Raw genomic sequence first — 96579 nt, forward strand, 5'->3', positions numbered from 1 at the left:
TCACGTCAAAATCCTCTGTGGACGCATCGTGTTCCCCGATCAGGGAGATAATGAGCCTGTTGGGAAGACAGATGATCTGCTCACCCGGAGCGTCGATCCAGCCGGTATGGACACAGTCACGGCCGGGACAGCTGCTCTCGGCCACCCGGATACGGCCCTGCTCCGCCTCCAGCGTCACAGGCCAGGGGGCATCGATGGCCAGGGGAGAGAGGGCCTGGGCTTCCTCCATGGAATACTCCCCCACCACAGCCCCGTCCAGCGTGATCCGCAGCATCACAGCGCTCCCGGCGGAGGGACGGAGGGTCCAGAGGGGGGGGGGGGCGGCCGCCGCCACCAGAAGGACGATCACGCCGTCCCACAGGGTGGGACGGGTGCGGTCAGCGGCGGACGATCTCACAGGTATAGCCATTGATATCCCCCTTGAAGGTAACGGCGTCCTCCAGCCCTTCGGTGACCAGTACGGTCCCGTCATCCAGGCAGAGGATGCACTCGAAAGTATCCCGGCTGCGCCAGAAGTCCAGCGCCTGTTCCGGCCCCATCACATAGAGGGCGGTGGAGAGGGCGTCGGCCTCGGCCCCCTGGTCCGAGACTACCGTGACCGACAGCAGGCCGCTCCGGGCAGGCATGCCGGTCTCCGGGTCCAGAATGTGGTGATATACCACACCGTCCGCCTCAAAAAAGCGCTCGTACCCGCCGGAGGTGGAGAGGACCTGGTCGGAAAGCGCCAGGACCAGCAGCTGTCCATCCTCGTCCTGAGGGTCCCGCAGGGCGATGCGCCAGGGCCCGCCGTCTGGCCGCGTCCCCAGGGCGGCAATGGTGCTGGAGCCCAGATTGAGCAGCGCGGAGGAAACGTCATAGCCGGAGAGCAGGGCCATGAGCCGGTCGGCGGCATAGCCCTTGGCGATGCCCCCCAGGTCCAGCTCTGCGCCGGGGGCGTCCAGCCGGGCAGTGTTCCGCGTTGTATCCACATGGAGGGCGCCGCTGTCCACCAGGGGCAGGAGCGCGGAGAGCTCGTCTTGGGCAGGAACGCGGAGCTCCGCCTCCAAGGTGCCGAAGCCCCAGGCATCCATCACCGGGGCGATGGTCACGTCAAAGGCGCCGCCGGTGGCGGCAGACGCCTCCAGCGCCTGGGCCAGCAGCACGGCTGTCTCCTGTGAGACAGTGACCTCACCGCCATCCCCGGCGTGGGCGTTGATTCGGGCCACATCACTGTCCTCACCGGCGCGGGAAAGGAGCCGGTCCAGACGGTTGACCTCAGCCACGGCAGCCTGGGCGGCGGCCTCGGCTTTTGGGCCGGAGAGCTGCACGCGCATCAGCGTGTCCATGGCAAAAAATTCCTGAACAGCCTCGCCGCCGGCGGGAGAACAGCCGGACAGAGACAGAAGGAGAATGAGACAGAGCGCGGGGACGAAACGACGTGACATAATGGAAAACTCCTGACTGCCGCGCATGGCGCGGACGAAAGTAAGCAGACCGTCAGGCGCTGGGAGGGATGCGCAAGGCTTTCCCCGGCCGGTCTGCTGAGGGAATTGTACCGCAGGCACAAGTTTCACTAAGCTCCCCGCCGCCGGTGCGGCGGCTTGCCAAGTGAAACTATTGCACCACAGGCACAAGTTTCACTAAGCTCCCCGCCGCCGGTGCGGCGGCTTGCCAAGTGAAACTATTGCACCACAGGCACAAGTTTCACTAAGCTCCCCGCCGCCGGCGCGGCGGCTTGCCAAGTGAAACTATTGCACCACAGGCACAAGTTTCACTAAGCTCCCCGCCGCCGGCGCGGCGGCTCGCTAAGTGAAACTATTGTATCACAGAATAGAGCCGGGGGCAAAGTGTTCTCTTGGCAGGAAGGGGGTTTTTGGTGTTGCAAAATGACGTGCTATCTGTTAAAATATACAAATGCGAGATTAAAACGTATGTCACAGGAGATGAATACATGGATAAGAGAGAAAGGACGGAGCGGGCAAAGCAGGAGGACGCGGCTCTGACGCGGGCCCTGATCTGGATCGTGGGCTCGGTTGTTCTGGAGGCGCTCCTTCTGCTCCTGAATCGTTATTATAATAATTACCGGGTCAGTGAGATCGGGATCCGTCTGGCGTTGGACAGCATGTTCCGGGTGCTGGCCGTGGTCCTGCCGGTGTGCTTCTTGGCGGCGGCGGCCTGGTGGGCGGCGGCCTGGAAAAAGGGCCGCAAGAGCGGGCTGGCCCAGGCGGCAGCCACGATCCTGGCGATCCTCTCGGCGTGCGCGCTGATCGTCCGCTTTTTCACCGAGACCGGTGTCAAGGGGCTGTATGTAGGTGTGCCCTGTATGGCGGTGCTGGCACTGGTGTATTACCTCTACCAGCGGGAGTTTTTCGCAGTCACGCTGATGTGCGCGGCCGGGCTTTTGGGCCTGTGGCTGATGAACCGGCGGATCACCCACGGCGCAGTGGTCTACAGCTATCTGGTGGTGGAGTTCCTGTTCCTGGCGGCGATGGCGCTGGCGGCCCGTAAACTCCAGAACGGCAGCGGGGCCATGGATATCCGGGGCAGGCGGGTGCAGCTGCTGGGGAAGAACGTCAATTATACCATGCTCTATCTGACCTGCCTGGCAGTTGCGCTGGTACAGGTGATGGGGCTGGTGATGGGAGTCATGACCCTCCTGTACGCGGTGCTCATCGTGTGGCTGCTGGCTATGGCGGTGTACTACACCGTGCGGCTGATGTGATTTTGAAAAGGTCCCTGTTCTTCGGAACAGGGACCTTTTTTCGCAAATATATCTGAAAAAGCGGCGGGAGGATTTCTTCCTCCTGCCGCTTTTTGATCACAGGTTTTCAATAGGGGCGTAGTATTTCTCGCGGTATTTGCGGAATTCCGCGTCAAAAGCTTCGCTTTCACCATGGTGGATGGCGTGCATATAGGCATGAGTGTCCACACGGATCAGGTCGTCCTTGGGGGCGGTCTCGCGGACGATGTACAGGGCAATATTGGAGCAGTGGTCGGAGATGCGCTCCAGATTGATGAGCAGTTCCAGAAACTGAGTACCCAATTCAATCGTACACTCGCCGGTCTTCAGGCGTTCAATGTGACGGCTGCGCAGCTCATCCCGCATCAGATCGACCACTTCTTCAATGGGCTCCACACCCATGGCTTCTTCCCGGGAGAAGGATTCAAAGCACTTGACGGCCCGGTCCAGAGTTTCGTCCACCGCGCTGGTCATGGCTTTCAGCTCGATTTTGGCCTTGGGCGAAAAGGAGAGGCCGCGCTCGTGAAGAATACCGGCAGACTCGGAAAGATTCACCGAGTAGTCGCCGATCCGCTCGAAATCGGACAGGGTATGGAGCAGTTCCGACACTTTGGCGTTTTCCACGGAGGTAAGGGCACGGTTGTTGAGCTTGACCAGATAGTTGTCCAGAAGCCCTTCCAGCTTGTCCAGGGCATTTTCGGTCTCATTCAGGCGTTCCACTTTTTTCTCATCAAAGTGGTCCAGCAGTTCCACTGCCAGGCGGTAGTTCTCACGGGCAAACTGGCCCATCTGCACCACCGTGTCGTGGGCACGCTCCAGAGCCACAGAGGGGGAGGTGATGAAGCGTTCGTCCAGCAGCGCGAAGGTGTGCTCGTCGTCGCCGGGGACGGTACGCACGGCCAGCCGCACCAGCAGCTTGTGGAAGGGGAGAAGAACCAGGGTACAGGCCATGTTGAAGAAGGTGTGGATAGAGGCGATATCGCCGCGGTTCATCTGGCTGCTCCAGAAGGCGGGGACGTTCCCGGAGGCGCTGGCCGCGTAGTAGAAACCATAGGCCGCGGCCAGGAAGAGCAGTGTGCCGATAACGTTGAAGTACAGGTGCAGCATAGCAGTGCGCTTGGCGTTTTTGCTGGCGCCCACGGAGGAGATCACGGTGGTGATGCAGGTGCCGATGTTCTGGCCCATGATGATGGGAAGAGCCACATTAAAGGTGATGGCGCCGGTGGTGGTCATGGCCTGGAGCAGGCCCACAGAGGCGGTGGAGCTCTGCAGCAGGGCGGTGACCAGGGCACCCACCAGGATGCCCAGAACAGGATTGGAGAAGGCCACGAAGAGCTCCTGGAACTGGGGAAGCTCCTGCAGGGGGGCCACCGCGGCCTCCATGCTCTTCATACCGATAAAGAGAAGACCCAGGCCCAGACAGAACTGGCCGATCATTTTCTTCTTGCCGCCCTTGAGGAAGAGATAGAATACCACGCCCACCACAGCCATGATGGGGCCGAAGGACTGGGGCTTCATCAGCACCATGAAAATGTTGTCGGAAGAGATATCTCCCAGACGAAGGATCTGCGCGGTAACAGTGGTGCCGATGTTGGCTCCCATGATGATGCCGACAGTCTGCTCCAGCTTCATGATACCGGAGTTGACAAAACCGACGCACATGACGGTAGTGGCTGCCGAGGAGTGGATCAGACCCGTGACCAGAGCACCGACCAGGACGCTTTTGAAGATATTGCTGGTCAATTTTTCCATAATGTGCTCCAGACGGCCGCTGGAGAGCTTCTGCAATCCGTCTGTCATGGTTGACATGCCGAACAGAAATGTTGCAATGGCGCCCAGCAGAGAGATTACGTCTGTAATCTTCAAGTGACAACCTCCCTATGATTTATCATTCCATTTTTTTGTAAAGTTTTTTTTACACAGCACAACAAATTATAGCATCTTTTCCCGCCGCGTAAATGATGCTGAGGCGAAATATTGGAAAATATCTGTTTCCGATAAAATTGCAGGGGAAAATTTGTGGAATTTTGTATTATCCTGCGGTGGGGTACATAGGGACTTGCACCGAGGGAATAGGATATGAGAAAGATCGGCACGAACATGCGTGAAAGGGAGGAGATGCCATGCTGACGGCGTGGATATTGCTGACGATCAACAGTCTTTTTTTGACGCTGCGCCTCTCGGGCGGGGAAGGCGGCTCCTTCCCCCGCCCGCTGAAGGCGGAAGAGGAAAAAGATTGTCTGGAGCGGATGGCACAGGGAGATACACAGGCGCGGAACAAACTCATTGAGCACAACCTCCGTCTGGTGGCTCATATCGTGAAAAAATACTATACACCCAGCGGAGATCAGGACGATCTGATCTCCATCGGCACCATCGGGCTCATCAAGGGGATCTCCACATTCAAGCCGGACCGGAATGTGAGGCTGGCCACATATGCTTCCCGTTGTATTGAAAATGCTATCCTCTCTATGCGGCTCCGGAAGGACGAAAAAGAGGCCGGGATCATTCCCCGGCCTCTTCGGCGTATTGGCAGTGCACTGTACGCCTGACGGCTTACCGGCGTGTGCCTGATCGCCCGGGCGCGGCCAGTATCCTGGCGCTCAGCAGAGACACCAGCGGCACTGTCAGGATGATGCCCACGGAACCCGCGATGCCGCGGATCAGCTCAATGACGATGGCGTCGGTGTTGAGGATCTGAATGGCCGGGAAGCCATAGGCCTGGAAGAGGATCAGGATGTTCAGCGACGCGCCGGCAAAAGCCAGAATAAGCGTATTGGCCATGGTGCCCATGGCATCGCGGCCGATGTTCATCCCCGAGCGGAAGAGCTCCCGCCGGGACAGCGCCGGGTTCACCTCATGCAGCTCATTGCAGGCCGAGGCGATGGACATGGCCACATCCATCACCGCCCCCAGGGAGGCGATGAGAATACCGCTGACCAGAAGTCCGCTGATGTGGAGCTGGGAGTCGTAGGCCCGCAGCACCAGCTCCTCCGCCTCGGACATGTTGAAGCCGTTCATGGGGGAGAGTGTGCCGGCCGCCGCAGCGAAGAGCCCGGCTGCGGCCACGCCGCCCACGCATCCCAAGGTGGCGCACAGGGTCTTTTTGGAGAAGCCGGTCAAAAGCAGCAGGGAAGCCGCCGTGGTGAGAGCGACGATCCCGATGGTGGCCGGGATGGGAGGGACGCCGCGCAGGAGCAGCGGCACCAGCACGAACCACACGCAGGCCACAGTGTACCCAAGGCCCAGCACCGCCATGGCACCCTTTTTCCCGCCGATCAGCACCAGAAGGAGGATAAAGACAGCCAGCAGGCCGAAAAACACCAGGCCCCGGTCATAATTGGGCACAGAGACGATGTAGGGCGCTCCGCTGTCGTCCAGATCCAGCCGTACGATGATCCGGGTCCCCTCCCGGCAATCCACGTTGGAGTAGGCGTTGAGGTAGTTCACCGTCTCCATGACTGAGCCCTTAAATTCACCGGTGAGGATCTTGACTCGGATATATTGCTGGCCCAGCCGGCGGCCCTCGGTCCAGGCGTCAGGCTCGGCGTTATCCTCCATGACCTCAGTGACCTTTGCCGCGGCGAATTTGCGCTTTTGCGCGGCGGAGAGCTCCCGCTGCTCCTGTGTGCCGTTGAGCAGGAGAGCGGACAGGACCAGCAGCGCCAGAAGGGCTGCCGCCGCAGCGACCTCCCAGACGCGGCGGCCGGGGGCCCCTCCAGGCACCGGCGGCCTGTTTTGTTTTGACTGCTGCTTTGACTGCTTCATGGTGTTCCTCCTCGGGTAAGAATAGCCGGGGCCGCCCCAGGTTGGAGGCCCCCCCGGCACTGGGTCTTGCTAAGGTGCGGTTCAGCCGAGCTTGGCGTACTGCATCAGCAGCACGGCCACCTCGGCGCGGGAGGCATAGCCCTGAGGATTCAGGCTACCATTGCCATTGCCCTGCATGAGGCCGGCGCCCACCGCCCACTGGACGGCGGGAATGGCCCACTCGCTGACCTGGCCGGCATCTGTGTAGCTGAGGATGTTGGTGTCCTCGCCCACGGACACGTCCAGACCCTTATACTGGGCGTAGCGGTAGAGGATGGCGGCCATCTGCTCGCGGGTGACCGGGTCCTCCACGCCGAAGGTACCGTTGCCGTAGCCCTGGATGAGGGATTTGGAAGCGCCCCAGCTCACGCCGGTGCTGTACCAGGAGCCGGACACGGTATCCAGGAAGGAGACCTCAGAGCCGGTGTACTGCTCGCCGGAGAGGCGGTAGAGTACTGCGGCCATCATGGAACGGGTCATGGTGCCGTCAGGCTCAAAGGTGGTGGCGGAAGTGCCCTGGAAGAGCTTGGCGGTGTACACATAGCGCACGGCCTCCTCAAACCAGTCGTTCTCGGCCACGTCGTTAAAGGGCAGCTTGCCTGCCAGCGGCACGTCGGGATCCTTGATGGAAGAGCTGCCGCTGCCGGAGGAACCGCTGCCGGAACCGGCGGTGCAGACGATGTCGGCACGGTTGCGGATACGGATGCGGGGGAAGGGGCCCTCGGGGGCATTGAAGGTGTCATCATAGGAGGCAAGGCCGGTGACGGAGATATTGCAGCCGACCTTCAGATCCTGCACTTCGCTGCCGGTGGTGATGTAGCCGTCGATGAAGACCCGGGCCACGTTGCCGGCGGCGTCCTTTACCATAATGGTCTGGACCAGGCCGTTGGCCAGTTCATAGCTGACCACAGTGCCCTTGAGGGTGACCAGCTGGCCCAGGACGGACCTGTCGTTGATCTGAGCGGCGGTGACTTCCTTAGGCTCAACAGGATCGGTTTCGCCGATCTTATCGATAGAGGTGACCTGCAGCTCCATCTCGCCCTGATAGAAGTCGGTGGTGCCGGTGATGCGGACCTTGTCGCCGATCTTGTAGTCGCCGGACACGGGGAAGCAGCAGATGCCGCCGGTCTCATCCTGAATGTAGATACAGTCGAAGAAGGCGGTGTCCTTGTCATAGCCGGAGGCGTTGGAGGTGACCACGCCCTCAATGGTGTACTTGTAACCGGCCTCGGTCTGCTTCTGGACCTCGGCGATGTCGGTGGCGGTAATGGGATTGATGTACTGCACCAGGTTCTCACAGATCCGGTAGTTTGAGTAATTTTTCTCCGCGCCGTTGTCCACGGTAGCCTGGACCTCGAAGTTGGACATGAAGGCCGCGCCGGAGACGATGATCAGGCCCTTACCCTCCAGCTGCTCGGAGGCCATGACCATGAGCCGGTTGGTACTGTCGGTGTAGGCGTACTTGGGAATGGCGTCGCCGCCCAGTCCGTCCTTATCCACATCCACGGAATAGGTGCTTTCGTGGCCGTAGACCACAGGGATCACGGTGCCGGGCAGGGTGCTGGTGGGAGCGCCGTCAGCGTCCACAGCGTAGACGCTGGCGCCGCCGTAATGGCTGAAGCGCTCGGTGTAGAGCTTGTCAAAGGGGTGCTCGGCGTCGAAGATCACGCCGTCGGTCAGGAAGCTGTCTCCGTAGGCGCTGAAGTACAGGCGCCACTTATCCACGCCGTCGGCGGCGGAGCGCACATCGTCATAGGTGGCGTCGTCGCTGATGCGCAGGGAGGAGCCCAGGGCTTTCAGGACCGCGTTCTGAGTGGCGGCCATGTGCAGGATGTCCTTGTTGTCCTGGATAACGCTGTAGTTCTCGTAGTTATCCGACCAGCCGGCCAGGATCACCACTCTGCCGTTTGCGTTGAATGCAGTAATGGCCGCAAGCTCATCGGCGGAATAGGTCTTGGGATCGCTCTGGGCGGCGGCCAGGCGGCGGGAAGGCGCGGTGAGGATCAGCGCCTTGTACTTGGGATTGGAGCAGGCCGCGATGAGCTCATCGCTGGTCTTCAGCTCCACGGTGCGCACGGAGTAGCCCGCGGCCAGCTCGCCGAAGTTGCCCATGGAATCCTTGTAGTTGCCCGCCACATACTCGTTGTAGTGGGAGGCGTCGATACCGATGTAGACCAGGCTGTCGGCGTTGAGGACATCCAGCTCGATGTCCTTGGTGTAGGTGTACTCTACGCCGTTCTGCTCCACGACGGCGGTCACAGTGATGGTCATGACCTTGGCGACAGTGGGAGTGTACTTGAAGTCCACAGCCAGCGTGCTGGAGGCGGCGATCATCTCCTTGCCGGTGAGATCAGCGGTCCCCAGAACCTCATTGCCCGCGGTGTAAGTAATGGACTTGACCATGGCGCCGGTGGCCTCGCTGTTGAACAGCGTGGTAGTCAGGGTCAGTTCCTCATTGGTAACGGGGGTAGAGGTGCCGCACTCCACGGAGGAGATGCCCAGCTTCTGGACCTCGCCCACCCACACGGGAGCGGTCACGGCCAGGTCGCCGTCCTTCTCGGTGACGCGGATGTAGTAGTAACTGTAAGTGGGCTCCAGAGTGGCGCTCAGCTCGCCGGAAGCCAGCTCAGCGGCGTCGGACCAGGTGTAAGCCACCTTGCCGGAGTTGACGATGACCTCCACCTTGGCGATGGAATCGCTGCTGTCGGGGTCATTGACGGTGACTGCGAGCTCCAGCGCCTCCACATCCTTGGGAAGCTGGGAACCCAGCATCTGGCCGTTGACGGTGTAGGTGATGGCCAGGTTCTTGTCCTCGGTGGCGTATACCCGGTAGTTGCGGATGGCCTCATACAGGCCCTCCTCGGAGAAGTCGTCGGTGAGGATAACGTCACGGGCGTCGTTGGCGTTGCCCCACTTGCCCTTGTGGTTATCCTGGTTGTTGGTGGGGGCCAGGTGCCAGCCCTTATCCAGCGCCATGGTGTAATACTCATAGCTGGGATAGTAGCCGCCGGCGCCGATGGCGCCCTCGCCGTTGCCCACCTCCACCATGTACATACGGGAGTCAATGGTGGCGTCCCAGTAGGCAAAGTCGGAGAAGGTGCCAAAGGTGGAGCCGGGATGGTTGAACTGGCTGATGGAATCAGCGCCCTCAGACCGGCTCAGCAGGGCGTAATAGGCCTTCATGCCGGCGTCGCTGGTCTTGTTATTCAGGGTGGAGTTGTTGCGGGAGACGATACCGGGGGTGTTCCAGGTGTTGATGTGGCCGGGGCCGCCGGACCAGGTCATCTCAAAGCCGCCCAGGGCGACCACACCGGACTGGCTGGCGTTGAAGGCATCGATCTTGCCCTTGTACTCAGCCCACACGCCCTGGCTGTACGCGGTGGCCTTGCTCATGTCGTACAGCGCGTCCTCGGGGTTGGCATCGCCGGACTTGTCAAAGTAGTTGGAGTGGTCGGTAAAGGCCGCAAAATCCACATTGGCGCTCTCGGGCAGGTTCTTAATATACTCCAGAGCGGAGTCCAGGGTGCCGGAGCCGTCGGAGTACTGGGTGTGGCTGTGGAGCTGACCGAAATAGAGCTGGAACTGGGCCGTGCCCACGGTAAAATTCCAGGACTTGCTGGCGCTCTTGCCGTCGGCCCGGGTAACGGTGATGGTGACGGAAACGCGGCCGTCAGCCATGTCGGCAGCGGGGATATAGCTGACCACGCCGTTTTCACAGACAGTCTCAACAGTCTCGCCATTCACCGTCATGACAATGGTGGGAGCGTCGCCGGCGTTGGTGATGGCGGCGGAAATGACGGGCCGCTTGTTGTCGCCGGTCTCGCTGCCGGGGGCGGGGGCCACGTCAGAGATGACGGGCTCATCCTTGATGTTGATGACAACGGAGCCGGAGATGGCCACGTCCTTGTTGTCCTTGCCATCGACGGAAACGGTCAGGCTCTCGCCGGTGACCTTCCCGGCGGGGATGGTGACGGAGTAGACGCCGTCCGCCAGAGTGGCTTCAACGGCCTCCTCGCCCAGCTTGACCGTCAGTTCCTTCACGCCGAATACCGCGTCCACGGTGAAGGTGAGGGTGTAGTCGGAGCCCACAAAGGCATCGGCCGGGGTGCCGAAGTCCACGGCGGGCTGGTTCACCACGCCGCCGGTCAGGTTCTCGTTGGCGCAGGGCAGGAACTGGAAGGTGTAGATGTCATAATCCGTGACATTGTACATGCTGTAGGTCTTGTAGGAACCGGCATAGTACTCCATGTACTGGCTGTACTTGCCGTTATACTTGGCTGTGCGGCTCTCCATGGTATAGCCGCTGCCCTGGGCGGCCAGGGTCCAGTCAGCGTCCTCGCTGGCCTCCGGGGAGTAGAAGGCATTGTTGCCGGTGCCGTTGGAGCACAGGTAGCCATAGGTCTCATTTCTGAAGCGATAGTAGCTGTCGTTCTTCTCTACAGTAAAGACCAGACCGCCGTTGCCGGAGGTCACCTTGCCGTCAGCCAGTTCAGCGGCAGCGTTGGTGATGGAGGGGCTGGTCTCGTTGTCGTCCTGGAGCGCCAGCACGCCCTTGGAGGAGAGGTTGTAGATCATGACCTGAGCGCCTTCGGCGGGCAGGTCGCTCTCGGGAGGCTGGCTCCTGGTCAGCTTGTAGAGATTGAACAGGTAATAATCGGTGTCTTTTTCACTGAAAGTAGTGAAGCCGCTGTAGTATTCCAGAGCCTGGGGGTTGCCGTTATACGCAGCGTTGGCATTGACGATATGCACGCCGCCGGTCACGGGCTTGATGGTCCACAGGCTGTAATCGGAAGCCTCGTCCGTAAAGGTCAGGCTGTTGCCGGTGGCCCCGGAGGTCAGGTACTTGCCGTCGGCCACCAGGAGGAAGTTATCCCCATCGGCCTGGGCGGTGAACACGGCCATGCCCTCAACGACTTCCAGGAAGTTGTTCTCCGGCGTGGCGCTGACCCCCTCCAGCTTCTTACCGTCGCTGGTGGCGGTGCTGCTCACGACCAGGGAGCCCTTATCGTAAAAGACCACGAACTGGTCGCCGTCGGCAATGGCGTTATTCAGCTCAGCATACTGGGGCCGCTCCACCTTGTAGATGGAGATATCGGTCTGGCCGCTTTTGTAGCAGGAGAAGCGGGGAGCGCCGGAATTATACTTCATCTGGGTGGAAGCGCCGGCCTGGGCGGTCACGGCAGCGGTGGCACCGTCAAATACCACACTCCAGGAGGAGTTGGCGTTAATGGCGGACGTCGTCTTCAGATAGTTTCCGGAGTCAACAGAGCAGAGATAGTTTCCGCCCACCTCGAAGGCATAGGTCCCCGCTGTGGTGCCCTCAGCCAGAAACACGGTCTGAGCGCCATCGCCAAAATAGACGGCGTCATCAGTGAAGGTGGCTTCCACGTTGCCGAAGAAGTTGCCGGCGCTGGGCGCCATGACTATATCCTTGGTGGGACAGGCGATGATGTACTCGTCCCCGATGACCAGCCCGCTCACATCGGTGACCAGAACAGCCCTGGTACCCTCGGGCTCGCCGGGGTCGGGATCGGGACTGGGACTGGGGTCAGGACTGGGGCTGGGGTCGGGATCGGGAGTTTCGCCGGTGACCTTGTAGAAGGCCTGATCAAAAAGGCCGGACTCATCCTTAAAACCAGCGGCACTCCAGGTGCCCTTATCGGCGTACCACTCCAGATAGTTGCCGCGTACTGCATTCTGGATGTAATAGCAGCCCTCGGTAACGGACGCGGTCACCTTCCAGCCGGTATTGACATCGTCCAGCGGTGTGCTGGTGTAGCTCTCACCCATGGACAGCTTCTTACCGTCGGCGGTGGAGAAGGTATAATTGCCATCCCCATCGACGCCCACCGTCCACACATCGGCGGCGGTATAACCGGAAACGGTACCGTCGGAAACGGTCACATCGGTGCCGCTGTTATAGAAGCCGCTATAGGTGGCGGACAGGGCTTTCAGATTGGCGGGGTTGTAGATGACCACCTTGTCTCCGGCGGTCAGAGGACCGGCGGGCTCGGGCTCAGTGCTGGGGCTGACACTGGGGCTGGGACCGGGGTCCACCGTGCCGCTGTCTGAGAGTTTGTAGATACAGATATCCTGCTGACCAGAGGCATAGCAGGCAAAAAGAGGGGTTCCATTGTTGGGATTATACCGCATCCAGTTGCGGGTATTCGTGCCCTGAGCCTTGATTATTGCCGCGTTGTCAGTAATCTCAATGACCCAGGAAGAGTTATCACTTAAAGCACTTTCGGTCTTTAAATGGTTACTGCTCGAAGAAGCAGCATACAGATAACCACTGCCAGTACTGAAAGCAAATGTGCCATCTTTCGTGCCGGCTTCCAGCGTCAAGACTTGAACATCGTCCGTCAGAGTAATGCTGTCCTCACTTTTGGTGATTGCGACCGCTTCGCGGTTATTGGTCTTTTGATTGGTGCCAAGAGCATAGTCATAGTTCTTAGCTGCAATGACGACCTTGTCGCCTACGGCCAACGTTGTCACATCTGTGACAAGCGTCGCCGTCTCTCCTGTTGCCACCGCGGCCGGAATCATGGACAGTACCATGGCCAGCGTCAGCAGCAGGGAGAGCAGCTTTCTTGTGCGTGTTCGAGTTTTCATGTCATCCCTCCTGATCATGATGCACGCCGGAGGGGTCATGGGATATGACCGCTCCCCTGGCGTGAGAACAATTTTTATTCTACCACTATTTTGTACAAAATTCAACTTCTGCTTGGTCAAAGATACGTAAGATATTTATAAAAAACATGAAAATACATGACGAAAATGTTACCGGATATCCAACTGCCGACGCTGGATGTGATCTTTTGTACAGGTTAAAAAAAAGAGAAAATAATGCTATAGTGAACAACGTTCAGATGGAGGGTGTGGTATGAATACAGGCGTGACATCAAAAGAGGCCATCATGCAGGTGTGCAGGAGCATCGCGGCGGAAAAAGGACTGTCTGCGCTGAACATGCGCGCTGTAGCCAGGGAATGCCATATTGCCCTGGGAACACTGTACAATTACTATTCCGACAAGGATGAACTGCTGATTGCCACCGTCGAGAGTGTGTGGAAAGATATGTTCCATATGAATGAGAGGTGTGAGACAGCGCTTTCGTTCCCTGACTATGCTGCCTGGCTTTTTGAGAGCATACAGCGGGGAGCGGTGAAATACCCCCATTTTCTGACCGCCCATTCCATCAGTATTGCCAAATCGAAGAAGGGCAGGGCAAAAAGCACCATGGAACATGATCTCGGGCACATGAAAGCCGGGATGCTGGCGGCTTTGCTGGCGGATCCTGCGGTTGACCCGGGCATATTTTCCCCGTCCTTTACCCGGTCAGATCTCGTCGATTTTGTGCTTGACAATATTTTGATGCTGCTTGTGCAGGGAAAGGCGAACTGTACAGCACTTCTTGAACTGATCCGCAGAGTGGTTTACCGGTAACGAAAGCGTCCGCTGGACAGCGGGCTGTCTTTTGAAATAAAACGAACATAGTTTACACAGGGAGGAAACATTATGCAGGCAATTTTTGAAACGCTGTTTGACATTGTGTATCTTGTGACGGTCATCACTCTGGGTGTCAGGATGATCCGCGGCAGCCGGGGCAGAAGGCAATACCTGCTTTACGGCGTCATGGCAGTGACACTGGGCTGCGGCGATGCGTTCCACCTGATCCCCCGGGCCGTCGCCCTGTGCACCACGGGGCTGAAAGATTACACGGCAGCCCTGGGTATCGGCAAATTGGTCACCTCCATCACCATGACGGTGTTCTATGTACTGCTGTACTATGTCTGGCGCAGCCGCTACCAGGTCAGTGATCACAAGGGGACCACGGCCACAGTTTGGGTGCTGGCGCTCTCCCGCATGGCGCTGTGTCTGATGCCGCAGAACGCGTGGACAAGTGCGGACGCGCCGCTGACCTGGGGTGTTTACCGCAACATCCCGTTTGCCATCCTCGGCGCGCTGGTCGTCGTTCTGTTTTACCGCAGCGCAAAGGAAACGCAGGATAAGCCCTTCCGGTTCCTGTGGCTCACGGTGGTGCTGAGCTTTGCCTGCTATATCCCGGTGGTGCTGTTTGCGGATGCGGTCCCGGCGGTGGGAATGCTGATGATCCCCAAGACCTGCGCTTACGTCTGGACCGTTTTGATCGGCTTCAACGCCATGAAGAACGAATAAAAAACGGTGAAGAAGTATCGGAATATGTTCTTATCTGCGCCATTTCCGCCGTAGCCGGGGGTGTGTGACTGAGCGCGTGTCTGCGTGGGACAAGAAGCAGTATCCGTTATGCAGAGCCGCGGACCGCCATGAAAGATTCCCAAAAACACAAAAAAGCCCGCCGCAGCCCATATGGGCTGCGGCGGGCTTTTGACTGCGGGAGCCTGTTTTATAGACAGGAAAGGCCAAAAAACAATAGTTTGCCGGTCACGAGCGGAAAGGGCGTGCATCCTGCTGTCTGCTCCGTTCCAGAATGGAATTCGCTACTTCGTCGATCAGTTTCAGTTTCTGCCCGGTGGGGCATTGCAGCTTATCAACATACTGTGCCACGTACTGGGCGTGAAGTTTTGCGGCGCGCCGGTCCAGCTCGGCTTCTGCCTCCGGCGTTGCGGGATAATGTACGATCAGTTCGATAGCGGTCCCTCCTCTATCCGTGCTGCTTCAATCTATGCGGATGTGCTTGCAAATATTTTCCTGACCGCAGGCCGCACCCGGTCTTTTTCCGTTTTGCGGGTTTTATAATAATGTGTACGGAACAAAGCTGTAAGCCTTGGCTTTCAAGGCTTACAGCTTTGTTCGGACGCAGGTTTTTGGGCGAAACCGCCCGAAACCCCTGCGCGATCCAATGAAGCACCGCGGCGCTTCATCGGAAATACGCATTGTAACAATAGCACAATCCGATCAAAAGGGCCATTCTCAGCCCTTTTGATCGGATTGTGCGGCCGCTGCCGCACGAATAAACCGCAAAGCGGTTTATTCAGCAGGCATTATAATGGGGGTATCACCATGTTCAGCGGAGAGGTGTGGGTATGAAAGAAGAGGCAAAACGATTTGTCATATACTCCCGCAAATCCAGATTTACCGGAAAAGGAGAGAGCATCGAAAATCAGATCGAGCTGTGCCGTCAATATATTGCTTCCCATTATGGCGGAGAAAAAGCGGAGAAAGCCCTGGTATACGAGGACGAGGGCTTTTCGGGCGGGAACCTCGAACGGCCGCAGTTCCGGAAGATGATGAAGGATGCGCAGAAGACGCCGTTTGCCGCAATTGTGGTTTACCGCCTTGACCGTATCAGCCGCAACATCGGAGACTTTGCCAAACTGATCGAAGACCTTGGCAGCCGCAAGATCGACTTTATTTCCATCCGCGAACAGTTTGATACTTCTTCCCCCATGGGACGGGCCATGATGTACATCGCTTCCGTTTTTTCGCAGCTGGAGCGTGAGACCATCGCCGAGCGGATCCGGGACAATATGCGCGAGTTGTCTAAAACCGGCCGCTGGCTGGGCGGAACCACACCGACCGGCTATGAATCGGAGAGTGTATCCCATGTCACGGTGGATGGCAAGGTAAAAAAGGCCTGTAAGCTGAAAATGATCCCGGATGAGATCGAGCTGGTCAAAACCATCTTCAACAGATTCATTGAGACCGGGTCGCTGACAAAGGTTGACCAGTATCTTTTGGAAAAACGCTGCCTGACCAGACGGGGCAAGCGATTTACCCGGTTTGCGATCAGGGGCATTTTGTCCAACCCGGTTTATATGATCGCGGATGATGCGGCCTACCGCTATCTGTCCGGCAGCCGCGTGGAGCTGTTCTCTGACAAAAGCCGGTTTGACGGCGTGCATGGCATCATGGCTTATAACCGTACCCTGCAGCGCCCGGGCAAGGCACACCGGATCAGGCCCATGGAAGAGTGGATCGTGTCGGTGGGCGGGCACAAGGGCGTCATTCCCGGCGAGACATGGGTGAACGTTCAGAATATGCTGGAGCGGAATAAGTCCAGAAGTTACCGCAAGCCCCGGAGCAATGCGGCGCTTCTTTCGGGGCTCCTGTACTGCGGCCGCTGCGGCGGCTATATGCGTCCCAAACAGTCTGACCGCCTGACCGCGGCCGGAGAACCGGCCTATACCTATCTCTGCGCAACAAAGGAGCGCAGCCGCGGTCAGTGCTGTTGGATGAAAAATGCCTCTGGAAATATGCTGGATGGGAAGATCATGGAGGAGATCAGGCACGTTGGCAAAGACAGCGGCGATCATGCCGGGCAGATCGCACAGACAAAGAAGATCATCAGCGGCAGCCTGGAAGACTGTGATGCCCAGATCCATATGCTCAAGGAGCAGATGAAGGAAAATGAGAGCGCTATCAAACGGCTGGTGGATTCCCTGACCAGGGCCGCCGGGGGCACTGCCGAACCGTATATTATGGAACAGATCGACGAGATGCATAAAAAGAGTGAATCGCTTGGCAGGCGTCTGAACGAGCTGGAAGCCATTACAGCGCGGCGTGAGCTTGCCGCTGCCGAGTTTGATGCCATCTGCCGGATGCTTTCCACTTTTGGTGAGAGTATCGGCAGCTGCGGCGTGGAGCAGAAACGGGCGGCCATCCGCGCCTTTATAAAGAAGGTAGTCTGGGACGGTGAGAATGCCCATGTGTACATGGTTGGCTCGGAGGATGACCGCAGTTTTTCTGAACACCCATCCGAAAGCTCCGGCGTGGTTCCTGATGGGGGACGCGTTCCGCTAAGAGAGGATAGCAAATGAGATACTGATGTATTTTCGTTCTCAAAGAAAGCTGCAGGGGGAGGTATCGCTCTCCGATACGCTGGATACGGACGGGGACAGCAATTCGCTTTCACTCATGGATACCATCCGGGTGGATGACAACATGCTGGAGGAACTGGATACCCGGGATGCCTGCGCCAGGGTGCGGCGCTGTGTGGCAAGCTGCCTGGATGACAGAGAGCGGATGGTCATCACCCTGCGCTACGGGCTGAACGATGACCGCCCCATGACCCAGAGAGAGATCGCCGCCAGGTGCGGGATCTCGCGGAGCTATGTATCCCGCATTGAGAAAAAGGCGCTGGAGAAGCTGGAGACCGCCATGGAGACGGAAAAATGAAGAGCGCTGTCCGGATCATTCGGGACAGCGCTCTGCCAGGAATTACAGCCGCCGGGGCTGGCGGGGAGCGACGGCGTCAGTTTGGGCTTCCAGCCGGGAGAGTTTTTGCAGAAAGGCGGTGCCCAGCGCCACGGACAGGAGGAAAGAGAAGCCGTCCGCGATGGGCTGGGCCAACTGCACGCCCCACAGATCCAGAAACCTGGGAAGGATCCAGATAAGGGGGAGGAAAAAGAGCCCCTGCCGGGCCATAGCCAGAAAGGAGGCCTGGGTGGACTGCCCCGAGGTCTGGAGCGTCATATTGGTGAGGATCACCCAGGAGGTGAGGGGCAGGGTGAGGCACTGGAGCCGGAGAGCCCGGGCGCCAATGGCCACCACATCGGGGTCGTTTTTCTGGAAGAGCAGGATGATCTGGGGGGCGAAGACCAGCCCCAGCACCGACAGCAGGATCAGGAAGGAGAAGGAGACCCGGACGCAGAACCAGAAACCCCTGCGGACCCGGCCGTAGAGCCCGGCGCCGAAGTTGAAGCCGCACACCGGCTGGAACCCCTGGCCAAAGCCGATGAGGGCGGAGCCGGCAAAGGCGGTGACACGGCTGACCACTGTCATGGCGGTGATGGCGGCGTCACCATAGGGGTTGGCGGCGGTGTTGAGGCAGATGGCGGCGATGCTGGCCAGCCCCTGCCGGTAGAGGGAGGGCATGCCGTTGCGGAAGATGCTCCGGTACATGGAGAGGCTGGGGGAGAAATAGCGGATGTGGATGGGCAGGGAGCCGCCCCGGCCGCACTGGGCCACCAGAATGCAGAAGCTGACGAACTGGCTGATGATGGTGGCCAGGGCCGCTCCGCCCACACCCATGTCCAGCACAAAGATAAAGAGCGGGTCCAGGGCGATGTTGAGTACCGCGCCGGAGGCGATGCCCAGCATGCCGTAAAAGGCGTTGCCCTCAAAACGGAGCAGGTTGTTGAGTACCAGGGAGGCGGCCATGTAGGGCGCGCCGATGAGGATGAAGCGGGTGTAGTCCCGGGCATACGGCAAAATGGTCTCGGTGGCGCCCAGGGAGCGGACCAGGGCATCCAGATTGAGCAGGGCCGCGGCAGAGAGAACAGCCCCTGCGATGAGGGCGGTGAAAAAGCCGGTGGAGGCCACCCGCAGAGCGGTCTCCTCCTGACGCTGGCCCAGCAGGCGGGAGACCTGGTTGCCCGAGCCCTGACCGAAAGTGAAGCCGATGGCCTGGATGATGGCCATCAGGGCAAAGACAACACCTACCGCGCCCTGAGCGCTGGTGCCCAGATGGCCCACAAAAAAGGTGTCCGCCATGTTGTAGACGGCGGTGATGAGCATACTGATAATAGTAGGCACCGCCAGCGAACTGATAAGTCCGGGGAGTGGGGCGGTGGTGATCCACTCATATTTTTCGTCCGGTGTGGTGGGGCGTTTCAGGGAGACCGTCTCCTTTCCTTCGTGTGATGAGGAGCCAGAATGGACCGGGACACATGTCACGCCTGCGTTTCGCGGGAGCGGAACAGGGGGGACCAGGCGGCGTACAGACGGCGCATGGCGGGGGCCATGTCCTCCGGTTCCAGCCGGGCGTAGCCCAGCATCAGAGTGGGAACATGGTCGGGTTCCGGAGGCGTCAGACAGTAGTAGGACAGGGGGTAGACCCCCACGCCGGCCCGGGCCGCGGCCTGGACCAGCTCCTCCTCGGAGGGGCCGCCGGGGGCCCGGAAGAGCAGATGGAGGCCGGCCTCTGCTCCGGAGAAGCGGCCCAGCCGGGTGATCCCCGCCGCCTTGGCCGCCGCCAGCAGAGAGTCCCGCCGGAGCCGGTAGGTGTTGCGCATCCGGCGGATATGCCGCTCGAAGTGGCCCCGGGAGAGGAAGCGGGCCAGCGTGTACTGCTCAAAAGAGGGGACCGTGGAGGAGTAGAACAGAAACTCCTTCTGGTAGCGTTCCAGCAGGTGCGGAGGGAGGACCATATAGCCGATGCGCAGGGAGGGGGCCAGGCTCTTGGTAAACGTGTTCATATAGACCACCCGTTCCCGGGTGTCCAGGCTCTGGAGGGCGGGGATGGGCCGGCCGTCATAGCGGAACTCGCTGTCATAGTCGTCCTCAATGAGGTAGCGGTTCTCCGCTTCGCTGGCCCAGGCCAGCAGTGCCTGCCGCCGGGCCACCGGCATGACGGTGCCCAGGGGAAAGTGGTGGGAGGGGGTGATGTGGGCCACCCGGGCCCCCGACCAGTGGAGGGCGTCGGTGCGCATGCCCTGCCCGTCCAGGGGAATGGGACAGGCCAGGGTGCCGGCATGGGAGAGAATGCGGTAGAATTTCCGGTAGCCCGGGTCCTCCACCGCCCAGCCGCCGTCCTGCCCCAGAAGCTGGAGCAGGATACTGGTGAGATACTCCGATCCGGCCCCTACCACCACCTGCTCGGCGCTGGCCTGGATGCCCCGGAAGTCGTGGAGGTAGCGGACGATGGCCTCCCGCAGCTCGGGCACCCCCTGGGGAGGCGGGGAGGAGAGAAGGTCACTGTCCTGCTGGCTGAGGACCTCCCGCATCAGCTTGGCCCAGGTGGAGAAGGGAAAGTGGACGGTGTCCACGGCGTTGGTGGCAAAGTCATACTCCAGGGCGCCGGAGGAGGGCGCGGTGGGAACAGGGGGATGGTAAGGGGCGGAGAAGGGCTGCCGGGGACCGGCCAGCTCCGGCGTGCGGACGAAAAAGCCCCGCTTGGGCTCGGAGCGGAGATAGCCCTCGGCCAGCAGCTGGCCATAGGCCCCCTCCACTGTGACTACGCTGACCTCCAGATGGGCGGCCAGAGCCCGCTTGGAGGGCAGGCGGGACCCGGCGGGCAGAGCGCCTGATTCGATCTCCCGGCGGATATGGCGGTATATTTGTTCATAGAGCGGCATGGGAGAGGCGCTGTCCAGAACGGGGGTGAGCATGGCGGGACCTCCTTAATTGGCCTTGTGGGACAGAGAACAGCAAACAAAACAGGCCAGGTCACATTTTTCTTACATTATAAATAAGAAAAACAGGGGAATCAAGAGGCGTGCGGGCGCTTGCGTATATGGATGAGATATGATACGATAAAAACAACGAAAAAGATAGAAAACCTGCGCAGGGACGCCGCCCGCTCTCTCACGCCGGAGCAAGAGAAAAGCACGGCCGCTGCCCGAAGGCAGCGGCCGTGCTTTGTGCAAAGAAGTGCGGGTACGCGATGAGGCGTATTAGCCCTCGCTGGCGTACAGGGGCAGGGAGGCGTAGAACATGATGGCCTTCATCAGGTCGTCCACGGGCACCTTGTCCTGGGTGGAGTGGCACAGGGAGTCATCACCGGGGCCGTAGCCGATGGCGGGGATGCCCATGCGGCCGCACATATGGGTGGCGTTGGTGCAGAACTCCCAGGCTTCCACGGCGGGCTTCTCGCCGAAGAGCTCGGTGAAGGCGTTCACGCCGGCCTGGATGAGGGGATGATCCTCGGGCATGACCCAGGAGGGGAAGTAATCCACACAGGTGATGTCGTAGCCGGTGTAGGTCTGGACCTTCTCGGTGTCGATGGCGGCGGTGACGCCGTCGATGCCCTCGTAGAACTGAGAGACTTCCTTGAGCAGCTCGTCAATGGACTCGCCGCAGGAGATGCGGCGGTCGCAGGTGATGACGGCCTCGCCGGGGATGGTGTTGAGAGAGGGAGTCTTGCAGTCCACCTTGGTGACCTCGATGGAGCCGCGGCCCAGGAAGGGATCCTCCACGAAGTCGTTGAACTTGTCCACCTTGTCCATAATGGGCAGGGCCTTGATCAGGGCGTTGTCGCCGCGCCAGGCGGTGGAGGCGTGGGCGCACTTGCCGGGGACGGTGATCTTGATCAGGGCACGGCCCTTGTGGCCGCGGATGACACGGTTGTTGGAAGCCTCGGCCACCAGCACGAAGTCGGGCTTGATGTCGGGGTTCTCTTCCAGCATGGCCTTGACGCAGGAACCCTCAACGTCCTCCTCAGACAGGGAGCCGGACACCCACAGAGTGAAGTCCTTGTCCAGACCCAGGGCCTTCAGGGCCTTGCCGGCGAAGGTGATGCCGGTCAGGCAGCCCTTGTCGTCCACGGCGCCGCGGCCATGGAGGACCTTGCCCTCTTCCATACGGGCCTCCAGAGGATTGAAGCCCCAGTCGGCGGGATCGCCGGGCTCCACGGTGTCAATGTGGGAGTCGTACATCAGCACGGTCTTGCCGGAGCCGACGCGGCCAACCACGTTGCCCACCTTGTCCACGCGGACCTCGTCGTAGCCGAACTCCTTCATCTTGCCGGCGAGGAACTCAACAGCTTTACCTTCATTATAAGTAGTGGAGTCGATGGCGATGAAGTCCTTCAGGAACTGGACGACTTCCTCTTCCTGGGCGGCCACGTAGGCCTTGATCTGGTCGAGCGCTTCTTTTTTTGTAATCATGCGAATTCCTCCTTGATTTTTTTGAGAGATGCTGTTATGATTATACCATAAAGTATTCTAGAGATATAGAGACTTTTGCAAAAAATTTTTTAGGAGGTTTTTTACAATGAACACTGGTCTCAAGGGCAAGCATTTCCTCTGTGAGCAGGACTGGACCAACGAAGAGCTGGAGACTCTGATGGACGTGGCTTCCGTCCTGAAGATGGACAACCTGCTCGACACCCACAAGTACGATGAGCTGCTGAAGAACAAGTCCCTGTTCATGCTGTTCTTCGAGGAGTCCACCCGTACCCGCAACGCCTTCGAGTGCGGCATCACCCAGCTGGGCGGCCACGGCAACTACCTGACCCCCAAGGCCACCCAGATCGACCACGGCGAGACCCCCCAGGACACCATCGAGGTCCTCTCCCGCATGGGCCACGGCATCGGCGTGCGCAACACCCTGGTGGGCGGCAATGCTTACATGCAGAAGCTGGCCAAGTACTCCAAGATTCCCATCTACAACATGCAGTGCGACCTGTGGCACCCCACTCAGTCCATCGCTGACCTGTTCACCATCAAGGAGAAGTTCCACAATGAGCTGAAGGGCCGCAAGTTCGTCATCTCCTGGACCTCCGCCGGCAACTACATGCGTCCTCTGTCCATGGCTCAGTCCCTGATCACCCTGATGCCCCGCTTCGGCATGGACGTGACCCTGGCCGTGCCCAACAAGGACTTCGAGCTGATGCCCGAGGCCATGGAGACCGCCCGCAAGAACGCTGAGTTCTACGGCTCCAAGTTCGAGGTCTGCAACGACATGGACGCCGCCTGCGAGAACGCCGACGTCGTGTACGCCAAGGGCTGGGGCCCCATCATGGCCGTGGGCGACGACGAGAAGACCGGCGTCGAGATGATCAACGCCAACCCCGGCTGGTGCGTCGACTCCCGCCGCATGAGCCTGGCCAAGAACACCGCCATCTACATGCACTGCATGCCCGCCGACCGCGGCATCGAGGTCACCGACGAGGTCGCTGACTCCGCTCAGTCCGTCATCTATGATGAGGCCGAGAACCGCATGCACACCATCAAGGCCCTGATGGCCCTGACCATGGGCAACGTCAAGAGCCGCCGGTAAGCAGTTCTTTCACCTTTCGCCCGCCGGACCGCTCCGGCGGGCGGGAGGTTCCCCATAGAGGGAAAATCAAGACAGGCGCCTGTGCGCTGGAAACGAGAAAAGCGGCACATTGCGAGATATGTGCCGCTTTTTTCCACCGAAGTGTTGAAAACTGTCTGGTTTACAAACATGACGGGATTGGCGGACGGGAATGCCGGGAAGGGTGTATATCATGGAAGCAGCGACTATTATCCGCGGCGGAGCCGTGCTCCTGAAGGAAGGTCTGAAGGCCGGATGGGGCGTCAAGCTCCAGGATGGACTGATCGCCCAGGTGGGGCCTAACGAGAGCCTGATCCCGGGTGAGACCGATGCCGTGATTGAGGCGGCCGACCAGATCATCCTGCCCGGTTTTATCAACGGGCACAACCATATGTATAATGTGTTCTCCCGCGGTATCAGCACCGACGCGGTGGTCACCGAGTTCTCCAGCTTCCTGGACGATTTCTGGTGGCCCTACATCGAAAACCGCATCACCCCCGAGCTGGCCGAGGTCACCGCACGGTGGGCCAGCGTGGAGATGATCGACAGCGGCGTGACCACCTTCTTCGACATCCTGGAGGCCCCCAACGCCATCCCGGGCGCGCTGGAGGCGGAGGCCAAGGTCATCCGGGAGGCCGGCCTGCGGGGCGTGCTTACCTTTGAGGCCTGCCAGCGGATGAGCGAGGAGAACGCAGAACTGGGACTGAAAGAGAACGCGGACTTTATCCGTAATCACGCGGACGATCCGATGGTGAAGGGCGCCATGAGCATCCACACCCTCTTTACCTGTTCCAAGGAATATGTGCAGAAGGCCCGCGCCATGGCGAAAGAGCTGGGCGCCAAGTTCCATATGCATCTCTCTGAGAGCGTGTTCGAGCCCAACTGGACACAGGAACATTACGGCAAACAGCCCATCTGCATCTACGACGAGCTGGGCTGCCTGGACAGCGATGTGCTGGCTTCCCAGGTGGTGCAGGTGAATCAGGAGGAGATCGATCTCCTGGGCCGCAGCGGCGCCAGCGCCGTGACCATGCCCCTGTCCAACTGCGAGGTGGGCGGCGGTATCGCCCCCGTTACCGAGCTGCTGGAGGCGGGCGTCAAGGTAGGCATCGGCACCGACGGCTATATCAATAACTTCTTCGAGGTAATGCGCGGAGCATTTCTTATCCACAAGGCATATCGGCAGGACCCACAGGCTATGGGCGCCCGGCAGGTCTACCAGATGGCCACGGATATGGGAGCGGAAGCTCTCGGCATGGAAAACACGGGGCGTATTGCCCCGGGCATGCTGGCCGATGTGATCACGGTCCGTATGAACGATACGCCCACGCCCATCAACGAAAAGAACGTATACGACCAACTGATCCTGTACCGGAACCCCGCCGATGTGCAGAACGTCTTCGTCGGCGGCAAGCAGCTCAAGAAGGACGGCGTCATCCTGACGCTGGACGTTGAGAAGGCCCGCGCTGAGATGCGCCAGGCCTGTGCAGAGTTCTGGAAGTTCAAGTAAGAGTAATAAGCGCATACCGAACCGGCCGCCCCGCCGGCGCGGCATACGCTTATCCATAGGGACGGCGCCCCGCGGCATCGTCCAAGTTCCGGATGGGATTTCCATGCAAGGAAGGTGATTAAATGCCCCTGATTGGTGAGCTGAATAAAAATTATAAAGTGATCAACCGTTCGGTCCCCCGTATCGACGGCGTTGACAAGGTGACCGGCCGTGCGCATTACGCGGCCGACCTGAAATTCCCTGATATGGTGTACGGCGGCTGCCTGCGCAGCGGCCATTCCCACGCCAGGGTGAAGCGGATCGATACCAGCAAGGCCAAGGCCATCCCCGGTGTTCTGGCCGTGGTCACTGCAGATGACATGCCCAAGCCCATGAGCTGTGCGGGCAACGCCGCCTACATGTACCTGACCAACGAGGTCAAGTATGCCGGCGACGTGGTGGCCATCGTGTGTGCCGAGACGATGGCTCTGGTGGACGAGGCCCGCAAGGCCATCGAGGTGGAGTACGAGGATCTGCCCGGCGTCTACACCATTCGCGACGCCATGAAGCCCGGTGCCCCTGCCGTCCATGAGAGATATCCCGACAATGTGTTTACCGATTCCCTTTACCCCATCCGCAAGGGCGATGTGGAAAAGGGCTTTGCCGAGGCCGACCTCATTATCGAGCGGGAGTATGAGACCCAGTACATAGAGCACTCCTACATCGAGCCCGAGGCCGTGGTCTGCGTCCAGAACCCCGCCGACGGTGTGATGACCGTCCATTCCTCCAGCCAGAACCCCTTCTTCACCCGCCGCTATGTGGCCGACATCCTGGGCGTCGGCATGCACGACGTCCGCGTGTTCCAGGAGACCCTGGGCGGCAGCTTCGGCGGCAAGGAGGAGGGCGTGGGCATGCTGGCCGCCCGCTGCGCTTACCTGTGCAAGCTGGTGGGCCGCCCTGTGAAGATGCGCTTTACCCGTGAGGAGTCCTTCCTGGAGAGCGCCAAGCGCCATCCCTTCCTGCTCCACTACAAGGTGGGCGTGAAGAAGGACGGCCACATCGTGGCCTGGGAGGGCACCCAGATCGACAACTGCGGCGCCTACAACAACCAGACCCAGTTCATGAACTCCCGTGCCAGCATCCACAGCTGCGGCGCCTATACCATTCCCAATGTCAAGACCGATACCTTCGGCGTCTTTACCAACAACATCCACGGCGGCGCCATGCGCGGCTACAGCTCTCCCCAGCTCATCTGGGGCCAGGAGCAGCTCATCGAGGAGATCGCCGAGGAGCTGGGCATGGATCCCCTGGAGTTCCGCCGCATCAACTGCCTGAAGGATGGCACCACCAATGCCACCGGCACGGTGCTGGATCACGTGAACATGCAGGAAGTCATGGACTACACCGCCGAAAAGACCGACTACCAGCGCAAGCACGAGGAGTACAAGCACCAGACCGCCACCAAGAAGCGCAAGGGCATCGGCATCGCCATCGGCCACCGCGGCTGCGGCCTGGGCGCCGAGTCTCCCGATGCCTCCGGCGCCATGGCCATCGCCAATGAGGATGGAACGGTTCTCATCAATACCGGCCTTGCCGAGAACGGCCAGGGCCTGAAGACCGCGTTCTCCCAGATTGCCGCCGAGGCTATCGGCGTGCCCTACGAGTCCATCCGCTTCTACGGCACCGACACCCAGGCCATTGCCGACTCCGGCATGACCGTGGCTTCCCGCGGCACCGTGATGGGCTCCCAGTCCACCCGGAAGGTGGGCTACAAGCTCAACGAGATCATGCGGGCCAATGCCATCGCCCTGGGCTTCTTCAAGGACCAGGAGGGTGTTGACACTCCCGATGACATCGTGCTGGAGAACGGCTTCTTCCACAGCCTGAAGAATCCTGACATCAAGGTAGCCTTTAAGGACGTGTGCAACGCCTCCCTGTGGACCGGCCGGCAGATGGCCGCCTACGAGTGGTTCATGCCCCCTGCCTGCATCCAGGATCACCACACCGGACAGGGCGTGGCATTCCCCAACTACGCCTACGGCTGCGTCGTAGCCGAGGTGGAGGTGGACATGGAGACCGGCTATGTGGACGTGCAGAAGGTCACCGCCAGCCACGATGTGGGCACCGCGATCAACCCCGCCTTGGTGCTGGGCCAGATCTACGGCGGCATCCTGATGGGCCAGGGCTACGCCACCACTGAAGAAGTGGAGGTCTCGGGCGGCAAGGTCCGCAACCAGAATTTCGAGAATTACATCCTTCCCACTGCCGCTGATATGCCCGAGATGGACGTCAACATCTTTGAGTGTGACGATCCCAGGGGCACTTTCGGCGCCAAGAGCATCGGCGAGCCCGCCACCGAGGTCGTGGGCGCTGCCATCGCCAATGCCATCTACAATGCCACCGGCAGGCGTATCCGTGAAAATCCCGCCAATCTGGAGCGCGTGCTGCTGGGCAAGAAGCTGAGATAAGGGGGATACCATGCAGAAGCTGAGTTATCTGAAACCCAAGACCCTGGAAGAGGCTCTGGGTTATCTGAATGAGTACGGCGCCAGGGTCAAGCCCTACGCGGGCGGCACCGACCTGATGGTGCAGCTGCGGGAGGGCTCCTCCCGCCTGAAGGACGTGGAGTACCTGATGGACGTGCAGGCGCTGCCCGAGCTGCGCGGCATCGAAGTCAAGGATGACTGCATCAGCATCGGCGCCATGACCAGCCATACCCAGGTCAACGAGTCTGAGGTACTGCGTGAGCATGTGCCCTTCCTGTCCATCGCCTCCTCCACCGTGGGCTCCACCCAGATCCGCAACAAGGGCACCGTGGGCGGCAACATCTGCAACGCCTCTCCCGCCGCCGATACCCTGTCTCCCTTCGTGGCCCTCAACGCCCGCCTGGTGGTGGTCAGCGTGGACGGCACCCGTGAGGTCATGGTGAAGGACGCCATGGAGAAGGCCGGCAAGCTCAAGCTGGCCGCCAACGAGATGGTGACCCGCATCGTCATTGACCGGCTGGACGGCTACTCCACCGCGTTTATCAAGCTGGGCCGCCGCAAGGCCCTGGCCATTTCCCGCATGAACACCGCCGTGGCGCTGAAGGTGGAGGGCGGCGTCATCGCCGACGCCCGCATCGCCCCCGGCTGTGTGTTCTCCACTCCTGACCGTGTGGAGTGCGCCGAGGCGCTGGTGGTGGGCAAGGCTCCCTCCGCCCAGCTCTTTGAGGAGGCCGGCAAGGCCGTCTCCGAGGAGATGATCAAGCGCACCGGCATCCGTTGGTCCACCGAGTACAAGAAGCCCGTCGTCGAGGCTCTGGTGCAGCGCGCCCTGTGCCGCGCCGCCGGCCTGCCCGAGGATTAAGGAGGGTATTGCAGCATGAATAAGATCACCTTGAACTTTTTCCTCAACGATGAGCCCGTCTCTCTGCTGATCGATGAAAACGCCCGCCTGCTGGACGTCATCCGTGATGTGGCCGGCCTTACCGGTACCAAGGAGGGCTGCGGCGTGGGCGAGTGCGGCGCGTGCACCGTGATCCTGGAGGGCGAGGCCGTGGATTCCTGCATCGTCCTGGCCGCCTCCGTGGAGGGCAAGCACGTGATGACCGTGGAGGGCCTGTCCAAGGGCGGCAAGCTGGACGATATCCAGCAGGCCGTGCTGGACCATCACGCCCTGCAGTGCGGTTTCTGCACCCCCGGCTTCCTGATGAGCGCGAAGGCGCTTCTGGACAAGAAGCCCAACCCCACCCGGGACGAGATCAAGATCGCCATTTCCGGCAACCTCTGCCGCTGCACGGGCTATCAGCAGCTCGTGGAGGCGTTTGAGGATGCCGCCAAGCGTTATCAGGACAAGTAAGAAGGCCTGTTTTTTAGAAGAGGAGAGATTTCGATGTTCAACAAAGAAAATGTCAAGGGCGCTTCCATCGGCGTCAAGTTCTGCGGCTATGACCTGCAGAGCCCCTTCATCGTGGGTTCCGGTCCTCTGACTTACGGCTCTGAGGGCATGATCCGTGCTCACCAGGCCGGCGTGGGCGCCGTGGTCACCAAGACCATCCGTCTGGGCGCCGCCATCAATCCCGCCCATCACATGGCCAAGATCAGCAACGAGTCCATTCTGAACTGCGAGAAGTGGGCCGACTCCGACCGTTTCCAGTGGTACGAGAAGGAGATCCCCGAGGCTGTCAAGGCCGGCGCCGTGGTCATCGGCTCCGTGGGCCACACCCCCATGGAGGCCCAGGCCATCGTGGAAGATGTGGAGAAGGCCGGCGCTCACATCATCGAGCTGGTCTCCTACACGGAGGACACCCTGCTGCCCATGCTGGACTATGCCAAGGCCCATGTGAACATCCCCGTCATCTGCAAGCTGTCCGGCAACTGGCCCGATGCGGCCGGCACCGCCAAGAAATGCTATGAGCACGGCGCCGACGGTATCTGCGCCATTGACTCCATCGGCCCCACCCTGATGATCGATGTGGAGAAGCGCGCCCCTGTCATGCTGTCCAACGACGGCTACGGCTGGATGACCGGCGCTCCCATCAAGCCCATCTCCATGCGCATCAACAGCCAGATCACCCGCAACGTGCCCGGCTACAAGAACCTGTACGGCACCGGCGGCGTGATGAAGGCCGATGACGCCATCGAGTACCTGATGATCGGCTGCAACGCCGTGGGCATCTGCTCCGTGGGCATCCTGAAGGGCCTGGACTACGTGACCAAGATGTGCTATCAGCTCTCCGACCGGCTGGCCCAGCTGGGCTTCTCCTCCATCCAGGAGGCCATGGGTGTGGCCCTGCCCAACTTCCCCACCACCGAGAACATCACCGACATGGGCTTCAACTATGACCCCGCCAAGTGCACCAAGTGCGGCCGCTGCGAGACCGTGTGCTGCTACAAGGCCCGCAAGGTGGAGTTCCCTGAGATGAAGCTGGACCGCTCCCTGTGCCGTTCCTGCGGCCTGTGCGCCGATGTCTGCCCCACCCATGCCCTGACCAGCTATGTGGATGAGCAGTCTGCCGAGAACGCCAAGCGCGCCGCCGCCTCCAAGGAGTTCGACGCCCTGGTGAAGGCCCAGGCCCCCGAGCTCAAGGACTTCGACGCCAAGATGAAGGGCTGAGCCGTTGGGTAGGCCCCGCAAAAAACCAGAATAACCACGATCCTTTTTACAAAGTGACCTGAGCATCCCGGAAAAACCTGTCCCGCGGCGGTGGAGCTTTTAACCGCTACCCTGGCCGGCGCGGGGACCCCAGTAAGGGAGGATGTTGGGTGTATCCAAACGTGCGTGTGAACCACTCCCTTGTGATGGAGGAGGGACCGCAGTTTCGTTCAGGCACGAATTCAAATCAGGGAAGCAGGTGCTCTCCATCCATGCTTTTGGGTGGAAAGCGCCTGCTTCTTTTTATCTCATTATCCCACTGCCGGGATAAAGAGATTGGGAAACAGAGAGTCAAGAACGGCTACTGTACGCCGGGCATACCTGAGTGTCGGAACCACCGGGCGGTGTAGACAGGCACCGGCGGAAAAAGGCACTGAGACTACAGGCTATGTGCGTGTACGGGCTGCGTCGAAGGATGCCGGGGGCAATTCAGATGGCCGTCAAACAGCTAGGAGATGACTTCTATGGAGAAATACAGCCAGATCGGACAGAGCACTCCCGTCCGGGATGCGGCGCTGAAGGTAACCGGCCGCAAGCAGTACGTGGGGGATATGAAGCTCCGCGGCATGCTTTACGGCGAAGTGGTGTTCAGCCGCGTTGCCCATGCCAAGATCAAGTCCATCGATACCAGTGCGGCCGAGGCACTGCCCGGCGTCCGTGCCGTGGTGTGCTATAAGAACTCACCTGATACCCTGTACAACAGCGCGGTGCGCTTCTATGAGCATCAGATCCCCAACACCGAGCGGATCTTCGACGATACGGTCCGGTTCGTGGGCGACCGGGTGGCCGCCGTGGCCGCCGACACCGCCGCTATCGCCAAGAAGGCCGCCGGCCTGATCAAGGTGGAGTATGAGGAGCTGCCCGTCTATCTGGACCCCGAGGAGGCCATGAAGGAGGGCGCCTATCCCATCCATGGGGAGAGCAACGCCATCACCACCATGGTCCACAATGCCGGCGACCTGGAAAAGGGCTTTGCCGAGGCCGATCATATCTTCGAGGACCGCTACACCACCCAGCCCATCCATCACTGCGCCATTGAGCCCCACGTGGCCATCGCCGACTACGACTTTACCGGCAAGCTGACGGTGTATACCTCCTGCCAGAATACCTTCGGCTACCGGATCATTCTCAGCCGCATCTTCAAGATGCCCATGAGCAAGATCCGCGTGGTCGCGCCTGCCATCGGCGGCGCCTTCGGCGGTAAACTGGAGATGACGCTGGAGCCTGTGGCCGCCCTGCTGTCCATGAAGGCCGGCCGCCCGGTGAAGCTGGTCTACTCCCGTCAGGCCTGCATCGACTCCACCCGCACCCGCCACGCCTCGGTGGTCTACCTCAAGACCGGCGTGAAGAACGACGGTACCATCGTGGCCCAGGATATCCGCATTATTACCAACACCGGCGCCTACGCCTCCAGCGCCCTCAACGTGCTGGGCGCGCTGAGCCACAAGGTGTTCAAGGTCTATAAGACCCCCAATATGCGCTTTACCGGCATCCCGGTGTATACCAACACCCCCATCGCCGGCGCCATGCGGGGCTACGGCTCTCCACAGGCCTTCTTCGGCCAGCAGCGCCAGATGCAGAAGATTGCCAAGGCCCTGAACATGTCCCTGGTAGACCTGCAGCTCAAGAACCTGGTGGACCCGGAGGATTGCGATCCCATGGGCTTCAAGCTGGGCAATCCCCGGCCCAAGGACTGTGTCCGCCGGGGCGTTGAACTGATGCAGAACTGGCCCGAGCTCTCCGACGAGGACGGCAAGTACGCCATCGGCGTAGGCATGGCCGTAGGCGCCCACGGCTGCGGCTGCTTCGGCGCCCACCGGGACCAGGCCTGCGTCATGCTCAAGATGAACGAGGACGGCACCTGTACCTACTACACCGGCACCCACGACATGGGCAACGGTTCGGTCACCGTTCAGAGCCAGGTGGTTTCCAACACCCTGAAGATCCCCATGTCCTCCATCACTACCCTGGAGGCCGATACCGATATCTGTCCCTGGCAGCTGGGCGATTACTCCAGCCACGGCGTATTCGTGGTGGCCAGCGCGGCCAAGAAGTGTTCGGAGTCGGTGGCCGCTGAGCTCATCAAGGAGGCAGCCCTCATGCTGGAGGAGCAGGAGGGCGATTTGGAGATCACTGAGGAGGGCGTGCATTCCAGGGCCAGCGGCAAGACCGTCTCCCTCAGCGATGTTGTGGTCTACGCCCAGGATAAGTCCCACCGGGAGATCATCTGCTCCGAGACCTATCCCATGCCCAACGGTCCCACCGCTTACGGCGCCCATTTCGTCCGCGTCAAAGTGGAGAAGGCCACCGGTGCCGTGCAGGTCACCGATTACGCCGCCGTCCACGATGTGGGCAAGGTTATCAACCGCATGGGCATCGAGGGCCAGCTCCATGGCGGCATCCAGATGGGCATGGGCTACGCCCTGTGTGAGGGCCTGAAGTATGACGAAAACGGCCGCAACATCTACAACAACTTCCGCAAGTACAAGATGTTCACCGCCGACCAGATGCCTCGCATCCAGGTGGACTTTATCGAGGCCAACGAGCCCAATGGGCCTTATGGCGCCAAGAGCATCGGCGAGGCGGCCGTGGTGCCCGCCAATCCCGCGGTGATGAACGCCGTGTGCGACGCTCTGGGCGAGGAGCTCTACAGCTCCCCCTACCGCGACCGGTGATCCGCTCCATCAATCTGAAGGCCCGAAGGGAGGACCCTGTAAGATGAATAACCGCAAGGACGTCCTTGCCAAAGTGACCGGCAAGGCCATCTATGCCAACGATATCCGGATGGCAGACATGGTGTTCTGCAAGGTGGTGCGCTCCACCATCTCCAGCGGCCGCATCCTGTCCATCGACACCGCCGAGGCCGAGAAAGTGCCCGGCGTGGTGCGTATTTTTACCGCCAAGGACATCCCCGGCATCCCCAACCAGCCCTGCGACCGCCCGGTGATCTGCGGCGACCGCGTGCGTTATATCGGCGATGCCGTGGCCCTGGTAGCCGCCGAGACCAGAGAGCAGGCCGACGAGGCCGCCAAGCTGGTGAAGGTGGAGTACGAGGAGCTTCCCGCCAATTTTGACCCCATGCATGCCCTGGACGACGACGCGCCCCTGATCCACGACAGCGGCAACGTGATCTGCAAGTGGAAGACCCAGCGGGGCGACGTGGAGGAGGGCTTCCGGAACTCCGACTGCGTGATGGAGCGGGACTATGTGACCTCCCGGGTCCAGCACGTGTGCATCGAGACCGAGGCCGCCGTGGCCTACCGTGACCCCAACACCAGCGAGATGATCGTCCGCTGCCCGGTGAACAGCCCCTTTGTCATCCGCAAGACGGTGGCCGAGACCCTGGGCCTGCCCCAGACCCGGGTGCGGGTCATTCTTGCCACCATCGGCGCGTCCTTCGGCGGCAAGAACTACGATATCGCCATGGCCTCCAGCCGGGCGGCCATGGTCAGCTTCCTGCTGGACCGGCCCTGCAAGGTGTGGCTCACCCGTGAGGAGTCCATCATGGAGGGCACCAAGCGCCATCCCATCCATGCCCATTACAAGGTGGGCTTCAACCGGGACGGCAAGCTCCAGGCTATGCAGGTCCGGCTGGTGCTGGACGGCGGCGCCTACAAGAGCAAGACCTTCCCGGTGACCACCCGTATGGCCATCGAGGCCGCCGGTCCCTACATCGTGCCCAATATCGACACCATCTCCACCAGCGTGTACACCAACAATGTCTACTCCGACGCCCTGCGTGGCTTCGGCTCCCCTCAGGTGGACTTCTGCTCTGAGTCCCTGATGGATGAGATCGCCAAGGAGCTGAACATGGACCCGGTGGAGCTGCGCAAAAAGAACATGCTCTACGAGGGCTGCACCTCCACCACCGGCCAGCACATGACCAATGTGACCCTGGACAAGTGCTACGAGGCCCTGGACAGCGCCTGTAAGATCGATGAGCGCCGTAAGCGCATCGCGGAGTACAACGCCTGCCACACCGGCACCAAGAAGGGCCTGGGCATCGCCTTTCTGCACCGGGGCGAGTCCTTCGGCGCCGCTGGACAGGGCATCGATACCGCCAGCGGCATGATCGCTGTCCAGCCCGACGGCAGCGTCACCGTGGCCTCCTCCATTGCCGAGGTGGGCCAGGGCGGCCCCAACATGCTGGTCAGCGTGGTCCACGAGACCCTGGGCGTGGACCGGGAGAAGATCCGGGTCAGCCCGGTGGACACCGGCTTCCTCACCGACGCCGGCCCCACGGTGGCCACCCGCGGCACTGTGTTCTCCGGCGGCGCGGTGTGGAAGGCCTGCCTGAGCGTCAAGGAGAAGCTCACCGGCTACGCCGAGAAGCGTCTGGGCACCCGTGACGTGGTCTTTGCCGACGAGAAGATCACTGACGCCAGAGACCCCGCCAACAGCGTGGAGCTGCTCACCGTCATCACCGACGTTTTCAATAATGCCGACCACCTCAACTCCCTGGGCTATTTTTCCGCGCCGCCCTTCAACTATGACCGGAACACCGGCGTGGGCGACGCCTATTGGTCCTGGGTGTACGGCGCTGCCGCCGCGGAGGTCACCGTGGATCTGAAGACCGGCGCCGTGTCGGTGGACGACTATTTCGCGGTCCACGATGTGGGCCACGCCATGGACAGGGATGAAGTGGTGGGTCAGATCCGGGGCGGCGTGGCTATGGGCATCGGCTACGCCCTGACCGAGGAAGTGGACCTGAAAGAGGGCCGCATCCGCAACCTGAACCTGGAAAGCTACATCGTTCCCACCGTGCTGGACGTGCCTGATCAGATCCACGCCATCGCGCTGGAGTATCCCAGCGAGGTCGGCCCCCTGGGCGCCAAGGGTCTGGGCGAACCGGCCACCTGCAACGTGGCCCCCGCCATCATCAACGCCATAGACAACGCCTGCGGCAAGCGGGTGCGGGAGCTGCCCGCAAACCTGGAGCGCATCGTTCTGGGCCATTCCATGAGCAAGTGATCCGAGTGTTTTTGCCATAGATTGTACTCGAAAGGAAATGATCAGCATGAAAACCCTGTTCCGCAATCCCTGGATCGTCACCATGAATGACGACTTTGAGATGATCCGCAACGGCTTTGTCTATGTGGTGGATGACAAGATCAGCGAGGTGGGCTCCGATCCCCTGCGCATGGCCCAGCTCAGCCTGGAGGCTGACTCCGTCATCGACGCCGCCGACAAGATCCTCATGCCCGGCATGGTCAGCGCCCACACCCACCTGTTCCAGACCTTCATGCGCGGCCTGGCCGACGATCTGCAGCTCTATCCCTGGCTGTCCACCCAGGTCTGGCCCTTCTCCGAGCTGATGACCGAGGAGGACTTCTACTACGCCGGACTCATCGGCTGCCTGGAGAACCTGAAGACCGGCGCCACCAGCTGCATCGACCAGCATTACATTTTCACCTCCCTCAACAACGGCGACCGCATCTTTGAGGCTATGCGGGATTCCGGCATCCGCGGCAACATGTGCCGCTGCTTTGCCAACATCGTGTACTATGAGAAGTTCCGTGAGGAGGATCAGGACCGTATCCTCAACGACATCAAGCGCCTGCACAGTGAGTGGGCCGGCAAGGAGAACGGCCGCCTGTCCCTGAGCGTGGGCCCCCTGAACCCCTGGGGCGTCTCTCCCGACCTGTTCCAGAAGACCAAGCAGCTCTCCAAGGATCTGGGGATCAAGTTCCAGGTCCACACCGCCGAGGATCAGGACGTGGTGGAAAAGACCGCCAAGATGTACGGCGGCATGCGCAATGTGGAGTTCCTCGAGTCCATGGGTATCCTGGACGAGGACACCCAGCTGGCCCACGCCATCTGGCTGGATGACCACGAGATGGAGATTCTGGACAAGTACCGCTGCCAGCCCATCCACTGCCCGGTGGCCAACGCCTACCTGGCCGACGGCGTGGCCCGGGTGCCCGAGATGCTGAAGATGGGCCTGCCCGTGGCCCTGGGCACCGACGGCCCCGGCAGCAACAACGCCCAGGATATGCTGGGCACCCTGAAGTACACCGCCCTGATGCACAAGAACCACAACCTGGACGCCCACATCATCTCCAACAAGGACGTGCTCACCATGGCCACCCGCAACGGCGCCATCGCCATGGGCATGGACGGCCAGATGGGCCAGATCGCCCCCGGCATGAAGGCCGACATCCTGCTGGTGGACTGGAAGAAGCCCCATATCGCCCCTGTCCATCATCCCGAGTCCGCCCTGGTGAACAACGCCAACGGCAACGACGTGGATACCGTCATGGTCAACGGCGAGATCGTGGTGCGCAACAAGAAGTCCACCAAGATCGACGAGATCGCCCTTATCGATGAGTGCCAGAAGCGCATCGAGTTCATCAAGTCCCGTATGTAATGATTGCTTTGGCCGGTCCTGTCCGGCCGGAGAAAAAAAGAGAGCCGCCCGTATGGGCGGCTCTCTTTCTGCGCCGTCCGGCAGGGCGGCACTTTTATGAAGGGGGATAATCAGAAATCAACCTCGGTGCCGTAGTAGATGCAGGTGAAGAGCTTCTCCATGGTGGCGGGGTCGATGGGACGGGGGTTGGAGCCGGTGCAGGCGTCGCCCACGGCATTGGCGGAGATGGCAGAGAGCTTCTCCTTGAACTCGCTCTCAATGATGCCGAAGTCCTTCAGGGTATTGGGAATGCCCATGGCGTCGTTCATAGAGCGGATCTTGGCGCGCAGGGCCTGGACCAGCTCGTCGGTGGTGGCGCCGGAGAGACCCATGGTGCGGGCGATGTCGGCATACCGCTCAGCCACGCCGTCGGCCTTGGAGTTATACTGGATAACGTAGGGCAGGTACATGGCGTTGGCCAGGCCGTGGATGATGTGGCCGGTGGAGAAGGCGGCGCCGGTCTTGTGGGCCATGGAGTGGACGATACCCAGCAGGGCGTTGGAGAAGGCCATGCCAGCCAGGCACTGGCCGTAGTGCATCTCCTCGCGGCAGGTCATGTCGCCGCCGAAGGATTTGAGCAGGTCATGGTTCACGATGTCGATGGCCTTCAGGGCCAGGGGGTCGGTGAACACGGTATGGAGGGTGGACACATAGGCCTCAATGGCGTGGGTCAGGGCGTCCATGCCGGTGTGTGCCACCAGCTTGGGCGGCATGGTCTCAGCCAGGGCGGGGTCGATGATAGCCACATCAGGGGTGATGTTGAAGTCGGCCAGGGGGTACTTGATGCCCTTGGAATAGTCGGTGATGACCGAGAAGGCGGTGACCTCGGTGGCGGTGCCGGAGGTGGAGGGGATGGCGCAGAAGCGGGCCTTCTGGCGCAGCTCGGGGAAGCTGAAGGGGGTCACCAGGTCCTCGAAGGTGGTCTCGGGATACTCATAGAAGGCCCACATGGCCTTGGCCGCGTCGATGGGGGATCCGCCGCCCATGGCGACGATCCAGTCGGGCTGGAACTCGCGCATGACGGCCGCGCCGGCCATGACGGTCTCCACGGAGGGATCGGGCTCTACGTTCTCAATGAGCTTGGTCTCCATGCCGGCCTCTTTCAGATACTCCAGCGCCTTGTCCACAAAGCCGAAGCGCTTCATGGAGCCGCCGCCCAGCACCAGAACGGCCCGGCGGCCCTTCAGGGTCTTCAGGTTCTCCAGCGCGTTGGCGCCGTAATAGATGTCTCTGGGAAGAGTAAATCTGCTCATGATGGAAGCCTCCTTGATAAATTCGAAGATAGAATTGTTAAATAATTAACGATCCTTGCGGATGATATTATTGCACATCGTTAAAAAATTGTCAATAGGTTTTTCAGTAAACTATACGATATAAAATTTGAGGCCGTCCCCCAAAGATGGGGGACGGCCCTGCAAAATCGGAAGAAAACATTCAGGCGTGCTGCCGGCGGGTATGGAGGAACATGGCCACCGCCGCGCCGCAGATGATGAGATAGCCCAGCCAGCTGAACAGGTCGGGGACCTGCTGAAAGACCAGAAAGCCCAACAGGGCGGAGAAGAGGACCTGGGAGTAGTCGTAGACCGACAGCTCCCGGGCGGGGGCGAAGGAGTAGGCGGCGGTAATGGAGAACTGTCCGCCTGCGGCGGACGCACCGGCCAACAGGAGGCAGGCCAGCTGGGCCGGCGTCATGGGGGCATAGTTCAAAATCAGGTAGGGCAGGGTGACCACACAGGAAAAGGCGGAGAAGAAGAACACGATGAAGGGTCCCTTCACGCCCCGCTTGCTCAGCATGCGTACCATGGTATAGGCAAAGCCTGCGCATGCGCCGCCGAAGAGGCCGGCCAAAGCGGGAACGAGCTGCATGGACGAGCCGGTGGGCCGCAGTATGAGCAGGCAGCCCGCAAAGGCGCTGAGTACAGCCCCCGCCTGGAAGAGGGAGATGCGCTCCTTCAGCAGGAAGTAGCTGAACAGGATGGCGAAGAAGGGAGACATCTTGTTGAGCATGGAGGCGTCAGCCAGCACCAGATGGTCCACAGCATAGAAGTTGCCAAGGATGCCCAGAGTACCGAAAAGGGCCCGCAGGAAGAGCTCCAGCCAGCTGACTTTATCCATCTGGACTCGCTGATGGCTGCGCAGCAGCAGAAAGGCGGCGGCGAAGGCGGCCACCAGATTGCGGAAGAAGCTCTTTTGGACTGAGGGCAGGTCGCCGGAGAGCCGGACGAACAGATTCATCAATGCAAAGAAAAAGGCGGCCGATAGGATACACAGGATCCCCTTGTATTTATCTTTCAAAACGGATTCCTCCTGTCGAATCATGACTTTTATTATTATATCCCTCTCTGCGGAAGAAGAAAAGAAAAATTTTCGTGCATGACCGGGCATGAAAACGCCTGCCCCCGCGGCACACAGGGGCAGGCGTATGGGTTGCTGTCAGTCGCTCCACAGGACAACGCGGCCTGCCGCACGGGATTTGGGCAAGTCGATGAGGCGCTGGTTGGAGGAGCCGCGAAAACGAAGGGAAATGTCTTTCAGTTCCTCTACGAACTCTCCGTCCACCAGCACGTCGATGAGGGAGAGCAGCTGGTCAGTGACCTCGCACCGGGCCCGGCTTTCCCCCAGCAGGTCACGTTCATACCCATAGCCGGAGTAGGCCCAGATGTCCTTCTCCGGGAGACACTCCCGCACCCGGCGCAGGAAGGGGAGCAGGGCGCGCTGGTTCTCGGGCTCAAAGGGTTCGCCGCCCAGCAGGGTCAATCCGCTGACAAAAGAGGGGGATAGATCCTCCAGCAGCCGGTCCTCCACCTCGCGGGTAAAGGGCTGGCCGTAATGAAAATCCTGAGCCTCTTCGTTGAAGCAGCCTTTGCAGTGGTGTGTGCAGCCTGAGACGAACAGGCTTACCCGCACGCCGATGCCGTTGGCGATGTCCCGGCGCTTGATGGCGGCGTAGTTCATGGCGATCCTTCCTTTGCGGTGTTACAGATGAAGCACGCGGTCCCGGATTTCCTGCGTGCGGCCCTGGTTCCAAAACTGGGTGCCGATATAGCCGCAGGTCCGGCGGGCCACATTCATCTTGTCCTGGTTGCGGTTGCCGCACTTGGGGCACTCCCACACCAGTTTGCCGTCCTGATCCTTGACGATCTGAATCTCGCCGTCGAAGCCGCAGACCTGGCAGTAGTCGCTCTTGGTGTTGAGCTCGGCGTACATGATGTTGTCGTAAATGAACTGCATGAGCTGGAGCACGGCCTCCAGGTTATTCTGCATATTGGGCACTTCCACATAGCTGATGGCGCCGCCGGGGGAGAGGGCCTGGAACTTGGCCTCGAAGGCCAGCTTCTCGAAAGCGTCGATGTCCTCAGTGACGTGGACGTGGTAGCTGTTGGTGATATAGGCCTTGTCGGTGACGCCGGGGATGATGCCGAAGCGCTTCTGCAGGCACTTGGCGAAGCGGTAGGTGGTGGATTCCATGGGAGTGCCGTACAGGGAGAAGTCTATGTGCTCCTTGGCCTTCCAGGCGGCGGTGGCCTCGTTCATATGCTCCATGACCTGCAGGGCGAAGGGAGTGGCCTCCGGATCGGTGTGGGACTTGCCGGTCATGTACTTGACGCACTCATAGAGGCCGGCATAGCCCAGGGAGATGGTGGAGTAGCCGTTATAGAGCAGCTTGTCGATGGGCTCGCCCTTTTTCAGCCGGGCAATGGCGCCGTACTGCCACAGGATGGGGGCAGCGTCGGACAGCGTACCCTTGAGCCGGTTGTGGCGGCACATGAGGGCCTTGTAGCACAACTCCAGCCGCTCGTCGAAGATAGACCAGAACTTGTCCATATCCCGACCGGAGGAGAGGGCCACGTCCACCAGGTTGATGGTGACCACGCCCTGATTGAAGCGGCCGTAATACTTGGGCTTTCCGGTCTCCGGGTCCACATAGGGGGTCAGGAAGGAGCGGCAGCCCATGCAGGTGTAGCAGTGGCCCTCGCCGTTTTTGTCCACCTTGTTGCGCAGCATGATCTTTTCCGAGATATAGTCGGGGACCATGCGCTTGGCGGTGCATTTGGCGGCCAGCTTGGTCAGGTAGTAGTAGGGGGAGTCGGGGTGGATGTTGTCCTCCTCCAGCACATAGATCAGCTTGGGGAAGGCGGGGGTGACCCACACGCCGGCCTCGTTCTTCACGCCCTGGTAGCGCTGGTTCAGGGTCTCCTCGATGATGAGAGCCAGATCCTTCTTCTCCTGCTCGTTCTTGGCCTCGCCCAGATACATGAACACGGTGATGAAGGGAGCCTGACCGTTGGTGGTCATCAGGGTGACCACCTGGTACTGGATGGTCTGCACGCCCCGGCGGATCTCCTCCCGCAGGCGCTTTTCCACGATACGGTCCACCACCTGGGCGTCGGTGGAGCCGCCGCAGACGGCGATATCGGCCAGCACCTCGGACTGGATCTTCTTGCGGGACACGTCCACAAAGGGGGCCAGATGGGCCAGGGAAATGGACTGGCCGCCGTACTGGTTGGAGGCCACCTGGGCAATGATCTGAGTGGCGATGTTGCAGGCAGTGGAGAAGCTGTGGGGCTTCTCGATCATGGTGCCGGTGATGACGGTGCCGTTCTGCAGCATATCCTCCAGATTGACCAGGTCGCAGTTGTGCATGTGCTGGGCATAATAGTCCATATCGTGGAAGTGAATGATGCCGGCCTCATGGGCCTCCACGATCTCCTGAGGCAGCAGCAGACGGCGGGTGATATCCTTGCTCACCTCGCCGGCCATGTAGTCACGCTGGACCGAGTTGACGGTGGGATTCTTGTTGGAGTTCTCCTGCTTGGCTTCCTCGTTGTTGCACTCGATGAGGGAGAGGATCTGCCCGTCGGTGGTATTGGCGGCCCGTACCAGATTGTGGTTATAGCGGTAGCGGATGTAGCGCTTGGCGGTCTCATAGGCGCCGCTCTCCATGATGCCGGTCTCCACCATCTCCTGCACCTCCTCCACGGAGGGGGCGCGGCCCATCTGCTGGCAGGCCTGCTCGATCTGAAGCGCGATCCCGTCGATCTGCTCACGGGTGAGCTCGGGCGCGCCGTCGGTGGCGTTGTTGGCCTTGGTGACCGCCGCGGCGATCTTCACGCGGTCGAACTGGGCTTCGGCGCCGCTGCGCTTCATGATCTTCATTAGGCAATCGCTCCTTTGTAATCTTCATAAAAAAGGGGACAGTCCCCAGATGCCGGCGGCCTGGGAAAATGCCCTCTGTCGCAACTCTTTGAATACATTATATAGTGGACTGAAGTGAAAATCAACCCATATTTAGGGCTGGAAGGACCGGGACTGTCAAAATGCCAGAAGTGGGGAAAATGTGATGATATGAGCGGATTGCCGCCATGGCGCCTCCCGGAATAGGCGGATTTCCGGGGAATAAGGGATCAGGTCCGTCCGCAAAAACAGCAATTTGACGGAAAAGAGAGAGGAGGACTCCGGGGAAAAAAGCAGCCGCCCGGAGCGCCGGTTCCGGACCGGGCGCCGGGCGGAGGGATTCATACAGGGATGGTTCTGATGCGCTCCAGAATGGCGGCTGTCAGCTCTACCCGGCGGAAGGGGGTCATAAGATAGAAGCCGTCGGTATAGGGAGCCATCTCCGCGGCCACCCGGCAGGAGATGTCCATGGCCAGGGCCTCCCCCTGCTGCCGGTCCCTGCCGGCGTATAGCGCGACGATCTCGTCGCAGACATGGATGCCCGAGACCTCGTTGTTCAGGAAGCAGGCGTTGCGGTGGCTCACCACCGGGAAGATGCCCCCCAGGATCTTGCCCTTGAGCACAGAGCGGGCCAGCTTCAGGTTCTCCAGAGCCTGGGCAGACAGAACGGGCTGGGTCAGAAAGCCCTCCATGCCGTTTTCCTCTTTTTCCGCGGCAAGCCTGAGCTGGATCTGAAAATTCCGGGCGTTCAGGTTGAGGGCGCCGAACATGTGGAAGGGGACAGGAAGGGTGGTCTCGTTGAGCTCGGCCACATAGCGGGCCAGCTTGCGGGAGTTGAAGTTGAACACGCTTTTGACCTCGTCACGCTCGGCGGAGGGGATGGGGTCGCCGGTGACCAGCAGCACATTGCGCACACCCTCCATGGACAGGCCCAGCAGCAGCGCTTTGGTGGCGTTCAGGTTCCGGTCCCGGCAGGTCAGGTGGGGGAGAGGCTCCACACCCAGCTCCCGCCGCAGCTTACAGGAGAGCAGGCTGCTGTCGGCCCGGGGGCGGCCCACCGGGCAGTCGGCGATGGTGATGATATCGGCGCCGCTGTCCCGCAGGAGCCGGGCACCGGACAGGAAGGGGGCGGGGTCGCCGTCCGCCGGGGGGTCCAGCTCCACCGCCACCACCCGCTGCCCGGCCTTCAGCTTCTCCCAGAAGGGGCTTTCGGGGACAGCGGCGCGGCGGGGACCGGCCTTGGCGGCCGGGGAGCCCTCCTCCGCCGGCGGGGCGGAGAGGGCCTGGACCATGCGGGCAATGTGTTCCGGGGTGGTGCCGCAGCAGCCGCCTACGATCCTGGCCCCGGCCCCGGCAATCTGGGCCATCTTCTGAGCAAAGTAGTCGGGCTGGCCCTGATATACCGCCCGGCGGCCCAATACCGTGGGATAGCCGGCGTTGGGCATGGCGGAGAGCAGGGTGTCCCCCAGGTCCAGTCCGCGGATGTACTCCAGCATGTGGTGGGGGCCGGACACGCAGTTAAAGCCCACCGCGTCCACCTCGGGCAGGGCGGCGGTGCGGGCGAAGAGCTCCCGGCCCGACTGTCCCTCCCGGGTGATGCCGTCGGGCTGCACCGCGTAGGAGACGATGAGGAAGGCCTCCGGACAGCGGGCCTTCAGGTGCCGGGCCAGCTCCGGCACGCCCTCAGCCGAGGGCAGGGTCTCCACCAGGAAGTGGCGGATCCCCAGCTCCAGGAACTGGTCAGCCTGCCAGCAGTAGAGATCGCCGGGCCCCCCGGCCTGGGAGCCCGAGGCAGGGCCGATGTCGGCAAAGACATAGGCGCCGTAAGGCTCCGCCGCTTCCCGGGCCAGTCGGCAGCCCGCCCGGATGACCTGACGGGCAAATTCCGTGTCCCCCCCGGCGGCGTCTGCTCCGGCGGAGAAGGTATTGGTCTTGATGGCCCGGGCCCCCGCCTCCAGATAGGCCCGGTGGATGGACAGGATGTCCTCCGGGTGGTCCAGGTTGGCCCGCTCGCACCGCTCCTCCGCCCGGCCGGGCAGGGAGGAGAAGCAGGTGCCCATGGCGCCGTCAAAGATCAGGGTATGGCCGCTGCCGAGATAAGTTCTGATATCCATATGCTACCTCCCGGCGGCTCAGCCCAGCACGGCCCGGGCGATCTCCACCGACTGCCGGGCGTCCCTGGCGTAGTGATCGGCTCCCATGCGCCGGGCGTAGTCCGGGGTGACCACGGCGCCGCCCACAAAGACCACCGGCGGTTGGGGCAGGGCCTTGAGGACATGGATGGTTTCCTCCATGGCGGGGAGGGTGGTGGTCATCAGAGCGGAGAGCCCCACCAGCCGGACGTTCCGCTCCTCTACGACCTGCCGGACGGTCCCGGGGGGCACGTCACGGCCCAGATCGATGATGTCGTAGCCGTAGTTCTCCAGAATGGTCTTGACGATGTTCTTGCCGATGTCGTGGATGTCCCCCTTGACGGTGGCCACCACGATGGTCCCCTTCTTCACCGGCGCGCCGCCTTTTTGGGCCAGAGAGGTCCGTACCGCTTCAAAGACGGCCTGAGCCGCCTGGGCGGCGCTGAGAAGCTGGGGCAGGAAGAGGGTGCCCTTCTCATAGCCCTCGCCCACCCGGTCCAGGGCGGGAATGAGCCGCTGTTCCACCAGGGAGAGCTCGTCCCCCTCGGCCAGAGCGGCCCGGGCCAGCTTGCCCGCCTCGGACTTGAGGCCCCGGATCACCGCGTCCTCCAGGGTGAGATGGCTGTCGGCCGCCGGGGCGGCGGGAGCGGCCTGGGCCCCGGCAAAGCGGTCGATGTAGGCCGCGCTGCCGACGTCCTCGCCGGACAGCACCCGGAAGGCGGCCACCGCGTCCATCATTTCCTTCAGATTGGGGTTGATGATGGGCAGTGTCAATCCGGCCCCCAGGGCCTGGATCAGGAAATTCTGGTTGATGAGCCCCCGGTTGGGCAGGCCGAAGGAGATGTTGGACACGCCCAGAACGGTCTGCAATCCCAGCTCCTCCCGCACCATACGAAGGGCCCGCAGGGTCTCCCGGGCCTGCTCCTGCTGGGCGGAGACCGTCAGGGTCAGGCAGTCGATCCACAGGTCCTCATGGGGGATGCCGTGCTCCCCGGCCGCGGCCAGGATACGCCGGGCGATGGCCAGGCGGGCCTCCGCCGTCTGGGGGATGCCTCTCTCGTCCAGAGTGAGGCCCACCACCGCCGCGCCGTACTTTTTCACCACCGGCAGGACGCGCTCCATCACCGCCGGGTCGCCGTTGACCGAGTTCACCGCAGCCTTGCCGTTGTAGACCCGCAGGCCGGCCTCCAGCGCGGCGGCATTGGAGGAGTCCAGCTGCAGGGGGACCGACAGGGCGCTCTGGAGCTTTTTGACCACCCGGGGCAGCATCTCCACCTCGTTCACGCCGGGATAGCCCACGTTCACGTCCAGAATGTCGGCCCCGGCGTCCACCTCCTGGATGCCCACGTCCAGGATATAGTCCAGGTCTCCCTCCAGCAGGGCCTGCTGGAAGCGCTTTTTGCCGGTAGGATTGATGCGCTCGCCGATGACCCGTACCCCGTCCAGCCGCACCGGGACGGTGGGCGTGCAGACAAAGCCCGCGGGCACATAGTGCCGCCGGACGGGGGATCTGCCCTCAAGGGCTTGTTTCAGCGCCCGGATGTAGTCGGGCGAGGTGCCGCAGCAGCCGCCGAAGATGGTGACGCCCGCCTCCAGACAGGGGACCAGGGCGGCGGCAAATTCCTCCGGACCCATGTGGTAGTGGCCGTCCACCGGGTCGGGCAGACCGGCGTTGGGTTTGGCGATGACGGGCAGCCGGGTATTTTGACACAGCTCGGCCAGCAGGGGAGAGAGCAGATCGGGGCCCAGGGAGCAGTTCAGGCCGATGGCGTCGGCCCCCAGGCCCTCCAGCGTGCGGGCCATGGAGGGGATGGTGCAGCCGGTGAAGGTGCGCCCGCCGGTGTCGAAGGTCATGGTGACCATCACAGGCAGGCCGGTATTCTCTTTCACGGCCAGCAGGGCGGCCTTGGTCTCGTAGAGGTCGGTCATGGTCTCGATGACGGCCAGGTCGGCCCCCGCCGCCGCACCGGCCAGCGCCACCTCCCGGAAGAGGTCGTAAGCCGCTTCAAAGGGCAGGCTGCCCATGGGCTCCAGCAGCTCGCCAAGAGGCCCCATGTCCAGGGCCACCAGCACGCCGGTGTCCCCTGCGGCCTCTTTGGCCAGACGCACGCCGGCCCCCACCACCTGCTCTACCGTGTGGCCGGAGCCGGCCAGCTTCAGATGATTGGCGCCGAAGGTGTTGGCGTAGACCACCTGGCTGCCGGCCCGGATGTACTCCTCATGGACCGAGCGTACCAGCTCGGGACGGGTGAGATTGAGCAGCTCGGGCCGTCCCCCGGGGGGCAGGCCTTTCTGTTGGAATACGGTTCCGGTGGCGCCGTCCAGCAGGACGATCCCGGAAGAAAAAAAGTCAGGGCGCACAGGTTTTTCCACCTTTCCTCAATTGACAGGTCTGATTCATGGAGCAGCAGGCGCAGCCCCGGATGCGCCGCATCTGAGGCGTGCCGGCCACCCCCAGCAGGGCGGTGACCGATTTGGCGGGATTGAGCAGCAGGCTGCCGGTGACGTACAGCCCGATGCGCCGGGGGGCGTCCAGAGCCCGGCACAATCCGGGCTGGAGCGCAAGGGGCAGGTCGCCGTAGCCGGGACTGAAGCGGTCGGTCAGGTATTTCCCGGGGAAGAGGGCGGCGATCTCTTTTTCTGCCGCATCGCAGCCTGCCTCCACCCAGGCGCTGCCGCAGGCGTCCAGGATGACGGCCCGGGCCATGTCCCGGGCCTGCTGGGTCCGGAGCAGGGCGTCAAATTCCGCACCCAGGGTGCAGGCCAGCACAACGGCCTGATGGCACTCCTCCAGCATGAGCCGGGCAGTGCGGCCGGGGAGGGAGAGGCCGGCCTCGGGCAGGAGAAGCTCCTCCCCCGAGCGGGTCAGAGATACGACCTTATAAATATACCGGGGCTTCAGCTGGGCGGTGAGGGCTTCGGCCTCCCGCTGGACACTCTGCCGCAGCGTCTGGTCCTGGGTGCCGCCGGCCCCCAGATAGCGCAGGGCTTCTTCGATATCAAGACGCATTCGCCGGCCTCCTGTTCCATGTGGGTCTGAATACCATACAGTATAGCGTTTTAAAGAAGAAAAGTACAGGGGTAGGGACGTAAAAAAATGTTTATTTTCCTATTGACAAAGTAGGAATGTGTTGGTATAATTCGATCAACCTACTTAGTTAATTGGTTAATGTAAGCGGTAAGGAGGCGGACGGGATGAGCGCCTGTTTTGGACGTCTGCTGCGGAGCAATTTCCGGTTCGGGCGAATGCCGGGTATCCAGACATGGACCGACCACAAAAAATAAGAAAGAAGGCTTTCGTCATGCGTAATCGTCCTTATAAGTTTGAGACCCTTCAGCTCCACGTGGGTCAGGAGCAGCCCGATCCCGCCACCGATTCCCGCGCCGTTCCCATTTACCAGACCACTTCCTACGTGTTCCGCAACTCCGCCCATGCTGCTGCCCGATTCGGGCTGGCCGATGCGGGCAACATCTACGGCCGGCTCACCAACTCCACCCAGGATGTGCTGGAAAAGCGTCTGGCAGCCCTGGAGGGCGGAGTGGCGGCCCTGGCCCTGGCCTCCGGCGCGGCTGCCATCACCTACACCATCCAGGCTCTGGCCCAGGCGGGGGACCACATCGTGGCCCAAAAGACCATCTACGGCGGCAGCTACAACCTGCTCTCCCATACCCTGCCCCAGTTCGGCGTGACCACCACCTTTGTGGACGCCCATGATCTGGCACAGGTGGAGAACGCTATCCAGCCCAACACCAAGGCTGTTTACTTGGAGACCCTGGGCAACCCCAACAGCGACATTCCCGACATCGATGCCATCGCCGCCATCGCCCACAAGCACGGCCTGCCCCTGGTCATCGACAATACCTTCGGCACACCGTATCTCATCCGGCCCATCGAGCACGGCGCCGACATCGTGGTCCACTCGGCCACCAAGTTCATCGGCGGCCACGGCACCACCCTGGGCGGCATCATCGTGGATTCCGGCAAGTTCGACTGGAAGGCCAGCGGTAAATATGCACCCATCGCCGAGCCAAACCCCAGCTACCACGGCGTCAGCTTTGTGGATGCGGCCGGTCCTGCCGCCTTCGTCACCTACATCCGGGCCATCCTCCTGCGGGATACCGGCGCTACGATCTCCCCCTTCAACGCGTTCCTGCTGCTCCAGGGCGTGGAGACCCTGTCCCTGCGGCTGGACCGCCATGCCGAGAACACCAAGAAGGTGGTGGAGTTCCTGGCGAATCATCCCCAGGTGGAGCATGTGAACCATCCCAGTCTGCCCGGCCATCCAGACCACGCTCTCTATGAGAAATACTTCCCCAACGGCGGCGCCTCCATCTTCACCTTTGAGATCAAGGGCGGCCAGGAGGAGGCCCACAAGTTCATCGACAGCCTGGAGATCTTCTCCCTGCTGGCCAACGTGGCGGACGTGAAGAGCCTGGTCATCCACCCCGCCACCACCACCCACTCTCAGCTCTCCCCTGAGGAGCTGCTGGACCAGGGCATCAAGCCCAATACGATCCGCCTTTCCATCGGTACCGAGCACATCGACGACATTATCGCCGACCTGGACCAGGCTTTCGCGGCGGTACGGTGAGTGCACGAGTCATTTTTTAAAAGAAGAAGGGAATGGACAGATACGTGTCCATTCCCTTTTTGTATCAGTACGATTTTGTGTGTTATCCCCCACAACCCGGATGCGAGCCCGGCACAGCGAATCACGGCCGAAAGCGGAGAAAAAGCTCGTCCGGCGTATGAAAAAGCCCTGAGGCCTTTTCGCCTCAGGGCTCTTCTGAACTGGTGCGCGAGGCGGGACTTGAACCCGCACGTGCGTAATGCACACTAGAACCTGAATCTAGCGAGTCTGCCAATTCCACCACTCGCGCATATGGTCCGGGTGACAGGACTTGAACCTGCGGTCTCGTGGTCCCAAACCACGCGCGATACCAAACTTCGCTACACCCGGATCGGTCCTGTCCGTGTTGCGTTGGTGAGGACCGCCGCAACGTTGCTTATTATAAACCATTTCACTCAGGATTGCAAGAGGAAATTTCATATGTTATGATATCTTCCGAGAGGTGAGCATCTGAGATGAGAATGAGGAAAAAACCAAACCTGGGAAACCGTATGGAGCGCTGCGCCGCTCTGTTGATCCGGGAGCCGGAGGCCCGGCGGGGCCGCTGGCGGGAGCTGATGCCGGATGCCCGTGAGCTGCGTCTGGAGATCGGCTGCGGCAAGGGCCGCTTCACCGCCGAGACGGCGGCCAGGAACCCGGACTGCCTGTTCGTGGCCATCGAGCGGGTGGCCGACGCCATGATCATCGCCATGGAGCGGGCGGAGCAGATGGGGCTGACCAACGTCTACTTCATCGACGCTGACGCCGCCCGGCTGCGGGACTACTTCGCCCCCGGCGAGGTGGACCTGATCTATCTGAACTTCAGCGATCCCTGGCCCTCCAACCGGCACAGCAAGCGCCGCCTGACCCACACCGACTTTCTCATGCGCTACCGTCAGGTACTGCGGGAAGGGGGGGAGATCCACTTCAAGACCGACAACCGCGATCTCTATGAGTGGTCCCTTTTCCAGTTCCCCAAGGCGGGCTTTGCCCTGTCCCAGGTGACACGGGACCTGCATGCAAACGGCATCTGCGGTGTGATGACCGACTATGAGGAGAAATTCCACAATATGGGCACGCCCATCAACCGCTGCGTGGGGACTATGGGCCCCCTGCCGGAGGAGATGAAAAACTGGGTGGACCCATTGGACAAACCCAGGGAGCGGAGCGTGGAGGCGCCGGAGCAGGAGGATTGAATCAGAGAACTGGGACTGGCGGAAGCGACCGCCAGCCCCTTTTTTGTCCGCATCAGGCGGAAAGGGCGGAGACAGGGAAGAGACTTTGTAAAGATTGTGTAAAATCTCTGTAAGGTCTTTCGGGGCTGTCTTGAAGAGCACGAAAAGTTTTGTCATAATATCGCATAGAAAGTAAAAGGATAGAAATGAGAGCGGCGTGTGCCGCAAAAGGAGATCAAGCCATGCGACTGGAAGACATCTTTATGCTGTTCGGCGGACTTGCCCTGTTCCTCTACGGCATGAACATCATGAGCGAGGGATTGGAGATCGCCGCCGGTGACCGGCTGAAATCCATTTTGGAGAAGCTGACCTCTAACCGCGTACTGGGCATGCTGGTGGGCGCGGGCATCACCGCTGTTATCCAGAGCTCCTCGGCCACCACAGTGATGGTGGTGGGCTTCGTCAATTCAGGGCTGATGACCCTGCGCCAGGCAGTGGGCGTCATCATGGGCGCCAACATCGGCACCACCGTCACCGGGCTGCTCATCGCTCTGGACGTGGGGCTGATCGCACCGCTGCTGGCCTTTGTGGGCGTGGTGCTCATGACCATGGTGAAAAAGCAGAAGGTCAACTGCATCGGCCAGATCGTGGCCGGCCTGGGCATCCTTTTCATCGGCATGGAGCTGATGAGCTCCTCCATGTCCCCTCTGCGGGACTATGAGCCCTTCGTGCAGCTGCTCACCCGCTTCACCAATCCGGTGCTGGGCATCCTGGCCGGCGCGCTCTTCACTGCTCTGGTCCAGAGCTCCTCGGCCAGCATCGGCATTCTCCAGGCCCTGGCCCTCAGCGGCGTCATCGGCCTGGAGAACGCGGTCTTTGTCCTCTTCGGCCAGAATATCGGCACCTGCATCACCGCGTTTATCGCCTCACTGGGCGGCAACCGGGAGGCCAAGCGCGCCACCCTGATCCACCTGATGTTCAACGTTATCGGTGCTGCCATCTTTACCGCCATCTGCCTGCTGACGCCCTTTGTGGAAGTGGTGCAGAGCCTGCTGCCCGGCAGTGTGCCCGGCCAGATCGCTGCTACCCACACCGTATTCAATATCGTCACTACTCTGATACTGCTGCCCTTCGGTGACCGGCTGGCCGACCTGGCCTGCCGCCTGCTGCCTGAACGGGAGGGAAAAGACAGCCGGGATTCCAGCATGGTGTTTGTAGACGAGCACCGCATGGGTTCCACCGCTATCGCCCTGTCTGAGCTGCAGAAGCAGGAGGCCGCCATGTTTGCCCTGGCCCGGGAGAACGTGGAGCTGGCGTTCGACGCCCTCATCGGCCGGGATACCGAGAAGCTGCGTAAAGTCGCCCGGCAGGAGGAGGATATCGACCTCTATAATGCGGAGATCACCCGGGTCATCGGCCACATGGCCACCCACGAGATGTCGGAGGCCGACTCGGAGCACTTCAACCGCCTGCTCATCGTCTGCGGAAACATCGAGCGCATCGGTGACCACGCCATGAATATGGCCGAGTATCTGGAGCCGCTGAAGAAGCGCCACATCCACATGGACGATGAGACCATGCGGGAGCTGGAGAATCTGCGCATCCTGGCCACCCATGCCCTGCTGGCCATCGACTTTGAAGACGAGAACAACCGCCAGCGGGCGCTGGATACCGTAACGATCCTGGAGGCCGACAGCGATGACAAGAACCGCCAGTACCGGGCTGCCCAGATCCGCCGGATGCGCAGCGGAAACGTGGACCCCGAGCTGAGCATCCTCTACAGTGAGATCCTGACCGATATCGAGCGGATGCTGGACCACATGCTCAACATCGCCGAGGCCCTGTGCCCCGCCAATTGAACGACACAAAACAGACCGCGGCAGACGTTTACGTCCGCCGCGGTCTTGTTTTATTCCGTTTTTACTTATGTCTCATCCGCCAAAACGGAGGTCATGGTATAGGTACGGCAGTCCACCAGGCCGCGGTTGGTCAGACGCAGGTCGGGGATGCAGGCCAGGGGGATGAGGGCCATGGTCATGAAGGGGGAGGGAAGGGTGCATCCGATCCCGGTCCAGGCCCGGCCCAGAGCGTCGGCCAGAGCGGCCATCTCCTCCGGGGCGCCCTCGCCCATGAGCCCGGCGATGGGCAGCGGGATGTGGCCCAGGACCTTGCCGTCCTTCACCACGCACATGCCGCCCTGGGAGGCGATGAGGGTGTTGGCGGCCAGGGCCATGTCGGCGTCGTTGGAGCCCACCACCAGCAGATTGTGGGCGTCGTGGGCCACGGTGGAGGCCATGGCCCCGCCGGAGATGCCGAAGCCGTGGACAAAGCCCATGCCCCTGGTGCCGGTGCCCTTGTGCCGCTCAAAGACCACCGCCTTGAGGATGTCCTGGGCGGGATCGGCCTCCAGAGCGCCGTCTCTGGGGGTGAGGGTGACGATGCGCTCCACGTCGGGCACCTTGCCGCCCATGACGCCGATGGCCCGCACCCGCTGGGGTGCGTCAGAGGGGGCGGCAAAGCGGAAGTCCTCCGGCTTCACCGGGCTGAGCCGGACGGTGGAACGGGCCCAGTCGGGACAGTCCCCCTCGGGGATGGGGGCGGCGAGGGCGCCGTCCCGGGCCACCAGTACGCCGTCCACAAAGACTTTTTGGACCACAAAGTCCTTCAGGTCGGCGAAGAGCACCATGTCGGCGCATTTGCCTGGGGTGACCGAGCCCAGCTCGTGGTCCATCTGGAAGCACTGGGCGCAGTTGATAGTCACCATCTGGATGGCGGACACCGGGTCCAGACCCTCCTGCACCGCCCGGCGGAGGAGCCGGTCCAGATGGCCCTCCTCCATCAGGGTGTGGGGATGGGCATCGTCGGTGATGAGGACGGCGAAGCGCCGGTCCACCCGGTGCTCGGTCACCGAGCGGATGACCTCGTGCAGGTCCCGCCAGCCGGAGCCCTCCCGCAGCATGGCGTACATGCCCAGACGCATCTTGGCCAGGGCGTCCTCCGCCCGGGTGGACTCATGGCAGCAGCGGATGCCGGAGGCGATATAGGCGTTGAGGCCCCGGTCAGTCTCGGGCACCGAGTAGTGGCCGGTGACGGTCTTGCCCGCTTTCAGAGTCTCACCCACAATGTCGTGGGCGTGGTCGGAACCGGAGAGGATGCCGGGGTAGTTCATCATCTCGCCCAGGCCCACGGTGCGCCCGTCGGCCATGGAGGCGGCCACCTCGGCGGGGCCCACGAAGCCGCCGGTATCCTCAAAGCCGGGGACGGCGGGGACGCAGGAGGGCATGGTGAGCATGGCCTTGAGGGGGGTGGCGGCGGCGTCCTCCATCATGAACTCCACGCCACGGGGCCCCAGCACGTTGCAGATCTCGTGGGGGTCGTGGTAGACGCCGGTGGTGCCGTGGGGCAGGACGGCCCGGGCGAAGTTCCGGGGGGTCATCATGGAGGACTCAATGTGAATGTGCCCGTCCAGAAGGCCGGGCGCCAGGTAGGCGCCGCCGGCGTCGGTCACGCCGGTATCCGGTCCGATGCAGTGGGAGGCGTCAGGACCTACATAGGCGATGCGGCCCATGGCACAGGCTACGTCGGTGTGCTCCTGTAGCTCGCCGGTGCACACGTTGACCAGGGTGGCGTTGCGGATGACCAGCTCGGCCGGTGCGGAACCCTGGGCCACGGCGGCCAGGGTTCGGGTGGCCTCCCAGAGGGGAGTGCGGCAGTAGACGTTTTGCATGACAGTGCTCCTTTCCAGCATGGTGAAAGCCGCGGAGGACCGGATGGTCCCCCGCGGCTCCGGTCAGTTCAGCTTGTTCTGACGCGCCAGGTTTTCCGCCACGATGCGCTCCATGGCGTTGAGGATGTTCTCATAGCCGGTGCAGCGGCACAGGTGGCCCGAGATGAGCTTGCGCAGCTCGTCCCGGTTATACTGCTTGTTGGTGCCCACGATCTCCACCGCGGTCATGATAAGGCCGGGGGTGCAGAAGCCGCACTGGACGGCGGCCTCCTCGATAAAGGCGGTCTGGATGGGGGAGAGCTCGCCGTTGGGGCCCTTGATGCCCTCCACGGTGAGGACGCTGCGGCCGTCGGCCCAGACGCTGAGGTAGCAGCAGGAGTTGACGGCCTTTCCGTCCACCAGGACGGTGCAGGCGCCGCACTCGCCCACCTCGCAGCCCTTTTTCACGCTGGTGAGGCCCAGCCGGTCCCGCAGGGTGTCGGTCAGACACTCCCGGGTATCCACCGCCAGCTCCTCTTCTTTTCCGTTGACCTTCACATGGATGATGCTAAGCATGGATGTCACCTCCCGCAAACTGGACCGCCTGGAGGAAGGCCCGGCGGCTGATCTCCCTGGCGATCTGCAGCCGGAAGGCACGGGAGGCCCGCCAGCTGTCTCTGGGGTTGATCTCGGTGAGGACGCTCTCTCCCAGTTCCTTCACCAGTTCGGCGCTGAGGGCGCGGCCGGTGACCAGGGCCTCGGTTTTGGGGCAGCGGACCGGGGTGGGGGCCGCTACGCCGAAAGCGATGCGGATATCCTCCACCGTAGTCTGATCGGCCGAGAGCTTGAGAAGGACGGCGCAGCCCAGGGTGGAGATTTCCATGGCCTCCCGCTTGCCGTACTTGATGTAGTGGCCGCTGTAGCCCTGATAGTTTTCCGGGGCGATGCGCACGGCGGTGAGGACCTCGTCGTGCTGCCGGACGGTCCTGCCCGGGCCGGCGTACCACTCCGAGATGGGCACCCGCCGCTTCCCGTCGGGGCCCTGAAGCTCCATCACGGCGTTGAGGGCCATGAGGGAGGGGGCGCTGTCGGCGCTGGTGACGCCGTTGCACACGTTGCCGCCGATGGTGCCCATGTTGCGGATCTGGGGGCTGCCCACCTGGTCCACCGCCTGGCAGAGCATGTTGATCCGGGGACGGAGTAGGGGGGAGTTGGTGATCTCGGAGAAGGTGCAGCCCGAGCCGATGACGATGGCGCCGTCCTCCTCCACACGGATCTGCCGCAGTTCCTCCAGACCGTGGAGGCTCACCAGATGGCAGCCTGCCCGGCGGCCCTCCCGGGTCTGGATGAGCACGTCGGTGCCGCCGGCGATGAGCTGGGCTTCCGGGTCACGGCCCAGGGCGGCAACGGCGTCGGCCACGCCGGAGGCCTGATAATACCGTTCAATATCATACATACAGATGACCCTCCTTTAGTCGATGAGCCCGGCGGCGGCAAAGGCCTCCACCAGCTTCTGGGGGCTGAGGGGCAGACTGTCGATGGCCACGCCGGTGGCGTGGAGCACCGCGTTGCGGATGGCCGGCGCGCCGGGGATGGCGGGGGGCTCGCCCAGAGCCTTGTTCCCGTAGGGACCGGTGGGGTCGGGCACCTCTACAAAGGCGGCCTGCAGGTCGGGGGTATCCATGGCCGTGGGGAGCTTGTAGTCCAGCAAGTTGTTGTTCAAAGGTTTGCCCTTGGCGTCGAAGAGCAGCTCCTCGCTCAGGGCGTAGCCCAGTCCCATGCTCATGCCGCCGTGGACCTGGGCCGCGGCCAGCTGGGGATTGATGAGGGTGCCCGAGTCGTGGACGTTGACGATGTTGAGGACCTTCACCTTGCCCAGGGGGATATCCACCTCCACCTCGGCAAAGCAGCAGCCGCTGGCAAAGGTGTTGATCTTGCAGTGGGAGGTCTCCTCCGCGGTGATGTGGACCGAGCGGTCCAGGCTGTAGAAGGCCTCCACCGCCACGTCGGCCACCGGGCGGAGGACCGCTCCCGTGACGGTATCCACGATCTGGTCCTCCCGGAGGTCCAGGTTCTCCACCGGGTAACGCAGGACGTAGGCGGCGTAGTCCAGGATCTTCCGCTTGAGGGACGCGCCGGTCTTTTTCACGGCCATGCCGCTGACATAGGTCTGGCGGGAGGCGTAGGCGCCGGTGTCAAATGGAGTGATATCGGTGTCCTGGACGGTGGAAATGTGGATCTTTTCCAGGGAAATGCCGGTGGCCTCGCTGGCCATCTGGGAAAAGACGGTGTCCGCGCCCTGGCCGATCTCGGTGGCGCCCATCTGGACCTGGACCGAGCCGTCCTGATGGAGCACCATGCGGCAGGAGGCGGTCTCCAGCGAGATGGGATGTACGCCGGTCTTGTAGCAGAAGATGGACATGCCCACGCCCCGGCGGATGGGGCCGGTCTGATCCCGGTACTTCTCCCGCAGCGCGTCCCAGCCGATGATCTCACGGCCCTTTTCGATGGCGGCCTTCAAGCCGTAGCTGTTGAACTTCACGTGGGTATGGGGATCCTCATAGCCGCTCTCCATGCAGTTTTTCAGGCGGAACTCCAGCGGGTCCATGCCGATGGCACGGGCCAGATCGTCGGAGAGACACTCGGTGGCAAAGCAGGACTGGGGGATGCCGTAGCCCCGCATGGCGCCGCCCACGGCGATGTTGGTGTACACCGTGCTGGCCTCACACTCCAGGGCCTTCTCATCCCGGTAGAGCTGCTTGAAGCCGTTGATGGCGTTGGCCACGATGGCGTGGCCGTGGGAGGCATAACCGCCCTGGTTGGACAGGGCCTGGCACTTCCGGGCCACGATGCGGCCGTCGGGCCGGACGGCGCCGGAAACATGGAAGGTGATGGCGTGGCGGACCCGGGTGGAGGCGAAGGTCTCCTCACGGGAGATATCCAGCTTCACCGGGCGGCCCCCCACCTGGAGGGAGAGCCAGACATTCAGGGGCTCATAGAGCACGTCCTGCTTGTTGCCGAAGCCGCCGCCGATGTAGGGCTTGATGACCCGGATGCTGCCCCAGGGCACTCCGGTGGCCTGGCCGATGACCCGGCGGACGATGTGGGGGATCTGGGTGGAGGTGACCACGTTGATCTTCCCGTCGGCCTGCCAGGCGAAGGAGTTGGGCAGCTCGATGTGGGAGTGCTGGACGGTCTGGGTGCGGTAGGTTTTGCTGACGGTGACCAGGCCCTCCTCAGAGGCGGCGGCCTCCTCATAGCCCATATCGCCCAGCCGGAAGCCGGAGTGGGCCAGGATGTTGTCCGGCTTCTCCTCATGGACGGGGATGGCGCCGGGGGCGGTGGCCTGCTCCACCGTGACGTAGGGCTCATAGGTCTCATAATCCACCTTGATGAGGCGGGCGGCCCGGTCGGCGGCCACATTGTCCTCTGCCACGATAGCGGCGATGTCGTCGCCGTAGAACCGCACCCGGCGGTTGAGCAGTTTGCGGTCGGCCACATCCTGGTGGGCCTTTTCCACGGACCAGGGATGGCCGGGGGTGGGGAACTGGACATCGGGCACGTCGAAGCAGGTAACGATCTTGACCACGCCGGGGACGGCCAGAGCCTCCTCCAGATGGAAGGCCTTCACCACGCCGGAGGCAATGGTGCTGTGTACGACTTTGGCTACCAGAAACTCGCGGGGCTCCAGATCGGAGGTGTACTTGGCGCTGCCGGTGACCTTGTCCCGGGCGTCCACCCGGAGGACGGATTTACCAACTGCCATATGGTATCGCTCCTTTCAGAGTGGGTCTGTGAAATGGGGTGGGAAATTCGCTTTCGCTGACGGCCCGGAGGGGCCGCCGGCGAAAACGGCGGACCGGAAGGTCCGCGGCCGGGGACGGACAGCGCCGCCCCCGGCCCCATCGGCATCAGAGAACAAAGTACTTGGCAACAAAGAGGATGGCCAGCACGTACATCAGCGGGCTGATGGTGCGGCGCTTCTCGGCGCCGGAGAACATGTTGATGATCACGTAGGAGATGACGCCCATGGCAATGCCCTCGGAGATGGAGTACATGAAGGGCATGCAGATCATGCAGATAAAAGCGGGGATAGCCTGGGCGGGGTCGTTGAAGTCCACCTTCAGGATGGAGCTGACCATCAGGAAGCCCACCACGATCAGGGCGGGAGCGGTGGCGAAGGAGGGAATGGCCAGGAAGATGGGGGAGAAGAACAGGGCCAGGCCAAAGAGTGCAGCGGATACCAGGCCGGTCAGGCCGGTGCGGCCGCCCTCGGCCACGCCGGAGGCGCTTTCCACGAAGGTGGTGATGGTGGAGGTACCCAGGGCGGCGCCGGCGGTAGTGCCCACCGCGTCGGCCAGCAGGGCGCCGCGGATCCGGGGCAGCTTGCCGTCCTTATCCAGCATATCGGCCTTGGAGGCCACGCCGATGAGGGTGCCCAGAGTATCGAAGAGGTCCACAAACAGGAAGGCGAAAATGACCACCAGGAACTCGGGAGAGAATACACGGGAGAAGTCCATCTGCATCAGGGTGGGGGCGATGCTGGGCACGTGGATGCCGGCGGAGAAGTCGGGCAGCAGGCTGAAGAAAGCCGTGTTGTCCGGCACATAGAGGCCCGTGAGCTGGCAGAGGATGCCCAGAAGCCAGGTGGCCAGAATACCGATGAGGATGTTGCCCTTGACCTTCTTCACGATGAGCAGCGCGGTGATGAGCACGCCGATCAGGGTCAGAATGACGGTAATGCCCTCGGTCCGGAATGTGCCGGCCGCCAGGGAGCCCTTCATGGAGAACACGGAGATCAGGGTGGAGTCGTTATTCACTACCAGATGGGAGTTCTGCATGCCAATGAAGGCAATGAAGAGTCCGATACCGGCAGAGACTGCGTGTTTGAGCGGGGTGGGGATGGCGTTGAAGATGGCCTCGCGGACATTGGTCAGGGAGAGCAGGATAAAGATCACGCCCTCCACAAAGACGGCGGCCAGGGCCATCTGCCAGGAATAGCCCATCTGGCCCACCACGGTAAAGGCAAAGTAGGCGTTCAGGCCCATGCCTGCGGAGAGAACGAAGGGGTAGTTGGACAGCAGGGCCATCAGCACCGTGGCGATGAGGGAGGCCAGGCAGGTGGCGGTGAAGATGGCGCCCCGGTCCATGCCGGAGGCGCTGAGGATGTTGGGATTGACGGCCAGGATGTAAGCCATGGTCATAAAGGTGGTGATGCCGGCGATGACCTCGGTCTTGACATCGGTTCCCCGTTCGGTCAGGTGAAACAGTTGATCCAGGTTGCGACTCATGATAATACCTCTCTTTCTCCAATCATTGAATAACAGAAGCGGCAGGGATGAGTGCGGTGGCTGGGATGCTGCTGAAATGAACTAGAAGAGCTGGACACCGTCCACGAATTTGTGGAGGATGTCCCTGTCCTCGGACAGGTAAATGGTACGCTCCAGACGCTGCTGGAGGGGAAGGGCGCCGGCGGGATCATAGCGGCTGTCGTCGATGACCAGTACGTCGCACCGGTAGCCCGGGGCAAAGGAGCCGGCCTTGCCGAAGAAGGAGCCGCCGCCCGCCGTGCCCAGCCAGAAGGCCTCGGCGGCGGTCAGGGGCGCCAGGGAGGGGTCAAGGAGCCGCCAGCGCAGCTTGGAGACCTGGATGGCATCGGCCATGGCCCGGAAGATGGAGCAGTGGGTGCCGCCTGCCACATCGCTGCCCAGGCCCACGGGGATACCCTCCTCCAGGTAGCGCCGCACCGGGGCCACGCCGGAGGACAGGTTGGTGTTGGAGGCCGGGCAGTGGGCCACGTATACCTGCCGCTCCCGCATGAGGGCGATCTCAGCGTCGTCGCAGTAAACGCAGTGGGCCATGATGGTAGGGCAGCCCTCCCCGCCGAAGAGGCCGAAGGAGGCATAGGCGTCGCCGTAGCCTGCGGCGGAGGGGCACAGCTCCCGCACCCAGGCCACCTCGCTGGGGTTCTCAGACAGGTGGGACTGGACGGGGAGGCCGGTCTCCTGCTGGAGGCGGCCCAGCTCTTTCATCAAAGCGTCGCTGCAGGAGGGGATGAACCGGGGGGTGAGGATGGGGGTCACCCGGCGGAAACGGCCTTCCGCCGCTGCCAGCCACGCCCGGGTGTCCCGGACAGCGGCTTCAGCGCTCTCCTCCTGCAGGTCTGGAGAGCTGTTGCGGTCCATGTTCACCCGGCCAACCATGGCGGAAAGGCCCGCCTCCTCCAGCAGCTCCATGAGCAGCAGCGTGGCCGGGGTGTGGAGGGTGGCAAAGACGCACAGCCGGGTGTTGGGACCCCGCCGCACGTCCTCCACGAACCGGGTATAGGCGGCGCGGGCGTACTCCAGGTCCCGGTATTTGGCCTCCTCCGGGAAGGTGTGGGTATTCAGCCAGTCCAGCAGCTCCATGTCCATGCCCAGGCCCCGGAAGGTGTACTGAGGGGCATGAACATGGAGGTCGGTGAGTCCCGGCGTTACCAGCTTTCCGGTGCAGTCCAGCAGGGGGAGGCGGTCATAGCCCTGGGGAAGTTCCTCTGAAACACCGGCGCACCGCCCCTCCAGACAGAGCAGATAGCCGCCGGGGACCGTCTGCAGGGACTGGGGACTGCTGCTGTAACAGATATCCCCTTTCAGGATAAACGAGTCAGATTTCATAGCATCCTCCTTTCCGTGGGGCCGGTCTCCGGGCATGAGGGGTTCCCGCCCGCCACGGCCGGCCGCTGGCTCCTGCGGGACCCGGGGGAGAGCGGGGCTCCTCCGGCGGCAAAGAAAAAGCTACCGTCCCAGCCGCGCAATAAATTCCCAAGCTCCGTCCCGGGAACTTATAGCGCGGCTATTTCCGGTAGCCGGTAGAGACGCCCAACCCTATTATGGGCTTATATAAGCTCTGACTCATATGTACTTGTGAAAGTGAAAGCTTCCTCTTTCTGATTCTAGTATAATACCTAAAAAACTTTTTGTCAATCTGCTTTTTTATTATTCTTTTTCACAAAAATTGCCGTTCTTTTTCTCTGTCAGGGCCAAGCGCAGCCAATCCTGGTATTCCAGCATCTCCCGGCGGTCCGGCGTGATCTGCAGCACGTAGTTCACCCGGCCCAGCAGCCGGGTCAGATAGACCTGCGGCGGGTCGGAGACGCCCCGGCGGCGGAGGTGTTCCTCCACGCCGAACCGGCGGCAGAAGTACAGCTCCTGGCGGAGGGCCCGCCGGTATTCCACAGGGACGGCAGGGGCCTGGTTGACCACGACACCGGTGACCGTCTGCCGCCGGCCGGGATACATGAGCCTGGTCTTGCCGTCGTTGAGGAACAGGCCCAGCTCCCGCAGCCGGTCCCGGACCATACGGATGACCTGGTCCGGGTCAAAGCGGCCGGAGAAGGCCATATCGTCGCAGTAGCGGGTGTAGACGACGCCGTGCTCCCCGCACCAGCGGCCCACGGCGCGGTCAAAATCGTACAGGATGATGTTGGCGATGGCGGGGGAGGTGGGTGCCCCCTGGGGAAGGCCGTCCTGATAATAGCAGAGCATGGGCAGCAGGACCCGGAGGGGTTCCGCGTAAATGGAGGACGGAAAGGCCCGCTCCTTCACCGTGGAATAGAGGACACTGCTGAAGAAATCCCGGATGTCCAACCGGAGCAGCATGGGCGCGCCGGCGTGGGGCCGGGCGTTGCGCAGGGCGGAGCCACCGGGGCGGTAGGCCGTGGCGTGGCCTGACACCGGCATGTAGGCCAGCAGCTGCTGAGCAATACGGCGCTGGATCTGCCGGAGCACCGGGTCGGGAACGGACAGGTGCCGTTCCCCGCCGCCGCTCTTGGGGATGGACACGGTGCGGTAGTGGCGGCTGAGCCGGTTGCTGACGGCATAAAGCGTCCTGGCGGGGACGCCCAGGTCTTTTTCCAGGGAGGAGAGCTCCCGGTATACGATCATATTCTGCTCTCCTCCCTTCCTGCTGCGGAACGATACCATGTGTATGCGGAAGTGCGCCGCAGTATTTGAAGAGCACACGCAGTGTGCTGGAATACTGCAAGCAGCTTCTGCTGAGCGCAGCGAATACGGCGGGAAAACGCGTTCCGGCGGCGACTCGCCGCCGGCGCCAACAGACGTTGGGCAAAAGCTATCGTTCCTTATCTGGATGATACCACGCAGGGCTGGAAAGGGCAAGGGGGAGACGCTGACGATCAGAGGTTCCTTGGCCGCGTTATGATGTGCTGCCGCTGCGGATCGTTCTGTGAGCGGCCGCCTGGGCCGGAAAGCACATGGAGCCGGGCCCATCGGGGCCCGGCTCCATGTGCTTTCGTATGGTTTTCAGTACGCGTATATACGTTTTCTCTTATTTATGCGCTGCAGCGGCCCGGTGTGTTTTTTTCAATCTCCGCTTCCGAATCACGAAAAAGCAGACCATAGCCATGGCTGCGGCACAGCTTCCGATGGCCAGGACAGGCCACAGGAAGGGGGAGGAGATCCTCTGCCGCGACGCCTCAAGGGTAAAGCTGGTCCCGGCGGCTGTGAATACGCAGCAGCTCCCGTCCTGATCCCACTGAAGCGGTGTGCTGCCCTCCTCCGTCCGCAGAGAGAGGGAGAACTTCCGCCACTGCGCCGGAGGCGTGAAGCGGACGGTATGCGTCTGCGCGTCATTTGTTCCCGTCAGTGTGACGGACCACTGCTCCAACTCTTCTGTTTGAGCGACAGGTTCTGCCCGCAGAGCTGCGCGGCCGTCAAACACACCTTCCACCAGCAGGACCGCATGTGCGCTGTCGCGCATGGCGTCACTGGCCAGCGTGGTCAGACAGGGCGTATAGACCGCATTGATCACATGGTCGATGGTGATATGCGTCTCTCCGATATCCTCCCAGACACCGTAATATCCCTCTTTATCGGGAACTTCCGGGGCTTCACGGGTAGAGAGCGCATCGCCGTAGGAGAAATGGACGGTCTCCATGATCTCGTCTTCCACCATGTAGGTCAGGGTAAAACTGTGGAAAGGGGAGGGAACGTTTTCTTCCTGGATCAGGTCCGCATAGGCCACCGGCTCGGCCTGACCGGCATAGCTGATGCCATCCACGCCGGCCAGGGGACCTTCCACAAACCGGTTTGCGGAAATAGCGCCGTTCTCCCGGTCCCATTCGCCGGCCACAGAGCCGGTATAGCCCTCGGAGTCCTCTACTGATGTCAGACTGACGCATTGGTAGATCTCACAGCCATAGCCTGCGATGCCGCCTACGTAGCTGCCGCCCGACAGGGTGGACTTGGACCAGCAGCTCCGGATGATGGATCTGGAGGTACCGGCGATGCCGCCCACATAATCCCCATCGGTGCTTTGAATAAAGCCGTAGTTTTCGCAGCCCAGCACATAGCCCAAGTCCATGCGGCCCACTGCGCCGCCTGCCGCATCCTTTTTGGCGGTGACCGGGCCGTGGTTGACGCACTCCTGCAGGATAGCCCGGGTCTCATAGCGGAAGTCGAAGGATTTCTCACCTACCTCGGTGATATCGTCCTCCGGGTCAAAATCATGCTCGACAGCCATGGCGCCGGTAATGCCGCCCACGTTCAGGTCACCCTCCACAGCGCCCAGATTGGCGCAGCCCCGGGCCTTTCCCAGTGTGGTGCTGCTGATACGCTCCGCAGAGACGTCGCTCCACAGTTCACCGGAGTCAGTGTCTCTGGCGTCAGAGAAGGCGTCCAGAAGCAGATCGGCGATGAGCTGGAACTGATCTCCCAGGTCACGGATGTCGCCGGAGAGGGTATCGCCGGAGGCATCCATCTCATCCCGCAGCAGGTCCATCTGGTCGCTGATGCCGGTCACCGCGCTGTGGAGACCGTCCTCTGCCTGGTGAAAATCATCCCCCAGCTTGTCAAACTCCACCGGATCACGGCTGGAGAGGTCGTCAAACAGGCTGTGGATCTCGTCGGCGGTGTTGCCCAGCTCCCGGGTACCCTCCTCAAAGAGGTCCATGGCGTCGGACAGCGTGGACATGGCGTCCTCCATGCCGACGGACATGTCTGCAAACTGGGAGAGAGCGTCCCGCAGTTTCTCCATGGAGCTGTCCATGGTGTCGCAGAAGCTGGAAAACTCCCCCAGTGCCTGGACGGTACGCCGGATGCTCTGCTGTACCGCGCCCCAGTCCAGGCTGACGCTGTCCAGCGCGGCGGCGATACTCTCGACCAGCGTGGCTGCCGTGGCGGCGGCGGCGTCAAAACTGTCCCTGAGCAGGTAGAGGCAGGCGGTCAGATAGCCGGGGAGCTCACTGGGGTCCCATTCCCCCTCCTCCAGAAGGCGGCATAATTCCTCCACGGCCTCACTGCAGTCATCCAGGGCGGCAGAGAGGTCCTGTGCCCCTCCTTTGAGTATCTGCAGGGCCCGCTCGGCCGCTTCCTGATCCTCCACGACCAGGGCGTTGGACAGGCCCCTGGCGGCCTGCCGGATGTCTTCAAAAGCGCTGCGGGCCTGCCGGAGTCCGCTGCGAAAGCGGTCTGTGGCCTCGGACAGGGTGTCCAGCCCGTCCGCTCCGCGCCCCATGGCTGCGGACATCTGGTCCAGGCTGTCCTCCAGCACGTCCATCCCGTCAGCCATGGTGTCCAGGATATCTTCGGCGTTGGAGGTGATCTCCCCCAGCTGGTCCAGGGTATCCGCCAATGTGTTGGAGGCGTCGTTGACAGTGTCGATGCTGCTGTCGGCCCAGGTGCTCATGATATCAGCCAGGTCGGAGGCGCTGTCTGTGGCGGACCGGGTGTAGTCGGAGAGCCGGTCCAGCCGGTCTGAAAGGGTGTTCTTACTGCCTTCCGTGTGGTCGAGGGCGTCATCCACCATGCTGCTGAGGCGGTCCAGCTCATCCTTCAGTTCATCAATGGTATCCGGGCTGAAAATGAGCCGGATATCGGGGGCGATCTGCCCGGCGATCCCCCCTACGTCCTTGCGTCCCTTCACGATCCCGGTATTCACACAGTTTTCCAGGTATCCGGAAGAACGGCCCGCCACACCGCCTACATTGTAGCCCACATGGGGATAGCCGATAGTGCCTGTGTTCCGGCAGCTGCGCACCACGCCGTTGGAAAAGCCCGCGATCCCGCCAGTGTCCGTGGTGGTGTCCAGGACCTCCTCACGGTTCAGGCTGCTGAAACCGTCCTCCAGGCTCTGTTCTTTTTCCTGGTGTACGGTATTGACCGCGCTTTTGTTGGTACAGCCGGTGATGGTGCCGGCGTTATGCCCGGCGATGCCGCCGGTGCCTGTCCCGCCGGTGACGGAGCCCTCTGCCGTACAGCGGTAAATGGAGCCCGCGGCCTCATTGATGCCGGCGATCCCGCCCACCTGGCGCTTGCCTTCCACGGTACCCTGAAAGGAGCAGTCCAGAAGCGTCCCCTTGTTGCTCCCTGCAATGCCGCCCACGCAGGTCTGCTCTCCCACTGCGGACACAGTACCGGCCACATGGAGGTCACGGACCACCGCGCCCTCCTGAATATAGCGGAACAGTCCCTGGTAAGAGGCTCCCGACTGCAGGGACAGACCGGAAATGGTGTGGCCGTTGCCCTCAAAGGTGCCGCCGAAGGTGGGAATGGGGGAAAGATCTGTACCACTCAGGTCAATGTCCGCCTCCAGCGTCACGGTCTTTCCCCGTGACCAGGTGTCCAGTGTACAGTTTTGGGCGAGGCGGATCAGATCCTCTGCGCTTCGGATGGAAATGACCGGACTTTCCGCGGCCAGCGCGGCATACGGCAGGACCAGGGACAAGATCAGCAGGAAGGCGAGGGCTGCGGACAACAGCCGGATACTGCGTTTATGCGTTTTCATCTTTCCTGTCCCTCCTCTTCCTGCCGGAGCGGCGAGGCCCGGCGGACATTGACCACTGCCGTCACGTCGCCCTCCAGAACGCCGTGGACCTCCACGTCGATCCTGCCGGAGATGGTGCCCCTGACTCTGCCGTCCAGGTAAACTTTTCCGCTGGCACTGGAGGTCTGGGTCAGCGCCGGATATTTGATGTTGAATGCCGTCCGTTCGACGATGGCATCACCCAGCAGCAAGATCTCCGGCAGCACGCCCATCACCAGTATCATGGAGATGATGGTGCCCCGGCCAATGCAGTCGCCCACGCCGTAGATGGAGGTGTCGGACGTCAATTTGGCAATCAATGTGCCGGCGCATGCCATGATGGTGCCGGAAGTAAGTACCGTTGGGAAGGCCAGATTCAGTGTCTCGATCATGGCCTCCCGGGGCGGCATGGTCCGCTTGAGCTCCTGATAGCGGGAAGAGATGACGATGGCATAGTCGATATTGGCGCCCATCTGGATGGAACTGACCACCAGGTAGCTCATAAAGAAGATGTAAGTGCCCCGGATGGCGGGTACGGCGAAATTGATCCAGATGCTGCCCTGGATGACCAGGATCAGCAGGATGGGAAGGCCCACCGACTGGAAGGTGAACAGCAGCACGATGATTACGAACAGGATGGACAGCACGCTGATGAGCACGTTGTCATTGACGAAGGAGGCGGCCAGGTCGTAGTCGCTGGTGGAGTCGCCGGTGATGTAAAAAGTGCCGGGCGCATAGTACCGGCCCACGACCTCATGGAGATGGTCCAGAAAGGCGAAGGTCTCTTCACCCTCCTCCGGCAGGTCCACCTTCAGGACCATTCGGGAATAATCCGCACCCTGAAGCTGGGCCAGTGCGTCGGTGATCTGCCCGTGCATGTCGTCCAGGTCTGCCTGGTCCTCACTGTCCAAAGTGACGTAGCCCTCGTCCACCCGGTCATAGAGAAACAGGAACATATCCAGGATAGAGACACTGTAGTTATCGATGTTGTTGACGATGCGGCCGTATTCCTCCAGATCGGCGGCGTAGGCGGTATAGAGCAGGCGGACCATCTCAATATCCATATCTACCAGCTCGGAGAACTGACGGGGCGTCAGCCGGTCGGTGAGCACGTAGTCCTCGTCCTCAATCTCCACGTTGGCCAGGCCTGCGGCCGTATCCACCTCGTCCAGCGCTTCCAGGGCGGCCAGCAGGCGGCCCTCGGCGGCATAATCACCGGCTGGGACAATGACCGCCATGACGTTCTGAGTGCCGAAGCGGGCGTCAATGGCGTCTTGCTGCAATTTGGAATCGCTCTGCTTCTCTGTTTTGATCAGACTGGATCCGTAACCGTAGGGACACTGGCTGGACAGGAAAAAGGCGCCTACCAGCACACAGGCAAAAATGGGTGGTACGAGCCATTTCAGCTTGGTAACAAACCGTCCCCAGATGGTGATCTTCGGCACGAAGTTTCGGTGGTGGGTCCGGTCAATAAGCCTGCTGAAAAGCATCAAAAGCCCCGGCATCAGGGTAAATACCGTCAGGATGCTGAACAGGATGGACTTGATGAGCACCATACCCATGTCGAAGCCAATGCGGAATTCCATGAACATCATGGCTGCCAAACCGGCCAGCGTAGTCAGACAGCTGGAGGAGATCTCAGGGATGGCCTTGCTCAGCGCCAGAATACAGGCCTCCCGGGCGGGAGCATGCTCCCGTTCCTCGCTGAAGCGGTGGCAGAGGATGATGGCGTAGTCGATGGCCAGAGCCAGTTGCAGCACCGGGGCAATCGAGTTGGAGACAAAGGAAATCTCCCCGAAGATGAAGTTGGTACCCATGTTCAGCAGCATGGCTGAGAGGAACGTCAGCAGCATCACCGGGACCTCACCGTAAGTCTTGGAGGTCAACAGCAGCACCGGGACAATGACCACTGCGGCAATGCCCATGATGACCTGCGTCTCCGATGCCAGGGTGGCAGACTGGCTCTCACCCACCGTGCTGGAGATGGAGACGTCATAACCGGACAGAGTCTCCCTGAGCGCCTCCATGGCGGCAAGACTGACGGGGTCATCCTCCTCGCCCTCGAAGGTCACGTCGAACAGGGCGGCGGACTCGCGGTAGTGGTCGGAGCGGTCCTCCGCGTCATCTTCGTCCCCGAAGTCCACGGCGGAGACGCCCTCAATCGACTCCAGCGCATCTACCAGCGGCAGGGCCTGGTCATACGGGATGTTGGATACCATCACCCGGGCTGTGCCAAAGGTTGTGAACTGGTCCTCCATCACGCTCAGACCCTGGCGGGTCTCCGTGTCCTCAGCCAGATAGTCGGTGATATCGTTGTTAACGGTCACCCAGTTCCGGGAAAACAGGGAAAAGAGGATGGCCGCACTATAGATCAGGAAAAACAGGTTCCTTTTATCTACGATCCATGTGGCCAAGTGAACAAAGAAACCGGGTTTTTGCTTGGTTTGCTTCATATAGATTCCTCCGCGCAATGGTTCACAGGCATTCGTCCGTATGACCGCTTAAAACACCCTCAATGGGAAAGTCTCCCTTCTCTGTGTGGAGTACCGCCCGCAGGCCGGCTTCTGAAAGCGTACCCTTCAGGACCCCGGGGACCTCACTTACCGCTGTCCGCAGGGCGCCGGTCATCTGAAATGCATATTCCGGTATGAAACTGCCGGTGAACAGGTTCTCACCGCCCAGAAGCTCCAGTATGATGCGTCCGCCCTGAAGATGGATCTCCGCCGTCCCTTTTTTGACGCCCATGGGGCTTTGCATCCGGATCCGGTAGACATTATCCTGCATATACAAAATTCCTCCTGTCCATGATGCACTGACTATACGCCGGAGCATCCGGAAAATACAATCCGTAACTTCCGCCGAATGTGTAAAACTACACATTTGGGAGGGATTGTGCAGTCTTTTCAAACGGAGGATTTCCAACAGATCCCTGAAGTTTGTGTAGTGATTTTTCCGGGAGGCTGTGGTATATTGGGAAAAAGGTGGTGGTGGATACGAAGCAGGAAGAGCTGTCTTACAACCGGAAAAAACAGATGGCGGAGTCCCTGAAAAAGCTGATGGCGCGCAAGCCACTGCAGAAGATCACCATTCAGGAGATCGCCGACGACTGCGGTATGAACCGGCACACCTTCTATTACCATTTTAAAGACATTTATGATCTGCTGGCCTGGATGTTTCAGGAGGAAGCCCTGTCCCTGATCCGCAGGAGCGACAACTGCCTTACCTGGCAGGATGGGTTCCAGCTGTTTCTCCGTACCATCCGGGAAAACAAAGCGGTGTGTAAATGCGCCCTGGACAGTTTGGGACAGGAGGCGCTGCGGAATATGTTCTATCAGGAGGTCACGCACCTGATGGACCTGTTCCTGGCCGATGTAAAGGGCAAGCACCAGATCTCGGAGGAATACCAGAGCTTTCTGGGCAATTTTTATATTGCGGCCCTCAGCGGCATCGTTATGGAGTGGGTCCGCCGGGATATGGACCTCTCTGAAGAGACCATGATGACCTACCTGAGGCTGACGTTGGAAAACCAGATCGAAGAGGCGTTCCTGCGGGCAGAGCGGGAGGGGCTTTGAAAGAGAGGGAGAAGAATGGCGCACAAGATCATTTCCATCGGCCGGCAGTTTGGCAGCGGCGGACACGAGATCGGGGCGGAGACCGCCCGCCGGCTGGACGTGAAGTGTTATGACAAGGAACTGATCGCCTTGGCGGCGGCACACGGGGAACTGAATCACGAAAAGCTGACGGGCTTCGATGAAAAGCAGGAAAATCCATGGCTGTATGAGGCGGTCTACGAAGGGAATCACCACGTTCCCAAGGGCCGGTCCTTTTCGGCAGTCTTGTATCAGCTGCAAAGTGAGGTCATTCGGGCCATCGCCCAACGGGAGGACGCTGTCATCGTCGGCCGGTGTGCCGATCAGATCCTCCAGGAGGCCGGCGGTGTAAAGCTGCTGACGGTGTTTATCGCCGCGCCCTTCAGGGACCGTGTGGAGCGGAAAATGAAACTGGAGGGCCTGGACCGGAAGAAGGCGGAGGCGCTGGTCAGGAAGGCGGATAAACAGCGGGAGCTGTATTATCATTCTTATACAGGGTTGGAGTGGGGAAGACCGGATGGTTTCGACCTGTATTTTGACTCCCATGAGCAGAACAGGGAGGAGATCATCCAGGAAATTATGAGTGCTTATGCTGCTTTGGACTGAGCTGTGCCCGCAGGCGTTCCGGAAATACCTTGTCTGTTTGCACATGCGCGCTTCAAAAGCTTACAAGGCGGACTGGAGCAGAGAAAGCAAATGTGCACAGCCTGCGCAACACCTGTGTAATTCTGTGATGCCGGAACGATGCTCTCTTTCATAAAGGGTCAAACAACAAAAAAAGTCCTGAAACCTATGAGGTTTCAGGACTTTTTTGGCAGCGGGTGAAGGATTCGAATCGCCTGTGCGTGATTTTAAACCGTGTTATCTGATGCCGCCGAATGCCGCAAAGTGCTGCGGCACAAAGGGTTTGAGATTTCATTGTTTTAAGTGCTGTTAGAGCGTGTTGGCCGGTTTTACCGTGGTAAGGGTCAGAATAAGGGTCAAAATAAGGGTCTGCTTGTACTTTGCGCCGTGCATGTCAGCTCCTTTGCAAGGCCGCTTTTCCCTTTGGTCGTGCATGAGCGGAGGGCGGCAGACGCTTGCCTGCTGCCCTCCGTTTTACAGTTGGGGCAGCTTCGGATTATTCGCCCAGGAAGCGATACAGGAACGTCACGATCTGGGCCCGGGTGCAGTCATTGTTGGGGGAGAAGGTGGTGGCGGTGGTTCCGACCGTGATCCCCTTCTCCAAGGCCCACAGGACGGCCTTGTAATAATACGCATCGCTCTTTACATCTGTGAAAGGATTACGGGTCGATGCGGGCTCGGGAGAGCCGGCAGCACGCCACAGGAATGTGACGGCCTGGGCGCGGGTGCAGCTTGCATTGGGAGAGAATGTGGTCTCGGTGGTGCCCTTTGTGACACCATTGCGTACCGTCCAAGTCACCGCGTCCGCATAGTAGGCATTGGCGGGAACATCGGTAAAGGTTACGATGTCACTCAGCGGCAAAAGTTTGGCCTCGATGGTGACTGCGGTGCCAGGCATCGTGAAGCTGTATTTGTTGTTGCCAAGAGGCGTCACAGGGATGTTATTACCCTTTTTGTCCGTCACTGTGACGGTCTGCACACCATAACCATCATCCAAGGTGACAGTGACCGTAACGGTCTGGCCTTCAGATGCGTTGGAGGGGCTGACAGAAATGCTGCCGTTCTTCGGCTGCTCCGGTACAGTTACCGGATTGGAGGTGCTGCCACCGGAAGAACTGACACGTACCTCCTATTACAATAAGTTTTGGAAGGAAGCCCAGCATCCAGCTGGGCTTCCTTCCATCTCGTGCCTCAGCTACAATTAGGGGAGCAACTGGCTGACCAGTGCCTCCTTGGGCTCCCATGTCCGCAGAAAAGACTGTCAGCCATATTGTACCATTTTGGGGGTTATATTGCACACCTTTGTTCTGTGCGGTATTGCCCTAAAAAAGATTTACCGTCAGAAAAGAGGGATATCCTCCGTTTCATTCGTATCGGGGTTTCCACCGGAACTGCCGCTGGAACTGCCGCCGGAACTGCCGCTGGAACTGCCGCCGGAACTGCCGCTGGAACTGCCGCTGGAACTGCCGCCGGAACTGCCGCTGGAACTGCCGCTGGAACTGCCGCCGGAACTGCCGCCGGAACCGCCGCCGGAACCGCCGCTGCCGGAATTATCATCGTTCCCCGGGAGAGGCTTTTCCGCTTCCTGCGCCCCCGCAAGACCAACCTCGGCCACACGTTGAGCAAACTCGTACTCATCCGCGGTAAACACCCCGGCTTTGATCAACTTATCCGCCAGCGTTTCTGTTCCACCCTTTACCTTTACGCCCAATGTCAGCCAGGACAGTTCCGCGGCATCGCCTCTGGTAAAATGGTCACCGCTGTCCCAGCCAGAGGGCAAAAGCCCTATCTGTTCCGCAAAGGCCTTCGCCTCATCCCAGGCGAAATCTTCTCCTCTCTGGTAGCCGAGGACCCGCAGCATGAAAACAATATATTGTGCCTGGGTCGTCAGCTGTCCGGTGCCGAACGTTGTTACGTTGATGCCGCTGGTGATCCAATTTGCATAGGCATAGCCCACATAGGGAGCGACCCAGTTTGGCACGTCAGCGAAAGGATACTGATAGTTTTTTTCTAACGCTTCTTTTTCCGCCCCCAGAAAACGGACCACAAGTGTGATTGCCTGCTCCCGGGGAAGATCCTTCTCTAATTCGTATCCCGCGTTGGTCCCCTGAAACAGTCCCAATTCATGGAGGGCATCAGCATAGTTATCCTGGGTATTCTCTGCCGCCAGTGCGGTGGTACCCATCCCCAATAAGCCGACAGCCAGAACAGCACAAAGGATTTTTTTCCAGAAGCTCATAGATCATTCTCCTTTTCTTTGTTAATGCAGGCTATTGAAATAGGCGGCAGCCGCATCTCCATACCGCATCAGCGCTTCTGAAAGCGGCTTCAGCGCGCTGCTGCCCTGCTGACGAGCTGCGTAGGCAAAATCTGATATGGCAAATTTCAGAACGGAACTGTACGCATAGGTAACGGTATTGTTCTCCGTATTCCTGTATCCCACCCTAACCTGCGCATAGTAGGGTTTTCGCAGTTCCTTTGCCACAATATCCTGAATAGAGCCGGAATATATGGCGCCGTCCAGAGTCATGGCAGCGGTCTTGAGTTCATTTGCTTCCCGACGGGTCTCCCAGTCTGTCACGCCAGAAAACTCGTCGTCATATAGCAGCACCACGCTGTCAATGACCGCCCCATCCCGCTGTGCCACAGACACTTTGTAATTGAGCCATACCGCACTCTCCAGCGTCAGGCTGACCGATGAGAATTTCACTTCTTCAGAATCCGTGCCGTATTTCGTCTTTCCATCGGTAAGGGAGACATTCTTGCTCGTCCCCAACGCCTTCTGCGCACTGGTTAGAGAACCGTTGGCCAAGTTATCCGTTCGGTACCCAAAATAGCTCTGCGCGGCAGCACCGTAATTGAGCATATCCACCGCAAGTGTTTTAAATTCGGCGGAATAGCCGGCAGCGTTCAGGACTGCCATGGCACACTTTGCAACGCTGTACTCCAGCGGATCGCTGTAAAAATACCGACCGTCTATGAGAACATAGACAACAGAGTAGATGGTATCGTTCATCTGCTTGGCTGGTATGTCGTCGTAGGTAAAGACATGGTAACCGGTATTGTCCTCATAGCGGTAGAGGTCAGAATTCACGCCATCCTTTTCGATCTGCAGCTGCGGATCATCCTCCACTGTATAGCTCTGGGGTTCGGTAGTCCAGAACAGAGAACCCACAGTATAGGGGATGACGACATCCTCCGGCACCACAACGGTGGCTTTGTAGTTGAGGGCAATATTGTCGGTCAGGGTCATACTGGCGGCACGATAGGCAGCCGTGCAGCTGATCTCGCTGCGTGCCACCGTCAGTTTTCCGACGACCGGCGCGCTCTTGTCAAAGGAAATCGTTACGGTGTACTCGCCGTCCGCCAAGGCTGACACCCCATCCTGCGTCAGAATCAACGCGGCAGAACCGTCGATTGAGACGCTCCCTGTGCGGTATTGTTCGGGCGACAGCGCAATTTCGCCAACCTTGACTGCCGTTACGGAATTGTCGTACATGGTCAGCATAAATTCCGCCGTTTCCTGGGTGTATGGATCAAAGGTCTCCGTTTTCGTTATCAGCACCGCGTTGCTGGTGGGCAGCGGGGCAACTGTAATCGCTACCGTGACAGCATCCGGCGTTGACACATTCCCTGTGCTGCCGCGCACCGTCAGCGTCACGATCTTTCCCGCGTCCTCCGCGGCCGGGGTGTAGGTCAGTTGGTTCCCTTCCAGATTCAGGGTCCCTGTCCCGTCGGTCATCTCCGCCAGGGCGGCAAATTCTTCGGGCAGCCCGCCTTCCCCGTACTGGAACCAGGCAGAAACATTCTGCACCTCATAGCTCACCGCGGACCTTGTTCCGTCCAGCGATGCGGGCGCAGCAGTTCCTTTCTGCCCGGTGGCATCCGCTTTTACGTGCAGCGGGAAAGTCGAGAGCCGGATCGTATAGGTTTTCTCGACCACCGGGGCCGCGCTGCGAATGGTAAATTGCCAAATGGTGCTGTCAGCCTCAGACCGCTGCGGATAGCCCGCCGTACTGGTGGAGGTCATCGGCGTCACGACGATATTATCCGCTGTGACGGCGCTGAGATCCGCACCATAGGGGAAATAGGCGAGGAAGGTTCCGTCTTCCTGCAGGCTGGCGGCATAACCGTCCACATAGACCGAGGCCACTGCGGTAGACAGGTCCGTCTGCCAACCGGCGTAGAGGGTCAAATCGCCGACGGAGCCTGCCGGGATCTCCTTTACGGGATCGCCTGTGCAGTCCTCGTCCACGTACCAACCGGCGAACTGGTAATCCGCCTTTTCCGGCGCAGGCAGCGTGACCGTGTCAGACTTTACGTTATAAGTCGATACGGCCCATTCCGGAAACGTGCCGCCATCAAGTTGATAGCTGATCGTGTAGTCCCTGGTCAATTCTTCCACGAACATCGCCACATCCACAACACCGTAGCCGTAGCTGGTGTCGTAACCCTCTGCGCCCTTGTCCACGGCGCTGGCCTGCAGCAGGGTGAAAACGCCATCCGCTGTGATGTCCTTGTCATAGCCCAGAGCCAGAGCGGCCATTCCGGTGATGACCGGCGCGGCGAAGGAGGTTCCCCGGTTGGATGAAGCGGTAATGTCCAGTTTATAGCCGCTGTTATCGGTATTACTGAGGCTTGCCACGCCGTCGCCCGGCGCTGTAAAGTCAACAGATGTATTCCACTGGGAAAAGCTGGAGACTTCCAGGCCTTTATCCACTGATCCGACGCCAATGACGCCGGGATAGGCGGCGGGATACTGCGTCACGGCGTTGCCGCCGTTGCCGACGGCCGCCACAACGACCGCGCCGGAAGCGACCGCTTCCGCAACCGCGTCCCGCAGCGCTGTCGAGGAATTCGAGGTTCCCAGGCTCAGGTTGATAACCTGGCAGCCGTCCTTAACCGCCTGCTTAATGGCGGCTACGACTGCGTCTGTCGTTGTGGTCTTGGTTGAAAAGATGCGGTACGCGTGAAGCTCGACATCCGGCGCAATGCCGGCGATACCGCGGCTGTTGTTTGTCTGCGCCGCCACGATACCCGCGGAAAAGGTGCCGTGTCCGTAGGTATCCTGATAATATGCAAGCCCGTCCTGGTTAAAATTCGCTCCGCTGATATTGTTGGCGTTTACGTCTTCGTGTTCAATATTGATGCCGGAGTCCACGAAGCCTACCTTTACACCACTGCCGGTCAAACTCTGCCGATATGCTTCATATGCGTTGATCGTCTGCAGATTCCACTGGTAGCCGGCGTAATAGGGATCGTTGGGCACAGCAGAATCGTCGGAGAGAGAGTCCCCATCTGCGGGTCTCCCGGCCTCATTTTCGGTGAAGAGCTCCACCAGATAGTTTGGCTCGATATACTCCACCAGCTCTTCCGGGATATCACGAGCTTCTTCCAAACTGTCCACTACGATGAGGCCGCTTTCAGAGCTGCTGTCCCCGCCGCCAAGTACATACAAGCTCTGCTGCGGTATCTCGTCTTTCAGTTTGACAATATATCCATCATATTCCAGATCGGTCGACTCGTCCCCGGACAGCGCGTATGCGTTTGGGATCACCATGCATAAGCTCAGGACAAGAGCCATCCCCGCACGGATCTTCTTATGTATCATGACGCGGCTCTCCTTTCCGGTTATTTATTTTGATACGGCAATCACAGGTGGGATAAAATCCCACCTGTGATTGCACGCGTTTCCTCTGCGGCACAGGAATCAGTTGTTGCTTCCGGCCTTGTAAATGCGCTGGATGATGTGTTCGACAAAGCGCTTCAGCAAAGCGGAAACTTCGCCTCTTGTGGCCAAACCGGAAGGATCGAAAGACCCGTCCTCTCTGCCCTGGAGCAGGCCGCAGTCGGTCGCCCAAGAGCAGGGATCAATCGCCCATTCGGAGATTTGCGTTTGGTCGGTGTAACGGGAGAGATTGCCGCTGCTTGTCGTTTCCTCACCCATGAGTCGGGCGAAATGATAGAGGATCTTCGCCATTTGTTCCCGCGTGACCGGGTTGTTGGGTCTGAAGCTGCCGTCGCCGTAACCGGAGACAATGCCGTTATCCGCCGCCCACTCCACATAGGCGCTGCACCAGGAATTTTTCTGCACATCGCGGAATCTGGAGCCGTCATAATTCGCCGTATCCACATTTGCCATCCGTCCCAGGACCGTTACAAACATGGCTCTCGTCATCGTCAGATTGGGAGAGAACACATTTTCGCCAGTTCCTTTGAACAGTTCGCGGGCGGTGACAAAGTCGATATACGTCTTTGCCCAGTGGCTGTCAATGTCGCTGAAGTGCTTGGCGTTGTTGACCAGAGCATAGTCGCCGGGTTCCAAAGCCAGATAGAGGACTTTTTCATTCTCTACCATACACCAGGGGACAATATAGGTGCTGCCGTCTGCTGTGGTGCAGCTGACCACGATACCATCGTCTGCGATGCTCAAATCGCTCGGCACGCTCAGAAGCAGGCTATTGACCGAATCACCGCTCTCCAGCGTTCTCTGGGGGATGATGACGATGTACTTCTCGTTTTCGATCACCACGTCATCCGCCTGGTTCTTTTTGATGATCTCGGCCTCTTCCTTCTCGGTGAAGGTTTCACCGCTGATGATGCTTCCGAGGCTGCTGCCGCCGCCTCCTCCGGAGGACGAAACCGCTATGACCAGCGCGGCTTTATAACGGGCAGGATCGGCCGCGTCACGGACGACCACTTGGTACTGCCGTCCGTTGGTAAGTCCTGAGAAGTAGTTTGTGCTCTTCCAGTCGATCAGTTCGTTCTGGTCAATGAAGCTGCTGATGTCGGAGTTCTCGATCGCCGTGAGCTGCTTCTCCGCCTCATCCACAGCCTTCTGCGCCGCCTTATATTCCTCGGATTCGGTATCCGTGATGGAATCACGTGCCTCCTTGGCACTGTCAAGATCCTTTTGAGCCTGTGCGACCGCCGCATCCTTCGCCGCCTTGGCGTTGTCGTTTGCTGCGGTTCTGGACTCTTTGATGAGTGTAGCGATATCATCGTAGCCCGTCATCTCAGTGCCGTTCACAGAGAATACAATGTACTCATACTGCTCCGCGCCGGTAGCATTCACCGTAATACTGCTGGAAGTCGTGGTCGTGGTGAAGTTCACGCTGTGGTCATTGACGGTCAGTTTGCGGATTAGATAGTCCTCCTCTGTGCTTTCGGCCGGGTTGGGCGTATCCACCGCGTCTCTGACATAGAGGCAGTAAACGCCGGGGGCGAGATCCTCAAAGCTGACGCCGCCCAATTCCGTGCTCTTCCAGTTCAGTCCATCGGCAAAGGCTCCGAATCCGTCGGTCTTTCCATTGTAGTTCTCCGCGGACGGGATCAGTGCAAGCTGATAGACATTGTGGATGCCGCCGGCGTCAATGCTGTCATAGCTTCCGCCCATCAGCTTGGAGGCATCAATGGAAATGCTGCCGTTGTCCTTGGCATTGTTTATGGCTGCGTTGACAGTGATGGCATCATTCTGCGCCATCAGGGAAATGCCTTCGATCTCCATTGTGGCATCCTGCTCGTTCCCCGCGCCATCCACAGCGGTCAGCTTGTAGGAGCCGTTGTACAGCACCTGGATGGAGCCCTTCATGACGTCAGCGTTGTCGGCTGTAGCGATCACATAGTCGTCCAACTTAATTTGGGCCAGTCCGGCGCTGCTGCTCTCGCCCTTGGTGGCGGAATAGGTAATGCTGGGCGCCGAAAGGACGCTCTCCGCCTCCACATAACCCAGTCTGATGCTGGGCAGGTCGCTGTTGAGCCGGTTCATCAGGAAGATCTCATTGGCGTACTTTCCATCCGATTCCGCAGTCAGCTTATAGACGCCATTCTGTACAACGGGATACAGCGTCGTCTTGGGTTCCGCATCCCCGATTTGCACAGGCTCGACCTTCTCCCACACGCCGCGGGTCTCAACGGAAACGCTGCTCGCCGGAACGACCGTGGTCGCGTCCGCCGGAGTGTCCGTAATCTCCGGGTCACCGACGAGATTACCCTTTCCATCAACGGTGGTGACCGTCGTTCGCAGGACCCAGGTGGTCGGCACAGGGGCTTCCTCAGTGTCTTCCCCGGTTTCACCCGGGATCTCCACCAGCTCATAGGTGGTAGTGACCGTGGTTGTCGTGACCTGATAGTACTCGAGTGTGGTCTCCGCATCCACGGAGTCGCTGCCAATCTTCGTCGAGACATCCAGATAGGCGAACTGGTCCTTTTTGAGCATGGCGTCATCCGCAACCGCCGTAATGGGTTTATTGCCGCTGTCCAGATAGACCCAGTTCCTTTCCATGACCAGAGGCTCATCCGTAGCCGACACAGTGCTGTTGAACCAGTCTACCATGATCGTGCGGCTGGAGGTATTGCCCGTAGTGTCCGTGGCACTGACTGCGAAGGTACCGTTTCTCTTCACCACCACGTCAAACTGACGGAAATTGTCGTTTGGCGCGCTGTAATTGGCCGTAGCCGCATTGCTGCTGCCGGGGTCGAGCGTGGCCTGGGCCAGGCCGTTCTCGTCCACGATATAAACGGTGACGGAGAAGCCATCGGGATATTTCGCAGGATCCAGGCTCGCCGTCTCAGGCATGATACGGCTGAAATAGATCTGCGGAGCTTCTCCGCCGACGTCAGGCATAATCGGCAGATTGCCGGCAAAATGCTCCACCATGTAGTCAAAGACGGCGCTGTCGCTGTTCACCCTGACCGTGACCCTGCGGGTCTTGTTGGCGGGGTTGCTGCCCAGGTTGATGGTGGCATAGCTGTCCTCGCCCTTGCCGCCTGTGGCGGTGAGGTTCTGCGTCTCCACGTCTTCGTCATTGCAGCTCACCTGGATGCTTCCGTCGAAATAGAGGTCGATGGTCTCAGCCAGGGTGTCGAAGGTGAAGGACGTGTTGCACATTTTTGCATTGGACGTATCACCCAGGTAGGGGACGGTGGTTTCTTCGCCGCTGCCCCACTGGGCCACAGCGCTCGGGAATACCCAGGCTCCGGATTCGTCCGTCTCGGGATCGATCTGCTGACCCCTGGCGTTATACCAGGTGAAGCGGCCGTTGTCCTTGAAAATATTGACGCCGCTGCCGGCCTCAGTGACCGTGTAGGAGATGTCCACCCAGGCATTGGTGTTCTTGTCCGCTACGCGGATGATACCGCTGCCCTCGTCGGAGGGGCTGAGAACCAGGTAGCCGTCCGCGCCGGTGCCGCTGGAGCCCATGTTGTAATACAGAATGCCCATGTGGCTCTCATTGGTCGCCTGTGCCTGACAGTTAAGCTCGTTGACCTCGATCACGGGCACGGTCTGCTCCGTGGTAGTGACGGGCAGCGCCAGGCGCATGGTGGTGCCCAGCGGGATGGTCAGCTTCTTGGGAGCGGAGAAGAAGCTGGTGGGCTCCAGAGAATCGTAGACGGCATTGTTGTCCGGCACATACTCATTGTCGAAAGCGGAGACAAGCAGGCCGTCGGCAGACAGGGAGCTGATGGAGGTATTGATGTCGAACACGGATACCACCAGATTCAAGCTGCCAGTGGCAGTTGCCAGGCAATAGGCGTCCTTGGGTACCAGAATGGTACCGGAGACGGTACGTTCGTTGCCTGCCTTCAAATCTCCGCCATCTTCACCGACCAGACGGAGGATACCGTTTTGCTTGTCATCGTCAGCGGATGCGGCTTCGATAGGAGTTTGATTGCTGATCTCAAAGCTGCTGTTGGTGATGTCCAGAGGCGAGTAGACCGCCTTCTGATAGTCGGTGTCGCCTTCCTTGACCTCCTCCATGGTCCGTCCGCTCTGATAGGCGAACTGGATGTACGGAGCCACGGCGTTTGCCGCACCGCGGTTGGTGACCTTCATATCCACCCCGATCTTGACCATCTGCTCACTGCCGACGGTCTCGACACCCAGGGTGCTGAACTTCAGGTCTTCCACAGCCAGCTCAGGCTTGTTCTCGATTTTCCGGGTAACACCGCCGTCCAGAGAGCTGTATTCGAGGGGAGAATCGACATATTCAGTGTCTTCGCTCACGGTGAAGTAGATCTCGCGTCCCACGAGATTTTCCGGCAGCGCTTTGGTATAATCGCCGGTGCTCAACTGGGTGGTTACCGTCTGACCCACCGCGATGTTTTCGGTGATCTCCCACGTAAAGAGCTCTTCGCCAAAACCTTTGCCGCTTTGATCAGAGATGCACAGCTTCACAGTGATGGGATTTGCCTCGGAACCAAGCAGCGAGACGTCGCCGGTGTTTTTGAAGGACACCACGGGACGCAGCCGCGCGCCGGTCACAAAGTTGGGAGACTCGAAGGTAATGCTGGCCTCGCCCACACTCTTTTCACCTACGCCGAAGGACAGGACGTAGATGCCGGTGGTGGTGTCCATAGTACCGTCATCCTTGTACTTGCTGGTGACGATCTTTGTGCCCTTTTCGCCGTAGAACTCAGTTTCCTCCAGCTCGGTCTTGGTGCCCCGGGCCAGAATAACCAGCGTGGACTGATCCACTGTGCCGGCTGCGCTCTCCGAGTCTTCCGAAGTTTCGGGCGTCTTCGTCAGCCCCAGCGCCACTGCCAGATCACTGAAGGTGAAGGAGGTCATCAGGCCCCGTTCGTCCGTCTCATAGCCCTCCAGTTTGCCGTAGTAGGCCTGCTCGGTCTCCTCGGCGTTCCAGCAGTTGGCGATGGAGTCCTCATAGACCTGCATCTGGTTCATGGCCAGCATGCGGCCCTCGCCGAATTTCTGGGTGTTTGCGTCATACTTGGATACATAGATGGCGTTGTTGGTGGTATAGGGAACGGTGCTGGTGTACACGGCAGAGATGTTGCCGTCGCCGTCCACGCCGATGTCCATGCTGCCCCGTCCGCTGTTCTCCTCTGTGGGGGCAAAGAAGGGAATGATACAGCCGCTCCCCTGATCGGGATCCGTGATGGATGCCAGACTCGTTTCGGGGACCACATAGGCCATGCCGTTCATCTCGAACATCAGGAACAGGCTTACCGTGTCATCCAGAGCCTTAACGAAGCTCAGACTCTCACCGAAGTCCTCCTCAGTCCCGGTCAGCGCGCCCAGTTGGCCCCGCAGGAACTTCACGGTGCCGAAGTAGGGGTCTTTGTGTTCCTCCACCAGTCGGAGACCGGTGCCGTCATTGTGGTAAACGCCGTCCTGGGAAACGCCGGTCGTACCGGTCAGGCTGTTGATCATCGCATCTCCGCCGCCGGATTCGTTCAGATCCACCAGGGTGCGCAGCATTTTGGCTGTCTCCAGTGTGACCGCACCGGTGGCTGTGTTCACGCTTCCCTTCTGCAGATACAGCTTATGCACGTTGGCGTCGCTGTAACTGGTACCGTTCACGCTGGTCTCGGTCCGGGTGGCGGTATAGGCCAGATAGAAGGTCGTGTCATCCAGCATCACCATGTCCACGCTGGACAGGCGCATGCCGGCCTTCTCCCAGCCCTCCGGCGTCCAGCCGGTAACGACATTGCCACTTCCGGTCTGATAGCTGAAGAAGAACTGCGTGTTCTTGCCATAGACGTCATCCGTCGAGGTGGTATAGGCGTAGCGGAACGCCGCGCTGGGATCGCCCGAACCGGTGGAAAGGCCGTTTGCGTCGGTGCTCACATCACCCTTGCTGGCGTCGTAGTAGTCTTTCGCCTTGTCGGTGGCAGCTGTCTTCTCGTCGGAAGTATAATTGTTGCTTCGGGCGAAGAAGGTCAGCTTGCCGTCGGGACTGACAGAGGGCAGGAACTTATAGGCCCCGTCATTCGCATCCGCTACCACCTCCGGCACTGTAAAGCCGTTTGTGCCAACGGTGAAGCTTGCCGTCTTGATCACCGTGTTACGGGCGGAATTCGCCAACAGCTCCTGGGTGCTCGCGGAGGCCGTGGCGTTGCCGGCATAGTAACCATACCAGGCATCGTAGGCAGCCTTCAAAGTCGAATAGTTCTGGTATTCAGCATCGTATTTTTCCTTCGCTGCATCATAGGCAGCCTTGTTCGTTGCGTACTGCGCAAGCGCCTCAGTATGCGCGCTTTCGGCCTCCGCGTACGTCGCGTACGCATTATTGTAATAATTGCCGCTCTCTGCATCCTGCGTATAAGCCGACTGCTGCTCTTCGCCCAGTGCATCGAATTCATCAGCGGTCAGATAGTAATCCGTTTGCTTGGGCGCAGTGGGTTCTGTAACACCCAGCGTCGGCTCCACCGGTTTGAACGCCGCCTCTTCATAATTGACGTTGTTCATATACACCGTCGCGTCATTGCTGTCGGTGTAGCTGGGGCGATATACATCTGCGTCCGGCATCGTGGGCTTGGTGCTGCCGTCCGCGGCAGTTTGCGAGGCATAGCTCACCCAGGAGACATAGATCGTATTGCCGTTCACCTGACCGGAGAAGTCCAGATCGCCGGTGTTATCGTTGTCCACGACAATATAGGCGGGCTCGGTCCCCCCATCCACGGGGTTCACCAGACCGATATTCTCCTCCGCACCGGTATTCTGAATCTTAGACAGCACCAGCATGTTGGAGTCCACGGCATTCTGGATATTTTTGGGATCCCGGCTGATGGTATAGAGCAGGTAGTTTGCATCGCCCACGGTCAGCAGCTGATAGTCCGCGCCGGAGCCGAGGCCCTCAGCCAGACGGAAGGCGTCGCCGGACGAGGAATAGCCGGAGATCTGGAAGGCATTGTCCGCGAGATTTTCGGGATCGAAGGCCAGAGCCTCGATCTCATCCATGACCTGGTCCGCGTACTCAGGCCCGAAAATCTGCTGTGCGGTGAAGGTGTTGGCAGGAATGGTGATCTTGATGCCGGGGAAGCCTTCATCCTCATCGTCCAGTCCGTAAGTAGCTACGTCCGTAGTCTCGTTGAAGGCATACCACGCAAATTTCCAGCCGCTATGCTTGAAGCCATCTTCTGAGCCATCATCACCGCCACGGTTCATATCATATTCCTTAGAATAGTCGATGCCGAACTGGATCATGTCCATTTCAAAATTGAAGAGCAGGAGTACCACGCGCACGCCGAATCCGGCCCGGAATTTGAAGTTGTCAAAACTGAATGGCTCAACTTCGCTACCACCAAAGGCGGACACCGTATCATCACTGCTGACCAGGCTGGCCGCAGCGCCCATCACAGAGACGGAAGAAGAGGAGGGGTCACGCAGATTGGAGCCCTTCGTGGCGGCGTTGTTCTGCCGGGTGAAGAAGGACATGGTGATGGAGATACTGGCCTTAAAATAGATCTCAGCCTTCAAACACTCCACGCCGATGCCGGCGCCCACTTCCATGTAAGCGCAGGGGGTCAGGGACAGGCCGGAGAAGTAGGTATCGTTGCGGATTTTCTCAATGGCCACGATCGTGTCCACTTCCGCGCGCTCGTCGAGAACCGTGATCCGCACAGGGATATCAAGGCTTTCGGTTCCGTTCACCTTTTCATCCAGCATGACCAGCACAGGCTCGCTGCCGTCAGACCGGATGTAACCGAGACACTCCCAACTCGTTTCGTCAGAGCCGGTTTTCTTCTCGATTTTCAGCGTGCCGCTAAAATACGCGTTGAAGGCGTCGCTGTCAGAGATAAACTCGATGCTGCAGCCCGGAGCGCCATTGGCCACCTTCTTGCCGGACGCGCCGTCCTGGTCATCGATTCGCCATTTCTCCTCATTAGTATTCTGTTTCAGCGTATATTGATCCGTACTCGATGTCAAGTTGTTGATGTCGATATACCCGAGGTTATGTTGGGCGACTTCCACCACCTCGCGCTCATTGATGACGCCGCCGGCAGCCTCCAGGCTGACGCCCACCACGACATAAGCATAGACAATGGGGCAGACGCCCAGGCGGACCTCTTTGCGGTACTCGAACCCGAACTGGAGGAAGATCATCGCGCTGGTAAAGTGATAGGTATTGTCAACGGGACTGTACTTGAACATGACAGTGACGTTGAAGGCCAGGCTGAACTCCTTGCTGGAGCTGTGGAGCAGCTTGTCGTTGTACTGGGGCTTGCCAGTCTTCGGGTCTTTCACGATATGGCCATTGCTGTCCTTCTTCATCATCCGATGGGACTGTGCCGACTTGATAGACTGCCACTGTTCGCCCTTGGGGTTCAGATTATCCAGGATACCCTGGGCCTGATCAATGTTCTCACTGACAGGATTACCCGTCTCCCATTCGGCCTTGGTGTTCTGGATAAAGGAGTGCGTACTTAATTTTTCGTTCGTCTGGCTTTTCGTGTAGTAGTCTTGCTCCTTTTTGCAGGAAGCCAGAGGCACACCGATGGAGAAGCCTATCTCATCGCCGTCTATGATGAGAGTAACATAATCCGTAACCGCGAAACTCATGGAAGGCAGCTCAATACCCATGTCCATGTTGAACTCCGAGAAGGCGCTGCTGCTTGCACTGGAGTCGAAGCCCTGATTGCTTCCCGCGTCCGGACTGGTCATGACGCGCAGGTTGCTTCCGTCCGGGACGGTCTTGAATCCGGCGGGGTTAACGGAGTCCACGCTGATTCTGTATTCTCCGGATTCGATGGTCTCGTCAAGGGTGGAGACATCTGCAGAGCCCGAGGTGCGCAGGTCGTGGCTCGCGTGGATCTGCTGCGTTGTCTCAGACTGGGGACGGATACACAGCGCCACCGTGTCGTTGGGATTGAAGCTGCCCAGATAAAGGTTGGTCTGCGCTGCGTCATAGCCGCTTGAGTAGTTCCCACTTTTATCCTCATCGGCCACAGGCAGCATGTCGCCGTAGAGGGGGTCGCTGATAAAGACCGCCGCGGGATCATGGAACTCATAGAGCAGATTGCCGCGGTAGTCCGTGGACCAGTCCTCCCGCAGGAACTTGGCGTCGACCAGGTACCAGTTGGGGTGTATTTTCTGGATTTCGGAGGGCGGGAGCTTACTTTCTTGTTCACCATCATCTCCATCATAGATATAAGTGGGGGTGGGTGTTCCGCAGTCGCCGCCCAGAGGAACGTCCACGGTCTCCAGGGAGTTGGCGACCGCGCCGAACATGAGCTTGCCGTCGCCGGAATAGGACCCCGCCGCATGGGTGATGACCGGCTTCTTGCTGTTGTTATAGACAACGGTCTCGGAAGTGTACTTGCCGCTGTCAATGAAGCGGAAGCCCTGCATCTCCTTGCTGAGGGCAGAAAACGCCGCCGAATCCGTGATAGAGGTGACAAAAGAGGGCAGGATCTGTGCAGGATCATCAGATTTGTACCCCGCCGGGACAGAGAGGCATCGCGGGGTCATATTGTAGTAGAATTTCAGGAAGTGCTGCACAGGCTGTCCGTCAGCACCAAAGACGGGGAGGAACTCAGTAATGTTGTACTGATCCTCGTCCAGGACCTCCACCAGCACGTCATAGACTTCGACTCCGTCCTTGACCACAGGCGTAAGAATGAACTGGTTTGCATCCGTCAACTCGCCATCGATCTGGCCGTTGCCGTTGTAGTCGATGTAGTGCTCAATACGGCCGATGGACAGGGTCATGTCGCTCTCCACGGAGACATAGTCGGAGGCGTAATAGGTAAAGGTAAGCTCATTCATGCCGAACATGCCCATGCTGATGGGGATAAGGGCATCGCCTGCGTACGCTTCACCGTTAAAGAGGATCTGATCCGTGTGAGGCAGGTGGAAATTGATGTATTGGAGGTTCTCGACAGTCCCGTTGGAGGTCACCATGGTAGACGTATTACTAAACTGGTCCGCCGTCAGGTACTTCGTTTCGGTCTTGAAAGGAACCGTGTAATTTCCGCCCTCCATTTTTGGGGTCTGGCTCACCTTATAGGAAAGTTCAATGCTCGCGTTTTGAAAGAATTTGTCCACGGTGTTCTGGATCTGCTCAGTGTCCAGATTGCCGTCCTCGGTCCGGGGAACGGAAGGGGCCACATTCACATTGATCTTCTGCACGCGGTTGAGGACCACGTTGACCGTGTAGTCGTCACTGGTACTCAAATCACCGCCACTGGCAAAAGTCAGTCCATTGGAACCCACAAGCTTCAGAGTGGCGCTCTTGTCATCCCCCACCGTACCGGTGTTGACTATGTCGCCCGCGCTGTTGGTGAGGTATAGGGGAGTTTTGCCGCTCTCGGTGGGGATGTACTGATAGCTGGAATAAATGGGACCCGACAGCGTCAACGTGGTGCCGACGTACACATTTCCAGATTGATCCACGCCGCCAGCGCCGGACGCCACGGAGATCGAGGGCGCAATCGCCTTGTACAGACTCGTGCGCTCCGCCGCGGTGATGGTATCGTCATCCGCCGTGTGGACCAGGTATTTGATATCTCCCGTCAACACCCGGCGCGCTGCCTCGGCCTTCATATAGATGGAGCCGCCGGCATCTCTGGTATCAGCCCAGCCAACATCCTCGGAACCCATGGCAATGAACAGGCCCTTAGCCCCCCGGACAACCGGAATTGTTTTGTTCACATTCGAGTATGTTCCGGCCGATCCTCTTTTGACAAACTCACTGGTGCCGCTTATCACGTCCAGAGAGTTTCCCGATGCGCTATTGGTCAGGCCCACCGAGCTGGTCGTGTGATACTGATGTAAGGAATTGTTTTCCGTTTTGCCGCGGAATATGGCATACACATTGGTGAACATCTGGTCGAAGTTTTCAACGGTCTGCTTGTTCCACTTGAGGTATTGATTGTTCGATCTGCCAACTGCGCCGGAATACCGGCCCATATAGCCGTCGGACTGTTTCTTTACCTGATCATAATTATCCCAGCCGTTGTAGGACAGGCCCTGGGTATCGTTGACGATGGCACTGGAGCTGAAAGAACCATCCAGCGCCGCACGGTCGGTCCAATGGGTGCTGATAGGCATGGTGGTACGGTTGAAGTTCAGGGTCGCGCTGAGATCATAGGTCAGCGCGCTGACGTCGCCGCTTCCCCCAAAGGAGAAACCCACATCCGCGCTTTCCTGCGTCACAGGCTGGGCAATCACCGTATCGCTGCCGGAGGGCGCAATGGCCCCTGTGGGCTGGGTATTGCCGGACACGTCGTCCGCCTCAGGGGTATAGAGCATGGTGGCCAGATTCGGCGTTTCGCTCTCGCCGCTGTTGTAAAGCTTCACCCGGGCTGTACCCTTGCCCTCGACCACAGCGCTGTTGCCGCCGCCGATGGGGTTGTCCAACACCACGGTAAAGCTGAGGTCGCTGTCCTCCTCAGCGATGACCTCGCCGTTGTTGATCAGAGGGATCTCGATGGTCATCTCATCCATATCCGTGGAGAAGTAGAGCTGCCCCTCGGTGTAGGAATAGTCCTCGCCGGCGACGGCGGTGCCGTCTTCGGTGTGGTAGTCCACCGAAGTCACATATTGCAGCGCGCCGGTGCGGCACACGGTCAGTTTTGCCGTCCCCGCGGCCTTGTCCACGGTGATATCGGTGGTCTCAAAGGCGAAGAAGCTGGGCTCCTGCTCCTCGTTGTCCTCGATGGAAATTGCCAGAGTGTTGGCGGTATCATACAGTTCGCCGCCCTTGCAGGCACTGATACGCAGAGCCAGCAGCTCCACGTTTTCCGCCTCGTCGTCATCCACGGGCAAAATCCTGATTTCCTTGACCGACTCGCCCTCGGCGAAGGTCATGGTGAATTCATAGGTGCCGTAGGGGGCGATTTCGTACTTCTCGGGATCCAGAACGCTGAAGCTCTTCTCCGGGTTGCGCTCCAGATCCTCCGGAATGGCGGGCAGGTCGTCATCGTCAGGCACATACACCTCGCCTTTGTAAGAGGTAGAGCAATAGCGCTGGCCGCCCACGGTGTAGATGCAGCGGATGTCGCCGAGTTCCAGAACATCGTTGTCCACATCCAGCGTCTTTTCAGTGCCCACGTCGCTCCACATACCGTCGGCATTCTTGGCCTGCCAGAGGTACTTGCTCGCCGTGACGCTCAGGGACAGGACCGTGTGACCGTAGACCGGATTGCCCTCCTCGTCCACGGTGTCAGGCTCCACTACCTCGGCGGAGATCGTTGCCGGATCCTTCGCGGCCAGAGGCTGGACATCCTGGCCGTAGGCCTGATATGCCGCGATGGGCAGCGTGTCCTCCACCATCATCACATAGTCATAGAAGCAGGCCGCCGTAGAAGCGGAGTAGCTCCCGTCATCCATCTGGGAGAGAACGGGAGCCACTGTCACGGTAATGTCTGCCTTGCCGACCGTGCCTCCAAGACGATAGATTTTGATGCTTTTCTCGCCGGCGTCCTCAGCGGTGGCCAGCTGGCTGTTTTCGAAGACGAAGGTTCCGTAAGGGAATTCAGCCTCCCAATCCTCCTCGATGACGTTCCCGTTTTCATCTGTCAATATCAACGAGCCGTCATCATTCTGGATGACAGCAGCCAGTGCCGGTGTCACCAGCTGCGTGCTGAACACCAGAACCAAAAGCAATGACACAAATCTTTTGAACACACGCGATTTCATGTTTTTTCCTCCTACTCCTGGATTATTTATTATAAGATTCTTAGCTCTCCGAAAACGATACCATCTCTATCAGGCCCATTCTCCCAACAGCATCTCCACGACCTCGTTCCACGCCAACTCAACAACCATAAAGCCGCTTTGATACCAGTGAATGAATCCGCCGTTGGTGTCGGCAGTTTCCCAGATTTCTTGATTAGATAAGGCACGAAAACGTACGCTCTGCAGATGCGGTTTCAGATCCACCACGGCGCAGTTTCCCGTATGAAACGTCACCTGCAGCAAATGCCCGTCCAACGTCATTACGCTTTTGATTGGCATTGTTCTGCTCATCGTACAGCCTCCCTCTGGTGCATAAAGAAATCCCCAGTACAAAAATAATTGTACTGGGGATAAAATCTTTTGTAATGAGACGAAATGTCCCTATTTTTCGTTTGAGAGCATTTTTGTAAGCTGCTCCCGCTTCTCCGTCGGCTTTCCGGAGATATGAAGCTTATCATAAATATGCGTCAGTTTATTTTTTACGGTGTGTTCCGCGAGATACAGTGTATCCGCAATCTCTTTCCGCGTCTTTCTCTGGACGATCAGCCGGGCGATTGCCAGCTCGCTCTCCGTCAGGCCCAGATCGGCGGAATTGTTTCCGGAAAGGCCCCGCTTTACGTTCTCCATCTCATCCGCGCAGGCAAGGATGGCGCTGATCTGCTGCGGGTATTTTCTCTGCATGGCCGTCAGCAGTTCCCGCAGGTATACACCGTTTTCCACGAAGGGCAGGAGGATGCCGTCCGGCACAGCGATCTCCAAGGCGGTGCGAAGTTCCTCCTCAGCGTCCTTTTGCCTGTTCAGGGCATAGTAGGCCGCCGCGAGCTGGATATGGATATGCAGTTCGCACAGCAAATACGGGATCGCCTGACAGGACTTCAGCAGCCCCTCGCTGCGGCCGATCACCACCGCATATTGTTTTTGGGCCAAAAGCACCTGATTGTAGATAATCTCAAACATGGGGCGGGCAGGATTCAGCAGATTGGCCTCCGCCAGCTTTCCATCACGGAGCCAGATGGGGAGACGATCCACCCGGCCCAGCAGCGCGTGGACATAGGCAAGGCAGCCGTCCAGCACCGTGAAGAGCATCGGGTCACGGGATGCCTTAAACTGTTCCAGCTTCCTTTCGTACCACTCCTCCTGATACGGCAGCTGGCCGCAGAGCGCCAGCCGCAGAGACAGGAAATCGCAGCACAGCAGGATGTAATTCTGCTGCTCTCCGGCAGCCGACGCCCGTGCTTTTTCCAGCATGATATGCGCATCGACAAACTGCCCCCGGTTGAAAAACGCCTCCGCCTCCATGATCTGTTCCGCGCCCATGCCCTGACCGTCCGTCACTTGATAATAGTACGGCATGGAGTGATTCATCTCGTTGATCTCACTGTCCAGCTTCCCGGCTTCCCGGTGGAACATCATCAGGACAGAGGGGGATCCGAACGTGAAAGAACCATTTTTGGGGATGCTGATGGATGGACGGGACATCAGACGGCACGCGCTTTGGTGCAGTTGGCTCATGGCAGTGATATCGTTGTAATACAGGAAACTCATGATGAGGTCGCAATTGCCCAGCAGGTTGTTTCGCTCATCCTCTGCCAGCTCAGACTGGCTCACCGCTTTCAGCAGAACATCCTTGATCTTCAGCATTCTGGGGATCTGCTGCCAGGAGAACAGGCGGCGCATCAAAACCAGAAGTCCCTGGAGCTCCGCCATCAGTTCCTCCTCCGTACAGTTGTCCAGCAAGGAGAGAATCCGTTCCGGCGCGATAGCCGCAAGCTGCGTTCCACCGTCCAGACCGATGACGCGCAGCGCGGAGCGTCTGTCGCCTGCCTGATCGTAAAAATTGATTGCCTGGGTATACTGCCTTTGGGATTCATGCCACTTACCATAGCGTGTACGGCAGGCCGCCTGCTCTTCGGAAGGAAGCCGGGAAAACTGCTTCTGCATGCACTCCTGCAGCATATGGTGGAACCGATAGGTCTGGGTATCGGGAAGATACCGCACGAAGGCGTTGCTGGCACTGAGGTTTCGGACACGATCCGCCACGTCCGTCTGTTCCGTAATATATTCCGCCTGCTGGAGGGAAAATTCGTCGGCGAGGCACATCTTTTGCAACAGCTCCACATAACCGGCGTTCAGTCCTTCCACCAGCGTGTGATCCATCATATCGAGAACATCGTCTCTTCCATCCAGCAGACCTTTCCCCATGGAGATGGATTTCAGATTCAAATAGACGGCCGAGAACCAGCCCTCGCTCTGTTCGCTGAGTTCCGCAAGTTGCTTTTTGCTCATGGACACACCGCAGCGGCGGCAGTAGATGGAAAGCTCTGTGGGATTCAGCCGCAGGTCACCTGTCGCGATGGCGTGCCGCCGTTGTCCAAGATGCATATCCTCGCTCTGTGACAAAATGGCATTGCGGGAGGCAACGATAATATGCAGGTTGCTGACAGGGATGTCGGTCAGTTTGATCAGCATGGACAGCACACGCCCGTCATTCATCAGGTGGTAGTCGTCGATAAACAGAAAAAACTGATCCTCCCGATGACAGAGGTAATCCAGGACGGTCTCCGCAAGCAGGCCGACAGCGGTTTCGCCCATCGGGAAGTCAAACTGACTGATTTGCTTTCCAAGCTCCGTATTGTGAAACGCTCCACAGAAGCTCTTCCAGAACAGGTTGATGTTGTTGGAGTAGATATTGACACGAAATACCTGATCTCCCATCTGTCTGCGTTTTTCCAGATACCATGACACAGCCGTGGTCTTGCCGTAGCCCATTGGCGCGATGATCGTTGTAAACGCACTCTCTTCGATCTGCCGCAGACACTCCTGCATGCGTTCAGATATATATATCGTGTTCAAATTCTCTCTGTATCGTGACATAAAGGCTCCCCTCTCTCCGGAACATACGAGCATATGTATTCTCTGCGCGATGCGCGCATAGGGTCCTCCGGAAACTCTGACTGCAATTTTTAGGGCAACACCGCATAGTTCGGCAAGAGTATTCGGTGAGAGATTTTGAGTTCGGAAAAAGGTACTTTTCGCGGGAATACTTGGTGTATTGCAAGAAAAAGTACCGCATTTCCGGCTCAAAAGATCCGCCGAAGACCGCAGACGCAATTGTGCGGTGTTGCCTTAATCTGTCGTGATGAACCCCGTTTCCCGAATGTCGATTCCCATACGCCGCACCAATTCCGCACCAATTTGCCATGAAAATATATGTAGATACATGGATTTATGTAACAGAAAAGTACACAAATATGGGTTTTATTGAGCTTTATAAAGGTATATTGAGATATGAAACAGGCATTTAACCTATGATTACCCCAATTTGCCGGATTCCATTATGAGATTTTCATGAGCTTGGCCAGTGCCTGACGCTTGTTCCGCCCCTCGCCGCCCAGGCCCAGCTTCTCGTAGACGGCGTTCAGGCGGTTGTTGACAGACTTCACGGAAATACTCAGAATTTCGGCGATCTCCCGGCTGCTCTTGCGCTGGGCCGCCAGACCGGCGATCTCCAGTTCCCGCTCCGTCAGACCGTACCGCGCCAAAAGGTTCTGTTCCTGCCGGGTGTCCTCCCGTCCGGCGCGGAACCTGGCAGCGAGGGTATGCAGGCTCTTCCGGGTCTCCCCCTCTGCCATCTCGTCCAGAAGCCGGTCCAGACAGGGGTCGCTCTCGGCGAAGGGCAGCAGGATGCCGTCCGGCTGCGCCAGGGACCAAGCCTCACAAAGCGCTTGCCGTGCGGCCGTTTCCTTTCCGAGATGCATCAGCGCCACGGCGTTTTGCAGGTGGGCATAGATGCCGCACAGGGCGAACCGGGCATCGGCGCTGGCCCGGAGCAGCCGGGGCGTCCGGGCAGCTGCCTGCGCCCACTGGCTTCGCTCCAGCAGCACGCGGCCCACAACAACCTGAAAGACCGGCTCGATCAGTGGGAACACCTGTGCCATGCTGGCGCCTTCCGCCGTCAGCCACGCGGGGAGCTGCTCCGTCTGCCCCAGCAGGGCGCTGAGCCATCCCCGGCCCAGTTCCACGGTGGTCAGCAAACGGTACTGATGCTCACGGCGCAGGGTGTCCGCCGCGCGATCCAGCGGGGAAACGTCATTCCGGGGCGGCTGCTCATACAGCGCCAGCCGGGCAGAGAGGAAGGCGGCGGCAGTATAAATGCTGTATTCTCTCGCCTCCAGCGCCTGTTCCTCCGCCTGGCGGCAGAGAATATCGGCGTCGGTCAGGTTTCCCCGCATAAATTCCGTTTCGGCCTGCATGATGGTTTCCGCGCCGCTGCCATGTCCGCTGGCAACGCGGCTGTAAATAGGCATACATTCCCGCATCTCGTCATTCTCCCGGTCAAGGCCGCCGCTCTTGCTGTGGTAGAGCATTAAAACGGAGGGCGAACCCTGGGTCCATGGGTTGCGGTCTGCGGGGATCAGGGCGTGGATCTGCCGGTAATAGGCGCTCATAGCAGAGATGTCATTGAAGCACAGGAAAGACAGGCGCAGCAGGGCCTCTCCCGCCAGCTGATTCCGCTCCTGCCGGGAAAGGTCGGTGCAAAGCGCCATGCTGCGCTGAAACAGCGCGTGATACCGCTGCATTTCCGGGATGTCCCGGCCGTAAAAGAGCAGCAGCATGAATACCAGCAGCGCCTGCGGATAGCGCAGCTGGCACTCCTCTGGGCAATTTGCCATCCAGCGGCGCATCAGCGGCAGCCGCTCGGGTCCGAAGCTCAGGCCCCGGTCCTGTCCCACCGTCCGCAGGAGGTCATCCCAGCTGCCGGTTTTTTCATAGCACTCCGCGGCAAGGCAGCACTCGCCCATCTTCTCATACCACTGTCCCAAGCGGATCATGGTGGCATTCTGTTCCGTTTCCGGCAGCAGTAAGAACTTCTTCCGGGCGCAGGAACGCAGCATATTGTGATAGCGATACACACCGTCGGTACAGGTGATAAAGGCATTTTGTTCTGTCAGCTGGCTCAGCAGCGCCGCAGTGTCATCTTCCGGCCACAGGAACTCCGCTTCTTCCAGCGTGAAATCGTCCGGCACACTCAGCCGCACCAGAAATTCCCGCTGGCGGGCCTCCAGAGGGCGAAACAGCACCTCGTCTATGAGCGGATAGATATTTGTGGTGTTTTCCGGCCATTTTCCGGTCTGCGCATAGGCCCGCAGCTTCAGATAGACCATGGAGAACCAGCCCTCGGTACTGCTGGCCAGCATCTTCACATCCCGGATGTTCATCAGCTGGCCGCTCCGGCGTGCATATTCCCGGACGTCCGTTTCTCCGAGCCGCAAATCGTCCACATTCAGTTCCCACAGGCGGGGACCCAGCTTCATCTGTGCTGCCCGGTCAAAGATCACGTTGCGGGAGAGGAGAATAACATGGGTCCGCTCCGGCAGGTGATCGCTTAAAAACAGGATCAGGGATGTAAACGCGGGATCCGGCAGAAAGTGCAAGTCATCAATGATGTAAAAAACATCGTGGGATTTCCCGGCCAGAGCATCGGTCAGCAGTTCCATCATCAGCTGCCGCGCCTGCGGATCTGCGGGAAATCCAAGAGCGGACATTTCCTTTTCCAGTTCCGGCCATTCCCGGAGGTTCCGGCAAAAGCCTCGCCAGAAATCCGTCAGGGAGTCCGTGACGATGGTCCGCCACAGGATCAGAGCATCCGATTTCTTCTTTCGGCAATGATCTGCCCACCAGCTGATGGCTCTGGTTTTTCCGTATCCAATCGGGGCCACGATGGAAGTAACCGGATATTCGGAAATGTGGGCCAGCGCGCCGGAGATATAAGTTGTATTCAGCTTGACAGGCATTGCGAGGCACCTCGCTCATTACATACTCCCTATCATCATACTGGAAAATGCCTTGAATTGCAAGAGATCGAAAACCATACACAAGAAAGCGGCAAGCAACGCAAAGCGGGACCCACTTTGCGAAAACCGCAGATCTCCGCTTTCGCGGAAACCCACGGTTTCCTGCTTGTTGAGGCTTCGCCCCAATCCCCGCAGAACACAGTTTCCGTGTTCTGAAACGCAAGACAAGTCCTGCATTTTTCAAATCGCTTTATGGCGGTCAGCTCAACACTGTTCCGCATCTTTTTTTGTGGCATCCGGTCCTTCATGGACTTCCTCCGTGCCAAGGAAACGGTCGATATTGGCCTTGGCCGTCAGCAGCTCCTTCATGTCCTCCCGTGCTTTGCGGTACTCGGAATCTCTCCCTTGCGGCAACCGCAAGTTTACAGGGCCTGTGCCGGATGATAGAATAAAGCTGTATTTAGGGAGAAGTATCTTAGGGCGGAGCATTTTAGGGAGGATGGAAAGCAATAAGGGGGTAGTCTGCCCATTGCCGTGTTCGCGGGAAGGGCAGAGAATCAACGTATAACGTAGCCGATCAAGAACACAGGATCAAGAACTTTTACATAAAGGCTACGCATAACGTAGGCAAAATGATATGTCGGCAAACGACTACGTTATGCGTAAAAACTGCACTTCCGCGCAGAAACTCGAGTAGATTTAGGTGTCATATACACTATACTTCTGGCATGGTAAACTGACACTGTATTTATTAGATGAACTTCCCCAGAATGGGCCTTGTTAAGTAGTGAGCTGAGGATGCGAAGCATCCCGGCAGGTTGAATGAAGCATTTTTGGCCAGGAAAGCAGATTTAGGTATAGCTGAATCTTCCTGACAGCTGCAGTATGATGATACTGGATTTATTAGAGATGGTTTTCCCTCCTATGGGACTTACTAAGTTGTGAGCCGAGGTTTTTCGGTATGCTGAATGTGGACAAGGGGGATTGCTATACCCATTTGTGCCACACAGAGTTTCTTTAGGCCGAATAACCTGTGAGAATTGAATAACCGAGAATTTTGAAAGACACGAAAAGTACGACTGCGCGCATCAAGTGCAGCCTCTTTCCGTGTCTTTTCGCGTCCGAAACAGCTGTGGTGTTTGCCAGCCACGGCCCGGCAGGAATGCCGGCGAGAAAATGACTTGTCGATCAAATTGATAAAGAAGCATGGAGAGCCGTTGAAGCGGTACGGCAGGAATACCGCCTAGGGAGCATGGCAGCCTCCCGCCCTGTGCGCCATGGTGACAGCATGGTTCAGGCAGCGCAGGAATACGCATGTTTGGCATAGGGAAAACCATTGTTTTTCTTATAGGCCAGGGGGGAGAGAATGCCCATTTCGTTCAGCACGGTGGCGATCCGCAGGGCGCTTGTCCCGTCCAGGCGCATACGGAAGATGTCCCGGACAACACGGGAAGCATACGGGTCAGGTACAAGCAGGTTTTTGTTTTCCTCGGACTTCATATAGCCGTAAACAGGAAAGGCTCCAACAAAATCTCCGTTACGGCGCTTTATATCCAAAGAGGTACGGGTCTTGATGGAAATGTCTCGGCAGTAGGCTTCGTTCATAATGTTCTTGACGGATACGGTCAGATCGTCACCGCTGCCTTCATGGGCGGTGTCGATGTTATCCGTGATGGCAATAAAGCGAACACCATAAGTGGGGAACACCCGGCGCAGATAGCGTCCGGTTTCGATGTACTCTCGTCCCAGGCGGGAGAGGTCCTTTACAATGACGCAGTTGATCTTGCCATCGGTAATGTCCTGCATCATTTCCTTAAACGCCGGACGGTCAAAAATGATACCGCTGTAACCATCGTCGATTTTTTCGGATACGATTTGGATGTCCGGGTTTCGCTCAATGAAGTTCTCAATCAGCTTCCGCTGGTTGGTAACGCTGTCGCTCTCGCTGGAGCGATCATCTGTGTAAGACAGACGAATGTAAGCTGTTGCCTGATATTTTGGCATGAAAAAGCACTCCTTTCCTCCCGGAAGCTCCCGCAAGAAAAGAGTGGATTTCGAGGTTTTCAGTTTTCATCCTTTTCCATACACATCGTAGCACGCTTTTATAAAAAGAGCGAGGATGTCGATTACCTTAAAATCCCTTGCAGGCACTCCTCCAATGTGACCCCGTTGCTGGCAAATGCGGCGTTTACCACAAAATCACCGCAGCGAAAGCGATAGGGATTTTTGATTTGGTGAAGAAAGGCCGCGATTCGTTCCTCTTTGGGAAGGTCTTTATCTACCGCAACTTCACGGATGTCAACCAATTCATCGGTTGCTGATTGTGGACAGGTTTGTGTCAACTGGTTCATAAGGGTTCTCCTTTCTTTGAAGTCGGTTTCAAAATCACATGAATGCGCTGGCAACCGAAGCTGCCAGCGCATGGTATCTAACTTTGAAAAGAAAGGGCTGCACCCAAATGATGACTTGTTGTTGCTAACAGCAAATGGACGCAGCCTTTCAGATTATATCCGTTGCTTTCGTCACATTTGCCACGCCCCCCTGACGATGGGGACACTTCTGGTCTCCGCTGGCGCGGCTGTCATAACTCCGCAGCGTCGTTTTGCTCGTGCGCCGCAGGGTTCCTCCCAAGTCTTTAGGAGGCCGTGAGGAAGTATCTTTAAGCCCCCATGCAGTCACCGCGCCCTGAAGTGCCATCTCCAGGTTCCAGGCTTACGTTGATCGCTCAGGACAGCCGATTCATCACCTCCTTGGCTTGTCCTTCTTGGCGGCGCACCTGATCCGCTCGTACATGGGATATGTACCAGAAATGCCGTCTATTCAGTTGTCAATGTTCCAATGAAGGCAAAAGTTGTCCTTCTAATAACACTGACAAAAATGGCATTATTCGGACGCTTGAGAAAAAACTTTTTCCAGTTTTTTTAAGCCAAGATGGATACTGTCACGCACACGGCGCGGGTCAACGCCTTCGACTTGGGCAATCTCCTTCACGCTCATATCCAAGTAGAACCGAGCATAGATCCGTTTGGCCTGCTTGCCCGGCAGTTCCATCACCGCAGTGTAGATCTGATCGCGCAACTGTTTGTCCTCCAGGGCTTCTTCCGGAGTCGGAGAACGATGTACAACAGCGTCCTCAATACCATTGTCGCAATCCAGAGAGTATTGTGCCTTGTAGCGATACATCTGACGCTCATGTGCGGCTTCTGTAAATTTCGGGTTATAAAGTCCACTTGCACGGAGTTTCCGGTCCATCTTCACGGATAAACAAGTCCACCGTCACGGTGAAGGAGTCCGGCTAAATCAGAGCCTTTATA

At 59.7% G+C, this 96579-nt stretch carries 54 protein-coding genes, 2 tRNA genes, 1 pseudogene and 1 riboswitch (1 of these 58 running past the window's edge); of the genes and pseudogenes, 20 read left to right on the forward strand and 37 right to left on the reverse strand.

Features of this window, described 5'->3' with window-relative positions; translation table 11 throughout:
• On the reverse strand, window positions 1-409 hold the 5' portion of the coding sequence (locus ACTNBZ_RS02705) for a NusG domain II-containing protein (protein ID WP_441208105.1). Its footprint begins 11 nt before the window's first position; 409 of the gene's 420 nt are visible here — the first part of the coding sequence; the start codon lies at window positions 407-409; the stop codon falls past the left edge of the window.
• Window positions 378-1424 carry an FAD:protein FMN transferase gene (locus ACTNBZ_RS02710; protein ID WP_441208106.1) on the reverse strand — a complete coding sequence of 349 codons (1047 nt, stop codon included), beginning with the start codon at window positions 1422-1424 and terminating at the stop codon, window positions 378-380. The genes ACTNBZ_RS02705 and ACTNBZ_RS02710 overlap by 32 nt, the downstream gene beginning before the upstream one ends.
• Before the next feature lie 506 nt (window positions 1425-1930).
• On the opposite strand from ACTNBZ_RS02710, the gene ACTNBZ_RS02715 reads away from it, so the two are divergent.
• Window positions 1931-2701 carry a hypothetical protein gene (locus ACTNBZ_RS02715; protein ID WP_441208107.1) on the forward strand — a complete coding sequence of 257 codons (771 nt, stop codon included), beginning with the start codon at window positions 1931-1933 and terminating at the stop codon, window positions 2699-2701.
• Window positions 2702-2797: 96 nt separating this feature from the next.
• On the opposite strand, the gene ACTNBZ_RS02720 is transcribed toward ACTNBZ_RS02715, so the two are convergent.
• Window positions 2798-4585, reverse strand: a complete 1788-nt coding sequence (locus ACTNBZ_RS02720) for a Na/Pi cotransporter family protein (protein WP_441208108.1) — start codon at window positions 4583-4585, stop codon at window positions 2798-2800.
• A 257-nt stretch (window positions 4586-4842) separates the two neighbouring features.
• On the opposite strand from ACTNBZ_RS02720, the pseudogene ACTNBZ_RS02725 reads away from it, so the two are divergent.
• Window positions 4843-5223: pseudogene (locus tag ACTNBZ_RS02725) on the forward strand (sigma-70 family RNA polymerase sigma factor); the annotation flags it as partial.
• Window positions 5224-5275: 52 nt separating this feature from the next.
• Here ACTNBZ_RS02725 and ACTNBZ_RS02730 read toward each other — a convergent pair.
• Both ACTNBZ_RS02730 and ACTNBZ_RS02735 read right to left on the reverse strand, forming a co-directional pair.
• Window positions 5276-6487 carry a YibE/F family protein gene (locus tag ACTNBZ_RS02730; RefSeq protein ID WP_441208109.1) on the reverse strand — a complete coding sequence of 404 codons (1212 nt, stop codon included), beginning with the start codon at window positions 6485-6487 and terminating at the stop codon, window positions 5276-5278.
• Between the two features lie 81 nt (window positions 6488-6568).
• Window positions 6569-13138 carry an S-layer homology domain-containing protein gene (locus ACTNBZ_RS02735; protein WP_441208110.1) on the reverse strand — a complete coding sequence of 2190 codons (6570 nt, stop codon included), beginning with the start codon at window positions 13136-13138 and terminating at the stop codon, window positions 6569-6571.
• Between the two features lie 271 nt (window positions 13139-13409).
• On the opposite strand from ACTNBZ_RS02735, the gene ACTNBZ_RS02740 reads away from it, so the two are divergent.
• The 4 genes from ACTNBZ_RS02740 (at window position 13410) to ACTNBZ_RS02755 (ending at window position 17642) form a co-directional block, all read left to right on the forward strand.
• The gene (locus tag ACTNBZ_RS02740) at window positions 13410-13970 is read left to right on the forward strand and encodes a TetR/AcrR family transcriptional regulator (protein ID WP_441208111.1); all 561 of its coding nucleotides are present in this window, start codon (window positions 13410-13412) and stop codon (window positions 13968-13970) included.
• Between the two features lie 72 nt (window positions 13971-14042).
• A complete protein-coding gene (locus ACTNBZ_RS02745) occupies window positions 14043-14702 on the forward strand; it encodes a hypothetical protein (RefSeq protein ID WP_441208112.1) in 660 nt (219 codons plus the stop codon).
• 848 nt (window positions 14703-15550) lie between these two features.
• Window positions 15551-17284, forward strand: a complete 1734-nt coding sequence (locus ACTNBZ_RS02750) for a recombinase family protein (protein ID WP_441208113.1) — start codon at window positions 15551-15553, stop codon at window positions 17282-17284.
• Window positions 17285-17291: 7 nt separating this feature from the next.
• Window positions 17292-17642, forward strand: coding sequence for a sigma-70 family RNA polymerase sigma factor (locus ACTNBZ_RS02755; protein ID WP_441208114.1), 351 nt, complete (start codon window positions 17292-17294; stop codon window positions 17640-17642).
• Between the two features lie 42 nt (window positions 17643-17684).
• Here ACTNBZ_RS02755 and ACTNBZ_RS02760 read toward each other — a convergent pair whose 3' ends face one another.
• From ACTNBZ_RS02760 to ACTNBZ_RS02770, 3 genes are all read right to left on the reverse strand, one after another.
• Window positions 17685-19001: an MATE family efflux transporter gene (locus ACTNBZ_RS02760; RefSeq protein ID WP_441208115.1), complete on the reverse strand. Its 1317-nt coding sequence runs from the start codon at window positions 18999-19001 to the stop codon at window positions 17685-17687.
• A 137-nt stretch (window positions 19002-19138) separates the two neighbouring features.
• On the reverse strand, window positions 19139-20575 hold the full coding sequence (pdxR, locus tag ACTNBZ_RS02765; protein ID WP_441208116.1) for a MocR-like pyridoxine biosynthesis transcription factor PdxR: 1437 nt from the start codon (window positions 20573-20575) through the stop codon (window positions 19139-19141).
• Window positions 20576-20860: 285 nt separating this feature from the next.
• The gene (locus ACTNBZ_RS02770; protein WP_441208117.1) at window positions 20861-22072 is read right to left on the reverse strand and encodes a YgeY family selenium metabolism-linked hydrolase; all 1212 of its coding nucleotides are present in this window, start codon (window positions 22070-22072) and stop codon (window positions 20861-20863) included.
• Between the two features lie 106 nt (window positions 22073-22178).
• Here ACTNBZ_RS02770 and ACTNBZ_RS02775 point away from each other — a divergent pair, with 106 nt between their 5' ends.
• From ACTNBZ_RS02775 to ACTNBZ_RS02815, 9 genes are all read left to right on the forward strand, one after another.
• Window positions 22179-23186: an ornithine carbamoyltransferase gene (locus ACTNBZ_RS02775; RefSeq protein WP_441208118.1), complete on the forward strand. Its 1008-nt coding sequence runs from the start codon at window positions 22179-22181 to the stop codon at window positions 23184-23186.
• Window positions 23187-23397: 211 nt separating this feature from the next.
• A complete protein-coding gene (locus ACTNBZ_RS02780) occupies window positions 23398-24714 on the forward strand; it encodes an amidohydrolase family protein (RefSeq protein WP_441208119.1) in 1317 nt (438 codons plus the stop codon).
• A 122-nt stretch (window positions 24715-24836) separates the two neighbouring features.
• Complete coding sequence (locus tag ACTNBZ_RS02785; protein WP_441208120.1) at window positions 24837-27161, forward strand: xanthine dehydrogenase family protein molybdopterin-binding subunit; 2325 nt, start codon at window positions 24837-24839, stop codon at window positions 27159-27161.
• Window positions 27162-27171: 10 nt separating this feature from the next.
• Complete coding sequence (locus tag ACTNBZ_RS02790) at window positions 27172-28041, forward strand: FAD binding domain-containing protein (RefSeq protein ID WP_441208121.1); 870 nt, start codon at window positions 27172-27174, stop codon at window positions 28039-28041.
• Between the two features lie 15 nt (window positions 28042-28056).
• Window positions 28057-28533 carry a (2Fe-2S)-binding protein gene (locus ACTNBZ_RS02795; RefSeq protein ID WP_441208122.1) on the forward strand — a complete coding sequence of 159 codons (477 nt, stop codon included), beginning with the start codon at window positions 28057-28059 and terminating at the stop codon, window positions 28531-28533.
• 33 nt (window positions 28534-28566) lie between these two features.
• On the forward strand, window positions 28567-29790 hold the full coding sequence (locus ACTNBZ_RS02800) for a 4Fe-4S binding protein (protein WP_441208123.1): 1224 nt from the start codon (window positions 28567-28569) through the stop codon (window positions 29788-29790).
• A 503-nt stretch (window positions 29791-30293) separates the two neighbouring features.
• The gene (locus ACTNBZ_RS02805) at window positions 30294-32504 is read left to right on the forward strand and encodes a xanthine dehydrogenase family protein molybdopterin-binding subunit (RefSeq protein WP_441208124.1); all 2211 of its coding nucleotides are present in this window, start codon (window positions 30294-30296) and stop codon (window positions 32502-32504) included.
• A 43-nt stretch (window positions 32505-32547) separates the two neighbouring features.
• The gene (locus ACTNBZ_RS02810) at window positions 32548-34800 is read left to right on the forward strand and encodes a xanthine dehydrogenase family protein molybdopterin-binding subunit (protein WP_441208125.1); all 2253 of its coding nucleotides are present in this window, start codon (window positions 32548-32550) and stop codon (window positions 34798-34800) included.
• A 46-nt stretch (window positions 34801-34846) separates the two neighbouring features.
• Window positions 34847-36196, forward strand: a complete 1350-nt coding sequence (locus tag ACTNBZ_RS02815) for an amidohydrolase family protein (RefSeq protein ID WP_441208126.1) — start codon at window positions 34847-34849, stop codon at window positions 36194-36196.
• Window positions 36197-36306: 110 nt separating this feature from the next.
• Here the strand turns inward: ACTNBZ_RS02815 and ACTNBZ_RS02820 are convergent, their stop codons facing one another.
• The 7 genes from ACTNBZ_RS02820 to ACTNBZ_RS02850 form a co-directional block, all read right to left on the reverse strand.
• Window positions 36307-37488 carry an iron-containing alcohol dehydrogenase gene (locus ACTNBZ_RS02820; RefSeq protein ID WP_441208127.1) on the reverse strand — a complete coding sequence of 394 codons (1182 nt, stop codon included), beginning with the start codon at window positions 37486-37488 and terminating at the stop codon, window positions 36307-36309.
• 181 nt (window positions 37489-37669) lie between these two features.
• The gene (locus tag ACTNBZ_RS02825) at window positions 37670-38530 is read right to left on the reverse strand and encodes a DMT family transporter (protein WP_441208128.1); all 861 of its coding nucleotides are present in this window, start codon (window positions 38528-38530) and stop codon (window positions 37670-37672) included.
• 138 nt (window positions 38531-38668) lie between these two features.
• A complete protein-coding gene (gene nrdG / locus ACTNBZ_RS02830; RefSeq protein ID WP_441208129.1) occupies window positions 38669-39190 on the reverse strand; it encodes an anaerobic ribonucleoside-triphosphate reductase activating protein in 522 nt (173 codons plus the stop codon).
• Window positions 39191-39211: 21 nt separating this feature from the next.
• On the reverse strand, window positions 39212-41392 hold the full coding sequence (nrdD, locus tag ACTNBZ_RS02835) for an anaerobic ribonucleoside-triphosphate reductase (RefSeq protein WP_441208130.1): 2181 nt from the start codon (window positions 41390-41392) through the stop codon (window positions 39212-39214).
• A gap of 359 nt (window positions 41393-41751) precedes the next feature.
• On the reverse strand, window positions 41752-43524 hold the full coding sequence (locus ACTNBZ_RS02840; protein WP_441208131.1) for a bifunctional homocysteine S-methyltransferase/methylenetetrahydrofolate reductase: 1773 nt from the start codon (window positions 43522-43524) through the stop codon (window positions 41752-41754).
• A gap of 18 nt (window positions 43525-43542) precedes the next feature.
• Window positions 43543-45903, reverse strand: coding sequence for a homocysteine S-methyltransferase family protein (locus ACTNBZ_RS02845; protein ID WP_441208132.1), 2361 nt, complete (start codon window positions 45901-45903; stop codon window positions 43543-43545).
• Window positions 45893-46552: a vitamin B12 dependent-methionine synthase activation domain-containing protein gene (locus tag ACTNBZ_RS02850; RefSeq protein WP_441208133.1), complete on the reverse strand. Its 660-nt coding sequence runs from the start codon at window positions 46550-46552 to the stop codon at window positions 45893-45895. Before ACTNBZ_RS02850 ends, ACTNBZ_RS02845 begins: the two co-directional genes overlap by 11 nt.
• Window positions 46553-46844: 292 nt before the next feature.
• Here ACTNBZ_RS02850 and ACTNBZ_RS02855 point away from each other — a divergent pair, with 292 nt between their 5' ends.
• Entirely contained in the window at window positions 46845-48134 is a 1290-nt protein-coding gene (locus tag ACTNBZ_RS02855; protein WP_441208134.1) for an O-acetylhomoserine aminocarboxypropyltransferase/cysteine synthase family protein, read from the forward strand.
• A gap of 201 nt (window positions 48135-48335) precedes the next feature.
• On the opposite strand, the gene ACTNBZ_RS02860 is transcribed toward ACTNBZ_RS02855, so the two are convergent.
• A tRNA-Leu gene (locus ACTNBZ_RS02860) sits at window positions 48336-48423 on the reverse strand.
• Between the two features lie 3 nt (window positions 48424-48426).
• A tRNA-Pro gene (locus ACTNBZ_RS02865) sits at window positions 48427-48503 on the reverse strand.
• Window positions 48504-48628: 125 nt separating this feature from the next.
• Between ACTNBZ_RS02865 and trmB the strand changes: the two genes are divergently transcribed.
• Window positions 48629-49348, forward strand: a complete 720-nt coding sequence (trmB, locus tag ACTNBZ_RS02870) for a tRNA (guanosine(46)-N7)-methyltransferase TrmB (RefSeq protein ID WP_441208135.1) — start codon at window positions 48629-48631, stop codon at window positions 49346-49348.
• A 221-nt stretch (window positions 49349-49569) separates the two neighbouring features.
• Window positions 49570-51186 (forward strand): Na/Pi cotransporter family protein, encoded by a 1617-nt coding sequence (locus tag ACTNBZ_RS02875; protein WP_441208136.1) that lies wholly within the window; start codon window positions 49570-49572, stop codon window positions 51184-51186.
• A gap of 65 nt (window positions 51187-51251) precedes the next feature.
• Here ACTNBZ_RS02875 and ade read toward each other — a convergent pair whose 3' ends face one another.
• The 10 genes from ade to ACTNBZ_RS02925 form a co-directional block, all read right to left on the reverse strand.
• The gene (gene ade, locus ACTNBZ_RS02880; RefSeq protein ID WP_441208137.1) at window positions 51252-53054 is read right to left on the reverse strand and encodes an adenine deaminase; all 1803 of its coding nucleotides are present in this window, start codon (window positions 53052-53054) and stop codon (window positions 51252-51254) included.
• Between the two features lie 63 nt (window positions 53055-53117).
• Entirely contained in the window at window positions 53118-53609 is a 492-nt protein-coding gene (xdhC, locus tag ACTNBZ_RS02885) for a xanthine dehydrogenase subunit XdhC (protein WP_441208139.1), read from the reverse strand.
• A complete protein-coding gene (gene xdhB / locus ACTNBZ_RS02890; protein ID WP_441208140.1) occupies window positions 53602-54489 on the reverse strand; it encodes a xanthine dehydrogenase subunit XdhB in 888 nt (295 codons plus the stop codon). Before xdhB ends, xdhC begins: the two co-directional genes overlap by 8 nt.
• Before the next feature lie 15 nt (window positions 54490-54504).
• The gene (gene xdhA, locus ACTNBZ_RS02895; protein WP_441208141.1) at window positions 54505-56799 is read right to left on the reverse strand and encodes a xanthine dehydrogenase subunit XdhA; all 2295 of its coding nucleotides are present in this window, start codon (window positions 56797-56799) and stop codon (window positions 54505-54507) included.
• Window positions 56800-56944: 145 nt separating this feature from the next.
• Window positions 56945-58324, reverse strand: coding sequence for an NCS2 family permease (locus ACTNBZ_RS02900; protein ID WP_441208142.1), 1380 nt, complete (start codon window positions 58322-58324; stop codon window positions 56945-56947).
• Between the two features lie 81 nt (window positions 58325-58405).
• A complete protein-coding gene (locus tag ACTNBZ_RS02905; RefSeq protein ID WP_441208144.1) occupies window positions 58406-59686 on the reverse strand; it encodes an amidohydrolase family protein in 1281 nt (426 codons plus the stop codon).
• A 150-nt stretch (window positions 59687-59836) separates the two neighbouring features.
• A riboswitch (purine riboswitch) is annotated at window positions 59837-59935 on the reverse strand.
• 72 nt (window positions 59936-60007) lie between these two features.
• Window positions 60008-60955, reverse strand: coding sequence for a reverse transcriptase family protein (locus tag ACTNBZ_RS02910; protein WP_441208145.1), 948 nt, complete (start codon window positions 60953-60955; stop codon window positions 60008-60010).
• Between the two features lie 403 nt (window positions 60956-61358).
• Complete coding sequence (locus ACTNBZ_RS02915; RefSeq protein WP_441208146.1) at window positions 61359-64814, reverse strand: GLUG motif-containing protein; 3456 nt, start codon at window positions 64812-64814, stop codon at window positions 61359-61361.
• Window positions 64811-67285 (reverse strand): efflux RND transporter permease subunit, encoded by a 2475-nt coding sequence (locus ACTNBZ_RS02920; RefSeq protein WP_441208147.1) that lies wholly within the window; start codon window positions 67283-67285, stop codon window positions 64811-64813. Before ACTNBZ_RS02920 ends, ACTNBZ_RS02915 begins: the two co-directional genes overlap by 4 nt.
• Before the next feature lie 22 nt (window positions 67286-67307).
• Window positions 67308-67616: a hypothetical protein gene (locus ACTNBZ_RS02925; RefSeq protein WP_441208148.1), complete on the reverse strand. Its 309-nt coding sequence runs from the start codon at window positions 67614-67616 to the stop codon at window positions 67308-67310.
• Window positions 67617-67819: 203 nt separating this feature from the next.
• On the opposite strand from ACTNBZ_RS02925, the gene ACTNBZ_RS02930 reads away from it, so the two are divergent.
• Window positions 67820-68404 carry a TetR/AcrR family transcriptional regulator C-terminal domain-containing protein gene (locus ACTNBZ_RS02930; protein WP_441208149.1) on the forward strand — a complete coding sequence of 195 codons (585 nt, stop codon included), beginning with the start codon at window positions 67820-67822 and terminating at the stop codon, window positions 68402-68404.
• A gap of 15 nt (window positions 68405-68419) precedes the next feature.
• Complete coding sequence (locus ACTNBZ_RS02935) at window positions 68420-69028, forward strand: AAA family ATPase (protein WP_441208150.1); 609 nt, start codon at window positions 68420-68422, stop codon at window positions 69026-69028.
• A gap of 514 nt (window positions 69029-69542) precedes the next feature.
• Here the strand turns inward: ACTNBZ_RS02935 and ACTNBZ_RS02940 are convergent.
• The 10 genes from ACTNBZ_RS02940 to ACTNBZ_RS02985 form a co-directional block, all read right to left on the reverse strand.
• Complete coding sequence (locus tag ACTNBZ_RS02940) at window positions 69543-70100, reverse strand: S-layer homology domain-containing protein (protein WP_441208162.1); 558 nt, start codon at window positions 70098-70100, stop codon at window positions 69543-69545.
• 285 nt (window positions 70101-70385) lie between these two features.
• Entirely contained in the window at window positions 70386-71285 is a 900-nt protein-coding gene (locus ACTNBZ_RS02945; protein ID WP_441208151.1) for a hypothetical protein, read from the reverse strand.
• A 21-nt stretch (window positions 71286-71306) separates the two neighbouring features.
• Entirely contained in the window at window positions 71307-74657 is a 3351-nt protein-coding gene (locus ACTNBZ_RS02950; RefSeq protein ID WP_441208152.1) for a S8 family peptidase, read from the reverse strand.
• A gap of 99 nt (window positions 74658-74756) precedes the next feature.
• The gene (locus ACTNBZ_RS02955; protein WP_441208153.1) at window positions 74757-87431 is read right to left on the reverse strand and encodes an S-layer homology domain-containing protein; all 12675 of its coding nucleotides are present in this window, start codon (window positions 87429-87431) and stop codon (window positions 74757-74759) included.
• 69 nt (window positions 87432-87500) lie between these two features.
• Window positions 87501-87761 (reverse strand): DUF2442 domain-containing protein, encoded by a 261-nt coding sequence (locus ACTNBZ_RS02960; RefSeq protein WP_216632772.1) that lies wholly within the window; start codon window positions 87759-87761, stop codon window positions 87501-87503.
• 90 nt (window positions 87762-87851) lie between these two features.
• The gene (locus tag ACTNBZ_RS02965; RefSeq protein WP_441208155.1) at window positions 87852-90344 is read right to left on the reverse strand and encodes a LuxR C-terminal-related transcriptional regulator; all 2493 of its coding nucleotides are present in this window, start codon (window positions 90342-90344) and stop codon (window positions 87852-87854) included.
• A 461-nt stretch (window positions 90345-90805) separates the two neighbouring features.
• On the reverse strand, window positions 90806-93265 hold the full coding sequence (locus ACTNBZ_RS02970) for a LuxR C-terminal-related transcriptional regulator (protein WP_441208156.1): 2460 nt from the start codon (window positions 93263-93265) through the stop codon (window positions 90806-90808).
• 1293 nt (window positions 93266-94558) lie between these two features.
• Window positions 94559-95269, reverse strand: coding sequence for a recombinase family protein (locus tag ACTNBZ_RS02975; protein WP_441208157.1), 711 nt, complete (start codon window positions 95267-95269; stop codon window positions 94559-94561).
• Window positions 95270-95391: 122 nt separating this feature from the next.
• A complete protein-coding gene (locus ACTNBZ_RS02980) occupies window positions 95392-95616 on the reverse strand; it encodes a DUF6870 family protein (RefSeq protein ID WP_117925360.1) in 225 nt (74 codons plus the stop codon).
• A gap of 532 nt (window positions 95617-96148) precedes the next feature.
• Complete coding sequence (locus ACTNBZ_RS02985) at window positions 96149-96517, reverse strand: sigma-70 family RNA polymerase sigma factor (RefSeq protein WP_441208163.1); 369 nt, start codon at window positions 96515-96517, stop codon at window positions 96149-96151.
• Between the last annotated feature and the right edge of the window lie 62 nt (window positions 96518-96579).

It is taken from the genome of Pseudoflavonifractor sp. HCP28S3_F10 (assembly GCF_052065415.1).
GTDB lineage: Bacteria > Bacillota > Clostridia > Oscillospirales > Oscillospiraceae > Pseudoflavonifractor_A.

Bases quoted from the DNA above. Each gene is read 5' to 3' on its own strand.
- ACTNBZ_RS02710 (WP_441208106.1), bottom strand. From the start codon at position 1,424: ATGTCACGTCGTTTCGTCCCCGCGCTCTGTCTCATTCTCCTTCTGTCT.
- ACTNBZ_RS02715 (WP_441208107.1), top strand. From the start codon at position 1,931: ATGGATAAGAGAGAAAGGACGGAGCGGGCAAAGCAGGAGGACGCGGCT.
- ACTNBZ_RS02730 (WP_441208109.1), bottom strand. From the start codon at position 6,487: ATGAAGCAGTCAAAGCAGCAGTCAAAACAAAACAGGCCGCCGGTGCCT.
- ACTNBZ_RS02735 (WP_441208110.1), bottom strand. From the start codon at position 13,138: ATGAAAACTCGAACACGCACAAGAAAGCTGCTCTCCCTGCTGCTGACG.
- ACTNBZ_RS02740 (WP_441208111.1), top strand. From the start codon at position 13,410: ATGAATACAGGCGTGACATCAAAAGAGGCCATCATGCAGGTGTGCAGG.
- ACTNBZ_RS02745 (WP_441208112.1), top strand. From the start codon at position 14,043: ATGCAGGCAATTTTTGAAACGCTGTTTGACATTGTGTATCTTGTGACG.
- ACTNBZ_RS02750 (WP_441208113.1), top strand. From the start codon at position 15,551: ATGAAAGAAGAGGCAAAACGATTTGTCATATACTCCCGCAAATCCAGA.
- ACTNBZ_RS02755 (WP_441208114.1), top strand. From the start codon at position 17,292: ATGTATTTTCGTTCTCAAAGAAAGCTGCAGGGGGAGGTATCGCTCTCC.
- pdxR (WP_441208116.1), bottom strand. From the start codon at position 20,575: ATGCTCACCCCCGTTCTGGACAGCGCCTCTCCCATGCCGCTCTATGAA.
- ACTNBZ_RS02770 (WP_441208117.1), bottom strand. From the start codon at position 22,072: ATGATTACAAAAAAAGAAGCGCTCGACCAGATCAAGGCCTACGTGGCC.
- ACTNBZ_RS02775 (WP_441208118.1), top strand. From the start codon at position 22,179: ATGAACACTGGTCTCAAGGGCAAGCATTTCCTCTGTGAGCAGGACTGG.
- ACTNBZ_RS02780 (WP_441208119.1), top strand. From the start codon at position 23,398: ATGGAAGCAGCGACTATTATCCGCGGCGGAGCCGTGCTCCTGAAGGAA.
- ACTNBZ_RS02785 (WP_441208120.1), top strand. From the start codon at position 24,837: ATGCCCCTGATTGGTGAGCTGAATAAAAATTATAAAGTGATCAACCGT.
- ACTNBZ_RS02790 (WP_441208121.1), top strand. From the start codon at position 27,172: ATGCAGAAGCTGAGTTATCTGAAACCCAAGACCCTGGAAGAGGCTCTG.
- ACTNBZ_RS02795 (WP_441208122.1), top strand. From the start codon at position 28,057: ATGAATAAGATCACCTTGAACTTTTTCCTCAACGATGAGCCCGTCTCT.
- ACTNBZ_RS02800 (WP_441208123.1), top strand. From the start codon at position 28,567: ATGTTCAACAAAGAAAATGTCAAGGGCGCTTCCATCGGCGTCAAGTTC.
- ACTNBZ_RS02805 (WP_441208124.1), top strand. From the start codon at position 30,294: ATGGAGAAATACAGCCAGATCGGACAGAGCACTCCCGTCCGGGATGCG.
- ACTNBZ_RS02810 (WP_441208125.1), top strand. From the start codon at position 32,548: ATGAATAACCGCAAGGACGTCCTTGCCAAAGTGACCGGCAAGGCCATC.
- ACTNBZ_RS02815 (WP_441208126.1), top strand. From the start codon at position 34,847: ATGAAAACCCTGTTCCGCAATCCCTGGATCGTCACCATGAATGACGAC.
- ACTNBZ_RS02820 (WP_441208127.1), bottom strand. From the start codon at position 37,488: ATGAGCAGATTTACTCTTCCCAGAGACATCTATTACGGCGCCAACGCG.
- nrdG (WP_441208129.1), bottom strand. From the start codon at position 39,190: ATGAACTACGCCGCCATCAAGCGCCGGGACATCGCCAACGGCATCGGC.
- nrdD (WP_441208130.1), bottom strand. From the start codon at position 41,392: ATGAAGATCATGAAGCGCAGCGGCGCCGAAGCCCAGTTCGACCGCGTG.
- ACTNBZ_RS02840 (WP_441208131.1), bottom strand. From the start codon at position 43,524: ATGGATATCAGAACTTATCTCGGCAGCGGCCATACCCTGATCTTTGAC.
- ACTNBZ_RS02850 (WP_441208133.1), bottom strand. From the start codon at position 46,552: ATGCGTCTTGATATCGAAGAAGCCCTGCGCTATCTGGGGGCCGGCGGC.
- ACTNBZ_RS02855 (WP_441208134.1), top strand. From the start codon at position 46,845: ATGCGTAATCGTCCTTATAAGTTTGAGACCCTTCAGCTCCACGTGGGT.
- trmB (WP_441208135.1), top strand. From the start codon at position 48,629: ATGAGAATGAGGAAAAAACCAAACCTGGGAAACCGTATGGAGCGCTGC.
- ACTNBZ_RS02875 (WP_441208136.1), top strand. From the start codon at position 49,570: ATGCGACTGGAAGACATCTTTATGCTGTTCGGCGGACTTGCCCTGTTC.
- ade (WP_441208137.1), bottom strand. From the start codon at position 53,054: ATGCAAAACGTCTACTGCCGCACTCCCCTCTGGGAGGCCACCCGAACC.
- xdhC (WP_441208139.1), bottom strand. From the start codon at position 53,609: ATGCTTAGCATCATCCATGTGAAGGTCAACGGAAAAGAAGAGGAGCTG.
- xdhB (WP_441208140.1), bottom strand. From the start codon at position 54,489: ATGTATGATATTGAACGGTATTATCAGGCCTCCGGCGTGGCCGACGCC.
- xdhA (WP_441208141.1), bottom strand. From the start codon at position 56,799: ATGGCAGTTGGTAAATCCGTCCTCCGGGTGGACGCCCGGGACAAGGTC.
- ACTNBZ_RS02900 (WP_441208142.1), bottom strand. From the start codon at position 58,324: ATGAGTCGCAACCTGGATCAACTGTTTCACCTGACCGAACGGGGAACC.
- ACTNBZ_RS02905 (WP_441208144.1), bottom strand. From the start codon at position 59,686: ATGAAATCTGACTCGTTTATCCTGAAAGGGGATATCTGTTACAGCAGC.
- ACTNBZ_RS02910 (WP_441208145.1), bottom strand. From the start codon at position 60,955: ATGATCGTATACCGGGAGCTCTCCTCCCTGGAAAAAGACCTGGGCGTC.
- ACTNBZ_RS02915 (WP_441208146.1), bottom strand. From the start codon at position 64,814: ATGAAAACGCATAAACGCAGTATCCGGCTGTTGTCCGCAGCCCTCGCC.
- ACTNBZ_RS02920 (WP_441208147.1), bottom strand. From the start codon at position 67,285: ATGAAGCAAACCAAGCAAAAACCCGGTTTCTTTGTTCACTTGGCCACA.
- ACTNBZ_RS02925 (WP_441208148.1), bottom strand. From the start codon at position 67,616: ATGCAGGATAATGTCTACCGGATCCGGATGCAAAGCCCCATGGGCGTC.
- ACTNBZ_RS02935 (WP_441208150.1), top strand. From the start codon at position 68,420: ATGGCGCACAAGATCATTTCCATCGGCCGGCAGTTTGGCAGCGGCGGA.
- ACTNBZ_RS02945 (WP_441208151.1), bottom strand. From the start codon at position 71,285: ATGAGCTTCTGGAAAAAAATCCTTTGTGCTGTTCTGGCTGTCGGCTTA.
- ACTNBZ_RS02950 (WP_441208152.1), bottom strand. From the start codon at position 74,657: ATGATACATAAGAAGATCCGTGCGGGGATGGCTCTTGTCCTGAGCTTA.
- ACTNBZ_RS02955 (WP_441208153.1), bottom strand. From the start codon at position 87,431: ATGAAATCGCGTGTGTTCAAAAGATTTGTGTCATTGCTTTTGGTTCTG.
- ACTNBZ_RS02960 (WP_216632772.1), bottom strand. From the start codon at position 87,761: ATGAGCAGAACAATGCCAATCAAAAGCGTAATGACGTTGGACGGGCAT.
- ACTNBZ_RS02965 (WP_441208155.1), bottom strand. From the start codon at position 90,344: ATGTCACGATACAGAGAGAATTTGAACACGATATATATATCTGAACGC.
- ACTNBZ_RS02970 (WP_441208156.1), bottom strand. From the start codon at position 93,265: ATGCCTGTCAAGCTGAATACAACTTATATCTCCGGCGCGCTGGCCCAC.
- ACTNBZ_RS02975 (WP_441208157.1), bottom strand. From the start codon at position 95,269: ATGCCAAAATATCAGGCAACAGCTTACATTCGTCTGTCTTACACAGAT.
- ACTNBZ_RS02980 (WP_117925360.1), bottom strand. From the start codon at position 95,616: ATGAACCAGTTGACACAAACCTGTCCACAATCAGCAACCGATGAATTG.
- ACTNBZ_RS02985 (WP_441208163.1), bottom strand. From the start codon at position 96,517: ATGGACCGGAAACTCCGTGCAAGTGGACTTTATAACCCGAAATTTACA.